Source organism: Spirosoma gilvum, from assembly GCF_054776815.1.
The window spans coordinates 461,372-576,714 of record NZ_BAAHBH010000001.1 but is presented as its reverse complement, the minus strand read 5'-3'; the positions used below and the strand labels follow the sequence as shown (position 1 = coordinate 576,714).

The following is a 115,343-nucleotide window of genomic DNA, read 5'->3' as shown; positions in this document are numbered from 1 at the left end:
AATGATGGTTCCTACACAATTTCCATGATGATTGTCAAGGATACCGTTACCCCCGTTTTTGTTATGGAAGAAGGCATTACCTTTGATGTGGAAGATTATCGGGAAGGTATCGCCTGGTACGGCAAGTGGCCAGGGTATGTACGCCCGCAATTTCCCTTTCATATCAAAATGCTGGAACCAGTTGTTAGTGACAGTAACTAGTCGGCCGGTTTACGGATTTTCGGTTTACGCCGGGCCGTACATCGAAACTATATTTTGCTCACCAGGAACTGACAATTGACGTATGATCTATATCACAAAATCATATTTACCTGATCTTCAGGACTACGTAAAGTACCTGGAAGGTATCTGGGAGCGTGTACACCTGACCAACGACGGACCACTACTGCAAAAACTGGAAGAGGACCTGAAAAAAGAGCTGGGTGTGAAGCATCTGCTTTTTTGCACCAATGGCACCATTGTTCTTCAAATGGCGCTCAAGGCCCTCAACATCACGAAAGAGGTGATCACGACCCCATTTTCGTATGTAGCTACGACCAATGCGTTGTTGTGGGAAGGCTGCACACCGGTTTTTGCCGATATTAGCCCAGACGATTACAACATCGATCCTGACAAGATCGAACCACTCATTACCGAAAACACGCAGGCTATCCTGGCAACGCATGTGTATGGTAACCCCTGTCGAATCGAGGAGATACAGGCCATTGCCGATCGTCATAATCTGAAAGTAATTTATGATGCTGCCCATACCTTCGGAGGCAAATACAACGGACAGTCGATTCTAAGCTTTGGGGACATCAGCACCTGTAGTTTCCACGCGACCAAAGTATTCCATACCGGCGAAGGCGGGTGCATTATCACCAACGATGATGCCATTGCCAAAAAGTTACGGCACTTCCGGTCGTTCGGCCATCGTAACGACGATTACTTCGAGATGGGCATTAATGCTAAAAACTCGGAGCTTCATGCGGCAATGGGTCTTTGTGTATTGCCTAAAGTTCCAGAACTGATTGAAGCGCGGAAACTTCGATTTGGCTACTATGCAGATCGACTGGATTTTACCCGGATTACCCGCCCTACGTTACTGCCTGGTACAGACTATAATTACGCTTATTACCCGGTCGTACTCGATTCAGAAGAGACGCTTCTTCGGGTCACCGAAACGCTTAAAGCACAGGATGTAATACCCCGGCGTTACTTTTATCCGTCGCTCAATACGTTACCGTTTGCGCTTAAGGACGGCACGCCACAACCCTGCCCAATTTCGGAAGACATAGCTTCTCGCGTATTGTGTCTGCCGCTCTACCCAGATCTACCCGAAGCCGACATTGACCGGATCGCTGCATTTGTCAACGAAGCAGTCGCCGTTGTCAGCGAAATAAATGAATGATGGATAATGAATAATGCATAACAGATAGTGCCAGTTTTTGCCCGTACTATTTCCATTATGCATTTTCCATTATCCATTGTCCATTATTCATTTACGTTGGTTCTTTATGACCCTGATTTCTCTTCTCGCACTAACACTATTTATTGGTTTTATTGGTCAACTGTCGACACGAATCGCCCGGCGTTCGCTAACGGAATGGTGGCTGACCACATTTTTACTGGGAGCTGGGAGTATTATTCTAACCGGCTTTATACTCTCCGCACTTTACCTAACGGCTAATACGCTGGTTTGGGCAATTTCGGTCTTTGTGACGGCTACAATCATCGGTTTTACTCTCCGATCGCTTATCCCTGACCAAAAGCCTTTCTCAATTTTATCACTTATCCAGGAACGCTGGCAAACGGGCCGTCAATGGTTTGGCGATTTATCAGGCTATGCGAAGTTCCTTTTCTCGCTGCTATTCATTACCCTAACGGTACTGGCCATTACCAACCTGTTGCTGGTACTCTTCACCGTCCCCAACGAATGGGACAGCATGACGGGGCATTTAAACCGGGTGATGCAGTACATACAGCGCGGCACGATGCGTCATTTTGGGGGCACAAACTGGAACATCGATACCTACCCCAAGAGCGTCTGCACGCTACAAATCTATTCGTTCCTGATGACGGGCCATTTTGAAAATGGCTTCAAGTTCATTCACCACCTCAGCTATTGGACAGCCATCGTTTCTGTTTTTGGCATTGTTCAGCGAATCGGTCAAAATCGACTGTCGGCCAGCTTTTTCTGTGCCCTAGCATTCGCCCTGCTTCCTGATTTTCTGATGCAGGCCATCACGACCGAAACCGACATTGTGTTGACGGCTTACCTGAGTGTGCTGCTTTACATGCTATTCAGCTACAAGAGCAGCCAGCCAAAGACCGAGAATCGCTACTTATATTTAGCCGGTATGGCATTCGGGATTGCGTTCGGGCACAAAATCACCTTTGCCCTGCTTCTCCCGTCGGTATTCGTCATCATGATTTATACCGTGTTTCTGTCATCTTCATTAGCGGTTACCTTTCAGCGTATCTGGCGGTTGGGAGCGGCTATTTTGGTGGGCGTCTGTCTGTGGATGTTACCGACAGGGTATCTAAAAAACATAGAAGTTTTTGGACACCCAATAGGCCCACCAACGGCACTTAAACACCAGTCCGTTGAACGGGCCGGTACGCTCAGAAACCTGTTTGAGCAGGGCAGTCGAAATGTAATTCGATACGGGTACGACCATACCAACCTGGATGGTATTCGCAATTTGACAATAGGGGCCCAACTCAACCACACGATGCGTCAACCACTTGTGGTTCTGGAAGATAAGCTCCACCTGCGCCTGGACGAAGAAACAGATTTCTCGATCCAGCCGTTTGCCTTCGACCGTAAGTTTGTGTTCTATAATGCCAATCCCTATTGGGGAATCTTTGGGTTTGGCTTGATTTTCCCACTGCTGATTCTGGTGCTGGTCAGTTACGTACGTTCAACACCTCATACGTACCTCGGCATTGCGCTTTTGCTCCATTTTGCAGCACTCTCCTACTCAGCTCCCTACGACCCATTTAAAGGGCGGTATTTTATAGAGACCAGTTTGTTCGGCATTCCCTTTCTGGGGTTGCTGTTCCTGCACGCCCGAACCTCAGTGGAAGCACCGGGCCGACTACTTTGGAAGAGTTACGTTGGCTTGGTGACTATTCTGGGATGTATTTCGGCCATTCTGTGCATCTTCTTAAATACCCGTGCCCTGCCTTTTGCCTGGACGTCCCCCGACGGACGTTCCTTCTCTTCGGCTTTTGAAGCGGATCGAATCAAGCAGATGACATTGGGGCGCCCGGATACCTATGTCCCTTACAAACGTTTCGATGAGCTGGTCCCAGAGCAGGCTACAGTTGCCTTAGCTACCATCAACGACGATTACGAGTACCCGCTTTACGGACCACATTTATCCCGTCGTATTATAGCCATCAATCCGTTTGAACAGGGATTAAAACCCATTCCGAAAAACGCCGATTATCTGTTTTTCGATAAAAGTGTGATTCGTCCCCAACCCGGCGACATACGGCTAGGCACTGACACCACCATGCGAGCCGCCATCATTGTTCCGGGCGAAGATTATTATTTACGAAAACTTAAAAAGGAGTGAGGACCACTCCTCGCTCCTACCCTTTGCCGATGACTCTTGCGATCATGCAGCCTTATTTTCTGCCATATATTGGCTACATGCAGCTCATCAAAGCTGTGGACAAATTTGTTCTGTACGATGATGTAGCCTTCATCAACCGAGGCTGGATAAACCGTAATCGACTAGCTATCAACGGACAGGAACATTTGTTTACGGTTCCACTGAAAGATGCCAGCCAGAATAAGCGAATCAACGAAGTGCATATTGCCGATGATCCGAAATGGCGGGGAAAGCTACTGAAGACCATTGAGCAAGGTTATCGCAAAGCACCGTATTATCAAACGGTTATGCCCCTAGTCGAAAAAATCATCAACTTTACCACCGATTCAATTGCCGAACTGGTGTACTTTAGCCTGATTGAGCTAACTCAGTATTTGGAGCTACCAACGGCGATAGTCCAATCGTCTGGTATTTACAATAACGTCGAGCTTAAGGCACAGGAACGGATTCTGGATATTTGTCAGCAGGAAAAGGCCACAGGGTACATTAATCCAATTGGGGGTACTGAACTGTATGATAAACCTACCTTTGCTCAGGCGGGTATTGAGTTGAATTTTATTAAATCCAACAAGTTCGAATATCCGCAGGTCAATAATCGAAATCCGTTTATTCCCTGGCTATCGATTGTGGATATATTGATGAACAATGATCTGACCAGCGTAAAAACGATGCTGGATGAATATGAATTAGTGTAGTATTAGGAGCGAGGAGTGAGGAGTGAGAATCCATCCGGTAGCCATTGGCTTGCGTCAGCATTCTCACTCCTCGCTCCTCACCCCTCACTCCTTTCAAAGCATGGCAAAAGTTATCATTTTTGGCGTAATGGATACGGCCGAACTGGCCCATTTCTACCTGAAGCACGATTCCGAACACGAAGTAGTGGCGTTTACCGTTAGCCGCGAATACATGAACGGCACCGAATTTCAGGGACTACCTTTAGTAGCCTTCGAGGAAGTCGAAACGATTTTTTCGCCCAGTGAATATAAATTTTTCGCGCCAATGACCGGCCGGAATATGAACCGCAATCGCGAACGAATTTACCTCGAAGCCAAAGCAAAAGGGTATGAGTTCATTTCGTACGTCAGTTCCAAAGCGACCGTATTCGATAACCAGATTGGCGAAAACTGCTTCATCCTGGAAGATAACACCATCCAGCCGTTTACAACCATCGGCAACAACGTTGTTCTCTGGAGTGGCAATCATATTGGTCACCACGGGCAGATTAAAGACCATGTGTTCTTTACATCCCATGTGGTCATGTCGGGGCACTGTGTTATTGAACCCTACTGCTTTTTTGGTGTCAACAGTACCATCCGCGATTTTCTGCACATTGCTACCGGCACGCTGGTAGGTATGGCCTCCGCGATTTATAAAGACACGGAAGAATGGGGACTCTACCTCGGTAATCCCGCCAAAAAACTCCCCAAACCCAGTTACGAAGCGTATTGATTATAGTATTAGGAGCGAGGATTGAGGAGCGAGAATGGCTGACGCATCAAGAAAAGTTCGCGTCAGCCATTCTCGCTCCTCAATCCTCGCTCCTCACTCCTTAAGTATGAATCTCCTTCTCATCGGCCATGATGCCAACCGCGCCGGAGCGCAGCTTGTTTTATTGAACTTAATGCGCCTGTTGAAAGTAGAAGGCTTTCAGATGCATTTACTGCTGGGCGAAGGAGGTCCGCTTTTAGAGGAATATCAGGCCATTTGTCCCGTAACGATCTGGCCTGCTCCGCCTGCGTATGTTGTCGGTGCTCTGGCCGATAAGGTTTTGTGGAAACTAGGCAAATGGCAACAGTTTTCGGATCGGCAGACCCAGGCCCGTCAACAGGCCATTCGGGCACAACTGTCACTCGACACCGTCGATCTGGTACTGGTCAACACGGTTACCAGCAGTCGGTGGTTTGCCCAGTTAAACCTGCCCGTCAAAACACCAGTGGTCACATTCGTTCATGAACTGGATATGTCGGTTCGGATTTATACCCGACCCGATGAGCTGGCCTATCTGTTAAAACGAACGAATCATATGCTGGCCGTGTCGAAAGCGACAGCCCGGTATTACGAACAGGAACATGGCTTTGATCCGGCACGTATATCGCTATACACACTTATCGATACCCCTACGCTGGAGCGAAAAGTTCAGCAGGCGCGTGACCAACCAACTATTTATGCATCGCTGGGACTGCCGGCCGATGCCTTGATTGTTGGTGGTTGTGGCAATGCTGAATGGCGAAAAGGAAATGACTTGTTCGTCAGTATTGCCCGTCAGGTGATTGGCCGTTATACGGGTAAACAACCTGTTCACTTTGTGTGGGTGGGCATGCCCAAAGGTGCCCTGCACGACGATCTCTGGCTCGATATTCGAAAAGCAGGTCTGGCCGACCGGGTACATTTAATTCCTCCTACCCCCGAAGTACTTCGCTATTCCAGCCGATTTGACGTATTTGTGCTCTGTTCCCGCGAAGACCCCTATCCATTAGTCGTGTTCGAAGCGGGGTTGAGCGGAGTACCGGTTGTGTGTTTTGATGGAGCGGGTGGCTCGCCCGAGCTGGTCGAAACAGATGGCGGCTTTGTGGTTCCCTATCTGGATCTGGATGCGATGAGCAATCGAATCATTGAATTGCTTCAGAATCCTGACCTTCGTATACAGATGGGCCAACGACTGGGCGAAAAAATCCTGGCACGGCATCCGGCCAGGCAAAGTGTTAACACGCTCGTGTCGTTATTCAACCAACTCGCTGCCTGAATGTTAGCCTTTCTCTCTTAGCGGTTCCTGTTCACCTTTACTCTGTTTTAACCTAAGAATCCGGTTCGTATACCGCCTTGTTCACCATTCGTCAGTTAAGTCGACCGTTTTGTCATAACTGAATTATCTGCTATCTTCCCAGCTTCTTTATGACACTCGCTTTTACCATCTGCTCGATCAACTATCTGGCTCAGGCTCGAACGCTGGGGGACTCGCTCCGACAAACAAACCCTGGCTATCGCTATGTGATCGGACTGGTCGATAAACTTAGTGCAGCCAATTTACCCAAGGAGCTAATCCCGGATTACCCCATGCTCGAAGTGGATAAAATCGGGATTCCAGACTTTGGGGCCATGTGCGATCGCTACGACATTACGGAGCTCAACACGGCCGTCAAACCGTTTTTTATCGATTACTTCTATAATCAGTACCCCGACGCTACCGAGGTTATCTATTTCGACCCCGACATTATTGTTTTTCAGCCTTTACACGACTTGAATGAAGCGCTGAAAACCTATAGTCTGGTGCTGACTCCGCATACCTGTTCGCCCACCCCCGACTGGGAACGCCCAAACGAATTGCACCATCTGAATACGGGCATTTTCAACCTCGGGTTTATTGGCTTGCGAAACGATCAAACAGCCCGCCGGTTTGTGAACTGGTGGAAAGAGCGGCTGGTATACGAATGCCGGATTGATCTGTGCGAGGGCCTTTTCGTGGATCAACACTGGGTCAATTTTGCGCCAGTTTACTATGATAATGTACTGATCGACCATCATTTAGGCTATAATGTAGCGTACTGGAATCTACACGAGCGATACTTTTCGCAGAACGAAGCAGGAAATTGGCAAATCAGAGGGGCAGTTAATCCTCCTTTTTCGGCAGGCGTAGAAAAAGAGGCTGAACCCTTACAGTTTTTTCATTACAGCGGCTACAACCCCGACCGCCCGGATGAAATCTCGAAATACCAAACCCGGTTTACGTTTACCGATGTAAGCCAGGGGAAAGAGAAACGACTCGATGTGCGTCCGCTCTTCGATTTTTACCGAGAGCGGTTGCTGGCCAACTATAACGAGCGATACAGAGAGTATCCATGCGTTTATATTAAACCGCCGGTAGTACTTCGTTACAAACGAGTTCGTAAATTGCTTAAAACACCGTTCAACCAAGTCATTTCGCTGTTAGAATCGCATTGAGTATGAATGAGGGACCGCGTTTCCGGCAGCTCTGGACATATCGCTATCATAAATATATCCACATCGTTGGTAAGTTTTGGTCGTTTGCCGTTAAATACGTACAGCTATGGTGGCTTAAACAGAAACATAAAAACCGCCCCCTTGTTGCTATTATTCTGTCGGAGCAAATGGGTGATATCATTGCCTGTGAACCAGTAGCGCGTGAAGTACGACGGCGGCATCCGAATGATTATGTCATCTGGGTAGTTCGGGAACCCTACGCCGATTTGGTTAAATATCATCCTGACCTGGATGGGTATCTGATTGAGAAATGCCCTGGAGAACGAGTACGACTTCTTCGATCGGGCATTTTCGACACCGTTTACAACCTGCATATTTCGCATCGAAAATGTAAATATTGCCTGGAAGATCCGGTCAATCCGATCGCCGATCAGATCGGTCTGAACTTTGATAATTATTATGATCGGGGCGATTTGCTATATGTTTTTCCTCAGGCGGCCGGTTTACCCCCGCTCACCGCCGACCCAAAAATGTATATCCCGGAAACTGTTCGGCAAAAAATATCGTCATTACATTTGTCGGCCAATCCAATTGTGATTCACTGTCAGTCGAGTCATGTCATGCGCGACTGGTCGGCAGCCAACTGGAATAAACTGGTTCAGTGGTTGACAGACACGTACCCGAATCCAGTGATTGAAATCGGACTAGCACCAACTATAACTGTAAACCATCCACAATTTCGAAGCTTATGCGGCCAATTAAGTTTACTCGAAACCGCCGAAGTGATTCGACAGGCCTGCCTGTTTATTGGGATCGACAGTGGGCCAGCTCACATGGCCAATGCGGTCGATACCGAAGGGATTATTTTATTGGGTAAATTGTTCGATTTTGTCGATTATTTACCTTATTCAGGTCGTTTCAAGCGAGGAGAAGGCATTACCATTCTCAACAATTTTGATCACTACTGCGCCGATCTACCGTATAGCTGGGTGCAGGAAGCGGTCGCGAAACGACTCGGTCAGCCTAAATTTGCATGAGATCATCAACACCTGTTAGTGTAAACGTTGTTATACCCGTTTACAAAAAAAAGCTTACTGATTATGAGCGCATTGCGCTAACTCAGTGCCTAAATGTATTAAAGAATTACCCTATTTGGCTAGCTACACCGCATTCGCTCGATATTACGGCCTATCAGGAAATAGGTCCTGATCTGCAGGCTCGTACCTTCGATGATAGCTATTTCTCTGACATTCAGGGATACAATCGGCTCATGTTGTCGGAAGAGTTTTATCAGGCGTTTGCCGATCAGGAGTATATACTGATCCATCAGTTGGATGCGTTCGTCTTTAAGGATGAATTGGCATACTGGTGTCAGCAGAATTATGATTACATTGGTGCCCCCTGGTTGCGCGACCGGGATTTTACAGGCTTGGGGGATCGGGTTTGGTTTACTATAAAACAACAAATAGCAACCTGGTTTGACCTTAAAAAAGCAGATGGCATCACGCCCCGCGAGATAATAAATTTGAATGGGGTGGGTTGTGGAGGCTTTTCGCTTCGCCGGGTTCCGGCCATGCTCCGATGCATAAAACCGTTTGCAAAAAAAATTGCAGAGTACAACAGTATCGACATGCACGAGTATCACGAAGATGTGTTCTGGGGCATAGAAGTAAATCGACACTGGCCACACCTTCAGATTCCGAACTATCGGAAAGCGTTACATTTTTCAATTGAATTTTTTCCGCAATGGGCCATTGAACATTACAATCAAGGGCAATTACCATTCGGCTGCCACGCCTGGGATATTCATGGATTAACGTACTGGCGACCCATTTTCGCCAAATACGGTTACCAAATATGACTGAGCGTATGACAACATCTGTGCAAAAACCAACCATTTCCATAGCCCTCTGTACGTACAATGGGAAAACCTATTTACCCGTACAATGGCATAGCCTGCTTCATCAGCATCAGTTACCGGATGAAATTGTTATTTCTGACGACTGCTCAAGTGATGGCACCCCTGAGTTGCTGAAAGAATTGGCGGCCAACGTGTCTTTCCCTGTTCGAATTTTGCCAAACAGGACCCGCTTAGGCTACAATAAAAACTTCGAACGGGCTATTGCTGCCTGTCAAGGGGATCTGATTTTTCTCTGCGATCAGGACGACTTCTGGCTTCCGCAGAAAATCAGTACGATGACCCAGTACATGATTGATCATCCCCAGGTGCAGATGGCTTTCTGCGATGCCTGGGTTACTGACCAATACCTCGACGGGCGCGAAGAACGCTTCTGGAAAGCGGTTCGTTTCGATGAAAAAACCAAAAATCGGTGGCTGTCAGGGGAAGTAATGGATATTATGCTGGATGGTAACCGGATGATGGGCTGTGCTACGGTACTTCGGCGCTCCTATCTGTCAGTGCTGTTGCCCATTCCGAAAACGATCCCAGGCTACATCTATGATGGCTGGTTGGCGTTAGTAGCAGCGACTCAAAACGTCGTTCAGTTTATTGATCAGCCCCTACAACTCTACCGAACACATGTACAACAGCAGGTTGGCGTACGACCTCAGGAAGTTGGGGAGCGTATTCGCCTGCGCGATCGGCTTACCCGACATCGGGCCCGTAAACTTGCTCCGCTGCATAAAAAACAGATCCAGTTGAAGGTACTTAGCCAACTTTTGAGCGAACGGGTTCCAGCTAATTCGCCAGGCCTGCCTCAACTCGCTCGTCAGTTGGCCCATTATACCATGCGGAGCAATTTGCCCCATAATCGTCTGAAACGATTTGCGCCTGTACTGACCAGTTTATGGGATGGCAACTACCACCGTTATGCCGATCCAGCCGCCGATTGGTATGCGCCTTATCTGGCAGTTTTGGGCGATTTGTTCGAATGACGTAGTTTTGCTCACTGTGTTACTTACCATCTGTACAATTCGTCAATTACCCCAGGCTCTTGCTCTGGGCGATAGCTTCCGTCAACATGCGGCTACTGATCCATTTGTGTTGATTGGTTTAGCTGATGATCCGGCCCAGTTGCCATCGGGATTCGAGTCTCCCTATCCGCTCCTTCCGGTCCGGGATCTGTTATCAACAGAAGAACTAAACGTCCTTTCGGCTCAATATACCCCGGTAGAATTTTCGGCGGCTTGTAAGCCTTTGTTCATTGCAGAAGCGTTACGTCGGTATCCTGAAACGGATCGAATCATCTATGCCGATCCGAACATTCATTTTACTGCTCCTATCGACCAAATCTGGACCCAGTCTGGCCAGGCCAATTTTATTCTGACACCGTTCATCACACGGGATCTGGCGCTACCTACTGTTACAGCCAGGTCGTGGCCCGATGAAAAAGCCTTTCAGAACGTAGGACTTTATAACGCTGATTTTCTGGCTTTCAGGCGATCAGCCGAAACCGAGCGTATGCTGGTCTGGTGGGATGATCGGGTACGTGAGCGGGCCTTTATCGACTTCTGCGCCGGGCTTTGTCTGGACCAGATTTGGCTCATGCACGTTCCTGTCTTTTTTCGAAATGTAGCCATTATCAAAAATCTGGGCTGGCACGTCGGGCTCTGGAATCTCCCCGAACGAACGCTCCATTCAGAAGCCAGTAACTGGTTTGTCAACGGTCCGTCAGGTCAACATGAACGCTTACAATTTGTAAATTTCAAGGGCCTGCATAACCCCGACGAAGGATTATTCCCTCATCAGAATCGCGTCCTATTGTCCCAACATCCAGAAGCCAAACTCTTATTAAACACCTATCGGCAAGCCATTTCCGTTTATCAGCAATTACCATTCGAAACGATTCAGCCTGCTTTTGGGCAGCAGCCGGAAACGCCAATTATACGAGGCTGGCGTTACCAAACAATTCGATCGATGAAGGCTGTTAATCGTTTTCTGGATCAGGTTTATCTTCCTGCCATTCGATAAGTGCCGGCGGGTAATAATCGATAGAGGTCAAGGATTTATCGGCAAATACCGCTACTTTTGTCGGCAAGTTTTCTCAGAAAAATACAAACCGGCATATGGTTTGTAGGTTTTCCTACATGAAAGTACTCTTCGACCATCAATCGTTCACGGGCCTGCCTTATGGGGGCGTTTCCCGCTATTTTTTTGAACTGATGCGTTCATTCGCCAAGCGATCAGACGTTGAGTTTGAATTGTCGCTGCGGCTGTCTAACAACGAATATTTAGATCAGGCATCGTTTAGCAATCATCTGCGGTATCATGGCCTTGCCCAGATTCGTAATGCACACCGCGTTGCCTCCGTCCTGAATCGACTGTATAGCTTACAACGCGTTCGGGCGGGTAAATTCGATGTATTTCATCCAACCTACTACCATCGGTATTTTCTGAAAGCCATTGATAAAAAACCGTTTGTGCTCACGTTTCATGATGCAACCAGCGAGCGGTTTGGCCAACAGTACCCCGAAGTTGGTGAAGGCCTGTATGACTTAAAAAAGCAGCTCCTACGCCGGGCCGACTGCATCATCAGCGTGTCGGAATTTAGTAAACAGGATTTGCTTCGTTACTTCCCTATCGAGCCCGACAAGGTAAAAGTCATTCATCTGGGTACCCGACTAAGCGATATAGCCTCATCCGTCGATTTACAACCTCGGCCAATTGAGGCACCTTATCTGCTGTATGTGGGCAAGCGGGGCTTATATAAAAACTTTACCGGTTTTTTCCGGGCTATTCAGCCGATCCTGCATCGCTATCCCGATCTGCACCTCATTTGTACTGGTGGCGGATCATTTACGCCGGAAGAACAGTCTTTGTTTTATGCCAGTCGACTAAATGAGCAGGTTCATTACCGACCCATTACTGATGCAGGTCTGATGAATCTGTATCGTCATGCCCGTGCGTTTGTATTTCCATCGCTCAACGAGGGCTTTGGGCTACCCGTGCTGGAAGCATTTAGTGGAGGTTGCCCGGTGGTGTTAAGCAATCGGAGTTCGCTGCCAGAAGTAGGGGCCGACGCAGCCCTTTATTTCGATCCGGAAGATGATGATTCCATCGCCCATGCCATTGAACGAATCGTTACTGATGATGCGCTTTGTGCGGAATTACGGCAGAAAGGTGCCCAACGGCTGCATCTGTTCTCGTGCGACAAAACAGCTCAGCAAACGCTGGAGGTGTATCAATCTATGTGCTAAAGCATGAATTCGAACCAAAGATCACTTCAGTCGTTTGTTACGCAACCTTATTCGCCATCCGTATCTGCCAAATCTGACTCAGTCCAGTATCCTAAACTTACGGTTGTTACGCCCTCATTCAACCAGGCCCGATATCTGGAGCGGACTATTTTAAGCGTCCTGAATCAGAATTATCCTAATCTGGAATATTTTATCATCGATGGCGGGTCAACGGATGGCAGCGTCGATATTATCAAAAAATATGAACCCTATCTGGCGGGCTGGGTCAGTGAAAAGGATCGGGGGCAAACCGATGCTATCAATAAAGGGTTTCGGCGCGCTACGGGCGATTATGTCGCGTTTCAAAACTCCGACGACGTGTTTGCACCGAATGCGTTCAGCCGGGTAGCCGAAGCCTGGCGTAGAATACCACAGGCCGACGTTTTTTTCGGCGATATGTACATTACCGACGAAGATGACGTTATTTTGGAGGAAATGCGTGCCCCCGACTTCTGTATAGAATGCCAGATTTACGAAGGTATGCAGGTGTTTAATCAATCGCTCTTCATGCGACGCACCCGATTAGAACAGTTTGGTTTGCTTGATGAAAGTCTGCGGTTTGTTATTGATTACGAAATTGTAGCCAGGCTGGGCGTTCAACCAGACGTAACGTTTCACCATGTTGATGGTTTTTGGGGTGGTTTTCGGGTTCAGCCTGATGCTAAATCATCCACAATTGCCAGTTCGGTGGGACTTCAGGAACACGAGCTTGTCAAAACGAAATACCAGCCTATGCTGACATCATCGCTGGGAGCATCGTTCTGGCAACGTTATTGCCGCATTCGAAAACTACTGGCTTTTGTGGGCAAAGGTCAGTTTACATATGTTATTCATCGGCTCAGGCTACGCCGGGCCAGATAACTAGTACGGTATTTAGTTTACGGTATTCAGTGCTGATTCTAACGACGAACCAGCCTCAGACACTGAGTAGCGAAAACCGAAGACCGAAAACCATACTCTGTTTATGAACAGTTTGATTCGTCTGTTTCGGTCCCTCGATTATATGCGGATGGTACTCGGTATCTGCATTATTGTGGATGGCTATCCGCTTATTTTCTTCTTTCGGGAGACAATGCGGCTGGCTCCGGGAAATTCCACCTTTACGGCCCTTGCTTTTGCGGGCGGCTTAATGCTAATGGTGCCGTTTACCATTTTCCGCCGACTCTACCGACCCAATATTACCATGTTTTATCTGGGAATGGGGTACATTATTCTCAGCATATTGTACATGTTCATTTTCAACGGTGTACCGGGTTTTGAGGATGCAGGCCGGGATATGATCTACTTCACGTACGTGCTGATTTTCATGTTCCTGCTGATCAATATTCCGAACGAGATTATTCCGCACGTTATTCCAGTGATTGTATTGTTTACCCTGGCCTCCAATCTGGGACTGGTCTATTCCCTAATCACTGATCCAACGTGGACCATTGGCCAACGAGCTACTATCACGTTAAACAACGGTGATGCGGGCTCAGGGAATCCGCACGCGTTTTCGCGGAATGCCTACATGGGTGTTGTAGCCTGTGCCATCTGGCTGGTACGCCCAAACACAAACATTATCTTCCGCTTGCTGTCGTTTTTTGCCGGAGTGCTCAACATCGCGGTTCTGGTCCTGACCCAAACCCGGTCGGCTATTCTGGCTTTTCTGGTCGCGATCTGTTTTTTCATGTATTTCAATGTACGGCCATCCCAGATTCGTACAGCAGCCCGCAGTCTGGTCAGACCCATTCCCATCATGGTTATGGTGGTGGGGTTCATGGGTGTTATCTATTTCTTTCAAAAGTACCTTACTACCTATCTGATTCTGTATGACTATGTGACGGCTTTTTTGACCCGGAACATGGAAACAGTTTATGCTATGCTCGGTTTAAAGTCGGCAGGGCATGATTACAAAGCCGTTTTGGACGACTCAACAGCCAACCGTTCGGTCAGTACGATGTTTCTACAACTGGTCATATTCAGCCATATGGAAATGCTTATTCTAGGATATGGCTATAAATATCTTTACCTGGATATTCCAGTTCTGGAGTCGCTTATCAACCAGGGAATTTTAGGGTTCGTTTTATTCGGTGGTTTAAACTGGTTGGTGTTGAAACAATCCTGGCGCATTATGCGGACGAACCCCAATCAGCTAAGCGTCTTTTTGGCTTATTTCTATATCCTGATTCTGGTCCAGTTGTTCACGAATGGTCGCCCCAATGAGATTTCGTTCTGGTTTCCGCTATGTCTGATGATTCGATTCATGGGTGTAGAACATCTGTTCCCAGCCCACTTGTCAGACAACCCAGTAGTGGCTCAGGATCAATATGTTGTTGTGCCTAGTCCTGAACCAGCCTGATGCGTATCCTAATTGTCCATAACCTGCTGTGGGCTCATTACAAATCCAGCGTATTCCAGGCATTACAACAGGTAGTCGATCAACGGGACGATATAACCGTCAAGGTGCTGCAAATTGCCCGGAATGAACGTTCCCGTGCCAGTTTGGAGGTTTCATCCGACGAAATAGCTCCGACCTATTCGTACACGTATGAATTACTTTTCGATAGGTTTGTAGAAGATGTCGGCTTACGCGAACGGGCGCAGGCGCTCCTTCAACGGGCCCGTGCGTTTCGACCTGATGTAATCAACCTGACGGGTTACTATGATCCAGCCCAGCTTCTGTTACTACTCTGGGCAAAAAGCAGGGGTATACGGGTGGTTATGCAGAATGAAAGTACAGCCGCCGACCAACAGCGGGGTGGTTGGAAGGAGCAGCTAAAGCGATGGACTTTCCAATTGTGCGATGGCTTCTTTTGCTTCGGTAGTCAGGCCGCTGATTATCTCATTCAACTAGGCGTACCGCCCGCTAAAATTTTACTGCGAAAGAACGCCGTCGATAATAACGCATTGGTAGCAGTTTACGAACGAACCCTGTCACAACGAACCACTCAGCAACAACAGCTTGGATTACGTCCTAAAAATTTCATTTTCGTCGGACGGCTCATCGAAATCAAGAACCTGCCCATGCTCATCACGGCTTTTACGGAGGCAGGCAAACGGTCGATCAACCGCGACGACTGGGGGTTGATTCTACTGGGCGATGGTGCTGAACAGGAAGCAATAAATCATTATATTAAGAAGTTAGGCGTAGCTGATCGGGTTACGCTATTGCCGGGTCGCCCCTGGTTTCGCGTTCCTGAAGTGCTGGCCCTTAGCGATGTGCTCGTCTTACCGAGCCGTTCAGAGCCCTGGGGCCTGGTCGTAAATGAAGCCATGGCCTGTGGCCTGCCCGTTATTGTGTCGGATCGATGCGGTTGCGCTATTGATCTGGTTCATGATGGACAAAATGGCTTTGTTTTCAACCCCGACCAGCCAGCGCAATTGACCTATCGATTGATCCAATTTATGGATGGTACAGTTAATGCCCGGCTGATGGGTCAGCTCGCCAAAGAGTACATTGCCCCCTACGCTCCCGAAGCCGTTGCGCAGGAAATGCTCGATGGGTTTATCAAAATCACAAAATAATCGGTTATTTCGCGGCATCTATGCGAATTTTAAACATTTGTGCGTACACCTGGCAAGCAGGTGGTCCTCCAAAAATTATTTTCGACCATACACAGGTTGTACTCCGGTACGGGCATCAGGTTGACATTCTAAGTCCGATTTCACCTGGCGAAAAGCCCTATACCGTACCCGAAGGAGCCCGGCTCATTCTGTGTAAGCGCACACCAGGTATCAGTCGGTTCTTCCGCGAATTTTCGATCGAGTTATACCAGTACCTAAAAAACCATATTTACGAGTACGACGTCATTCACTGCCACGGGCTTTGGCATTTCGGAACGCTGGCTCCGTTTATGCTCGACCGTACGGTTGCTAAAGTCATCACCATTCATGGCGTGCTCGACCGTTGGGTGTATGCGCATAATAACTGGAAAAAACAGCTTATGGATACGTTGGCTCAGAAGGCGTATCTGCGTCGGGCCGATCTGGTTCAGATCAATAACACCGACGAACAGGAGGATGTACTGCGGTACCTCGGTCAACAGCATCCGAACGTGGTGATTATTCCGAATGGCGTCAAACTGAGCGATTTTGCGCAACTCCCAGCCAAAGGCACATTCCGAAAAAAATTCAATTTACCGACTGATAAAAAGCTGGTTCTGTTTATGAGTCGGCTAAACGTCAAGAAAGGGTTAGGCATACTCCTTCCCGGCTTTCAGGCATACGTTCGCACGCACCCCGATACCGTTCTGGCCATTGCCGGCTCCGACGATGGGTATGAAGCCACGACCCGTCAGTTTATTGAGCAGCACAATCTGGGCGAGTCGATTCGGTTGGTAGGCATGCTTACAGGCGATGATAAAAAAGCAGCCCTGGCTGATGCAGACTTGTTTACGCTTCCCTCCTATTCCGAAGGCTTTTCGATGGCGGTACTGGAAGCAATGGCTGCCGGAACACCCGCATTGGTATCGGACCGGGTTGGTTTTGGAGAAGCCATTCGAAAACACGAAGCGGCCGGTGTATTAACCAGTCAGACGGCCGAAGCCGTAACGGAAGGCCTGGCGCACCTACTTACGAATGACCTTCTCCGCCAGCAGGTAGCCGCCAACGCCACACAGATGGTCAAAACCTACTATGACATCGATATAGTGGCCAAGCAATTGCTGGACGAGTACGCGAAAATCAGTAAGAAAAAATAGCGAATAACATTCAAAACAGCCTGTTAACTGTCTGGATCTTTCGTTATGGCTACACCGTTCGCTGAATAACACGGTCCCAGTTGACCTGTTTATCGGCTTCGGCCAGATCCACAAATGGGAATTCGGTAAGGAGTTGTTTCAGCTTGGGTAAACAATTTTTGAGGCCATAGTACGATTTAAATCGGCGCATCCGGCTTAGTCCCGGAATCATCGGCTGCTCGGCATCGAAATCGCGTGGGTGGAAGTAGGTCATCACATACGGCGACCGACGCATCAATCCCTTAATAACTGAATAGGGAAACAATCGGAAGTACCCGCCACCCGAAAAAATCAGGTCCTGCCCGACAACGGCGGCCGTATTGATTGGAAACTCTTTCAGCAGCGTACCGCCTACGTTCAGGTACCCAGGCTCGAACATGCCCAGCGAGGCATCGCCCCCATGTGCCCGTCGTGCCGAAAACACGGAGCAATCAATCTCAATACCCTGTTCGACCAGAATTGGAAAGACCCATCGGTTGTATTCCTTTATTGAAAAACCCGGCGCCCGATACGACCGTACTTTTTTGCCTGTCAGGTCCTGCAAATGCTTGATCGAACGCACTAAATCATCCTGAAACTCTTCGGGCGTTTGCTCATAGGCAAGCTGATGGGCATACGAATGCGTAGCGATCTCATATCCAGCCGCATCGATTCGCCGGATTACATCGGGATGCTTATCGGCCACCCAGCCCAGGCAAAAAAAAGTGGCCCGGCTTTTGGTGTCGTCCAAAAGCTGAAAAATCAGATCCATATTCTGGTAAATCCGGGTCTCATAACGCCCCCAGTCGGCTTCTGTACGGGTTGTGGCATTATCCAGAATATGAAACCACTCTTCAATATCAAACGTCAGGATGTTCATGAAAAAGGGAGGAAAGGGAAGAAAGGCAGGAAAGAGAGGAAAGGCAGACGATTATATCCTTCGTCTCCTTCCTCTCGCTTCTTCTTTTCTTCCTTCTTTTAATAAAATCGCTTTCCGGCGGCCCGGAAGGCTTGTACATCCTCGCGGGTGGGGAACGTGAAATACGTCATCTGCGAGGCATCGTTTTCGATAAGTTCGTAGTTACCCGAATGAATTTTTTCGATCGATTCCAGGATGGCATCCATCCCCATTTTTTTGGTTACGTCGATCAGTTCCGCCTGGCTCATATTGCCAATAGCGAGTTTTTTCTGCACCAGAATTGGGCCACTGTCGATTCCCTCATCCACAAAAAATACCGATACGCCGGTATGGGTTTCGCCATTTTTCAACACCCAGAACGAAGGCATCAGACCACGATATTTTGGCAATAGTGCCGTATGCAGGTTGATACAGCCATAGGTTGCCGCATCGAGAAGTTTCTGCTTGAAAATCTGATTGCCCGCAATCGACACAAACAAATCGGGTTTGTATGACTTAAGCTTATCCAGATTCTCATCTTTATTAATGCTCCCTTCGATATGGATGAGTGGAATATTCCGCTCCGCCAGCACCTTCCGAACGTTATTTCGGCTGTTCAGTTTCGACATAACGAATTTGGTACCATACCGGATAAAAAATGGGAGCCCAAAGATGTTGTATGTCTTTTTCATCTTTTCAGAAAATGTTTCACGCTTCCCAAACGGCGAAACGTCAAACACTACCGTGGCCACCACTTCGGCATAAGGAGGTAATTTATTGAGTAGATAATCAATATTACGAGCGAGGTAGAAAGGATCATCCTGCGTAAGAATCACAAGGCGCATAACCAATTCATGAGTGTTGGAGCCACAAAACTACGTATTCCGCCGAAAAGGCAAGGTCGGTGGCTTATCGAACGATTATTTTTCGGCGTAGTGTATGTCCCTCGGCCGTTTGCAGATCGGCTATATACAATCCGGTGCCGAGGTCGCCCAGTTCCAGCGTAAACGCGTTTTTGACATGTCCATGCCAGCTTTTGACTATCCTGCCGATCTCATCCCGAAGCGTTAGATCGGTAAACGTAAGCTGGTCGGCCTGAACATGAAGTACCCGATCGGCCACTACTGGATTTGGGTAAAGTCGCACCAGCGGTTCGACAGGTTCGATGCCCAGGACCAATGGCTGCGTTTTGACCACATTGCTGTATACTGACTCTGAGGCACTGCTGTAAGCCCGTAGCCGATAATAATACGTACCGTACATATTGGGCAGATTAGGGTCAGTAAACGTATTGGTGGTTCCGTTCAGAACCGCAATTTGTTTAAACCGAGTCGCTACGGTATCTGACCGTTCAAGAATCTGCACATCGGAACCGGCCGACGCTATCCAGTTCAATTGAATCTGTTTTTCGGATAAGGGCTTGGCCGCCAGCGTTGTAACAGTAGCAATGGCATCAGTAATAGGAACATCAAACGAAAACGCTCGCATGCCCCGGGCGTTTCGGAGAGTCGGGCCGTCGTAAAAGGAAGACACCTCATCAGAAAAGTAGGCCGGCAGATAGCGTAGTCGTTTCGCCGTTGATGCCTGTGTCAGAGCAAGTTTTACCCGATTTCCGATGGGTGTACCCGTCTTCACAAAACCCGGCTGTCCATCCAGGTAAAAATAATCTTTCTGATAGCGAGTTACCGTAAGCTGCCCCGTTGCAAAATTATAAAAAGTGGTATCATTTTTCCAGATGAGCTGATCGGTAAACTCCATCGTCACCGAGTCTTTCTGAGGATTATAAAATACCCGTTTGATGTCAGGCGAATTGATCTGAACAGTGTCCTTCGACCCATAGATGTCGCGGGCGATTTGTCGAAACTGCTCAAAGGCAAGCCGTTGGTAAGCTAACGCTCCATAATGAACGCCATCATAACCGGGCGTTCCAACGGTGGCAATGGTCTCGACATTCTTATATAAATACTTTGTTCGGCGTTGAAAATCGCGTAGGGCAGCCGCGCTATCCTGTGGATTGGAATTACTCAGGATATTGATCTGCCCAACATAGATTCGCATGTCGCCATAATCTTCCCGAAACTGGTTGTAGAGCGTTCCAAATTTCCCGGCATAATTTTTTGCACCCGTGCCCGCATCCTCTTCCCCCTGACGCCAGATGATTGCTTTGGCTATTTTAGCGACGCCAGCCCATTGCGCCCGATAGAGCAAATCCCCATAAATTGTAAATGGGTTAGCGTGATTATTGGGATCACGGGCCATCAGCGCGTCAATACCTGTTCCTCCTTCAGCCCCATTGAGCACACAGGTTGGGATTCCATAATTCTGTAGAATCAACCGTTGCAGCGTCAATCCAAATCCACCTACACTTCCATAAGGCTGCTTTGCCGGGTACCAGGCTATTTTATCCGGCGATTCACCGGATTCGTATCCCGCATTTCTCAGGTATTTATCGTCGAAGTTGAAGGAGTAATAATCTTCCAGTTCGGCCAGTGCCAGTGCATTGGATTGACCATGAATAATATACACATCGCCACAAACCACCCCATTCTGGTTGGCAATCAAAGACGAATCTGACTCCGTATACGCATACACTTTGAATGTATATTCGGCGCGTTCGGCCTTAATAATTGACGAAAATCGGAACAGCGTACTATCGACATTGGGAGCTAACGACTTGGTTTGTAGACTGACCAGCGAGTCTTCGCGCCATACTTCCAGATTGAGTTTTGTATGCCAAGGGGTATAATTAATTCCGCTTATAACTACTTCTGCCTGATTATTAGCATCCCTTGGAAAGAGCTGGTAAGAATGGGGCATTTGCAGAAAAACTACCTGTGCTGGTGCGGAGAAATAGTACAAAAACAATATGATGGTAATGTAAAGTGCTTTCACAAGCTTTGTCGAGTATAAAAAAAGTTATAATATTGCACTATTGTTTCTATGCAAAATTTTTTGGTAAAGTAAGGCTTTTTTTACAAAAACCGACAAAAAAGGCTGCTTATTGAGCAAACAGTAACTCTACGTATGACCGACGTATCCGTCATCATTCTGACATTCAACGAGGAAAAACACATCACTCGCTGCCTGGAAAGCCTGCTCCCGTTTACGGACAAAATCTTTATTGTCGATTCATTTTCAACGGATCGCACGGTTGAGATTGCCCGATCGATGGGCGCAGTTGTGGTACAAAATGCGTGGGTAAACTATGCTACCCAATACAATTTTGGTATTGAACATAACCCTTTTCAAACGAGCTGGCTTATGCGTATGGATGCAGATGAGTATGTTATGCCAGAACTTGCTGCTGAAATCAATCAACGCCTGACAACGCTGCCCGATCATATTGGTGGAGTGTATGTGAAACGCCGGGTATTTTTTCTGAATAGATGGATAAAATATGGAGGCTACTACCCTATCTGGCTGCTCCGCCTATGGCGACGAGGGGACGGTTTTTGTGAACAGGTGTGGCATGATGAACACATTAAGTTAACCAAAGGCGACCCCATTCATTTCGATCACGACATCGTTGATCATAACCTGAATAACCTAACCTGGTGGACGCAGAAACATAATCATTACACCATTCTGGAAATGATTAACCTGCTCAATTACAAGTATCAATTCGATCAGGCCGAAAAAGTACAACCTCGTTTCTGGGGCACTCAGGATCAGCGAATGCGATTTTTGAAGGAAATGTATGCATCATTTCCTTATTTCACCCGGCCAATTCTATACTTTATCTACCGATACTTTGTTCGATTAGGTTTTTTAGATGGACGTCCGGGTTTTGTCTGGTGCTTTTTACAAGGCTTATGGTATCGATATCTGGTCGACGCTAAGCTGCTGGAATTAGACATTCGGGTTGGTCGCGATAAGGACGCCATCATTGATTACTTCAAAGCGGAATACGGTAAAGACTTGCGGGCTATCCGGCCTCAACAGGTGACTCAATCCTGATATAAACTGACAATCGCATACGCTTAATCAGGAAAACCATCGGTATGACGGAACAGATCAACGGAAAAACAGACCTGTCACGCTTCGACAATAGCTGGTACGACCACGGGCCACGTTGGCGGGTTGTGTTGTGGTTTCTGGTTAATGCCTATTTTTTAAATACGTACCTGCCCGTACCAACTGGCGTCAAAGTAGCGGTTTTACGGCTATTTGGGGCTAAAATTGGGCGTAAGGTTATGATCAAACCAGCCGTAAATGTCAAATATCCGTGGTTACTGGAAATTGGTGATTACGTCTGGATTGGGGAGCAGGTTTGGATCGATAATTTAAGTAAGGTAGTCATCGGCAACAACGCCTGTCTGTCGCAGGGAGCTATGATCCTGACGGGAAACCACGACTACCGAAGCCAAACCTTTGATCTGACAACCCGGCCAATTACCCTGGAGGATGGTGTCTGGATCGGAGCCAGGTCTGTGGTGTGTGCGGGTGTCCGTTGCGAATCTCATTCGGTATTATCGGTCAATTCAGTAGCTACACGCTCATTAGACGCGTATAGCATTTATCAGGGCAATCCGGCAGCTTTTGTCCGGAAACGAACCATAACGGCGTGAAAGTTTCTATCATAACAGTTGTTTACAACGGCGCAGAGTTTATTCGGGACTGCATCGAATCAATTCTGAACCAGACCTATCCAGATATCGAGTATATCATTGTCGATGGCAAATCGACAGATGGTACAGTTGAGATTATTCAGTCCTACGGCACAAAAATTGCCCGATTTATATCGGAACCCGATAAAGGGTTATACGACGCGATGAATAAAGGCATTCGAATGGCTACCGGAGAGGTCATTGGTCTGCTGAATGCCGACGATTTTTACCGTCATAATCGTGTTGTCGAACATATGGTCGCTACGTTTGAGCGAACGGGCAGTGATGCGGTCTATGGCGATATGCTGTATGTTGACCGATCGAACACTCAGAAACTCAAACGATACTGGCGCTCAGGCTGGTATAGCCCGAACGCTTTTATGTGGGGCTGGATGCCGGGCCACCTGTCGTTCTTTGCCAAACGCTGGCTTTATGAGCAATATGGGTCATTCCGGCTTGATTTGAAAAGCGCTGCCGACTACGAACTCATGTTACGGTTCATTCACAAAAATAAAGCCAAAATTGCCTACATGGATGAGGTAACCATTGTGATGCGGGCAGGAGGAGTTAGCAATAGTAGTCTACAAAACCGAGTACGCGCCAACCGGGAAGATAGATTAGCCTGGGATCTAAATGGACTAAAACCTTACTTTTTCACTTTGTGGTTAAAACCCCTGCGTAAGATCAAACAGTATGTTAGTAAACCACCTGCTATCGAGAATCAGCCATAAATCTTACCGTTAAATCAGATTTCTCGTATACTATTAGCTAAACCCATGATTTTTATGCTCCTTTCGAATCCAAAGCCGAAATATTTCGTCTGGATTTAGGTAGCACTACTCGACGACAGTTTAGAAAACCCGAACGGGTACCACCATCTAACCGTCCTGCCTTATGAACATCGACTTATTCATCGCTTACCTACAACATAAATTTAAGGATGACCTGTTTACTCTCGGGCTCTACCAATGCGTATTATCGTTTCTGGTCGCCTGTTTTGTATCGGTCGTTGCTATTCCGGTCATTATCAAAATCTCCGAGCTAAAGTCGCTCATGGAGAAACCCGGCGAACGTCGGTCACACTCTACACCCACTCCGACCTTCGGAGGCATTGCCATTTTTGCGGGTTTGCTGATTTCTTACTTTTTATGGCCCAGTATTGACCAGACTGAAATCTACCGAACGAATCTGTCCATTGCCGGTATGACGATCCTGTTCTTTATTGGCATCAAAGACGATTTGGTTGGGATCGACCCTGCGAAAAAGATTATGTTTCAGGTGCTGGCCGCCATGATTCTAATTTTCTTCGGTGATCTCCGTGTCGATTACCTGTATGGTATCATGGGCTTTCACCATGTGGCCGAAGTTGTGGGCATCTTACTGACCTGCTTTATTTTTATCGCCCTTACCAATGCCATGAACCTCATCGACGGGATCGATGGGCTGGCAGGCGGTATAGCGACCATTGCCAGTTGCACTTTCGGTGGATGGTTTTTAATGACGAACCATTTCACAATGGCCTGTTTAGCGTTCACGCTGGCAGGGGCACTCCTGGGCTTTCTACGGTTCAATTTCTCGAAAACGAGCAAGATTTTCATGGGTAATACCGGCTCGCTCATAATCGGGTTTATGCTGGCTTTCTTTGCAGTACGATTTGTTAGCCTGAATGCTTCCTACCGGTACGAGCCAACGGCCTTTTTCAATGCGCCTATTCTGGCTATTGTCGTGTTAATTATCCCAATTTTCGATACGTTACGCGTGTTTCTGGTTCGGATTTTAGCAGGCCGCTCTCCTTTCTTTGCCGATCGGAATCACATGCACCATATTCTGCTCGACAATGGCCTTACGCATATTGGGGCAACGGCTGTACTCTGTGGTGTTTCGCTGTTTAATACCATCCTATTTTTGTTACTACATCGGAATATCTCGAATACGCTTTCCCTGTTTATCATTGCTGGTTTATTCGGTCTGTACATGCTGATAAGTTTTAGCCTTAAAATGCGGGTGAAATACATAACCACTCATCCTCGTCGGCGCCGAGCGGTGTTGCGTCGGGAATTACAGAGTGGCATTACCGGCAAACGCATTATTGATTATTTATAAACGCTATCTACAAGCAAAAACGCCCTTCGGAGAATCCGAAGGGCGTTTTTGCTTGTAGATAAACTGGATTTGCTACCAGCTTATTTTTTATCTGACCGTAACAAAAGCTGTTGTACGAGCTGCTTCAGTTCCTGTAGTTCTCCTTCAACCTTCTTAAGCTTTTGCTCCTGATCCTGATTGACCGTTCGCTGCTCCTGGTTCTCCTTTTCAAGCTGGATACTATATAAGGTTAATTCTTCAATTTTCTCCAGCAGTTTTGCATCGGTTTTATGGAGGTCATTTCCTTGTTCGATCATCTCTTTCGCCGACGGGATACCCGGTAGATGCTTATTCTTTTGAATAAACTGCTGCACTTCACCCAGGCTTTTTAAACGATAGCCCGGCGCAAAAACATGGTCACTCCAATCAGTCGAATTTCGTAAAGCAACTTTGATTTTTTCCGTCAAAATCCCATCCTGTACATACAATTTATACCCTACAGGTATTTTTGTTATAGAAGCACCGATGACTACAGCGTCGTCCCGAACGGGGAATAAATTACTATTTTGCCGTACCCATAAATTATCGCTGCTTACCACGTTTGTATTACTAACCACTGATGTGGAGATAACAGTCGTAGAAATGACGGTACCCGATGCGACATTCGCCAGATACACATCGCCATTGGCATTGACGGTTAACACCTTAGTAACGGTTCCGGTCGGAACAACATCGGAAGTCAGGTTGGTGAAGCGTAAACCACTTACGCCCGATGTTGACGAGGTAATTTCCAGTTTGGCATTGGGAGCTGTAGTACCAATACCTACACTAACCGAATTCGCGCCCGTTCCTCCCAACACAATGGCATTACTCTGATTGACAACCGCATTCGCTCCCAGAGCCATTGCATTATTAACTACGGTGGAAGCAGAATTAACCCCGGCCTGATAACCAATGAATACATTGTTTACACCCGTCGTATTTCCCGTAAAGCCTGCACGCTGCCCTATATAGGTATTTCGGGAACCACTTTGATTGGCCAAACCCGTACTATCGCCTATAAAGGTATTTCCATTCCCCGATGCATTATTTGCACCCGCCTGATTACCAGTAAATACGTTATTACCACCTATCGTATTTTTAGTTCCTGCCTGATTACCCGTGAAGACATTGAGCCCACCCGACGTAGATGCATAGCCCGCTTTAGACCCAACAAAAACATTCCCCGAGTTCGTGCTAGTATACCCAGCCGAATCACCAATCATTACATTGTTGTGTCCTGTCGTGTTGGTAAACCCTGCCCGAGGCCCTAAGACTATATTGCTATAGCCGGTGGTGTTACTAAACCCTGTTTGCTGGCCCACAAACACGTTATTCTCACCACTCACATTGCGGAACCCGCTCCGGCTTCCCAAAAATGTGTTGAAGCGCCCAACCGTATTGGCCTGTCCCACACTGTCGCCCACAAACAGGTTGGATGCGCCGGTGGTGTTGCTTCTACCGGTCGTTGTGCCGATGAACGTGTTCTGAGTACCCGTCGTGTTGGCCCGACCCGACAGATAACCCACAAACGTATTCAGTCCGGCGGTGCTGCTGTAGCCCGATTGGAAACCGATGAAGGTATTCTGAACGCCGACCTGATTGAGAAAACCAGCCTTGGAGCCGATCATCACATTGCTGCCGACTGTATTGGTGTATCCAGCCGAATCGCCTATAACCACATTATTAGACCCCGTTACGTTGCTGTAGCCAGCTCGAATCCCTACTGACACGTTATTAGAGCCAGTTGTGTTTGAAAAGCTTGATGTGTTACCAATAAACGTATTGTTGAGCCCAGTGGTGTTGCTAAGTCCCGTTTGCTGACCTACGAAAACGTTATTCTCACCACTCACATTGCGGAACCCGCTACGACTTCCCAAAAACGTGTTGAAGCGCCCAACTGTATTGGCTTGGCCCACACTGTCGCCTACAAACAGGTTGGATGCGCCGGTGGTGTTGCTTCTGCCGGTGGTTGTGCCGATGAACGTGTTCTGAGTACCCGTCGTGTTGGCCCGACCCGACAGGTAACCCACAAACGTATTCAGTCCGGCGGTGCTGCTGTAGCCCGATTGGAAACCGATGAAGGTATTCTGAACGCCGACTTGATTGAGAAAACCAGCCTTGGAGCCGATCATCACATTGCTGCCGACTGTATTGGTGTATCCAGCCGAATCGCCTATAACCACATTATTAGACCCCGTTACGTTGCTGTAGCCAGCCCGTATGCCTACTGATATGTTGTTGGAACCTGTCGTATTTGAGTAGCTCGATGTGTTACCAATAAAGGTGTTGTTAAGTCCGGTGGTGTTGCTAAAGCCTGTACTTTCTCCCAGAAATACATTTTGCGAACCAACGGTATTATTGTAGCCAGCCCGAAATCCGTTAAACGCATTATAAGAACCTGTCGTCGTACTAAACCCGGCCTCCGTACCTAAAAAGACATTTTGTGACCCGGTTGTCCCAGCTCGACCCGCATTAAAGCCTACAAACGCATTTCGAGTACCAGTCGAGTTATTATAGCCCGAAAAGCTTCCTAAAAATGCATTTTGCGAACCCGTATTTCGATACCCGGCAAAACTACCGACGAAGGCATTATCTACACCTATTAAATTGGTATAGCCAGCATATGTACCCATAAAAACATTCTGGGAGCCTACTGTATTACTATATCCGGCATAAGCTCCCAGAAATGAATTGGAGAATCCAGTGGTATTGAACTGACCGGCATACCCCCCTAATATGGCATTCTGTGAGCCGATCGTATTATTAGCTCCTACGTTTATACCGACAAATGTATTTTGCGAGCCGGTGGTATTGGCCTGTCCAGTACCAAATCCCATAAAGACATTGTAATAGCCCGTTGTGGTTGAATGACCTGCATTGTACCCCATGTACACATTATACAGTCCACGCATGGAGCTGTTGCCGGCAAAAGGGCCAACCAGCGTATTAAAATTGCCAGGGGTAACGGAGTTGGGTGTGGTTACCGAATAGTTTGATTGGCCAGATACTACTGACGGCAAGCCTAACATGAATAACCCAATTACGAAGCGATTTCCGTTGAAAAAACGAGATATAGTTGCTATCATAATCTATGCCAAGTATGAAACGTGAGAAAACTGGATACGACTCAATCAAATGTACACGAATCGAAACCAATTTGATAATCGACTATCGTATTCTATTTACTATCCGGTAGCTACAAAATCGTTTACTAATACCATTGATAGGTAAGAATTGAAGTCATCGATAGCTCTCACCGAATTGTAAGCCGCAAGCCATTATATAAATTTGACGCTTGCCAGACAAAAACCGTCTGTTAAACCCTCAAAATCCTGCAATAATCATTCCAAACGGCTATTTCTCTGTTGCTTACGCTGCTTTTCCTTTCTAACGGCTGCGGCATCTGGGCTCAACAATATAGCCTTTTTCGATAAGACGCTCCGACAGCAGCGGAGTAGGCTTAAGGTCAACGCTGCCTGAACAGCACATAAGACTTACGTCAATAGCATCGAAAAAATAGTGACGCTGTTGTAGTTTCTGTTTGCCTGCTTCACCGTTGGTTTCTTCCGTTTCATGGTAAGTGTCATTGGTCGCCTTTATATAAGCAGACAATTTTGGGTAAACAACAGATACTATGACACCTCAGCGCATTCTCTTCGCCACCATGCCAATGGATGGCCATTTCAGCCCTTTAACCGGTTTGGCTGTACATCTTAGCCAGGCCGGTCACGATGTCCGGTGGTATGTAGGCGGACATTACGGCCAAAAGGTTCAGCAATTGGGCCTACACCATTATCCATTCAAAAAAGCAAAAACCGTTAATCAGGAAAATATGGATAGCCTGTTTCCTGAACGAGTTACCTTAAAGAGCCCTCTGGCTCGGCTTCGGTTCGATATCCAACAGGTATTTTTACTCCGCACCCCCGAATTTATTGACGATCTTATTGACATTCATGCTGAATGGCCGTTCGATCTGATTATCCACGACATAGGTTTTACGGGCGGCCTCTTCGCCAAACATTTACTCCGTGTCAAAAATGTTGGGGTTGGGGTGGTCCCATTAGCCGAATCAGATGCTTATGTAGGAACATCGGGTCTGGGATTACGGCCACGTACAGGCTGGTTAGGCCAGCAAGTTCTGTCGTTAATTCGCTATTTGGTTCAGGATCGTGCTTTAAAAACCTGCCATACACTTTATAATCAGTATCGTCAGCAGTATGGTATGCCCCAGGCCAATAGTTTCGTTTTCGATGATCTGGTACGCTCTGCCGATCTTTATTTACAAAGCGGAGTGCCCGGTTTCGAATATCCACGCCAACGGATAAGTCCCAATATACGCTTTGTTGGCCCCCTCCTCCCGTACAGCAAAGGCAAAAAACGAGCCTACGAGTTGATTAGTAAAATATCCAATTTTAAACGGATTATACTCGTCACCCAGGGCACCATCGAACGCGATGTAGAGAAAATAATCGTACCAACACTGGAAGCATATAAAAACGAACCAGATACGCTGGTTATCGCGACAACAGGTGGTTCGCAGACGTGTGAGCTTCGGGCCCGTTATCCGCTCAACAATATACTGATTGAAGATTATATTGATTTCAACGTAGTTATGCCCTACGCTCATATTTACGTCACCAACGGCGGTTATGGCGGGGTCATGCTGGGGTTACAGTATAAGTTACCCATCGTAGCGGCAGGTGTTCATGAAGGTAAAAATGAAATTGCCGCTCGTTTGGCTTATTGCCGGGTGGGCATCGACTTAAAAACCGAACGGCCTAAGCCCATACAGATTTATAAGGCGGTTGAAACCATCCTGTCTGATATGACCTACCGGGAAAATGTACAGAAGTTAAGCATCGAATTTGCCGCTTATAATCCGAATCAATTGGCGGAAGAATACATCAATGCCTTGTTCAGTAAATCGAGGAGTAGACCTGCAATTGAAAGCGCATGGGCCTAAACAACAATGGACAGTGATAAACAAAGAGCTTATCACTGTCCATTGTTGTTTATGTAAGCTAAGCCGGACATAGTAAATAGTTATGCCGACCACCTACCGCTTAAGCTAATGTAGAATTATAAATCAACCGTTTCCTTTATTAAGTTTAACAAAGCTAAATCCAGTCCCTGAGGCTTTTTTGCTGTATTGACGGCCGGATGCCGGACTTCCGATGCATTATTTTTAGTTAACAAGGGCACAATCTCTGGCCAAAAGTCGCATAAAAACCAGTGCATATTCATGCCAGGATGGTTTACCGTTCGAAATGCATCCAACAGAATGGCTTTGGTTTTGGGGTCAGCCGTCTTAAGGACAAATTTCAGTGTGAAATAAATAGCTGATAATTCGGTCCGGGAAAACTCGTTTCCCCAGCTACGAGCCTTTACACCAGGGAATTCAACTTCTGTTGCAACAAGCGTCTTAATATACTCTTTCAGTAAACTAACGTTGGTTTTTGTGTTCATGGTGGTTGAGTTTTATTTCCACATAAATGAGTAAAATTTCGATAATTCTAAAGGAGTGTTTAATAAATTTACTAAGCGTACCTATTTCACTATACTTTAGTAAGCGTTTGGCTCGTATTGGGCTAGTAATTATACTTAATCGACTGTCAGCTCTACAAGATCAATAGTAATTGTAATCGTTATGGAAAAACTAAAGCCTTGTTTGTGACTCAACCATCTCTTAGCGGGTCTAAAAATAAGACCGACGCAATGTGGTCACCATCTGCAGACTAACAAACCCTACCTATGATTGGTGGGGTTTTGTGTTTTTAGCGACCTCAGCTTCAATTCTGGTTGACCATTTGATAAATCGACCCCCAAGGAATCGATCTATCATTCTGCCACTCGCAGTAGTCATTTCCTGTTATTACCCAATCAAACCAAGAATATATATGCTTAATTATCAGTGATATATAAAAATATATCACTGATAAGAATACCATTTGATGGACTAGACTGCTACGATTTCTCAGTGCAGATTAATAGCACAATCTATACTATAAATTGTCTTTATCAAGGCACTTACTAACATGTTAGAAAATTACTAGTTAAACAATTACCTTAGTCTTATATCAATCTGCCTTCTATTAAACCTATCCTCTATTCAATCAAAAATATGATAAAAAGAGAATGGCTAATTATCGGCTTATTGTATTGTGCTGTTACCTTGTTCAATATCAATAAAGCCTACCACATGGATGATACGTTCCACCTGGAAGCCGCCAGTTGGATAAAGGAGCATCCATTCCGGCCTATGTCTGGCTTCATTAATTGGGACGAAAACAAAGAACCCATGCATAAAGCCAATCAGCCACCCCTGTATTTCTATCTGGTGGCACTGGTCAGTAGCTTATTCGGCACCGGAGAAATTGCCCTTCATCTTTTCCAATCCATATTTGCGCTACTTTCTTTAGTCATCTTTTATCGAATAACGCAGTCTTTGGCCCTGAAAAAAGGGCTATTGCTGACTGCGCTTCTGGCTTTTTGTCCAGCGTTCCTCATCAATCAGAACCTGATGGTCGACAGTGCGCTACTGTGCTGCGAACTGGGTGCTTTTTATTACTTACTCACACCAAATGAATCCTCACCCTCAGGGCCTTACTGGAAAGCAAGTCTTCTATTGACCCTTAGTCTACTTATAAAATACACGACCATGCCCCTGCTGGTTGTTCTGTTGATCACTATACTCTGGCGTAAACAGTATCGGTATTTATATATCGTGCTGGTACCTATCGCTGCGCTAGGGCTTTGGTCTGTATGGAACTATGTAGAATATGCGTCTATACATATTGTGAATCGGCCAAAGAACCCCATGACATTGTTCCTGGTTTCGGCCAACGTACTTAATTTTATCATATGCCTGGGGTCTATTTCACCTTTTTCGCTGGCTTTCCTAACGGGCTATTTGTCGCGGCATAGATTCACTGTTTATTTGATTCCTATAGTAGCCCTGTCGTTTGTCGGGTTAACCATCGCTACGGCTCAGGACCAGGTATTCATTGGCACAGCCAATACTATATTATCCACCACCTTTCTTATCAATGGATTATTGTTACTGCTATTTGTTGGGCTGAGTGTCTGGAAAAATAGCCTGGAACTACGCAAATCCATTAAAACTACAGATGTAATTTTGGTTTTGTGGATAGCCAGCATCAGTGGATTCATTATTCTATTTGCCCCCTTTATTGCCAGCCGTCATGTTTTGCTGATCATTCCACCTATCTTATTGCTGGGAGGTCGATGGATCGAAACCTTATCCGTAGTAAATACCTGGCAGTCAGTTGTTGTAGCCGCTACTCTTACAAGCATCCTGGCCATCAATGATTGGATGCTCGCTGACTTCTACCGGCAAAAGGCCCGCGAAGCCGCTATCGTATTGCCTCATCAACGACGTATCTGGACAGCAGGCCACTGGGGGTGGCAGTGGTATGCCCACCAACATGGGTTTAAAGAAATCCAGGCCGATTCCATGCAGTTTCGAGCCGGAGATTATTTAGTAAAGCCACAGGGCATTGACAGCCAGCAAGTTCCGGAAGGGGTTACGCTTCAACAGATTGGCTACCTAACTTCACCCTACAACTGGCTGCTTTTTGTATCGACTGGACTGTATAGCTGCTTCTATGGTCGAGGGACTGCCTGGGCTTACTCCAAGTTCCCAATCGATACCGTAAAAATGTACAGAATTACAGCAGTACCTGCCGAACCACGCCAGCTGTACAGAGTAGCCTCGATGCGAAAGTAAATCGCTCCTGCAAGAGAAAATCAATACAGTTTTTGAGGTTGTCAATGACTATGCGCTACCGATCGCTTGGCAGTGGCTAGGCCAGACCTCTTTCTCTATAGATTAATTCGAGCATGAGCGGTATGTCAGGAACAATGAGTTACTGACAAAACACTTTTAGGAGAAGTATAAACTTACAAATCCGTTGAGAAGAAAAGCAATCCGGACCAGAACCTAACTCTACAGCGTATTTTTAGAAGTTATCGACGAAAATGTTTGTATATTACAAGTTACCGTATATTAATATTTGACAATTAATATCTTATAGTTTATTCTTGCTTAATCTATTACGCTGTCTACCAACCTTTACATCTATGAAACGCTTAGCTACGGCTAATCTTCAGCATAAGTTTGATCCAGAGCAGGTGATTTATCTGACCGGCGATGTAAACTACAGTTCCGTTTACTTAGAGAATGGGAAGATCATTTATACCAGCAGAACGTTAAAATGGCATCATGACCGGTGGCCTAATTTTTTACGCATTCACAAAGCCAGCCTGATTAATCCGGACTATATTCATCATTGTAAAGTACTTTCTTCCATTGTTGCCTATGTAACGATGAAAAATGGCGCAGTACTTCCCGTTGGTCGTCGACGTATCCATGAAGTGCTCGCCTACTTTGGGCAAATATATACCAGTTCAGGCATTTACTTATTGGATGGGCATTCAGCGTCACAACAGCAGGCAGCCTAATCATAATTAGTCAGATAGCCTAAAAAACCCGACTACAAAATAGCCGGGCTTTCCCACTTTTATCCACACCATTAAGGGTTGCATTTATTACAAGCCCTTATTGTTCAACCCCTTTCGTTTACTAAAAGGGCCCTGAAAAATACAACAAGCATCATATAAAATAATATTATCTCTATTTTTTGTTTATTAACCGGCAAAATACACGCAAACTCCAGGCATAAAATCATTAACAGAAAGTATAATCAACCTTTGTTAAGGCAAGGAATCAGCCTAATGCGCCGGTCTCAATTCAGAAAAGCATACAGCTCGCCAAGAGCAGAGCGTAAGGGTTATTGCAATAGCTTTATTTTTTCGTTTACCTTATTGATAAACGAATGATATTCGGCAGGCACATGCTCTTTAGCCTGGTCGATCAACCAAAATCGGCGGCTTCCGTGATAACTCAATTCGATGTACAAACCACCCCAATCGCCTGCATCGGGTTGGCCAATGACTGTTTTGGTATCCTTCCTTAGAGCGTCCGGGAAACTATCGACTATGTCCTTAACCTTATCTAATTGAGTTTGGGATAAAGCCACATAATTACCTTCATAAAAATCAGTCGATGTAGGGTATTTATCGTTCCGATCTTCCAGCAGACGATTGGGCTCCAGTTTAAAAATCTCAATGCAGCCTTCTCCCGCACATTCGCCGTAAAAATGGCCAAAGATTAAATAGTCTGACGAGGCTAGCTCAATGGGCAAATCGGTTTTACATCCACTTAGCCAGCCAACCAGCAGTGTTGTTACTACAAACGTTATCTTTCGCATTGATGTAGGTATTCAGTATATCAACTCTTTAAAGTTAGATGTCCTGATAATGACCCAAATGAATGGCAAATGGTTGGTTGTCAATTCGGCTACAGTTGATTATATTGTCGATAATGGGCGGGTAAATGTGGAATTAAAGCCTGCCAATAGCCTAATTCGTAAGGATGGTTTTCCAGGTAGTTCCGTTCCAGAACTCTTTCGTGTGCGTTGTCAGATTGTAGATTTCTAATCCTTCATAGGGCGTTAAAGCGTCTCGTTGCGTAGTAGTAAATCGGTTACCACGAACGCCAAATCGGCCGTTTTCATCAACGACCACTGTTTTTAAATTACCTGTCAAATCAGCACTGTTACTAGTCATGTCCGGCGTACGGATAGGTGTAGCGCCGTGCAATACGCTCTTGTAGCTGCTGTTGGTCGGGTCGAAACTGGCTTGCCCCTGTACCAGTGTTTGCCCGTACTGAAACAGTCCTCCTTCGATGTTTAAGGTCGTAGGAAACGTTGCATTATCCTTACATTTCACACTGAGGTTATAGCCCCTATGCGCTGCCGATATAAACGAAAGGCCTGTAAACGAGCCCATTGTAAACACCAATGGCCCATGCATGCCCACACTCACCTGTGCTCCATATCCGCCTGATGGCTGTATAATACTCTGATTATTGGCGCTAAAAATATAGGTCGAATTGTCAAGATACATTCTCCCTACTGTAACCGCATACAAATTTGAACAGGACGCCGACGGTCGGATAGTCGAGCCCTGAACAATGACATCGCCCCCATCAAGTACGATCCGATTCGAACCAGTTAAGGTTAAGTCCATCGTCGTTAGCTGTATCATTGTTCCCGGGCTGGCATATAGTGCCGCATTCAGGACCATATAGGCGGGGGTAGGATAATTTGCCGAATAGAGGAAAACGTATTTATTGTTGACCTCATGGGCTTCACTCAGTACAACCGGATTTTCTGACGACGTATTACGAATACTGACGAAATAGCTATATCCTGAACTGCCGTTTATCCATTCGATAGCCTTATCTAAGGTCTTAAACACGACTCCGCCCGTAAAGCTTTCGGTCTGAACGGTATAATCGGCCGGTTCTTTTGTGTCGTCACCATTGACGGGATCAATACTGATATTTAGGGAATTAGCCGCATTGAGTGAATTATAGGTTAACTGACCGACCTGATTGATACCGCTTATTGTTACATTGCCTGTCAGTGTTGTGCTGCCGGGCTGGTTAATTAGATCGGCCTTCAGACTACTCCTGCGTAGATGTTGGTTTACTGGACGGCTAGTTTCAGCAGGTTGACCAAAGGCAAGGAGGGTCATAAACGATAGCACGATTGACAGAATGCGTTTCATGTTGAGCTGATTACTTGATTAAACATTAACTGTTTCCAGATTGATAATGTCGTGATTGGTCTCTCTACCAAGCTTGATCCTGTTGCAAAGTAGGGGTAATCCTCGCACTAATTGCCTGTATTGTAAAGGCCGAAGGATCTTTACTTTACCTGAAAGGCCATCATGATTCACGAGAGCGCATTTTAATCTGGGGCAGTACTCTCTGCAAAAGGTTATCGTAAACCAAACTATAATGTAAAATGACTCCCCGGAAGCCCAGGGAGCCATTCTTTCCGTCAAATTACTTGTATACGAAAAGTAAGTTTTCCATCCGTTAAGCAGGAAAAGATATATAGCGACGGTGGTGTTCTATGAGCATGGGCTATTTTCGTCTCCTCCAACGTATAACCAGCCAGATTCCAACCCCAATCAATATGAGCAGCAATAGGGGTATTAGAAAACCGCCTTTGTAAACTACACCATAATAATCGCCGGGTTTCGGTTCGGGTTGAGTAGCGTTCATAGGTCAGGAAGGGTTGAGGGTGGTATTATTGATTCAGAAGCTTTTTCTTTTGAGTGTCGTATTCCTGCTGGGTTATAGCTCCTGAATCAAGCAACTGTTTAAATTTCAATAGCTCATCGGCTACACTAGCTGTTGAATGACTGACCGATGCTATTTTTCGGAACTGAGGAGGAGGCAGGAGTTCACCGGCTTCGATGGCGTTTTCAATTTGGATATAATAGCGAACACCTGATCGGAAAATCGCAATCGCTGTAGACCCACTTGTATTTAACTCCTTCACCACTAGACGGGTACCAGCGTAAAGATTGTCCAGGTAATCTTTACCCATGAATCCATTTCTACGCGCTAACGTCAGGTTGGCTGGATCCTGGTAGATAAAGGCAAACGATTTATCAGGCATAGTTCCTTTACCTAGTCGCAGGGTATCTCCAGTTTTGATCGTCCAGCCAGGGGCCATTGCAGGTTGGTAACCATAGTCGAAATCGTCGGAGCCGAGCTGTTTATGACCATGCAAATCAGCTTCTGCAACGGGCGTTGTTCGTCGTTTAACTGGTTTGTATTCGTCCTGCGCTAAAGCGATCAAAGGTAAGAAGAGCAGAAAAAGGAGCAAGTGTTTCATGATCAGGAAGGGTTGAGGGTAGTAAGCGGCCAGCCCGTCCAGTTAGAACTTGAGTTCATCGGTTTTGGTCGTGATAAACACATGGCCTAATGCACCAAAGCCAATCACTTTAGATTCCTCCCCAAAGGTCAGCTTGGTTACCGAAAAAAGCAGGTAATTGTCCCGAGTGACCAGCGTGTTGAGGATGGGTAGGGCAAAGGCCTCTTCCAGCATGGTACCCAGTGCCTTCAGGCTATTTTTCTGATTGCCTTCTTTACGTAGCTCCTCGCTGACCTTTTCCTTCAACAGCGCTTTAACCTTCGCCTTATGGACTTCAAGACCTGGATTAGTCAGCGCCAGTACCAGGACTAAGAAGCCACCTAGTAGCAGTGATAGATTGGATCTTTTCATGGTCCAGGAGGAATTATAGTGTAGGGTACTGTTAAAAATCCTCTTTACCAGACATGGCCTATTTGAAGAAGGTGTTAAGCCTGTTTTTATTTTCTTCTGCCCCCTCCATAGCTGCCATTACGAGGAACATAAGTTTTATTGCCGTGGCTGTTAATATAATGAGTTGTTCCCCTTTATCCAATGAATCATCGTATGCCCGATCGATGATTGCCTCCTAGTCTTTAGAAGGCATTGAACTTGAGTCATTTACTCAGTTTCCCCAGTTACTATGGGAATTTATCAAAGTGGTCGCTGATCCCAATAGCTGTACACTCGCCTGGAATACCATTGATCGGTTCGCCAAGGCCGATCTGGCGGAATACGAAGCGACAGCCAATGCTGAGCCCCTGGAACGACTAGAGTATAAGGTAAATTATGCCATTGAGCTGTTGCCCTAAAAAAGGGGGAGCAGACTCGGGTTAGGCCCAAGGCTTTTGTATTCGCCTGAAGTAATGTGCTAGTTCCAGGGATATAGCCTTATTTTTTGTCCAGTAGTTGGTTAACCAGTCGCTTCAACTCATCAATCTCTGTCTGCTGCTGTTGATTCTCCTTTTGACGCTGCCGGTTTTCCTGTTGCAGTGTTTGGTTGGTCTTTTCCAATTGAATACTATACAGGGTCAATTCTTCTATCTTTTCCAGCAGGGTAGCATTCATCTTTACCAGATCAATGCCTTCTTTTACAACCTGCTCTGCCGAAGGAATGCCAGGTAAATGGCCATGCTGATTAATAAAAGCCGCTACCGAGGGTAACGAACTGAGTTGATACGAAGAGGCAAACACGTTATCACTCCACTCGCTGAGGCTATTGATACGGAGTTGATAGCGGGCCTTAACGACATCGCCTTTTTCATTGACGGTCAGAAACTGGTCAGTACTGTGAATGGCTTTATTCTGGTTGGTTAGCTGGGTTAACCGAAGTCCACTCTGACCGGCTTCGTCGGCCACCACTTCCAGCTTTCGTTGCGGGTTTGAGGTGCCGATACCTACGTTAACCTCGTTTCCTAATATTAAGCTATTACTGGCGGCTACCCGGCTATTGGAACCGATGGCAATCCCATTGAAGATACCCTCGTCAGCCTGGCTGTTGTAGCCCATCAGGACGTTATCATTACCATCTGTAATGGCTGTGCCCGAGTTAGGGCCAATAATGATGTTATTACTGCCGGTTGTAACATATACACCGGCCGAATAACCCAAAAACGTATTATTATTACCTGTTTGGCTATTGATGCCTGCAAGAGCTCCCAGAAATGTATTATAACTGCCGGTTAAGCTACTACTCCCAGCAGAACTTCCTAAAAATGTATTGGAGCCCCCGGTTGAGTTAGAAAAGCCCACAGATGAGCCTACGAAGGTGTTACCATTACCTATTGTGTTATTGACCCCTGCACTTAAACCTATAAATGTATTGTTAACAGCTGTATTATAATACCCAGCATAATATCCTATAAATGTATTACCACCACCCGACGTGTTTGAGTAGCCGCTTTGTGAACCGATAAACACATTGTTACTTCCAGTATTGAATTTACCGGCCTGATACCCGACGACTACCACACCTGATCCACCCCCAACGCCTGCCTGATACCCTACGGCGACACTCTGAGTACCCGTTGTGTTGTTATAGCCTGCTCCCAGCCCTGTAAACACGTTGAACTTGCCAGATGTGTTGGAAAACCCTGCCTGGTAACCCGTAAACACATTGCTCTCGCCAGATGAGTTGATGTTTGCTCCGGCCTGAACCCCCACCAGGGTGTTAAAGGGAGCCGCTGAGCTGCCAGCAGCCGTATTGGCCACATAGTTGGTTTGTGCCAGAAGGCTCAAGGAGCCTACGTTCAGTAGGATACAGAGGTAGAAATCATATCGCATACAGGTAGGAGTTAGAACGTTCACTATTCTAATACATAATATTAGCGTTTTTCCATTTACTTTCCAGCAGGTAAGCAAACGATTATCCTCAACACCATGCCCGCGATACGGTAAAAGAATTAGTGTAACTTTTCAGCCCAGAGAAATCTGCAGGCTGCTTTGTTTGAGGGAGAAAAATTCTCCTTTCTGTCACAAATCCATCCTTTCTGCATATAAACTATGTAGACCCCTTCGAAACACTTCTCAAACTGGCACTTAACACGACATTTAAGCAACAATTCGCCGATGAGGTGGAGTAGGTTTTTAGTGACACCTATGAACTCGGCCCTGAAAAAGAAGCGGAAATTCTAAAGTAACTGGAAGCGTTGATTCAGGGCAAAAAGCCCGAAGCTGGGCCATTCAAGAAAAAAGGCAGATACGACCTTTGCCGCAACTGCCTGATTCTGAAGTGATCCCGAAGCGACTCGAACGCTTGACCGTCTGCTTAGAAGGCAGATGCTCTATCCAACTGAGCTACAGGACCTATTGAGACATTATGCATTTTTAATCGACCAGGCCATCGAATCCATAGAACGGCCTGGCTTCATATATGCGTTTATTGCTTCAAAAATACGCGCAATTCTACTATTTTACAAAAATGACTCTTTGATTCAGTAGTAGCCGAAATCTAGTTTCCACAACATATACACAGCCGCGATGTAAAAACGTGCGGTAACCATTCGCCCAGAGCGGCATTTATTTACCCATTTCTACCGATTGTTGATTTCTGATGGTTTTCGATACGGCATCCCGCCAATTTTGGGGTGTTAAAACCAGTGTAATCTTTATGATACAGGAAACCAATTATATCTGGCTTGTCCCGGTAATTCCGCTTCTGCTGGTCATTGCAGGAATCGGTCTGATCCTGTGTGATCTAAAGCCTGGTCTAGGGTTGGTCGGCCTGGGTTGGTTATTATCGGTACCAGCTATCGTGTACCTACTCATAAAATTGGTGACGATCCTGAGAGGGGCGCAGCCCGACTATTCATGGGCTCAACTGCTTGGATCATCCATTCTGGGTATCCTTGTGCTGACAGAATTTATCTGGCTTATTGTGTACGTCAAAAATTTTAAGCTTAAGTTATTCTGAATCAACCCGATGTTGCACTGACTTTATTACTTTATTTTGCTCAAACAACATTTCACCATTACAATCACTACTACAATGACACAAAAACCCTCAATGGCATTTGTTGGCGCTTCCTGGATGGCGCTGGGTGCCGGTATGTTTGGCTTCCTGGTCGGTCTTTGGCGATCCGATATGCTGCTCAATGAGAAAGGATTCTATTTCGCGGTGTTGATGTACGGTCTTTTTTCGGTTGTATCCGTGCAAAAAAGCGTACGCGACAGACTGGAAGGCGTACCCGTTACGGATATTTACTATGGATTAAGCTGGTTTTCTACAATCCTGGCTATCGTTTTACTCACCATCGGCCTGTGGAACGCCACCTTACTCCCCAGCGAAAAAGGCTTTTATGCGTTTGCTTTCCTGCTGGCACTGTTTGGAGCCATTGCTGTTCAGAAAAATACCCGCGATAGTCAATCTGCTTAATGGACTTTCTGAAACACCTGATGAACTAGTAGCGTTTCAGGCCAGATCACTTCACTAACTTGTCGGACTAATGGCATCACCAACACCTTCTAACTCATTAGATTTCTTCTTTTTAAAGCATCGGGAAAGAAGGTTTGGTTACCACCGTCCAATCAATAAGTTGCCGATTGATCCAATTATTGACTAAAATGGCGCCGATTGCGAAACTATCGGTTCTATAGTTAGCAAGCTCTTATGGGTTAGATTTAAACGCTGGCTTCCTTATGAAGGCAGCGTTTTTTTACCCATCTTATTCTATCGCTATACCAGTCAACTGTTTTTACAATACCTCGGATGCTCACAGGACAATGAGTGGTAGTATTGCCAAAAATTGCCCGTCGACCTCCTGAATTACCGGAGTCGGCTGCCCCAGCATTTGGTATTTAGTCAGGATATTCGACAGCCCAACCCCATTAGAAAGCACCCGACTGGTTTTACGCTGTATGTTGTTGCGTACCAGCAGTCGGGAATCTGAATCGATTGAAATATCAACAAAAAGAGGCTGGTCGGGTAAAGCAACATTATGTTTCACCGCATTTTCGACCAGCAACTGGAGCGTCAGTGGGGGCAATTGATACGTCTGGTATGATTCCGGGACATTCATCACCAACTCAATACCCCGGCCATGTCGGGTTCGGAGCAAATGGTAATACGACTGAATAAACGTAAGCTCAGCCCCCAGATCGGTTAGCGGTTGCTCATTAGCACGGAGTAGGTAGCGATATACCGTGCTCATTTCCTCCAGAAAAATGCGGGCTCGCTCGGGGTCCTCCTCAATCAATGAGTCGAGCACGTTTAAGCTATTGAACAAAAAATGCGGATTTACCTGCCCCTGCAAGGCCTGGATCTGCATCAGTGCTTTTTCCTGCTCCAGCCGTTGCAATGACAATTCAGCTTCCAGTTGCTTCCGATGGTGCTGTTCGCGAGCCCGGCTGAACTCCTGCTCCATCAGGGCGTGGCGAACCGCCAGTTGACGCTGACCATAATTGAGCCCCAGCGAAAAACAGATCAATTCCAGGATTAGCCCTACCTGCAAATACGCTAATGAAATTGTCCAGAACGGCCCGGATAAATCATCGGTAGGATGCCCGAAGGTTAACCCCTGACTGACCAGCGATCCGATCTGCACAAACAAGGTTCCCGCTACAAAATAGCGAGCTACCACATCTTTTAATTTTAGCAATTGATATACGGCATAAAACCCGCCCAGCGCCAGAAATGCCCGAATCACCGAAAAGGCAACCTCATAGAGTTGTGGATGCCATTCGGGCAATACAAAACAGATGATAAGTTGAATTAATACATATACAATGATCACCGCTTTGGCGTATGGAAGCAGCTTATAGAGTGCCGGCAACCGCTGCCGGATATCCAAAAACGCATCGCCGAAATCAAAGTAGATATAGAAGGCCACCATGGAAGCCGTCGCCCGAATAAATAGATGAACCTGTGGAGCTAATTCGTTTTCGAAGGTTTGTACGCGTAACAACCAGGCCAGCATATACAGGGTATACAACCCGTAGATGCGCGTACGATAGGTAATCCACTGGATGATATTCAACAATAGGATAGCCGTAACCATCCCCGCAAACACAAGCCCCCAGCTATGAAAAGTCATAGGGTAATCAGCCAAAACACGTATAGAAGCAACATAGGCAGGCACCGATCGCTATACAATCTGTCGGCCAGTGTCTGCACCCTAACACTAGTACTGCCCCTAAAACATTTGAATATATTTACAATTATACAACTTTAACCGGACACCAGGTTTTACCAAACCCAGTTTCTTTATCGTTTAACCATACATCGGCATTAAACAGGCAGATAGACACTGAATGTTGCTCCCTGGTTGGGTTCGCTGGTGGCCGTAATAGCCCCACCATGATTAACGGCCACTTTCTGACAAATGGCTAATCCGATCCCGGTACCGGCAAATTCCCGTTTGCTATGTAGTCGCTGGAAAACCTGAAAAATGCGGTCTTTATACTTCTCATCAAAGCCGATTCCATTATCGGCAATCTCAAGGCAATAATAGGATTTGGCCAGACGTGGTATGGGCAATGAAAGCGGTAAGTCGCGGGCCAATAGTTGACTGGCCTGAATCTGAATGACCGGACGGATATCGGGCCGATGGAACTTGATGGCGTTGGAAAGCAAATTCTGGAACAGTTGTCCCAGTTGTAACGCATCACCTTCAATGACCGGCAATGGGTCAATCTGAATGGTAGCCTTTGTTTCGTCGATTGCTACCGACAAATTTTCGAGTACCTCCTTGAGAATATCATTCAAATCTGCCCGCCTGTGGGTTACCTGCTGCGTGGAAATGCGGGAAAACGTAAGCAGATCTTTAATCAGCATCGACATGCGCGAACTTGCCGACGTCAGCCGATCCAGAAAATCTTTTCCCCTGTTGTCCAGCGAATCAGCGTATTCCTGTTTCAGCAGTGTACTGAATTGCTGAATTTTGCGCAGAGGCTCCTGCAAATCGTGGCTGGCAACATAGGCAAATTGCTGTAAATTGTCGTTCGAACGAATCAGGAGCTGATTGGCTTCTGTAAGCTCTTCATTGATGGCCGTTAATTCTTCATTGGTCGATTCCAATTCTTCCGTACGCTCCTGCACCTGCCGTTCCAGGGCGAGCTGGAGCTGTCGTTGCTGAGTAATATCCTTCGCTGTGCCACTTAATATGGTAGGTTTTCCATCGACATCATAAAATACGCGTCCCTGTGCATGAATGATTCGTATTTCTCCCGTAATCCGATTGATGATCGGGTGCTCATTCTCATAGTAGCCCGGTGAACCTGGTTGGATAACCGCTTCGATTGCTGCCGCTACCTGCTCTCGATAGTTGTCGGGCAGCGGGTTGTAAGCTTCATCCAGTGTCTTGGTATTTTCTGAGAAGCCGAGCCATTCCATAAACCGTTCGGAGTAGTTGAACATCCGGGTTGCCACATCCATACGCCAGGTAGCCAGTTCGGCAAGTTCGATTGTCTCAAGCAAGGCTGTTTCTGCCTCTTCCAGTTGCTGTTTGGCAACGACCAGGTCTGTCACCTCGGCAGCGGTGTTCATGACCCCGTATATATGCCCATCGACATCGTACAAAGGGGTGAAACTGTAGTTGAAATAAAACGGCTGTAGCTTGCCATCAACGTCCAGATCGACGCGCTGGTTTCGGGCATGAAATGGAATTCCTGTTTCGTACACCCGATCAAGCTGGGGGTAAATTCCCTGATCTTCCAGTTCGGGCAACACGTCGGCATACCGCTTCCCCACCACATTAGGCCCTTTTCCCCATACCTTAATGATGGCCGAGTTGACAAACTGAATCTGCATTTGAGAGCCTACATAGATACCAATGGGGAATGGCGCACTTTCAATAATGCTTCGCAGCGCCTGCTCATTAGCCGCCAGCACCTGTTCGGCCCGCTTACGGTCGGTGATATCCTGCAAGGTTCCGTTAAAGCGATACGCGATCCTGTCGGCTGTAAACCAGGCTTTGCCCTTTGCCCGTACAACCCGCTCCTGCTTCGTGATAGGATGAATCAGTGTGTAATCGATGTCATACTTCCCACCCGAGGTATACTGCAACGCCTGCTGTATAGCTTCGTTTACGCGTTGGCGATCTTTTTCTGCAACGACGCTTGTTGCCAGTGGTAAGTCAACCTGCCCATCAGTCGGCAATCCGAACCATTCTTTCAGACGGGTATTGGCCGAAAAAACGTTCGTAGCGGGGTCCAGATCCCAGGTACCAAGCTCGGTAGCGTCAATGGCGAAGGCTAACTGATCGTTACTTTCTTTAAGCTTCTGGATGGTCCGCATGTTCTCGGTGGTTTCGCTACAGGTAACCAGCACGCCTTTGATTTGGCCATCATCGGCATAAACCGGGCTATAACTGAACGTCCAGTATATATCGTCGAGCTTACCATTTCGATAAAATGGCACCAACTGGTTTTCGTACCAAACGGATTCGCCAGTGGTTATGACGTTGTCGATCAGCGGGCCAACAAAAGGCCAGATTTCTGACCAAACGGCTTTTCCGGGCTTACCCAGTGCCGGATGTTTGCCCTCATCGCCCAGGCTAATTCGAAATGCATCATTATAGAAACAGGTTAACTCAGTTCCCCAGAAAAGAAACATAGGAAAAGCAGAGTGCAATACAATTCCCAACGTAGTTCGCAGGCTCTGCGGCCACTGATCAGGGGTACCTATAGGGGTTTGTTTCCAATTGTACGTACGAGTGAGCTCGCCCATCTCACCCCCACCCTGCATAAAAGGAAATGATTGTTCAGAAGTCAATTTATCCACAGTGTGTATATAACGTTGAGTAGTAAACCGATACGCTCATGGGTATGTTTAGTCAAAACACCCGGCTTACTGGCCAATTCCGCCAAGTTAATTCAGCAATGTGACATTGCGTTATGTGGGCTAACTAGCCTGTACGCCCCCCAGTTAGTATCCAGTTTTACCTAAACCAGGATACCATGCTGGGCCAATCGGAGCGATTTGGCACTTTTTTTGCCGCTAATAACTATATGATTTTGAAACGCTTAGTGCTATCTTCTAAAGACCAGCCTAACGGTCATGACTGTGGGTCAGACAAAGTCTATGCGTTTATAAAAAGTTGATCAAATTGGCTGAAATCTGGCAAAAAATATGTCTATTTACCTTGCCTTTACTCATTCCACTTGTCTATGAACAAAGTTACGCTGATCGTTTTTTGTCTGTCGGTCCTGTTTACAGCCTGCAAGAAAAAGGAGGACGTTGAGGCCAGTCAGTGCTATGATTGTTCCATTCAATATAGCTATAAAGGGACAGCAGGTGTTTATGTGCCTGCATCCAACACCGTTACGTATGAGGTATGTAGTACGGCCGACCGGGATTCACTGCTGAAGCGCAACGGCACGTCCGATTATGGGCCGGGTGGTTTCAGCACAACCGTAACGCAGGCTATTAGTTGTACGACTAAATAAGCGAGCCGTCTCATCCTCCTATCAATAGGCCATAAAAAAAGCTGGAGCAAAGCCCCAGCTTTTTAAGCGACACCTTTATACTATTTAAAGGCTTATTTATCATAGTTTGCATTCTGTGGATCCCAGTTGGTCCAGCCTTTCGTCCAGTCGGTGGTACCAAATGCACCGATAAATGTTTCCTTCGTGAAGAAAGCATCCGCACCTTTGCCATCCCAGAGTGCTCCCGTCAGCAGGGGCGAACCCGATTGTGGTAAGAAATTAGGAGCATTCAGCGTAAAATTAGCCGAGTTGAGCAGCAGTTTGCTCAAGTCTGTGCTGGCAATAATCTGGTTTTTGTAGGCAGCGGTATTAAAGAATGCCGTAGCCTGATCGTTTGTAATCGCCTGAGCACCCCGAACCGGTGTTGTGCAGTTAGCCACAACAACACCATGCAATTGCAGGTTACCAGCCGTAGCATTATCCAGCGTATTGGTTGTACCCGTCTGCGCATCCAACCGTAGCCCTTCTGGATAACCAACCAACAACGAGTTGAAGATGCTGATCGACGTATTCCGGCGCAGGTGCATACCCGACTGGAATGGGCCACTTCCTTTAGCCGATGCGGCATTCGACGGGGTTCCAGTTGTTACAAAGTTGCTCATGTTGGCAAATACAGGCGCAGTAAGCGGCAAGCCGTTATTAGCCGCCGTTGCGGGAGCACCAGGGTTGAAGTTATCAGACTCAAAGCCATTGGAACCCGATTGGTCGGCTACGTCTGGGTCGCGAAGTGATATACCATACTGTACTTTACCCACATACCCCCAGTCAGTATCCCAATCGTCGTCCCAGCCCCGGAAAGCGATCAGGTTCTTCATATTTACCGTACCACCAAACCATTCGTAGGAATCATCACCACTATACGAAACCTGGATGTGATCAATCGTGGTACCGGCTCCTACACCATATAAAGTAAGGCCATTGATTTCGCTATTGGCGACGTTGGTCAGGGCAATACCGCCAAACTCGATCCGACAATACTGCATGACACCCGAGTTATCGTTCACATCCGTATAGGCACCAATCGTACCCGGAATACCACCTTCAAATGCCGTAGCGCTGGGTTGGTTGGTTGGCGCTTTACCGATCAACACAACGCCACCCCAGTCGCCGTAGTTACGGGAACCGGCCGCTTTGCCTGATGTGAATATGATGGGCGAATCAGCCGTACCAACCGCCATGATCTTAGCACCAGCCTGGATAATCAGCGTTCCGCCTTTGCCCTGTCCTGAAGGGTCCTGCTCTTTGGGAGCCCCTTTAATAATCGTTCCCTTTTCAATGTTCAGCGTTGCGCCTGACGTAACACTGACAAAGCCCTGGATAACGTAAATATTCCCGGCGGTCCAGTTTGTCGTGGCCGTAATATTGCTCGCAACTGTAATTACAGGTTTGTTACCCAACTGGAAGGCCGTTGTGCTGCTTACCGTTGCTCCTCCTGCTGCTACGGTGACAGGCGTGCCTGCGTTAGCCGGAACAACCACTGTCAACGATGTTGTCGACGCACCAGTTACTTGTGCAGGTACAGTACCGAAGGTTACCGTGTTGCTGGCAGGCGCTGCATTGAAGGCCGTACCTGTAATGACTACTGTAGACCCAACCGGTGCCGACGTAGGCGAAATCGACGTGATGCTCAATACAGGAGCGGGTGTATCGTCATTCTTACAGGCCGAAACAGCAGCGAACAACCCTACTACCGTCAGTACCAGATAAGACCAGCCAGCCATTCGACGGCGCACTTGATGCATTTGCATAAACATTAAATTTAAGTGAATTGGATTGGTAAAAACTTAAGGAATTATGGTCCGACGCCCGAACGTGTACACAGCGCTGAGGGTGTAATAACTCCCCCGTTTGAATCGTCGAATCGTTTGATCAGCATCAGCGGTTTGCGAGGTAACATCGCTGCCAATTTTGCCGTCATGATTGAAGTCCTGTACGAACCGGACATATTGGTTCAGGAGGTCCTGAATACCCAGCCGTAGCTCCAGCTTTTTGTTGACCTGTTTGGTCAGGTTCAGGTCTACCACGTTACGCGGCATCTCGTAAATAGTCGGGTTGTTGCGGTTCCCTACGGCAAAAATCCGTTGGCCAAACACGTTGTACAGGATATTGGCCTGCCAGCCGGAGTTTGGAGCGGTATAATACAGACCCGCATTGATCAGGTACGGCGACTGCCCCGCCAGTGGTCGCTCGGTATCGGCGATTCCACGTATATCGTATTCCCGAACTTCGCCACTCAGGTCAGGAGCCCGGACAATATCGCCGACGTTAACCAGGCTTTTGATGAGCGATACGTTACCGACCACCGACAGGTTTTGCAGAAATACACTCGATGAATTCGTAAATCCTTTGCGTACTTCAAGCTCAACGCCGTAATTCTGGGCTGAATTGGCATTGGCAAACGTATAGGCTAACCCATTCGCCTGAATCAGCAGGAACGATTCGATTGGATTGGTGAAGTGTTTATAAAAGCCCGTTATCGAGATCAGTTCATTGGGTGTTGGGTAGAACTCCCATTTCGCATCGACATTCTGGATATTGGCCGTTTTTAATGCCGTATTACCACGAATATCGGCCAGCAGGTTAAAGTCGAAATAGCTGAAAGGCGCTAATTCCCGGAATTCAGGACGGTTGACAGACGATGAGTACGCCAGTCGGAGATTGGTCCGATCACTGAGCTTATAGGTGAAATTAAGCGATGGCAGCGGACTGAATACTTTATTCGATACCAGTTGTTCTTCGGCCGTTGTTCGGGTGGCGCGTATGCCCTGATCATTGTACTCACCCCGGAAACCAAGCGTCAAATTGGCCTTCGGCCCGAAGTAGACATCGCCCGTCACATAGCCAGACAGATACGTATTAATTCCTTTGTATGAGTCCAGCGGTTTCGTTCCGTCCAGGAGCGAGAAGCCGTTCTGACCGTTTACGTTAGCCGGGCTAAAGGCCGTATTGATATCGCTGGCTTTAGCCACGGAGCTGTTCCCAACACTTTGATAGCCATAGAATCGGGCCGAATAATCCCGATTTTTCTGTTCGGCGTAGACCCCAAACCGAAGTCGATTCGGCTCGCGATCGGTCGGATTGCCAAAGGTATGTTCGCCATTGCCGATAGCCGATACCACATACTCGTGTAACTTCGAGTAAAACCGGCCCACATCAATCGGGTTCGGATCATTCGGCGTTGCAATGGAAAAGGGTTGAAGTTGGCCATCCGCTCCGGTAGCACCCGTTACGCGCTGAAAGCGAACCCGTTTCCAGTCGGGCTCCCAACGGCCCGTATAGCCAAAGCTGGCAATCCAGTTAAACTTCGTCAGTTCACTCACCGAATGTTCGCCCGACAACTGCGACGTTAGAATACTCCGGTTTTCAAACCGTTCTGAAAAACTACGAACGTCGAAACCATCCTGAATCCGCTGACCGGAACGAACCACCGTTTCGGTTGTACTCAGTTGATTGAAGAGCGTTTTCCACTCCAGTGTAAAACCGGGTGAGAAACGGGCCGTCCAGTTATGCAGTACCCCCAGGCGAGATTGCCGGGCGTAGTTCGCATCATTATAGTGTTCAGCAACAGCGTTGGCAATGGTCCCGTTGTCGTATAAGTTGAGATCAATGTTCGAGAATTGATTGGTCGTAGCGTAGTTGATACTGGTCAGGTTACTAATGCGGATATCGCCCACATCGAACCGACGGCCCAGGTTTAGGGCAAACCGAATATCGGGCGTTACGGAATAGTTTTTCAATCCCCAGGAGTTTGGCAACAACTGGGCATAGGCTGCTCGCTGGAGCGGATTTAGTGAATTGAACTCACCAAATTTGGTCGGGAAACTACTCGGAATTTGCTGATCTGCCCCCCATAAACCCAGGGCATTTAAGCCACTGCGGGTGTGAGCATGTACATTCTGAAAGGTTGTATTGGCGCGGTAGCCCACTGTAAAGCCAACATCCGTAAAGTTCTGGTCAGGTCGCCGTTTGGTGTAGATCTTGATCACCCCACCTGCAAAATCGCCGGGCAGTTCCGATGAGCCCGATTTGAACACAATCATCCGGTCGATGATGTTGCTGGGCACCAGATCGAACGAGAACGAGCGTGTGTCTACTTCAGTCGATGGGGTGATTACATCATTGATCAACACCGAGTTATACCGGGCAGCCAATCCACGAATCAGAACAAAGCGGTTATCGACGATACTCACGCCCGGAACCCGGCGAATGGCGGCTGCGGCATCGCGGTCCTGCGATTTAACGATCTGCTGCGCCGAAATCCCAACCGCAATGGGCTTCATCTGCTTGATTTCGGTGATAACGGCCACTTCGGTGTTCGTAGCGCGGTTGCCCCGGACAACCACTTCCTGAAGGGCTTTGCCTTCGGTCAGTAGTTCGGTTTCAATGACGGTTGTGTTGCCCGATTCGACCCGAACGTTTGGAATCTCTTTGGTCTGATACGAGATGTACGAGATAATCACCTTCTGGGCTCCAGCCGGAACGTTGGCAATTGAGAAGCCCCCTTCAACGTCGGTGGTCACGCCCAACTGTGTACCATCGATTCGGACTGTACAGCCAATCAGTGCTTCTTTGGTTTGGCCGTCCCGAACCGTACCACGGATGGTACCGGCTGGCCCTTGCGGGTTTGCGAATAGAGTTGTGTAAACGAGAGAGAGGAGAAAAAATACCAGGTAGCGGTTCATAAAGATAGTTTGGTGTCGCTTTCGCACCGCAAAACTATCTGGCTAATGTTACCTCAGGATTACCCCAATGTTATCATTGTTTAATCAGTTTTTAATAGAAAATGCATTGTTGTTTATTTGCTCCATCAATTAGCTTACAAACTCAAGCCATTAAGTTAACTACCTATTATTCTGCGGCTTATTGTCCCGTACTGACTATTAGCGACGTATTACGGATGAGTTCTGTGGGTTAATATAAACTTATCCGACCACACTTAACCTGATTCGGCTCGTCTGAATGCAGGTGGAGGAATTCCGAGCAGAACGATTCATGACACCTTACGAAGGCACGCTGGCAAAAAAAATGACCCAGGCTTTCGAGCTGGGCCAAATGATGGCGAAATGGAGGCAACGAACCAAACTGGAAGCGTTTCCGGAAGAGTTAATCCTCGATTCAATTATTAACCGGATTGACCAGATCAATCAACAATTCGACGTACAGCTCCACTATTACCAAACCCTGACGGATGCCCGCAGGCAGTTGACCGACGGGTCGGCTCCGGGCATCCGGCAACTCATCGACAAGGTATGGGCGGATGTTTGCGGGCAGTTTACCAGCGACAGTGTGGCCAATACGCTCCTGAAAACCCTGCACCAGAAAATCCAGCGGTTTTCGCTTCCCAACTTTCCGATCAGCCAGCGCAAGCCTTTCTTTTACAAGGAAATTCGGCTCTATGAAGACTCCTATGCCTTACTGGGGCAATATTATAGCTGGTTTATTGATCTGCTGTCGGTGGTGAATTTCACGCCACTTCAGGCACCGATTTGTCTCAATGAGCTTCGTAATCAGGCCCATGAGTTCAATGCGCAAACCGTACAGATTATGGAGGAGGCCGAAAAACTCAAGAATCTGCAACTGGCCCGAAATCATTTGTTCAAACTGCTAAATCAGGCTGTTGTTGCGGCCCGAGGCCGTTTACTAACCTACAAGCAGGAAGCCTATCGTTCGTTCTGATCCGTCATTACCTGTCCAGCTTTTTTATTGTTTTGACCAACTGACGACTGATCAGAGCGTACCCTTTATCGGACGGATGCAGCCCATCGTAGGTTTTATCGATCGATTCAACGGGATATGGGTATTCGTCTGTTTCGGGATTGAACGGCACATCAATAAAGGCCGGGTATTTATAGTTTGTATAAACCCCCGTCTGTGGATTTTTCAGCCGTTTGTACTTCACCAGTTTCTTTAGCTCCAGCCCTTTCAAATGGTACAAATCCACAATGGGTAAGTGCTCAACATGGGCAATGGAGTCAATCGCCAGGGCAAACGTTTCGAGCAACTGACCATTTTTGGCTTTATAGGAGCCGTAGGCATTATTCTTGAAATTGGTCAGATAGACAAAATCGACCCGTTGCATGGGCGTAATCAGAATGATCGGCGCATTCGGGTTCAGACTTTTCAGCTTGTTAATAATAATACGAAACGAGCCGTAGACCGTATTCGTCCCCGTGTTGTTCTGATAATCGGTCAACCGGCCTAATGGCTTACCCCCCCACCAATCGTTGGTTCCCAGGAATACCGAATACAGATCAGCTTTCGTCAAACCTAAGGTTTCTATTTGCTGGGCAATTCGTACGGCGGTCCAGCCATTATGCCCCTGGTTGGTGTAATGAATATAAGGTAATTGTTCGACCACTCGGGTCATATAGCCTTTGGTAATCCGGTTTCCGGTTTCGTTCAGGTGTTCATTCAGATACGTAATGGAATCCCCAATGGCCACCCAACTCATTTCGGAAGGTTTAAATGAACCGAGTAAGCCAATCAGGGCCAGAGAAATAAGCAATTGTCGCATAGCAGGCAACGTCAAAAAATCAGTTAATCGAAAACAGAAAGAAAAGCGACGAGATGGTTTACTGCCTAAAGATACCCATGCCATCAAATTAATCGGAGCGACAATCCCATATCCTTACTTTTAGCACTTGCCTGCCCTCCTCTTCTGTCAAGGGCAGGTTAACGAGATGAGTCTATCGATTAAGAATGCCGAGCTATCGGTGAAGCAGTAAGTAGGACAGCCGGAGCCCGTTGAGTTCCGGCTGTTTTGTCGGCAAGGAGCCGACTTATTGGCAAGATCCGATAGCGCTAGGTATCTGCTTATAGACAAACCAGTAGCCAGTGCCGTATCCAGCCTGCCTGTTTACTTTAACAAGCTTAACCAGCAACAGTAAACAAAGAAATCTGGTCAATTCAGCCGGGCTTCTTTGTCAGTTTTCAAATACTATTTTATAACGAAAATTTATTAGAGCTTATTTATTAGAGTTCAAAGTCAATTCATACTTACCTAGCCTCAAAAAACATAGAAAAATCAGTGATATTGTTTGTAAATTATAATTTGAATACCTAAAAAACGAATGAGCAACATTATTTCTAATATTTAAACCAGTTCGTATAAAGGCATATTTAAACAAAGCTATATCTCTTTCTGAAAAGTATTCTAATGTTTTAGGATTATCAATTAATTCTTCAAGCAACTGTTCTTGTAATTGACCCTTCTTATCAACTGTAGTATTACCTCCTGTTAACCTTATAAAGTCTCTTAATACTCCTTCGAATTTTAGAGTTAATGAATCTATAGCCAGAATATAGTTATTTATCTTATTAGTTTGCAAAAGTACAGACAATTCAAATTGAGAGAAGAAATTATGTATACCAGGCGCTATCATGCTTAACCAAGTTATACTTCCCTCAGAATCATCTATATCCATCTTTACGGAATATTTTTGACCGTACCATGTATTGTTTTTAAAGTAATTATAAACTTTATAATAGTTAAACTTCCCAATAATTACTCCATCCATGAACACGCGCAGGAACAAAGCGTAAAATTGTACATTATATCCTAAAGTATAATTATTCAATATCTCATGTTCTAACTTTTCCGATTCAGTGAGTTTCTTGAAATTATTATTAATATCAAAAAGTGCGACTGAAAACAACCCTCTCAATGAAGCTTTTAGAAGGAGTTTAGAATTTTCTATATTTTGTTGATTGTCTAATAAAATCTTCTCTTCTACAGCAAAGAATGCTAGGATTTGGTCGGTCTCTAACTTTAATATAGTATCAGATTTAACTTTCAAATATCTATTTAGTTTCTTAAGTAGTCCCTGATCTAAGTCTACGCTTATCTTATTTAGCTTCATTATTTTTTTTAGCCTATTATACTCTTTTATGGCTAATTCATACTGATTATTTGCTTTAGCTTTCTTTAAGTATTGAACTTTTTTACCTACACTGGTAATATTAATGAAATCATTATCATCGGGATGTTGCCTAATAATGATGTCTTCATTTCCAGCAAGCAGTAAATAGATATTAGAATTATCTCTAGCTATTTTCTTATAAAGAGCTAATGCAGTTTCTAGAATTTGTAAATTTACAAAGTAGTTATCGGTATCAATCCAGTTGGGCAAATCATTTGCTATAGGTTCTAACTCTTGCATTCTGAAAAGAGATGAATCTAAAATAATCTTCAAAATTTGCCCTTTAATCCAAACAACTGAACCATATAAACAATTAAGCGCAGACTTTTTTGAAGCTTCTATAAGTCTTTTAGAATTTTTCGATATATATAATATAGCAGATATTATATTTGGAACATCATGCAATTCTATTTCTTTGCCAGTATTAATAATATCTACATACGAATTAATAGCAATTTCAGCGAAATTATTATTTCTCGTTTCTTGCCAAAGAACATTAGAGTACCTTGCTTTCAAGAATATATTACTTGAACTTTTTAGTCTATTCTCAAGGTATTCCAATTCATTATTGCTAAAATCTAGACTAGACAGCACATCACCATTAGTATTAGTCAATTGTATATGCAACACTAATTTGCCATCTGAAAAATTCAAATTAAACACTTTACGTTCACATATAATATCAGCTTTGTCTTTTTGTCTAATCTCCTTAAGCTCTTTTACTGTTTGCTGAAATCTCCATATATTGACTGAATCTATTTGCTCCAACGACTGATAGAAATCAATGTTAAATGCATTACGCTTTTTCATAAAAACCTTGCCTATTTTGACCTAAGATAATCATTTTACTGATAACTAAAAAAGCTCAACCAATTCAGCTGGGATTTTTGATTGAGTTAGAGGATTATTTCTTCTTGGCTGTAAAGCTAACCTTTCGGGACATACTTTTAATTGAGGTCTGAATAGTGGCTCCAAAGGGCAAACCACTGCCAAAATTTACGATTGAGTAAGTAGGGGTTTCAGCCTGATAGCTAATAGTTGTACCACCTGCTTTTCGGGCTAATACTCAGCCAAACAACTTTATATTGCCGGTATTCTTCCAGCCGAACCATAGGCAGTAAAGCTGCTTTTGAGAATTATTCTGGAAATGGTTTCGCTTACCAATCCAACTTTGTAAAGTCAATTGTATACGAACTTGTAGAGAGCAGTCAGCAGTAGAGTAGATCACAAATAAAAAATGCCATTTCCGATACAGGAAACAGCATTTCAGAGTACTTAGTGGAGAATATCGGATTCGAACCGATGGCCTCTACAATGCCATTGTAGCGCTCTAGCCAACTGAGCTAATCCCCCGTTTTGTGGGTGCAAAGATGAGGAAAAAATCGCTTTCTCCAACAGGTAAACCTATTTTTTTTGATCCGCTCAATATACTTTCCCGTCTACACGGTTAATGTTTGTTTTCTGTTATCATTTGTGTAGCTTTGACAATAGTCCAGTAACCGTATGCATACCGTTTATATTATATACAGCCCCACCACCGACCAGTACTTCATTGGTCAGACTAAGGACCTCCGCATCACGCTGTGGCAGCACAATGCCAAAACCAACCCAGCCACTGCCGATGGAAAACCCTGGGAAGTGAAATTCACCCAGCAGTTCCCAACCCGCAACGAAGCCCTGAGCCTGGAAATGAAGCTGAAGAAAAAAGATCGCGCCCACTGGGAAGAACTGATCAATAGTACCCAACCAACCGTCTGACACGATCACTCGTTTTATAGAAAAAGCCGCTCCTACGAGCGGCTTTTCGTTTTTAGAGGGCTTGATAAAACCAGCGATTCCATTTTTTGTCATTCCGACCCTAGGAGGAATCTCAACGTTGATTATTAGTCAAGCTTGAAGTTCCTCCTAGGGTCGGAATGACAAAGATTAAATCGAAATAGATTTATGCTTACTTGTACTTATCTGCTCAAAACGGACGCAGGGCTTTCACAAAACGGCCTTTGAAATAATCGCTGTACAGGTTGTCTTCGCGCACTCCCCGCGAGGACGACGCATGGATGAACCGGATGTTCTGGTCACCATTTACCTCCGTCACAATACCGGTATGCGATACATACCCCGCCTGTCCTTTGTCAGGAACGAAGAAAATCAGATCGCCGGGCAAAATCTCGGCTACTTCCACTTCACGCCCTACTTCCGACTGCTGCCACGAAACTCTGGGCATCCGCAAGCCAACGGTATTGAATACCGCATACACTAAACCCGAGCAATCGATTCCGTCGGTGGTGTTGCCTCCCGTGCGATAGGGCGTACCCGTATAGGTCCGGGCAATTTTCACCACTTCAGGCACATACCGGTCTTCGTATGTACGCGAATCCACTACCCGACCAGAAGACTTTGCCGGAACAGCAGGTGGACGAGATGGCGTTTTACCGGTTGGCGCTCGACGGGCAACGGGTTTCGACGATGAAGGGCGACGACTGACGGATGGCCCCGACGAACGAAGGACCTCGCAGGATGAAAGCAATGAAAGCAGGCAGGCGCTCAGCAGAACGGGACAGACAATAGCCCGGAACCAGCGTTTTTGCATACGGGTTGGGTTTTGGATCATAAGTGCCTTTAAGTAACGCGAAAGCACATAGGAACAATGCAACCTATCAAAATTTCATGGATAATCCTATACGTTTACGGGCTTTATCGACTTCCATCACCTTTACTTTTACTTTCTGGTGCACCTTCACAACGGTTTTCGGGTCCGAAACAAAATGATTGGCCATCTGCGAAACGTGGACTAAGCCGTCCTGCTTCACACCAATATCAACGAAAGCCCCAAAGGCCGTAATGTTGGTCACGACCCCAGGCAGCACCATTCCTTCGTGCAGATCGTCGACCGACCGAACGCGGGCGTCGTATTCAAACACCGACAACTGCTCACGCGGATCACGGCCGGGTTTGGCCAGTTCGGAAATAATGTCGCGCAGGGTGGGCAGGCCAGCCGTATCAGTCACGTAGCGTTCGGGTTTGATCTGCTGGCGAAGCTCAGGCCGTCGAATGAGATCGGCAACGGAGCTTCCGGCATCGCTGGCCATGCGTTCCACAATGGAGTAGCGTTCGGGGTGAACAGCGCTGTTGTCCAACGGGTTTTTCGCTCCTTCGATACGTAAGAACCCGGCACATTGTTCAAATACTTTCGGTCCAAGCCGGGGGACTTTCTTCAACTGGTCGCGCGAGCTGAAGGCACCATGTTCGGCCCGGTAAGCCACAATGTTATTGGCAAGCTGTGGGCCTAACCCCGATACATACCGGAGCAGATAGGCACTGGCCGTATTGAGCGATACCCCCACCTGATTCACGCAGCTTTCAACAACCGTATCCAGGCTGGTTTTCAAATCGGTCTGGTCTACATCATGCTGATACTGGCCAACGCCAATGGATTTTGGGTCAATCTTAACGAGTTCGGCCAGCGGATCCATCAACCGACGGCCAATACTGACCGCTCCGCGAACGGTAACATCACGGTCTGGGAATTCATTTCGGGCCACTTCCGAAGCCGAATAAATGGAGGCTCCCTGTTCACTCACCATAAAGATGGGAATTTGCTCGCCCGATGGCTTCGTAAGGTTGAGGCTATGGGCAAACTCTTCCGTTTCGCGTCCGGCCGTTCCATTGCCAATGGCAACCGCGTCGATTTTATACTGCAGTACCAGTTTCTGGACTACCTGCACTGCCTGTTGGCGCTGGGCGTCAGATTGTGTCAGATACAGAACCGTATCGGTTAGTAAATTGCCCTGTGCATCCAGGCAAACCGTTTTACAACCTGTTCGATAGCCTGGGTCGATGGCTAGCACACGCTGCTGGCCTAATGGTGGGCTCAGCAACAACTGACGCAGGTTTTCGGCAAAAATTTTGATAGCCTCGGCATCCGCTTTTTCTTTCGAGCTGTTCGAAAACTCGGTTTCAAGGGACGGTTTGAGCAGTCGTTTGTAGCCATCCCGGATTGCCATATACAGTTGATCCTTACAGGCCGGGGTGCCCGACCGTTCGGCGACAAATTGTCGTTCGAGCCGTTCGATGGCGGCATCCTCGTCCGGTCCGATGCTCACAGTCAAAAAACCTTCTGCTTCACCCCGACGTAGAGCCAGCAATCGATGCGAGGGTACACGGCGAAGCGGTTCGGCAAAATCGAAATAGTCTTTAAATTTTACGCCCTCTACATCTTTGCCTTTTTTCACCGTCGACCGGATGATGGCTTCGCGGTCAAACAGGTTCCGGATGCGTTGTCGGGCGTCGGTATCTTCACTGATACGTTCGGCCAGAATATCGCGTGCGCCCTGCAATGCATCGTCAATAGTCGGAACGGCATCCGTTAGGTAGCGTTGAGCGATTCGATCCAGGTTGGCTTCCCGTTGGGCAATCAGCACATTAGCCAGGGGTTCCAGGCCACGTTCGATAGCCAGTACGGCACGGGTTTTCCGTTTCTGTTTATACGGCAAATACAGATCTTCCAGGTCAACCAGTGAGTCGGTCGCGTCGATTTTCTTACGAAGTTCGGGCGTGAGTTTACCCTGCTCATCAATCGATTTGAGAATAGCCTCCCGACGTTTGTCGAGTTCAAGCAATTTCTGATAGGTTTCCCGGATTTGTCCAATCTGCACTTCATCGAGCGGTCCACGATCAGGGGAGGCCGTAGCTTCTTTACGGTAGCGGGCAATAAACGGAACAGTCGCTCCACCGTTGAGTAATTCGATGGTGGCCGTCACCGACCGGGCATTCAGGCCGAGCCGGGCTGCTACCCGTTGGTCAATAGTTGGGATCATACTAAGTTGTCAAGCATAGTCAAGAATGGCCAAAAAATGGTCAACTGTAGTCAAAAATGGTAAAATGTAGTCAGGCGTAGAAGCAATAACCATTCTTGACCATTACCTAACACTTCTTGACTACACTTGACTATTTCCTGACCAGTATCTGGCAATTTCAACCCGTAAAAATGGCGCTGGAAACTGACAGGGCAAAAAAAAACATGCCTTGTGGCATGTTTTTTTCATCGGCTTGTCTTTATATCTTACAATTAAGCTATTTCGACATTAACGGCGTTTAAGCCTTTCCGTCCACGCTCGACATTAAATTTCACTTTGTCGTTTTCGCGGATTTGGTCGATGAGGCCAGTAGCGTGTACAAAAATATCTTCGCCACCTTCATCGGGTTTAATGAAGCCAAACCCTTTGGTTTCATTAAAAAATTTTACAGTTCCTGTTTGCATTGTTTGTTTTAAATTTGGGCGAATAACGCGACAATAAAATTTATTTCCAAATTTTCCGCTGTCGAAATGTTATTTTCGAAATGCCTTTCGTTTACCTGCCATTTCATACGTCAATGCCGCTTCTTTGCGTAATTTTGACGAATTAACCGAAAAATTAGCGTAGTGAAGATTGACCTAACTCTGTTCATGCGGGTATTGGGTATTGTGGGAGCGTTATTGATTGGGGGCCTGAACGCGGCCTCGTCGCAAACTGTGATCAGCAATTCTGACGAACCGTCCCTCTATACGTATTGTCAGCAGTTTCAAACGTTGTATACCCAAATCCGCGAACAGAGTATAACCCCTGACTCGGCCCGACTTCAGTTCAGCAGCATTATGCTCGGGTTGCAGGAGCGGTTTCATAGCCAGGAGAGTTTTCCACAGGACTCGGTTCAGCGTGATAGTTTGTTCAAGTCCGGTCTATATTTCAATTTCCCGATCCGAGGATATACACCCAGCGCCATTGGCGGCAGGCATGGAGAAGGCTATCGGGGTACAGGCTTTGACCTCTTCGATTACAACGTTCGGGGTAGCCATCCGGCCCAGGACATTTTTATCGTTGATCGAAATCAGGATGTTGTCGACGACCGTACCGGCGATCCGGTCGATATACTGGCTATGACATCCGGGCTTGTTATCGGTATTGAAACCCAATGGAAACCCGGCTCCGAATTCCGGGGCGGAAACTGGATATGGGTGTATGACCCCATCCTGCACGGTTTGTTTTATTACGCTCACAACAGTCAGGTGGATGTACGTCCAGGCGATTGGGTACAGGGCGGACAAAAATTGGCCGAAATGGGCCGTACCGGGTATAATGCGTATAAATCACGCTCCCCGACTCATTTGCACCTGATGTATCTGCAAATTCAGCCGAATGGTCTCCCCCAGCCCATCAACACCTATCAATGGCTATTGACGGCAAAGCTGGCGAAATGATAAGGTCAGAATTTAGATAAAAGGGAGTTTTACTGGATAGGTTAAAATGGAGTTGGCAACTAACTCTGCCTATTGATAACCTATTTGCAGATCATTTCTCTGCCTGCATTTGTTGCACAAATTCAACCGACACATCAGCAATATCAGCAATTTGCTCAATGGTAAATGTACTTTTCGCCAATAGATTTTTCACAAAGCGGATTTGAGCCTGCTCTTCACCTTTATCGAACCCAACCATATAGGCAGCATCTTTCTCCACACTAACAAATTTGGCAATACTGTCCATAGCTATATCCTTAAGATGGTCTCCTAAATTACGCAATTGGGCTAAAACCCGCAATTGCCTGAAGTATTTCATTAACGGAAAATCTCCGATAACCGTTTCCTCAATGCGTTGAATAATATGTCCTATTGCTATTTCAGGCGTGTCGCCTTTAAAATCACCCAAAACTCCTAAAACAATTTCCTCTGGCCGATCCGATTGCAGAAAAATATGATAGTCTAGTTCCGAGAAGGAAATTAACGGATACTCAAATGTCATACGCTTTCTTACAAGCTGAGTAGGCATTACTGGTTTCGCTGCGCCTAGATAGATAACATACTGCTCTATCGGGATTTCATACTTACGTTCGAGCATCACATAGTATTCAGCCATTCGGTAAATCATCTTTGGCTCGTCGGCTACCTGAAACTCAATTTGCAGTACGTAAACATTTCCCTGGCTATCCGTTATTTTCTTCAACACATCAGGCTTACGCTCCTTTGTGTGTTGTATGTCGTCAGGAAGTTCTTCGGATGAAAAAGCTGTAATACCCAGTATATTTTTTATTATACTCGGTATTACAGCCTCAATATTTTCTTTAAAAATTTTGTCGTACTGGCTGACTTGCTTACCCATTTGGCAAAACTACCACAAATGACCATATCAGCCATTGATGTAGACAAAAAATAGCAAGGCTTTACGACTCCCGGACCAGATTTACGCCGGTGACCAGAAAAATCATACCGACGATGAAGGGAGCGGCCGATTCCGCTTTTGAGACATGCATGCCCAGAACAGCTTTCCCTTCCGACAGAAAAGCGACCAGAGCAAATAAAACGACGACGACACCTAAGATGGTGAGTGCTGCGCCAAAAAAGCGCCGAAAATTGGTATTGTTGTTATCCATAGTACGTATCAATGAATAATGAACAATGCATAATGAACAATGGCAAATAACACTCATTGTGGTACATTATGCAGTGTCCATTATTCATTTTTCATTGTCCATTACTAACTGTTTTAGGGGTTAAACCGCGTTTGCGGCCTTCTTCCAGTAAAAATGGGTATGCGGCTTCCAGCGTGTTAGGAACCAGACCATCCAGAATAGCTTCCCGAAGCAAGGTCTTGATATCGCCCACGATTTTCGAGGGAGGCAGACCAAACGTTTCCATAATTAACTCGCCGGTAATAACCGGCTGAAAATTACGCAGTTTATCGCGTTCTTCAAGGTCATGCAGTTTCCGTTCTACCTTATCGAAATTACGAAGGTGTTTCTGTACTTTTTCGTAATTCTTTGAGGTAATGTCGGCCCGGCACAAGGCCATCAATCCTTCCAGATCATCGCCCGCATCGAACAGCAGTCGGCGTAGGGCCGAATCCGTGATCTGTTCTTTCGTCAGCGCAATGGGACGCAGGTGCAACCGTACGAGTTTCTGCACATACCGCATATGCTCATTCAGAGGCAGTTTCATGGTTCGGAAAATGCCGGGTACCCAACGGGCGCCCAAATCCTCGTGCCCATGAAACGTCCAGCCTACTTTCGCATCGAAACGCTTGGTAGCAGGTTTGGCAATATCGTGCAGTAAAGCCGACCAGCGGAGCCAAAGTTCATTCTCGCGCTCTGCTGGGGATGGACTGGCCTGGGTACGATGGGCAATATTGTCCAGTACCTGCAGGGTATGGTAAAAATTATCCTTATGCCCTTTTCCTTCAATGGTCTCCACGCCCTTCAGGGCTACCAGCTCGGGGAAAATTCGTTCCAGCAACCCGGCATGATAGAGTAGTTTAAACCCATACGAAGGCGTTGGCGACAGAATAATTTTGTTCAGCTCGTCGGTGACACGCTCGCGCGAGAGAATACTCACCCGTTCGTTCATCCGCACAATGGCGTCGAACGTATCGGGTTCAATATCGAAGCTCAACTGCGAGGCAAACCGGATGGCCCGCATCATCCGCAGGGGGTCGTCGGAGAAGGTAATGTCGGGATTGAGTGGCGTACGGATGGTTTTCCGTTTGATGTCTTTCAGGCCATTGAACGGATCGAGCAGGTCACCGAAATCGTCTGCATTAAGACTGATTCCCATAGCGTTGATCGTAAAATCCCGGCGGTTCTGATCGTCTTCCAGTGTACCATCTTCCACAATAGGTTTGCGGGAGTCGCTTCGGTACGACTCTTTACGGGCACCAACAAATTCCACCTCCCACTCCTGCTCACCTTTGCTATCCCGCAACATGGCCGTACCAAAATTCGGGAACACCGATACGTTTGTACCCAGCGCTTTCCCAACGGCTTCGGCCAGGGCAATACCACTCCCAATACACACCACATCGATGTCTTTCGAAGGTCGATTCATCACCAAATCACGCACAAAGCCGCCAATAACGTAGGCTCGTAGCCCAAGCATACTGGCCTGCTGTGCAATGGTATCAAAAATCGGGTGCTTATGAAGTGTTTCGCTAAAATTCATTCGTTCAAATGGAGGTATTCCGTTTACAGTCTTCGGTGGGTCAGCGCGCCACCCACCGTAACGACGGCCCGGCGTATCGACGGCCCGGTGTAAACCGAATACCGTAGACTGTAAACCCTTTTATTTTCTGATAAAATTCACTTCACCGTTTGTTTTCAACCGCATGATACGCGGCCGTTTGGGCATACCGGGAAGCGTTCCAAATCGTTCGGCAATGATCGATTCAGCAGCTTTAGGCAACTCCAGCGACTCGAAAGGCAATGTAAGCAGTCCTCGGCTAAAACTCCCTAATAGCCGCTGTATATCAGCGTTTAACGCCCGACGAACGGCCACCTCGCCAGCCACTATATTTTCCTGTTCGGCGGGTTGTCCCTGCTTCCAGAGTAACAGCGAGATGTTTTTTCCCTGATCGTACACCACGGTGAGCGGATTTTCAGCGAACTCTACCAGGTCATAGGCTACATCGGGAAGTTTGAGGACGTACAATCCTAACTGATCTGTATTTTGAATCAGTACCGTTGGTTTTAGTCCGGCAGGTATCAGGGCTACCAAAGACAGCAATTGTGCCACAGCGGTATCATTGACCGGGTCAGCGGCCAGCGACCAGCCCGTTTCGTCGGCCAGGGCAATTAGTTTTCCCTGCCGAAGCTGATAGGCAATATCTCGAATTGTTGGTGTCATAATCAATCCACAAAAATACGGTAAGTTTTTGTTCCGACAGGCCGCCCCCGCTTAAAACAACAGAGATCAGGTGATACATTCCTGTAAACTGTCAACTTCGCTGCCCTATATAGTTCGTTCGAAGTAAGCATTCTCTGAACAAAATTCACCGTTTACTGTTGATGGGCTAAACCCTCACTACCTCATGACCGACCAATCTGTACGCCCTCACTATCACCAATTTTCGCATTCCCTGCTGGCCCTGGCCATTCTGACAGCCGGAATTTATTTAGGCCAGGACATTCTGGTTCCGCTGGCGCTATCGGGCCTGATTGCCGTCCTGCTTCGGCCCATTGAAGATCGACTTCTCCGGCTTGGCATTCATAAAGTGATTGCAATCAGCCTGGCGTTATTAATCGCAATCGTTATCATCGCAGGGATAACCGTACTGATTTCCGTAGAGTTGTCCGACTTCACGGATGATATTCCCAAAATTCGTGACCACCTGAACGACTTTATTCGGGATGCCAAACGTTGGGTACGTCGAGAGTATAATGTCAGCTATCGGCAACAGGACAAGTACATCCAGAAAGCACAGGCGCAAACGCTTAGCACATTACAAAGCCCCGATACGCTCGGTATCGTCACTGGTCCACTAGGCACCATGCTGCTTATGCCCATATATGTGTTCCTGTTGCTTTACTATCGCTCCATGCTCTTACATTTTGTGATTGTATTGTTCCCGGAAAAACATACCGGACGGGTTCGGGAGATTATGGGCGAAGTGAAAGCGGTGATACAGAGTTATATGGTTGGCCTACTGATCGAAACGGCCTGCGTAGCGGCTATGAACTCAATAGGACTTCTTATCCTGGGCGTACAATATGCCATTCTACTGGGTGTAATGGCGGCTATTCTTAATCTGATTCCCTACATTGGTGGCCTGGTGGCAACGGGGCTTACGGTTCTGATCACCTTTAGCACCAATCCAGAAATATCGGTCATACTAGGCGTTGTGGGTATATTTCTGTTCGTTCAATTCATCGACAACAACGTGCTGGTCCCCCTGATCGTCGCGTCTAAAGTTCGGATCAATGCGCTGGTTTCTATCGTGGGTGTGCTTATTGGTGGGGCCTTGGCCGGTGTATCCGGCATGTTTCTGTCGATTCCGGCCATTGCCATTATGAAAGTCATTTTCGATCGGGTCGACAGCCTACGCGCCTGGGGTGTACTACTCGGTGATCAAACCCCCGAAGAAGCAGGCAGCAACCTATTCCGACTCCCCCGACGGCGGAAAAAAGCGCAAGCTGTTGAGAGTTGATTGCTGTTTCAGGTTTAATGTTTCATGTTAGCTGACGCATCAGTCAGCCTAGCGTCAGCCAACTTGAAACATTAACCTTGAAACTAACTATACAACTTCTTTATTACTTCCTGCTGGGTACGTATAAAATGCTGTCGTTCGGCGGGTTGGCTCAGGAGGGTGCCGGGCGGGTAAGTCGTATGCTTTGTATAGCTTTCGGCATATAGCTCTGTACGGTTACGCGCCAGCAAATTACTCGCCGATGGTCGTTGCCGGAACTCACGCAAAGCCGCCAAGTCAATGTCGGCGTTGGCAACCAGGCTTTCACCCGAACCGGCCTGTGCCAAAATCATCCCTTTAGGATCAATAATGGAGGAGCCGCCATTGATTGTATTTCCGGGAATGGAACTACCGACCAACCCAGCCGAATTGGCCGAAACAACATACGCCATATTTTCGATGGCCCGGGCCTGTTTGGCAATCGCTTTGGGCGTAGGCAACGGACTGCTAAATTCTGATGACGAATGAATCAGCACTTCGGCGCCCTGCATGGTCAGGCAGCGAGCCACTTCGGGATAAAGAATATCGTCTGATGCAATACAGGCCAGATTACCAATATTCGTTTTCGCAACCGGAAACAGGGAATCGTACCCGTAAGCCTCCAGGTATAATTCCCAGACATCGTGCGGTGTTGGTGTGTACAATGCATTCAGTCGCCGGTAGCGCAAAAGTACATCCCCATTCGGTCCCATGATAAAGCTGGTTTGGAAATACAGCTCCGGGAAAAATGGGTCCTGTTCGTACACATTACCCGAAAAATAAATCTGTTGCCGCTGTACCATGGCACTAATCGCTTCGTACAACCGACCATCAATTTCTAAAGCCGCCTTGTCGACCCATTGCTCTACCGTTTCATCCGTCGGAAAACCCGTCAGAAAATATTCAGGAACTACCACCAGCAGCGTTTCTTTGCCAATAACGGCAATCGAGGCTGCAATTTGTTGTTCAACCCGCTGAACGGTTTCCAGCATTTTTGTTTCGGCTTCTTCACGGGTTTGAAAGGAATTAACGGTTTGACAGGTTAGTTGAAGGGCTAGTGCTTTGTACGACATAGGTCAGGGTTATAGGTAGTCGATGGTTAGGGCGCCAATAATACTATGTTTAGCGGAAATAATCGTCACCGGGTCGTTTTTAAAAGCACATTGGAACAAATCGGCAGACACGTTGATTGTATAGAAACAAGCCTATAGCGTAAACCACCAGACAACATAACCTCTTTCATGACAGTAGATGTACTCGCCATTGCGGCCCACCCCGACGATGTTGAAATGACCTGTGCAGGCACGGTTCTTTCATTGGTCTCGCAAGGCAAAACCGTAGCCGTTGTTGATTTGACACGTGGTGAACTCGGCACCCGGGGTACTCCCGAAATCCGGGCGCAGGAAGCCGCAGAAGGAGCTCGAATTATGCGGTTAAGTGCCCGCGAGAATATGGGATTCCGCGATGGTTTTTTCCGCAATGACGAAGAACATCAACTGGCGCTCATTCCATTGATCCGTCAGTTTCGCCCCCAGATTGTTCTGACCAATACGCCCGACGACCGCCATCCTGACCACGGTCGAGCTTCCGAACTGGTGGCTGATGCCTGTTTCTATTCGGGGCTTCGGCAAATAAAAACTGTTGGCAAAGATGGGCAACCGCAGGAAGCGCACCGACCTATTTTAGTCTATAACTTCATTCAGGACCGTTCGCTGAAACCCGATTTTGTGGTTGACATTACACCCTACTGGGATGAAAAGCTGGCGGCTATTCAGGCGTATCAAAGCCAGTTTTTCAATCCAGACAGTAACGAGCCGCAAAGCTATATTTCGGGTGAACCGTTCATGAAATTTCTGGAAGCCCGCACGCGTGAGCACGGCCATATGATCGGTGCCGAATTTGGCGAAGGGTTCATCAGCCGACGGATGCTGGGCGTCAATGATTTGTTTGCCCTCCGGTAGCCAGTCATAAACACGATATGAGTAGATAAAAAGCAAAAGCCTTGAACGGATCATTCAAGGCTTTTGCTTTTTGACTTACTTTCTATCAGGAATTTGATAGACCGGTGCTGAACGGCTGATTGTAAAACCGCTTGCCGGTATTCTTGTACAACGCATTGGCTACGGCGCCAAAAACCGGTGGGAAAGGAGGCTCACCAAGTCCGGTTGGGTCGAGGTCATTCTGAACAAAATGAACGTCTATCTTTTTAGGCGCTTCGTTATGGCGAATCATCCGATAGGTGTTAAAATTAGTTTGTTCGGCGGCTCCCTGCTTATGCGTCAGTGCACCGTAAAACGCATTGCCGATCCCATCGACCACCGCCCCCTGTACCATGTTCGTAGCCGCATCGGGGTTAACCACGATACCGCAATCCATAGCGCTGGTCACCTTTTCCACATAGGGCTGGCCGTCTTTCGTAACCATATCGACCACATGGGCAGCATATGAATTATGGCAGAAATAAGCCGCTACTCCCCGATTATAGTTGGCGTTTTCGGGCTTACCCCAACCCGATTTCTCTTTCACTAATTGCAATACGCCCGCATAACGGTCGGGGTCATATTCATTGTTTTTACCAACCGGAGTCTCCTTGGCCCGTTTTAGCAACTCCAGGCGAAAATCAATCGGATCTTTACCCATCGCTTCGGCTACCTCATCCAGGAACGATTGCTCGGCAGCGGCATTGAAGTTCGAGCGCGGTGCCCGGAAAGCCCCAATAGTCACGTTGGAAGGGATTTCCCACCCCTCGGCCAGGTAATTATCGACCGCACCCGCCGGAAAACGGTTAGCATGCACAGGGTGCTCAGGTATTCCTCCGCCCTTCACATGAAACCCAATCAGGTTTTTGTTCGCATCCAAAGCTGCCCGGTAGGTCGCTGTGTACATCGGCCGGTAAATACCGTAGGTCATGTCGTCTTCGCGGGTGTACATCAGCTTGATCGGTGCTTTGGCTCGTTTGGAAATCAGAGCCGCTTCATAGAGATATTGCCCATACGCCCGTCGTCCAAAGCCCCCGCCCATCCGTGTCATCTGTATCTCAATCTTGTCGGCGGGCAAGTTCAGCAATTTCGACAGCGTAGGCTCTACCCAACCTGGTGCTTGCAAGGGGCCTACCAGTAATGCTTTTTCATCCGTAACGTGGGCGAAGAAATTCATCGGCTCCATGCAGTTATGGGCTAAAAATGGCGCAGTATAGGTGCGTTCGATAATCTGAGCCGCATTTTTGAACGCGGTTTCGGGGTCGCCGTCTTTCCGTAATTGTTGAGCCGTTTTTTTGGACCACGCCCCCATTTTTTCAAGCTGGGCAGCCGTGCTTTCAAGCCCACCCGGAACCGTAACTTCCCGTTTTCCACCCCGGCCGCTCATCGTATCTTTGGTATCACCGACAGGCTCCCATTCCACCTTTAGCTTTTTACGAGCATTCATGACCTCCCAGGTCGATTTGCCCACGACGACCAGCAGATCGTTGAACGTACGAACATCGAAACCACCTTGCTCGAAACCATCTTCGTACAATTTCAGGCTGAACACATCACTAATACCCGGCATTTTGAGCGTTTGTGAGGCATCGAACGACTTTAGTTTCATACCGAAGGCAGGTGGATGCTGAATCATGGCAATGAGCATACCATCTACCCGATAATCCAGACCGAACAACGGCTTGCCCGTCACGATCTTCTGACCTTCAACATTTTTCTTCGATTGGCGAACGACCGTAAAATCCTTTGGTGCTTTTAGCGATACACCTTTGGGCACCTCCAGGGTTGCGGCTTTGCCAGCCATTTCGCCATATTTTGCCGATTTCCCGCTCGAATGATGCAATACACCGGCTTTGGTCGTCACTTCATTGACAGGCACATTCCAGGTTTGAGCCGCTGCCTGGCGCAACAGTTGTCGAGCTGTGGCCCCAGCTTCCCGAAGGGGTTTCCAGTACATCCGAACGGAATTACTGCCACCCGTAAACTGTGGCCCTAATTTGGTGTTATCGTGTGGCCCCATTTCAACGATCACAGCCTTCCAGTCGGCATCCAGTTCCTCAGCCACCATCATGGGTAGGGACGTCATCACATTCTGCCCAAATTCGGGGTTTGGGCACATGATTTTGATGACATTATCGGGCGTAATTTTAATATAACCGGTCAGTTCGGTCCACTGGTCGGGCAGATTCATGGCTTCCCGTTTATCGGCTGGGGTAAAACTCGAAAGCCAGGTAAAGCTGAACAGCACTCCTCCCCCCGCGAGTGCCGACGATTTCAGAAACGAACGACGGCTAGTGGTTTGCATATTTTTCATAGTCGATCAGGGTTACGGGTTACTTTCTAGCTGCTGCTTTGATAGCTTCTTTGATCCGCAGGTATGTACCGCATCGGCAGATATTTCCGCTCATGACGGCTTCAATATCCGCATCGCTCGGTTTGGGATTATCGCGAAGGAGGGCGGCTGCCGTCATAATCTGCCCAGCCTGGCAATAGCCACACTGGGCCACGTCGTGTTCGAGCCAGGCTTTCTGAACCGGGTGATCGCCTTTGGCCGATAAGCCTTCGATGGTGGTAATTTCCTGCTTGCCTACCGACGATACCGGCAACTGACACGAGCGCACCGCCGTCCCGTTGAGGTGTACCGTACAGGCTCCACACATAGCGATGCCACAACCATACTTGGTTCCCTGAAGATTAAGGTGGTCGCGCAAAACCCACAACATCGGGGTGGCTGGATCGACATCCACCTGTTGGGTTTTACCATTGATTTTCAGACTATATTTCCCCATGAAAAGACTGGTTTAAGAGTTAGTCAAAGTAATCATAAAATTAGCGCCGTTCCAGTTCACACGACTTACGTTTTTCAAGCAATAACTTACGAATATCAAATAGGAGCCTAAATTGAGGCATTAGGTCCAAAGGCTGTAGATCAGCACACGCGCTTACTCTGCCTGTTGGCTCGTAAACGGAAGCTGAATCACCACGAGCGTACCGGCAGGTTGTTGGGTCTCGTCGTATTTATCGATGATCTGCACACCAGCGGCCTGACCGCTTCGCTGACCGATCAGCTGGAGTCGATCTTCCGTTACGCGTAAGCCCACGCTCTTGTGGCCCGACGCCTGTTTCTTGAGCAACTGCGCCTGCTGTCGACCAACACCATCATCCTCAACCGTACATTCCAGATGCGTTGGCTTTGACTCGATCGTTACCCGAATACAGCCTTTGGTCTTTTTATGGGCCATCCCATGCAGAATCGCATTCTCGATATACGGCTGAATGATCATGGGCGGGATAGCCGTTTTCCCCAACGACAACGATGGGTCGGCAGATATACAAAAATCGAACAGGTCATCGAATCGAAGTTGTTCCAGTTCCAGGTATAAGGTCAACTGCTCCAGTTCGCTATCTAGGGTTACCCATTCCAGCCGGGAGTTGTCCAGAATGAGCCGCATCAGCCGGGCAAATTTCACCAGGTACTTATCGGCATTATCACTGTCATTCTGCAGAATAAACAACCGGATCGCATTCAGGGAGTTGTACAGGAAGTGGGGATTCATCTGCGACCGTAACGCCTTCATTTCCGAAGCCGCGATCCGTTCGCGCAATTCACTTTTTTCGCGTTGCTGAGCCGCCAGTTGCTTCTCCCGCCAGCGAGCCACAAAACCTGTCAGTGTAAGCAGCGTAACCAGGGTTGTAATCCGAAACCACCAGGTTTGCCAGAAAGGAGCCTGAATGGTTATCGGGAGCCGGTAGCCAGTCCGATTCCAGACACCATCGTTATTGGAGGCAATCACATGCAGCACATAATCGCCGGGCGGAACGTTCGTGTAACTGGCAAAAGCATGGTTTCCTTCCCGATTCCAGTCTGTATCGAAATTTTCCAACCGATAAGCGTACTGATTATCGCCGGGCGTATCGAAACTTAAGGCGGCCATCTCGAACGTAAACATGTTCTGCGTGTACCGCAATTCCAGTTTGTCGGGAATACCAGATGGATCACGCAATAACTCCTGTGCATTTACCCGAAACGATGTCAGGCATACGGGTGGAACAAACCGGTTTTTTCGGATACGGGCCGGGTCAGTATAGACGAGCCCGTGCATGGCCCCAAAATAGATTCTCCCCGTTCCATCACGAACAACGGACCCTGATTCAAATTCGGTTGCCGAATACACGTCGGATTCCGTGTAAACTGTAAACTTAGGATGCCGTACGTCCGCTAACGCTAATCCACGGCTAGTACTGACCCAAACGGTATCACCTTCTATTAAGACAGCCGACGCATCGAAATGGGGCAAGCCCTGGCGGGTCGAAAACACCTGAAACTTACCGGTCTTCTGATTCAGGCATCCCACGCCATCATCTGTACTGATCCATATTCGTCCAAATCGATCTTCAGCAAACCCTGTCGCCCCATCGTCAGGGAGGCTCTGGGGGTCGTCGCTATGTACGTATTGGGCCAATAGCCGTAAGTCGGGGCTTATTTTATAAATAGGGCCTAACCCTCCTACCCATAAATTTTGCTCCCGATCGAAGTAGAGTGTATTGAAATTTTTACCGGGCAGCCTGGCAATGCGGGGGTCGTTGTACTGATTAGAAAAGCGATCGGTTCGAGGGTCATAAATAGTAAGCTTCTCGTTGGTGCCAATAAATATGCGACCATCCGGGGCTTTAGCCAATCCATATACCTGCTCACCCGCAATCGCTTTATCGGCATTGGCCATCTGGCTAGTATCCGTACCCGACAGACTCGGTATGTGCTTTACCCGATTTGCAATAGGGTCCAGCCAGTCCAGCCCACTGTTTGTACCAACCCACACCCGCCTGGATTGATCGGCCAAAATGGAGTAGGTAAAATTATTTCGTAAACTGCTGGCATTCGCCGGTTCATTGTGATACAGTTGATAGGCTTTTTTGTAAGGATTAATATGGGCGACCCCGTCCCTAGTAGCAACCCAGACTGAATTATCGGCCCGATCAATTGACATACCGGCTGCGTCAAAACCTAACGTATTAATAGGCTTATAATCAACCTCATCGAATAATGAGTGGAATTTCTCGACCGTTGGGTTGAACCAGCACACCCCCGAATCGTCGGTCAATACCCACACAACACCAGACCGATCTTCATACAATGCCGTAATGGAGTTGGAAATCAGGCTACGCGGATTGTCTTCATTGTTTTGATACATAAAGAACCGATTACTAGCCGCATCGAAGTGGTAGAGGCCTCTCCGGGTAACGCCCACCCACAAATCGCCCGCGTGTGTAAACAGGATTGAGGCAATCGGCTCCTGGACCTTTAATTCAGTGATAGGCTGAAGTACACCTGTGGACGGATTCAGATGTAATAAAGAACCCTGATTCGTGCCGACCAAAATTTCGCCCGTTTTGGGATGCCGGGCCAGCGCTGAGATGTATTCACCAGGCAGCCACGAACGCACCTGTTTTGTACGCAGGTCGTAGGCAAAAAGCCCTCCCTGGGTGCCGATCCAAAGCGTATGTCCATCGGCCAGAAGCCGTCGGATAGATTTGGTGTCTGTCAATGAAGCCGAGCTAACCGGTAAGGTAAGTAAGACTGATTTTTGGGTAGTGGTATTAAACCCGACTACCCCGCCTTTCGTAGCCAGCCATAACTGTCCGCTCTGATCCTCAACGATATATCGTATGAAATCGCACCCGTCACCCAACTTACTAAACGTATGTCGTTTAAACGATTGCGTAGCCGGTTCATATTGATTTAAGCCCTCCTGAGCTCCAATCCAAACGGTACCATTTCGGGAAGTAAAAACGGTTCGAATAATCCGATGCGATAAGGATCGCGGATCGCCCGGCTGGCGAGTAAACCGAAGGCAACGTAACCCGTCGAACCGACTTAAGCCATTGACCGTCGAAATCCAGATAAAACCTGATTTATCCTGGGTAATTGCCGATGTGTAATTCGCAGCCAGCCCCTGTTGTAAGGTCAGTCGTTGAAACGAAATAGCCGGAACCTGTCCATACCCTCTACCGAACAGCCCTAGTAGTATCAGCAATCCAATCGGACATTTACGCCAAGTCCAGTTGCTCACGTTATCTGGATGCTTACTCTGGATTTGCCTCATACATTCTCCGGCACTTATCAGTGGGTTGGTGCCTCAATCGAGCGAATATACTATGATTTAGGAATTACAAAATACGGTTAGTGATCTGGTATTCACAACATCTATTAACCTGCAAACAAATATCAACCTGTAATACCTCTCTACCATACTGAATTAACAACTGGTGGTTTTAAAGTAATAACTGGCAGAAATACGGCGACAATAGGTTTTTAGACCTTTATTAGCGGACATTTCCCGCAAGTTATTGCCAAATTGGCCCAGTTATTGACCCAAACCCACCTGTTATTGGTTCAGGCTGGTTGATTCCGCCAGAGAGCCGCTTCTTTGTTCATTGATAACTCACTCTCATACAGCAAACTGCTTGTGGCAAATGATAAAAAAACAGTTTCGAGGCCGGAATACCAGCCCTCTTTAAAAGAAGAGCTGGAAATAGAACGGATCATTAACTTCTTCGCGATGTCGCTGCTGGAGCAGAGCACCGTAGATGAAGTGCTGTGGGACGTGGTCAAAAACTGCATCGCCCGCCTGAAGTTTGTTGACTGTGTGATCTATGAACTTGACAAAAGTCGCAACGTTCTCATACAAAAAGCAGCCCATGGCCCTAAAGGTCCAACTACAGGGATCATCTATCACCCTATCGAACTAGCAGTAGGTGAGGGCATTGTGGGAAGCGTTGCCCAAACTGGCAAGCCCGAACGAATCGAAAATACGGCGTTGGATAGCCGATATATTGCCGACGACGCTGTTCGTCTTTCGGAGATTGCCGTACCGATCTGGCATAACGGTTGTGTGTGGGGTGTAATTGATGCGGAACATCCGAAACGGGGCTTTTTCCGACCTCATCATCTCACGGTTCTGACCAAAATTGCCGCCCTATGTGCACAAAAAATCCGTCGGGTCGAAACGGAACAGGCTTATCAGCAGGTTCAGCAACAACTGGTTGTCAATAACCGACGGATTGCCGAGACGAAATTACTGGCGTTGCGGCTGCAAATGAACCCGCATTTCATTTTCAACAGCCTGAATGCGATTAATAAATTTGTGCTGGAAAATGAGTCGGAGCAGGCTTCGCTATACCTGACCAAGTTTTCGAAACTGATGCGCCAGATTATGGCCAATACCGCCAATGAATGGGTCACGCTGAACAATGAACTGACCGCTCTGAAGCTGTACGTAGAGCTTGAGTCGCTTCGTTGTGAAAACCAGTTTAATTTTCAGCTAACGGTCAGTGATGCGCTAAATCCCGATCTGGTGTGCATTCCCCCAATGGTCACGTATCCGTATATTGAAAACGCCATTCGGCACGGGCTTTTACAACCGAATGTCAATAAGCCAACATTGTGCGTCGACTGCCGCGAACAGGATGGGTATCTGGTTATCGAAATAACCGATAATGGGATTGGCCGCGCTGCATCTGCCCGAGCCCAGCTACGTGGCCTGACAGCGCATAAGACGTACGGACATTCACTTACCGAAGAACGATTGCAGATTGTAAATGAAGTGTATGACGTAAATGCTGGCGTCTACTTTACAGACTTAACGAGCGCCACTGGCGAACCGGCCGGAACCAACGTTATCTTTACCATGAAACTCAAACAACCATGACTGCTCTACTAATTGACGATGAAAAACACTGCCGCGACGTATTAACGCTGCTGCTGAAACGGTACTGTCCATCTGTTCAGATTCTGGCCAGTTGTGCGAATGGCCTGGAGGGATTAAGTGCCATTGAGTCGATGCGTCCTGACCTAATCTTTCTGGACATTGAAATGCCGGGCATGAGTGGTTTCGAGATGCTGGAAGCCTGTAAGTACAACGGCTTTCGGGTAATTTTCACGACTGCTTTCAACGAATACGCTATCAAAGCCATCCGCCACAATGCGCTGGATTACATTCTGAAACCTGTTGATAAAGACGAACTGATTCGAGCTGTCAACAAAGCTGAGCAGGAACAGTCGACGCAGGCACCTACCAACATCGAGCAGTTTTTAGGCTACCTGCAAAGTCAGCGGATAGGCGATCGGATTGCGCTGCCGACTATGGAAGGGTTGCAGATCATTCATAGCGAGGAAATTTATTACTGCGAGTCGGATGGTGGTTACACACGCTTTGCGCTCAAAAACGGGCAGATCGTGCTGATTTCGAAAACCTTAAAGGAAGTGGAAGATGTGCTGGAAACCAAAGGATTTTGCCGGGTGCACCACAGTTATCTGATCAATCTGCGGTATGTCCAACGCTACATTCGGGGCGATGGTGGCGAAGTGGTCATGGCCAACAACAAAACCCTCCCCGTTTCCCGAAATAAAAAGCAGGAGTTTTTAAGCTTGCTGGAAAAGATATAAGCCCTGAAAATTTGTCATCCCTCCTGCGACTACGCGTCCCGGTCGGGATGACAAATTAGTTACAATCGCTTACTTATCCGATTTTCCTCCGCCTACTTTCCCGGCTTTACCAGATTGAGAAGCCGTGGCTGGATTTTTCACGTATTTGTCCAGCCAGCCATTCATCTCCCACAGCATGTGCAGCAGCGATTCTTTTGAATCGTAATGGTGGCTTTCGTAAGGCAGGAATACGAGCCGGGTTGTGGCCCCAAAGCCTTTCAACGCATTGTAATACCGCTCCGACTGAATCGGGAACGTACCGGTATTATTATCGGCTTCGCCGTGAATCAGCAAGAGTGGCGTTTTCATTTTGTCGGCATTCATGAACGGCGACATTTTGTTGTAGACGTCAGGCGCCTGCCAATACGAACGCTGTTCGTTCTGGAAACCGAAAGGCGTCAACGTACGGTTGTAGGCACCGCTACGGGCAATACCCGCCTTAAATAGCCGACTGTGCGTTAGCAGGTTAGCCGTCATAAAGGCACCGTACGAATGCCCTCCAACACCAACCTTCGTTGAATCGACAACCCCTAAGCGAACACCTTCGTCAATAGCCGCTTTTGCACTGGCCACCAGTTGCTCCACGTATGTATCATTGGGTTCTTTATCGCCTTCACCAATAATGGGAATGCTGGCATTATCCAGAATGGCATAGCCCATAGTCACGAACGCGGCTGCCCCCCAGTAGCTAATTCGGTTGAACTGATACGGAGAACCCGATACCTGACCGGCCGCATCTTTACTCTTGAATTCAGCCGGGTAAGCCCAGAGGAACGTAGGCAGTGGTCCCTGTTCCTTTTTATAGCCAACAGGCAAATACAAGGTCGCTGTCAGGTCGACACCATCCGGGCGCTTATAGCGAAGTTGCTGCTTCTGAACACCTTTCAGTTGCGGATACGGGTGCGGGAAGTACGTCACCTGGATAGGGGCAATACGGGCTTTCAGATTCCGAACGAAGTAATTCGGATTTTCCTCAGGCGATTCGCGCGTGGTCAGAATAACCAGCTTAGTGGCATCCAGGACGGCAACCGGCCGTTCGAAATACGGGGCAGCCGACCGCCAAAGTTCTTTCGTTTGCTTCGTTTTCAGGTTCAGCAGGCTTACAAACGGACGGTCACCTTCGGGCGATGAGCCCTGCCCGTTCAGCATCAGAATTTCACCCGTTGGCAGAATGTTCAGCACATCACGACCATACTGGTTTTGCCTGGTATCGGGTTGACCTGGGTTGGTGTACCGATCTTCGGACGAACGATCAAATAAAACGGTTGCCTGCCAGGTAGCTGGATTGACTAATTTGGTGATCGATTTACGCGTCTGCCGCCAGCGTTCGGTTGCCAACGCCGTCGATTCGTTGCCCCACTCGAAACTGCCAAAACGGTATTGGGCGGCATAAATTTCTTTCGGTTCAGCCGAGAAAGGCGCGTCGATCAGATACACCTTATCCCGAATGTCGGCCTTTACTTTTGGATCACCATTGTCCTGAGCGACTATATAATACACAGAAGCTGGCACATCGGTCCGCCATGTATAGTCGCGTGGGCCCGTTGGCACTCCATCGCTATAGGCTACCGTTTCCTGTAACGGGCTGTCATTGAGCGTTTTTACCAAGGCGCCCGTTGTTGCATACACCTCCGTTTTCAGCGGAAACCGATAGACCGGAACCAGATAGGAAAATGGTGTATGGATGGTTTCGATCATAACATACTTCCCATCGGGCGATGGGTCGGCCGACAGGATCACGCCCGGCTGACTAATGTTGGTCGTGGTACCATCCAATCCCAGTTTCATTACCTGAGCCGTAGTATAATAGGCAAACTGCTTCTCGTCGGATGGATTTTTGAGCAGGTCCTGGTACGTTGGAGCCTGCCCGCGTGTGCCTTTTACGTTTTCCTGTGTCGTAGGCCCAACGGGTACCCGACTAACCTCTGGCGCTGATCCACGACCCGCCGGAACAGCCTTGACAATCAGACTTTTATTGTCCGACAGCCAGCGATACGGTACACCCAATGTAGCATTCAATGCCAATGTCCCGACCTGCTTAGCGGTGGCCGTTGCCACATCGATCACATACAGATCGATTCGGCTATCGGTCGAGTTGGCAAAGGCAATTTTCGAATCATCGGGCGACCAGCTTACATAGCTGATCATGGGTGAAGCGGGCAGACCAGCAATCGTTTTTTCATCTTTATCGGTCAGTTTCCGAAGTTTCAGCCCCGTAATGTACCGAGCGCGGCTAGGCCCCGTATTGGCTGGATTCAGACGAAGTCCGGCCAGTTTGAGTTCAGGCTGTGACAGTTCAGCAATCGTCGGCACTTCGGCCTGTTCGAGCATAATCATCAGATCGCCTTTCCCCGACATGCTGACATTAGGAGTGGCAGGCACCGTGACCAGATCGGCCAGCGGCTTAGGGGGTGTTTGATACGACGCAGCATCCTGTGTGTATCCGGCAATGGAGACAGTAAGCCCCGCCAGGAGCAAAATCCAACGGCCTGAGCGATTAGTAGTTAGGTTAGAAATCATACATCGAGCGATGTTTTAGGTTGTATGAGGTGTAATTGAAATACTAAGCGTAATAACATCAACGCTAAGACAAAATTAGGTACGTTTATTAATTTATAGTTTATTATTTCAGCATTTATTCATCTTGCTCTATAAAATTCCACTATTTCTCTCGGCTCCAAATTTCATTCACTGCCCCTCCCGTTGAACTTTGGCCGGTATGATGCCATTCATTATTTTGAATATCGGCCCCAAATGTGAGTGAACGGCCGACACGGCTATTATCCCGCGAGAATAAATCGATCGTTTCGGTGTATTTGCCATCTTTCAGTGTATAAGTACCGCCCCCCGTACCGGAAAACTGTTTCGTTTGCGGGTTAACCGCAACCCACTGAAATCGACTGCCCGTCAATAACTTAATGGTTTTTCGTGATCCGCGCTGCATGGTTGTCATTTGTCCTGCATCGTTGGCCCGGCCCGTTATTCGCCAAAGGCCGGTAAGTGGTGTCGGCGATTCCTCCAGTTGCTTAAACACTCGATTGCCAGTAGGGCTATTAATCCGCAATTGCCCGTTGTTGATCGCTATCTGATACGTTTCGGCTTGTCCAACCCGGCTGCTATCCTGTGTATCGAACTCAACCATCAGATTCAGTTTATCGCCTTCCTGTCGAAATGTTCCTCCACGCGTACTGATAAAGCGAGTGGGTTCGTAGGTTGTCTGAATCAGGTAGTTGTCAGCCAATGTGAGCATAGTAGTTGCTCCCGACGATTCTGTCAAACGCCAGGCTCCTTCCAGTTTGTTCTTCTGGGCGGGGCGGAAGGAAACAGCCAGGGCGATAGCAACCCCAAGGAATACGATGAGCTGATGTTTTTGCAGATGCATAGTTTGCTGGATTTTAGTGTCGATCATCTAGTAAAGTGACTTTGTGTCTATACACTACTCACTGCGTCCGTGGCCAATTATGTCAGCAAATAGGCGCATTATTATCTCAAAGCCACTGGTTGTTGATTCTGACTGGATCTCAGGTCTCGCTACCATCAATTTCGCATTATGAAAACACAAACCAGGTTCAAGCGCACTGCCACGATCGCACTAATTCAACTCGTCCTTCTATCGACGTCGGTGACTGCTCATACTCCTCCTACCGAGTTAACCACTGTCCGGCAAACCGTTGTCGACTTCCTCAATTGGTACAAAACCAATATGCTGCCGATCAGTAAAATTCAGTTAGTAGATCAAAAACCGGGCAAGGTCTATACCGTGAATTTTGCCAATACCGAACGCTACCTCTCCTATCTGAAAAGCAGCCAGCGGCTTACCGATAGCTTTCTATCCGAATGGCGGACGTATTTTAAGGAACGGCAGGAGGGTTTCCAGCTTTCCCACCAGAACGAAGGGCCGCCCACTGGTTTCGAATACGATCTGGTGATGCTGACTCAGGATGTTGAATCGCAAATGGACTCCCTGAAAACACTGAAAATTAATTCAGTAAAGGTCAACGGAAACCGGGCCACCGTGAAGTTCTTTCTGTTGGAAGACTATGAGTTCCGACTGGTAAAACGGAACAATCGCTGGCTCATTAACGAAATCCTCAACCTGAGTGCGGAATAAAGAATGTTTCAAGCTTCAAGTTTAAGTTTTGAGCTGGCCAACGTGAAACTTGAAGCCTAAAACTTGAAGTAGTAAATATAAAGTTTATGGAACGGTTCTTAACGATACTGATTACAAGCCTTTGCATAGCCCCGCTATTCTTTTTGGCGGGGGCCTGGTCGGTATGGGGAACGCATAAGAGTGGCAATTCAGACGATAGTATTGCTGCTGGCTACGGAGGTTTGTTTATCGGCACAGGAGCCGCTATTGCTGCGCTTATTTTGACGGCTTTTCTTACTCATTATCTGATTTCAAAAGGGTACCTGCGTCAAATTCAGATCGCCGATGGCGTACTGGTCGTTGGCTGGCTGATTGCATGGTTCATGTATGCCGACACCCAACCCTGGGAGCTAAATTACGCCGACCACAATGCCATCCTGGATATTGAAGTACGTGCCAACAAAGCCTTGTTACACGGCAAGCCCATTGATCAGACAGTCGGGATTCGATTTGCCGAATCAGGATTAACGTATTATTAAACAGAAAAGCTTCGTCAGGAAGGCGATGCTGTTATTCTGCCCTGGTTTACCTATTTACATCGGGTTGCCGACTGGGGTGTACTAGTCGACGTAGGCCAAACGGAGAATCTTTTCCAGATGGAATTGCCCAAACGTCCGGCCCAGTCTACCGAATGGTCGGCCTGGATACCACCTATCCCACGCCCCGAACATCCAGACCCTTCCGGACTGAGCATCCGATACCGGTTCCGGCTGGTTCCCTATGGTCAGGACCCGTAGTAACCCGGGTGGAAACCCGCGACAATTGATTGTAATCGCGGGTTTCCACCCGCGTTACTTGGACACTACTAATTTTCAATCCATTCACTCAACGTTTTACGTTCTCTACGGTCAATACCCCGTAATTTGATAGCTATAGTCTGGCCGGTACACGGTCGTCGTTTATGCAAACCTATCTTTGTTTGTTTCTGATCTTTTCGGCTGCGTTTGCAAGTGGGCAGGCTTTGCGCGAAACGCCCCAGCAAGCCTTAAACCAGTACGTTGCTTTCCTTAATCAGTCTGTCGATGAGGTAACTGACCGTTTTCAGCGTATACAGGGGTATCATGCCAGTATGGTTGCGAATCAGTCGCATACTCAATTTTTCCCCAGAATGTCGCCATCAGGCATACTGGAAGAGTATTATTATAAAAAGGCAATCGCCAACGAGGCCCTTACGGACGCTGAAAAACAGCGATTGAAAACCAGCGCCCAGGCTCTTTGGAAACTTCTGAATAAAGTTGACCAAACGGCCAAAGCGCTGGAAACGTACGACCGACTGAAGGATTATCAACGGGATAATTTCAAGCAAGCCCATAGCCTGATTGCCGATTTCCAGAGCCTAACAACCCAATTCAGCCAGAGCAAAGACTCACTATACAAGCAGATTCAGCGGGTATACCGACGATACCAGCCCTACCGCGCTACGGATGCGTATCTCTACACCGAAAAGGAAATGGAGCAGGTGCTGCTTAGTCAACAGGAGTTGCTCGATACATTGTCGTATTTCCTGAACGAAAAAGATCCTTCCCATTGGCCTGTTGACTTGGTACAGCAAAGCATTTTGACCGATGAAAAGTTGTTAGTCGGCCTGGGTGAAGCGAAGAGACATATTGCCTACCCCGCATCAGATATGATGGGTTCGTTCCAAGCCGGACTTCGCTCCATTCAATCGTTGAAAAAACAGGCGGTCGACGATTATAATTTTGCCGCCCGGCAATCGGTTCGGCACGACAATGACTTTTACAAATCGTACCTCAACTATTACAACAACGACCTGGTAAGCTGGTATCAGCAGTTTGTCAATTATAGTAAGTCGGCCATCCACTTACTGGATTACCCTAAGTACGCCCCCGTTTTTGTGATCGATGCGCCCACTGTTACCGTAAAGCAATCGGGTTCATCGGCTTTTCGGGATGTTTCTCCTATTGCTTTTACAGTCAAACCGGCTGCTACACCCGCCACTACGGCCACCTTCGGAGCCCTGAACGCGTATGTTGAGTTTATCAATGAAGGCTTGCGGCAGATGAACCACATGCAGGTGCTGGTTCGTAATTACCAGTCATCGGCCGAGTATTACCGCGACCCAGCCCGCAGCAGTCGCCGGAGCCAGTTAACGTATTCGCACAACGATTTTAAAGTTCCTGTTTCTGAACACCAGCTGCTTCAGATCAACAATCCGCAGATTCCTACAGCCTACCGAGCTTCGATCAGTGGACAAGCCGATGTGCTATTAGCTATTCTGAAAGAAATGGATGCGCTTAGTATTGAGCTGATCAACTACACCAGCAATCGGCAATACGAACAGGATCACCTGAAACGCTCCGACGAAATCCTGGACCGATACGCCTACCTGTTTGATGTATTCGACAGGAAAAAAGAGCGATTGTATGTAGATGTTCGGCGCATCCACGAAAGTTATCCGCTGAAAAAGCCGAACGACCCCTGGAATGTATCCAGCAAGGCCATGCTCCACCTAATGGATCTGAACAAGGATGTGCTGTTTGGCATAAAAGCGTATTTACAGGGCGAAGCGGCTCAGTCCCCGGCAACCGAGGCCGTTCAGACCGAAGCACGTAACCTGATTGTCAATGAGTTTAAGAACCTGAAAGGTTTGCAACGGTTAGGACGTAACAATGGCTTATGCCCCTATACACCCTACGAAGACCTGGCCGAAAACTCAATCAGATTTGCCGAAATGGCTCAGCGCCCTTCGACCAAATCGGTAGCCAATACGTATGAATCGTTTTATTATTTCTATAACAATCAGTTAGCCTATTACTACAACCAATTCAGCGAATTGGCTAAAGTCGACGTACTCAAGACCATCAATCAACCGAATCTGCTGGCTTTCCGGCGGGCAAATCTATCCGCTAAACCCGTCACGCCAGTCGAACCAGCGCTTAAACCCACTACAGACATAGCTGTAAAAGAGCCTAAAAAGGCGGTTGATCAACCTGTCAGGGCCAATGATACCCCGCTGAGCAGTTCAACCGTAACGGTGAGTAAAACGATTATCCAGCACGATACGGTGTATGTTAATAACACGAAAGTTGATACCGTCTTTGTGGATCGGCCGGGTCAGCCAAACGTTGTCAATTCACTGGAAGGTTTCGCGACGAACAACATGGTGTTGCTCGTCGATGTATCAGGCTCGATGGATTCACCCTATAAACTGCCGCTCCTGAAAACGTCGATCAAATCGTTGCTGAAGATTATCCGTCCTGAAGATAAGATTTCGGTTGTGGTCTATTCGGGGAAAGCGCGGATAGCGCTAAAACCGACATCGGGAGCCAATGCCGACGAAATTGCCCGCACCATCGACCAACTTCGGTCGGACGGTGATACCGACGGGAACAAAGGCATTCAGCTAGCCTATAAAGTGGCCGATAAGAACTACGTTCGGGCTGGCAACAACCGTATCATTCTAGCAACTGATGGCGAATTTCCGGTTAGCGACGAGGTGTATCAGCTCGTTCGTGACGCCAGTAATCAGGATGTTTACCTGACGATCTTCACGTTTGGCAGGAATGAAATCAATGGGCAAAATCTCAAAAAATTAGCCCAGGCGGGTAAGGGCAGCTACACGCACATTACCCGCGAGAACGCAAATCTTCAATTGATTGTGGAAGCCCAGGCCAAGAAGGCCCGGTAGGGGTATTACAACTCCTGCATAACGAAGCTCTCATGGGGGTTAGCCTGCACCACAAATGTCTTGGTCAGCGTTCCCTCTTCTGTCGTGAGCGTCAATTGATAGGTACCTATGCCTAAATCAGAGAAATCGAACTGTTGGCTCAACCCTTTCTGAAGAGAGACTGTCGAGTTGTAGAGTTCCTGACCATTAGCGTCGCGAATGGCAAGTTGCCCCTTAGTCTGAAGTGGCTGAACATAGAGTTTGATTTTATGATCGGCTGTCATCACCAGACGGGTGTCGGCAACCGACGATGTACTAACAGATGAATGAGCGAACGATGCGGTTCCAGCTACCAGTCCCAGCATCAGGGCAAGTACTTTTTTCATGGCTTGTAGACGTTGTTGTTTGTTTTTCTAATTTGAACATAACAAAGCTACCGCCGGACCTACAAGCCTGAAAATCAAAGACGATGAACCCCCAATCAAGCCCGATGAATCTGGACTTTTCCGGGATGAATGACGATTACCAACGTACCGCCTGAAATTTCCAGCCGGGTTGTACTTTCTGCATTTCGGTCTCGTCGTCACGTTTGGTCAGGCCGCAGTCGAGGTAATTCTGATGGAGTTTAGCCAGTGCCTGCCGATCCAGTTCAACGCCCAATCCGGGGCCTTGTGGTACCGCTACGGTGCCTTCCTCAAAGGGAATACGACCTCCTACAATCACTTCATCCGACTGCCACGGATAATGGGTATCGAGCGCATATGGTAGTTTAGGCAAGGCCGCTCCCAGATGGACCATTGCCGCCAACGAAATCCCCAGGTGACTATTGGAATGCATCGACAGGCCACGACCAAACGTATCGCAGATAGCCGACAGCATCATGGACGACCGAAGACCTCCCCAGAAATGGTGATCGCTCAGGATAATGTCCTCAGAGCCAATAGCAATACTATTCGGAATATCATCAAACGAAGTCGTACACATGTTCGTCGCCAGTGGCGTCTTCAGCACTTTCCGTACTTCGGCCATGTTGGCCTGCCCGCGCGTTGGGTCTTCGAGGTATTCCAGAATGGACTCCATCATCTTGCCGTATTTTATGGACGTTTCTACCGTCCAGATCGCATTCGGATCGACGCGCAACGGCACATTGGGGCCAAAGGCTTCATGCAAGGCAAACATCGCATCGACCTCCTGCTGGGGCTCGAATACACCGCCTTTTAACTTGATCGACTGAAAGCCAAACTCAGCACACATAGCTTTAGCCTGTGCTACGATACCCGCCGGATCAAGTGCCGCAGCCTGCCGGGCAGCCGCCCATCCCTGAGCCGATGGATCAAGGCCTAAGCCAAACTCGCCACCCGCGCCTTCATACTTATAAAACAGATAAGCCGAAAACGGAACCCGATCGCGCATTTTGCCGCCTAGCAGATCAACGATAGGTCGGCCCGTTACTTTTCCGATTATATCAAGACAGGCGACTTCTATAGCGCTGAAAATATGGACGAGTTTTCGCTGATCCCAAGGGGTTTCGCCCCGTTGCGCAGTGGTCTCGGTTCCAAATCGATTGACCAGTGCCTGCCGGATTTCGGCCAGTTGGAACATGTCTTTACCAATGAGTAAATCGCGGGACTCTGCCAGGGCTACATCTATATCTTTATTGCCCGGAATCTCGCTGATGCCCGAAATACCATCGTCCGTAACCAGTTCTACAATGGTTCGTAGCGCATACGGGGCATGTAAGCCAGCCGCATTCAGCAGTGGTGGATCGACAATGGCAATAGGCGTAATCTGAATTTCCTTGATTCTGGGGCCAGTTTTATAGGGCATAGGAAGAGTTAGTTTTGTCAGCGAAAAATTTACACATCATCGGCTACGGTTTGAATCAACCCCTTGATGTAGCCATAACAAAAGGCAAACGCCTGCAAACTGCTGGCCGGGTCAGCGTGCGAGGGCACATGGTCGGGCATCACCATACCCGAGTAGCCAACATCGCGTAAGGCTCTGACAACGTGCAGGAAATTCATATCGCCATTATCGGGATACACTTCCTGAAAGTTGTTCCAGCCACCTTTGATATTCCGTAAATGCACATTGAAGATCTGATTTCGTTCGCCCACCCAGTTGATAATCGGGATAATTTCATTCTTCGGATCGTTCAGCCCTTCGGCAATGGAACCAATGCAGAAATTGAATCCGTGGTATTCGCTATCGTACAATTTGGCAAACCGTTGAATGCCCTCAAACACGTTCGGACTATTCCAGCGCGTGATTCCCCGGTATCCGACAGGTGTGGGCGGATCGGCAATGTGATTAGCCAGCTTTACCTTATACTCTTTCGCAACGGGCAGGAGTCGGTCGAGCAGGTAGGTAATCCGTTCGAACATCTGGTCGATCGACACGTCTCCGGCTATGGTTTTTGGATCGTTCCGTTTTACGGCTGCTTCATAATTCCAGGTGCTGTACTCCGCATTGCCTCGCTTCGGATCGAGGGTTTTGCCGGTTCGTAATACAGGCAAAATCGTCGTATTGTAATTCAGTACTTTAATACCCGTTTTACCCGCCACCTCAATCATCTGCTGAAGAATTTCAATCTCTCGATCGCGCTCAGGGCTTTTACCAAGCATAATGTTCGGATACTGAGCCCGGTCGATACCCGATGATTCAAGGGGAAAATGGTAGGCGTCGAGACTGATCCCATACTTTACACAGGCTTCTTTTTTCGCCAGTGAATCGGTTAAGTCCCACCCCTTACCCGGAATCGTTTTGGGTGCCCCACCGTCCAGATTATAGACACCGTGCCGGGCTTTGAACTCCAGATTTTCCTTCGTGGTTCCGCCCGACTGGCAACCGACTTTCATCAGTACCTTCTTCGGTTTACTTACCGACTCAGCCTGTGCCGATTTCGTTACCAGAGCCGTTGGGCTCACAGCCCCCACGGTCATCATTCGGATAAAATTCTGACGATTCATATCTGGTCAAGGGATTAGAACATCAACAGCACTTATTCTTCCAGCAACAGCAATAAGGAACTATGATCTAACTCACCATTGCCCTGATTGACGGCCGCTGCCATTTGCTCAGCAACCAGCGCCGTTCCTTTCAGCGGCACCGAAAATTCTTCACCGGTTTGCAGGGCAATACCCATATCTTTTTTATGTAGCTTGATTTTAAAACCGGGCTTAAAATTCCGATCGATCATGCGTTTGCCGTGTAAGTCGAGAATGCGACTTTGCGCAAATCCGCCCAACAGCACTTCCCGCATTTTTTCGAGGTTAACGCCCGCTTTGGAAGCCAGCGCAAAGGCTTCAGCCACAGCCTGGATGGTAATGCCCACAATCATCTGATTACAGGCTTTGGTCGTTTGTCCCGCACCCGGCTCGCCAATATGGACAATGTTTTTACCCATCGCCTGAAACAGTGGCAAGGCCCGGTTAAAAGCTGCCTCACTGCCACCGACCATTATGGATAACGAAGCCGATTCGGCCCCCACCTGACCACCCGACACTGGCGCATCCAGAGCCTCTACACCATTCGCCTGCATGGAGTCGTAAATCCCACGAGCCGTGGCCGGTGCAATGGTCGACATGTCGATAAACAAAGCCCCCGATTGAATACCCGCCAAAACACCATCCGGCCCATTAACAACCTGATCGACATCGGGCGAATCGGGCAACATGGTGATCACGACATCCGACTGCTCGGCCAACGCTTTGCTGGTCGAATACGTCTGGGCTCCAGCCTCTACCAGTGTTGGCGCTGCTTTACTTCCATCTAAAATCGCTACCAGATAACCGGCTTTGATTAAATTCAGGGCCATCGGTTTGCCCATAATACCCAATCCAATAAATCCTATTTTTTCCATATGCAAAGAGTGAAAGAATTAATGATTGAATTGTTGAATGATTGAATAATTGAATCTTAAACACTATACTTTCATTCAATCATTCAACAATTCAATCATTCAAACAAGAGGAAACAGTTTTGCGGCAATCATGATCACGACAAGTCCGGTCAGCCCCATGACGACCAGAAGTGGAGAAATTGTTTTTAAGGCTTCCCGCTCAGTCAAGTTGCTAAGTTTACAGACGATCCAGAAACCGGCATCATTCATCCAGGGAACCAGTTTAGAGCCACAGCCAATCGCCAACCCCAAATAAAGCGGATGAAAACCCAGGCTGGCATTGCTGGCCATACCCGACAGAATGCCCGAAGCGGTGATTAACGCCACTGTGGCTGACCCCTGCGCCGTTCGAACGACAGCCGCAATAAAAAATGCCATCGGAATCAGCGCCATTTGATAGTCTTTGGTCATATCGGCTATGCGAGCGCTGATGCCCGTTTGTTGCAACATGCCGCCGAATGCACCACCGGCAGCGGTAATCAGAATGATACCTCCCCCACTCATGAGCGCAGCCTGAACAAACGGAGTCAGTCCTTCTTTGCCACTCTGTTTTTGCCGAGCTAATATGAGTAAGGCAACAATCCCCCCCGAAACAACGGCAATATTTTTATCACCAAAAAACTTGACCAGACTTATCAATTTCAGCAAAAACGGTGATTCGGTCAGGGGAACACCCGGCGTAGCCATAGCGGTTAGGGCAGTATCGGCACAAATAAAAACGAGTGGAATAAGGACCGGTAGCAGCGACACACCCAATCCAGGCAAGTGTTTATCTTCTTTGGCGGCAATGGCTTTAATATCCTCCAGCCGAGCGTCCATCGCATCACGCAGGGGCGTAGGCCATTTTTTGTTCGCCCAGAGCGCAAAAAAGTAGCCACTTGTGATGGTCACAAGACCTACAAGTGTCCCGGCAATCATCATCATGCCAATCGGAATATGCATTTCGCCGATCAAAAACAAGGGTCCTGGCGCTGGCGGAACCAGTGAGTTCGCCATTGCGGCTCCGGCCATAATGCAAAGTACCAGCAACAGGTAGTTTTTACCAATTCGCAAGGTCATGGCTTTTGCCAGCGGCATCATCAGAAAAATAACCGTATCAAAAAAAACCGGAATGCCGATAAAGAAGCTACTCACCAGAAACGCTATGGGTGCCCGCTCAACGCCAGTAAGCCGCAGCATGGATCGGATGATTCGTTCGGCAGCTCCGCTTTCGAGCATGCATTTGCCAATGATAGCGGCCATAGCAATCAGGATGCCGATTTTACCACAGGTAGCGCCGAATTCTGTGGCTATACGTTCACCAATATTCTTTTTCGCCAAAGCTGCGGCAGCCGCTGGAGCAGTTCCTTTGGCAATGGCAAATTGCTCAATGGCCGAAGCGGGCGTCATTAGAGCTACCACAAAGGCACCCAATAGCAAAGCCAGAAAAGGGTGAAGTTTCAGGCCAATAATCCCACCAACCACTATTACAACACCAACAGCTAAGATTAATAAAGGGTCAGTCATTCAGGAAGAGGTTAGGAATGGTTATAGTAAGGTTTTCCGTTTTCTGTTTTCTGTTTTCAGTTGGCTGACGCGAAAGCGATGATGCGTCAGCCAACTGAAAACAGAAAACCGTAATAGAAAACTATTTATAAATTGACCGGAATGTATCCAGTTTCTTGGCCAGATTGCGGGCACCGTCGGCCACAAACGTAGCATCGGCCCCGCAGGCAATCAGTCGAATACCCAGGTCATGATAGAGCTGATAATCGTCGGGATTAAAGAAGAGAATTCCTGTGGCTTTCCCGGCTTTTTGAGCGGCCTCAACGGTTGCTTTGACAGCTTCCTTAAACCGAGGGTGATTAAATTGGCCGAAAATCCCTAACTCCATCGACAGGTCGGCCGGGCCAATGAACAGTACATCGACACCATCAATACTGGCCACTTCGTCCAGATGATTCAGGACCGCAACGGTTTCGATCTGAACGACACCCAAAATGGTTTCCTGCGCCTGTTGGTAATACTGGTCAAACTGCTGGGCAAATCCGGTTGCCCGTACCATTTTGGCAACACCCCGACTTCCGAATGGTGGATAATGCAAGCCACTCACGACTTTTCGGGCATCGTCCGGATTAGCAATTTTAGGGCACATGATCCCTTCAGCGCCCATGTCCAGCACGCGATGGATACGCTGGCTTTCGGCACTTTCGACGCGCACAATAGCGCCTGCCGACGTATGTTCAAGCGCCTGCAACTGATACAGAACATCCTTTTCTGAACCGGCGCCATGTTCCAGATCGATCAGGACCCAGTCGAAACCTGCCTGCCCAACGATTTCGGCGGTGAGTGAACTTCCCAGATTTAACCAACACCCATTAAGCGTTTCCCCCTGGCGAAGTCGTTTCTTCAGATTTTTCATATACACGTAAAGGCATTGGAAATGAAGCTTTACTACTCATTCCCATAGATTCGTGTGTTGAAAACATTACGTGAAGCAATTAGGGGTAACGTAAATAGACACTAAAGGCTGTAGCCAAGATTTAACCCACTATAGATGCGTATTGGTTACGGGCAGACTATTTTATAAAAAGTGTAGCTGAGGGTGATCGCTGTATAAGTATAACTGTCGGTCAAGGACGGATTACCCTGAGTTATTTTTGTTGTTGCCTTACCGAACGTCAAATCACCCAGCCCATCCAGATAATCATTTCTGGTAAATCGTGTCCCGAATTCCAGACCGATGCTCCAGGGGCGTTTGATTTCATACTTAACGCCAATGCCTAACGGATAGGTGACTACGCCACCCGCACGAATGACGTCATTATTAAACTTACATAAGCCAAGTCCACCGAAAATGTACGGCGTCCAGTTCTTTGCTTTGGGAGCAGGTTTATAATTCAGAAAATTGTATTCTACATCCAGAAACAGCTCATTGATATTCGTCTTGAACGAATAGTTACGAGCCTGTTGAAACGAATTGTTGCTGTAGCTGTCTTCGCCACGAAATTTCCCAATAGAACCGCCCAACCGCATTGAAAACGACCGGCTGACATTATAGCGCAAAAAACCACCGATAGCCGGACTAATAAATCGCGGATTCAGGAAAGGGGTTACATCGTTCTTGCTAAGCATGCCACCCAGACTTCCTCCAATTTCAAATTTCTGAGCCTGCGCACTAAGACTGATAAAAAGCCCGACTAGTACCAGTCGGGCCGTATGTATTGCATATCGGAGCATAAACCTACTTAACAGGTGGGCACTTGATTTTTGCCGGTATAATATACTGAATTGAGAAATGGGTCAATACATACCCGTCTCTCGGAAATTTTTCGGCACCTCCCCCACGGGCCCCTATAGCAAAATACTGAGGATCGGACTGACGAAGTTGCTGAAGATCCGGGTCACGCGCCTGGTTGACCCGAGCGGCATCCGGTTCATTCCGACGGTCGGCCATAATAGACGCTAAGCCTTGCAAAGCGTCAGGACTAGCATATGTTCCCCCCACATCATCCAGATAATTGGTAAAGGTCATTCTGTAGCTAATCTCTGCCCCTATGTTAAAGCTCTCATTCAGTTTGAATCGAGCCCCTAATCCAACTGGAATAGCTCCAGTCACTAGCGAATACGGTTTCCGATACCCAGGCTGCCCTTGTCCTTCCGTATGCAATGGCTGAAGTTTCACCCACGTGCCTGGCGTGTATTGCTGGCTCGAACTATAGCTTGCCGTTGGCGTTAACGCTTCGGGACTATGACCAACCAGGGCAAGACCGGCAAACAGATAAGGAACAATTTTTGGTCGTACATCGGAGTTTCGTCCTTCGGGAATCAGGTTATAAATTCCTGTAATCGAAAACTCCTTTACATCGTTTCGAAAATGTAAATTCCGAACATATTGAAGCGCAAATTTATCGGGATTGCTCTTGCTAAACGAGTAATCATCGCCCACCATTCGTGCCCAGGTAAACATAGCCCGAGCCGCAAAGCGGGGGGTGAAATAGCGCGTATAGCCTAATCCAACATTCCAGCGGGGCAAGTTAAACATGGATTTCCAGGGAACGCTATACGGATTCAATTCCCCAAAATACGTAGACGTCCCGACGCCAAATGAAACGGCCGAATAAGGCGCAAAGTGCGGATTGGGCCGTCGCTGAGCGGAGAGTTCTGTAGTAATGCCTACCAGCAAACACACTGCCGTAACGCTTGTTACCAACTGCTTGTAGTTAATCATAAGTTTCAAAATACATGAATCAACCTTGGCTGATCCCCATAAGCCAGCCAATTCCGAAACGGCCAGCTTGTTACTTTTATTGGCATTCTTCCGTAAAAATTATGCCACAAATGCCGAATCGGAGGGTTTGAAAAAATAAAAGTACCCTTGTATCAACAATCGACAGTTTGGTACGTTAGTTACGAATATCCCAGCCCCAGTTGAGTTTACTTCGAAGGGTATTCAGGAAATTATCGTCCTTGAGCTTGACCAGTCTCGCTTTAAAGGCCTCCTTCTGAAGGCTGATCCGAACGGAGGTTTCTACCGTAAACGAACGCGAATCCAGCGCTGCCAGGAAGTTTCCACTCCGACTTTCTACTTCAAAGGCAAATTGGCAGGAATCCATCACAATCATCGGTCGAACATTCAGATTGTGCGGACTAATAGGCGTAATTATGAAGCTATCGGTATGGGGTAACAACACTGGCCCTCCGCAACTTAACGAATAGCCGGTTGATCCCGATGGGGTCGATACAATGAGCCCGTCGGCCCAGTAGGAATTCAGGAACTCACCATCCAGGTAGGTATGCACCGTAATCATCGACGAGGTTTGGGTGCGGGTAATGGTAAAATCGTTCAGGCCGAAAGGCAGGCTACCAAATATATCCTGATTTGACCGCACACTCACCAGGGTCCGTTCGTCAATGCTGTATTGTTCATTGAAGAGCGCGTCGATCATGAGCCGTACCGACGCGGGGGCGACTGTAGCCAGAAATCCCAACCGACCGATATTAATGCCTACTATCGGAATTTGCCGGGCCCCTACGTGAGTGACAGCATCCAGCAGTGTTCCGTCGCCACCAAGGCTAAAGATAAAGTCGGCGTCGGTAACACCTCCCTCTTCAACGGTGTAGGTTTCTTCACTGTAGTGGGCAACGCCCGCATTATCCAGAAACTCACGATAGCCTCGTGATATGATTACTATAGCTTGTCGGCGGGCCAGTTCCTCAAACATGGACTGGATATAGGGACGAGCCGATTCGGGAAAGTTGCGCCCGTGAATGGCGATTTTCATAAAAAGAACAGAGGGCATCGGGTGAAGGGCATGGGGCAAAGCTCATCCTCTGCCCCATGCCCTTCACCCGATGCTAATTTACGTATTTAAATAACGAAGCAATGAATCGAGTCGCTCCTGATCGATGCTTTCAACAGGGGCATTGGCAAAAGCGGCTTCAATCTGGTAACCAAAGCGTTCAAGCGTTGAGATAACGGGTGAAATATCGCGCCGATTCAGTTTGAGAGTCAAACGGGACCGGTCGGGCATACCGTAAGCCGCACTCGTAAAGTAGCTACTGATGATTTTGACGTTATTAGACTCGATCAGACGGCTAATCTCGGCCATGGAGTAATCCCGCTCGTTGAGGTTCAGGATCAATATGGCCCCAACGTCCTGCACGCCTAATTCCTGTGCAAACTGCTTGAGCATCTCATTGACAGAAATGGTGCCGACAAACTCCCGACCTTCGCTCAGCACGGCGATTATTTCCATCTGATGTTGAAGCACGGTGCCTAAAATTTCGAGCAAATGCTGGTCTTCCAACACGTACATCTGCTCAAACAGCCGCATGACTGCCCCCACCGGTTGCTCATCATCGCCCGCATCCAGCAACAATTCTTCACTTACAATGCCCCGGTACTCACCCTCACTAGTTAGAGCAAGTTGCCCGACGCGATGTTCCTGCATCCAATCCAGCGCCTGTGCAACCGAATCGGTCGGTTTCAAAGCCGGAAGCATGGGATCTATTAATTCGGCAGCCAGCATATACGTTGCGTGTAGTATTTAAACAGAAAACTGTTGCCAGAAAACTACAGAAAAACTTCCATAGTTCAAATTTTGATTAATTGGCGGGGTAGTTAGTTAATTGGTTCGTTGATTAATTAACTTTCTTTTCTACTGTACTACTCAACCAGCCAACTAATTAACCGACGAACCTATCAACTAATTAACAATCAACTACTCCACCAACTCACCAACAAAGTGCCGGGCAAGCCAGTTATCCAACAGCTCATTGAATCGGTCGGGGCACTCCATCATGGGTGCATGACAGCATTTATCGATGAAGTATAATTCTGAATTTTTGATCAGCCGGTTGAATTCGTGCCCTACCTCAGCCGGTGTAATGGTGTCGTTCAAGCCCCACACTAATAACGTTGGTACCTGAATGTTGTATAAATCTTTAGCCACATTATTCCGCTGTGCCGACTTAGCAATCGCCACAATGCTCATACACTTAGGAATGCTGCTGGTTATCTCGAATACCTCGTCGATCAGTTCCTTTGAAGCTACTTTCGGGTCATAGAACGTATAGGCCACCCGCTCGGCAATGTAGTCGTAACTACCGCGCTTCGGAAATGAGCCACCCATCCCATTCTCAAATAATCCCGAACTGCCTGTGAGTACAAGTCCACGAACTTGATCAGGGTTTTTGAAGGTGTATAAAATAGCCAGATGGCCGCCCAGAGAGTTACCTAGCAACGCCATATTATGCAGGTCTTTCTGAACCACGAATTTTTCGATATACGCGACCAGTCCTTCTAAACTAGCCTGGCGAAGGGGCATTTCATAGATTGGCAACAAAGGAATAACGACCCGGTATCGCCCAGAAAAGGTAGTAATTACACTATCCCAATTGCTAAGTGCACCAAACAGACCGTGCAGTAACAGCAACACATCCCCTTCTCCTTCGTCGACATATCGAAAACCGGCTTCTTCTTTAATGCTATAGCTCATCGTATTGGTTGGTTAAGGCTGTGGTAAAATCTGTTTTTTATGATAAACTGTTACAAAGTGGCTCCAGTTTTTGATTAGTTGTAATCCGTATTGGGTCAAGGCTGCTTCGGGATGATACTGAACTCCCCAAATTGGCAAAGCTCGGTGACGCATGGCCATCACTTCGTGCTGGTCTGTTACGGCTATTGTTGCCAGCGAATCAGGCATATCGGTTAAGACGAGTGAATGATACCGAGTCACATCAAACACGTCGGGAACATCCTGCCATAGCACATCATCAACGAGCGTCCGAACTGTCGAAACTTTACCATGCATCGGCCGTTGAGCAGGTCTTAACGTAGCCCCGAAGTATTCACCAATGGCCTGATGCCCCAAACAAACACCCAACATAGGAACTCGCTGATGGTAATAGTGAATCACCTCCATCAACTTTCCTGACTGCTTCGGCACTCCCGGTCCGGGCGAAAGTACGACCGCATCAACCGAAGTGGCTGTCAATCGTTCCCACGATTCATTGTTTCGAACAACTCGACATACGGCTCCTGCCTGCTGCAAATAATCGACCAGCATGTAGGTAAACGAATCGAAATTATCAACAACCAATAGATTCATGTGGTTATAACTCAGGAAGCTGCCGCAAAATTAACGTTTTCTAAAAAAAAGCAAGTACCATAAAATAATATGCTTTGATTATCAGAGTTTTAACTTTTTATTAAATTTGAAATATACTATTTTTATTAAAAAAGTACCACAACGATACTACTTCTTGACCATTAGGAGAGTCCAGTCATTAACTTTGAACGTTGTTTTTTAGAACTAAATCCTTTTACAATGTCCGTTGATTCGTCAGGTATTGATTCGCCCGTTATTATTGTTGGTGCTGGTATTGCTGGATTGACTTGTGCAGTTTATTTAAAACAAGCCGGTATTCATGCCCTACTTCTGGAAGCCAGTGATGGCGTTGGTGGACGGATGCGCACGGATCAGATCGATGGTTTTCAACTGGACAGAGGATTTCAGATTCTATTGACGGCTTATCCCGAAGCGCAACGATTACTCAACTATTCAGCGCTTAACCTTCAGCCGTTTCGATCGGGGGCACACATTCATGATCAGGGGCAGTGGATTACGCTGGTAAACCCACTACAGGAACCAACTGCGGTATTTCAAACGCTGGCCTCATCGGTTGGTACACTTGGTGATAAGGTACGTATTGCCGAATTAATGCGTCGGACTCAGGGGCTTGGTATCGATGAGTTATTCCGCCAGACACCCAGCACGACACAGGCATTTTTACAGGAATATGGATTCTCGGATCAGATCATCGAACGATTCTTTCGACCGTTTTTTGGGGGTGTTTTCCTGGAAGATGCATTAGCGACCTCCAGTAATTTTTTCGAGTTCTGCTTTCGAATGTTTTTTCAGGGAGAAGCCGCTGTTCCAGCCAAAGGCATGGGAGCCATTACAGCCCAGCTAGCTGAGCGATTAGTCCCTGGGCAGATCTGGCTGAACAGTGCTGTCGATCATATTGAGGGTAATACCGTACGACTAACCACTGGTAAAACGCTGACGGCAAGCGCTATTGTGCTGGCTGTCGATGGTGCTCAGGCGGCTACGCTTCGTAGTCAGTCTGACTCGGTGAATGGACGTGATGATCAGCCAACTTTCAACCAGACGATTTGCACGTATTTTTCGGCTCCGAAATCGCCCAGCCCTGAGAAAGCCAGGAAACTCCTGATGCTGAATACGCAGCGAAATTCGGTTGTTCATCATATTGCCATTATGAGTGATGTGGCCCCTGCTTATGCACCCGATGAACAAAGCCTTATTTCCGTCAGCACGCAAGGCGTAGGCATGAGGGATGAAGCAGACTTAACCCGTCAGATTCAACAGGAATTAAGCGGTTGGTTTGGGTATGAGGTTCAGCAATGGCGTCACCTGCGGACGTATACAATCCCCCACGCATTGCCCACTTACAATCCAGAACAGGCAGGAGCGAATGTCCTTCGTCAACCTCTTCAATTGACGGATTGCCTTTATCAATGTGGCGATCAAACCGCCTATCCGTCCATCAATGCCGCTATGCAGACAGGCCGGGAAGTTGCCGAGATGATAAGCCGTCGATTGTAAACCTGCCTTACAAAACAAAACTTCCCGAAAGCTCAACGCTTTCGGGAAGTTCCAGTACTAAATTCGGTAGAAAAACTGGTTTCTACTGTTTGGTGCTCAGTTGATCGAGGAACACGTAGCGAGCCCGATGTTGCTCGGTTTCGCCTTGCGTTTTCACGTCAATCCGCATAACCGGTACATTCTTATCACCCGTTACCGGTGCCCATTTTGGAAGACCAGGGCCGTTCGGATTGCCGGTTTTGATGAAGTTGGCAAAATAATTCTGCATCACTTCCGACACTTTATAATCGTCGGGTGTCCAGGCATAGACTTTGTTGCTGGCCAGATTACCCATCGCATATTCGATTTCGGCAGAGTGAACAGCACCACGAGCTGGTGGCGTTTTCATAGCCGATGCATCACCACCCCGTACAACACCACCAGCTAGTCCAGGTGCTGCATTGCCCATAGCCGCCGTCATGGCTGGACGTGGGCGAGCATATAGGTATCGGTACACGGGTTTGCCGCCACCCGTTTTTACCTGTAAGTCAGACCAACGCCAGGTGCTGTAGCCGATAAACCGATCGCTGGCTAAATCCGTAGCTGCCTGCATTACCTGCTCTTCGGTAGTGGCCGGATACAGCTTCAACACCTCATCGGCCTGTTCTTTGTACAGTTTCTTAACCGCGTTGGTGTAATTTTCGACCGTTGGCGTTTCCTTGCCCAATATAGCGCGGTAACCCATTTCTTCGGAATTCCAGCCAACCAGCAGGGGCACATGAGCCTGTTCACCGGCTGCATATAAATCAGCCGGTGCTTTGGGGAAGAAATACCCATCAATAGCTGCCGTAAACCAGGGGACACCCGGCTTAGCCGTAGCTTCCAGCAGTTTTTCGGCCGACATAGCCCGTAATTCGGCCAGCGAATTGGCACCAACACCAGCGGCAAATTTCAGTCCCATTTCTTCGGCCGCCGACAAGGTCGATGGTGGCAACGTACCGAGCAACGACCCACTTTCGCCAATGGCACCGGCAATCAGATTTTTCGACAGGGGCGATACCATCTGGGCACTTACCGAAACCGAACCTGCCGATTCTCCTGCAATGATCACTTTCTTCGGATCGCCCCCAAAAGCCGCAATATTCTGCTGCACCCAACGTAAGGCAGCCGATTGGTCGAGATAGCCATAATTGCTGGATGCATGATGCGGGGATTCTTTAGTCAGTTCGGGGTGCGCCATAAAACCGAATAAACCTAGCCGATAATTTACGGTAATCGCGACGATTCCTTTTTTCGCCATGCTTTCGCCATCGTACCGTGCTTCTGATCCATCACCAGCCACAAAACCACCGCCATAGAAATACACCAGTACCGGCAGTTTTTCAGCCGATGACTTAGCGGGTGTCCATACGTTCAGATACAGACAGTCTTCGCTCATACCATCCGACCGGAAACCCATATCGCCAAAAATAGCCCGCTGCATGGCACGGGGGCCAAAATGATCGGTTTTCTTGACGCCCTGCCAGTTCTTAACCGGCTGTGGTTCTTTCCAGCGCAAGTCGCCCACCGGGGGCGCTGCAAACGGAATGCCTTTAAATGCGCGAATACCGCTGGCCTCTGCTAAGCCCTCCACTACACCATTTGCTGTTTTGACCTGCGGGCTGGCCGTCGACTGTGCAACGGTCTGATACGCCAGTTGGGTCGTCAGAAGCGAAAGCACTAAAAAGGTTTTCATTTGAAGTTAATTAAGGATTCTACGTATTATTGTCACAATTTGTTACAATAATAAAAACTTGACCCGACACTACCAAAGTTTTTGTTACTTGCCGATACAATTATGCGGATAGGCTATTTGGATGAACTCAATACGATCGACTAACCAGCTTGGCAGAAACCAGATCACATAGGAATTAATACCGTTATGCGTAAGCGATTACATCCCGAAGAAACTCAGACCACTGGGGCCGGTTTTTTGCCGAGTCTGGCTATCGATACGGTCATCTTTGGGTTTCACGAAGGTCAGCTCAAGATTCTGCTACTGGAGTATAAAAACACGAACCTGCTGGCCCTGCCCGGCGGTTTTATTCGGGAAACGGAGAATTTGAACGATGCAGCCCGGCGCGTACTTGCCGAACGAACCAGCCTGCAAGGTATTTATCTGGAGCAATTTTATACGTTTGGCGATTTCGACCGCTATGACCCAACTCCGCTACGAGCCATCATGTCGGGCCATGGACTGAGCTATTCCGACAATCATTGGTTGCTTCGTCGATTTGTGTCGGTGGGCTACTACGCGCTGGTCGATTTTACGAAAGCTGTACCCGTACCCGATCTGCTGGCCGATCGCTGCGACTGGTACGACCTGGCCCATTTACCCCCATTGATGCAGGATCATCAGAAAATTGTTCAGAAAGCGCTGGACACGTTACGACTCGAACTGGACCGAAAACTTATCGGCTTCAACCTACTCTCCGAAACGTTTACAATGGCTGATTTACAGCACCTTTACGAAACCATCCTGGGACAAAAACTACACCGCTCTGGCTTTCAGCGGAAGATGCTTAGCCTGGAAATTCTGGAACGTCTTGATAAACAATACAGTGGAGGAGCCCACAAAGCCCCTTATCTTTACCGGTTCGCTTCCGATAAAAAGCCGGTATAACCCACTGATTGCCGATCAACTTCCGACATAGAAGTTTTCCAGTCAAACGCCCGGCCAAATGTAAACCGTCCATGCCAGGAAACGCATTACTTCGTTATGGTCTCCTTTTACTAATTGCGCTGCCGATTGGCTTTTTGCTGCTCAATCCCCAACTCCTTCGCTGTCTCTGGATCGATAAAACAGGCAATTTTCAGGTTGCGAAGGGAATGCCCAATGTGTATATCAGTCGGACAGCAACCGCCCGGCAACAAACTAAATTTCATCAGAATGTGACCCAGGCCCGCGACCGGATCAAGCGTTTCTGGGGGAGCCAGCAAGGAAGGGCCGTTTTAATCTACTGTCCTACGCAAGCCGATTATGAGCAATATTGTGCCGGGGGCGAAGGTGCGGGTTGCAGCATCGGCACACCCTGGGGCAGTGCCTATTTAATTCTGGGACCCGATGGGAACGATGTCGATGTAATTGCCCACGAACTGTGTCACGATGAATTGTTTAGCCGGTTGGGCTGGTGGCGGGTAAAACGGCAGATTCCCCAGTGGTTCAACGAAGGACTGGCGCTAATGGTTGATTATCGGTATAGCCGTCCATCCATATGGGAACGACCAGACAGCTCAGTAAACGATTTATCTTCACCTGCTTACGAATCAGCCGTACCCAATCCGCATCACCCGATGCTAAAGCTTTCCGACCTGGAAACCACCCGCGATTTTTTTGGGAGCGATTACCACCACACGATGCTGGCCTATCAGACAGCCGCCGACGAAGTAGCCCGCTGGCTCACCCGAACAGGTCGTCGAAACGTCCCGATCCTGGCTGATGCCGTAGCAACAGGTGAAACGTTCACGGATGCGTACCAACGGCTTGAAAAACAAAGTCGTTAACTATTCCTTTGCCCGTAGCTTTAAAAGTCGAGGCCAATGGTTTATCCCTTAGCTCGTCCGCGATTGCATCGCGGACGAGCTATCATCAATTGCTGCCTTCTCACAGTTTTATAAGTCGTCGGGTAGTTTTCCGATCTCCCACCTGAATTTGCAGAAGGTAGGTGCCCGTCGGATGCTGATCAAGTTGAAGTGTAGATGTTGCTTGTCGTATTTCACGCACTTGTATCTGACGGCCAGCCATATCCGTTACAGTTAACGAAGCTGTCTGTCCAGCCAGTAAGCCATTGATTTGCACGGTCAATGTACTCGTCGCAGGAACAGGGTATACGTCTACAGCAGCGGTCAGCGAAGGGTCATCAATACCGAGCAACGGAGCCACAGTTACCAAAATACTCCGGTTAATGAGACTACCATTACCACACACGTTACTAACACTGGTCAATTGATAAGCCGTTGATTTAAGAGGCTTTACCTGAATCGTGTGTGGATTAGCGGATGTACTGACAGGTACCGTATTGCCCAGACCGGTAGCTGTGCTGTCGCGATAACTAAAATTCCAGGGAGCATCGCCCGTAAACGCGACGGATATGTTGGCCGACTGACCTTCGTAAATGGCTTGATTACCGGTAATCGTAGCTGTTGGTAGTTTAGCAGGCGTTGTGGTTACAGAAATAGCATTCGAAACTGCGCCATTCAGTTCGGCTGTGTAGCTACCCGATTCGCGAACAACGACCGTTCGATCAACGAGTTTATTCAGCACAACTCCATCTTTTTTCCAGACATACTGATTGGCCTCGACATTAGCCGTCAACGTGACACTATCGCCCGTACAAAACGACGTTTTCCCCGAAGGCGAAAGTTGAACCACTGACCGAAGGTCTTTCGCAACGATAAACTTCCGCTCAAACACTTTCCCATTAAATTGAGTACGAAACGTCCACTGCCCATTGGGTGCATCAGTCGGAATGGTTACGTAGATATACCAGTAAAAAGTGGCAAACGTAGACGTACTTTTATCCTGAAAGGTGGTAAACAGTTGTCCATCGGGCTGAAACACATCGAACTGGATCGGATCGCCGTTCTCCAGCTCACGCCCGAAGGCATAAAAGTAAAACCGCTGGCCGGGTTGAGCCACGACGACTTCATTGGTTAGGTTGGCCGAACCGGGGCAAACGCCCATCACCGGCTGAACCAGATGAACACTCAGTCGATTTAGTGTCTTCTCTTTATACAGGGGCTGCTGTTTCCACCAGGCATCGGTAATGGTTTTATTGCAGGTTCCCTGAAACGGGTCGATCAGTTTTCCATCCGCATTATAAACCTCGAAATGCAGGTGGGGACCCGACGATCGACCCGAACTACCAACATAGCCCAGAAACTCCCCTTCCTCGACCCGTTGGCCAATACTCTTGCTGGTTAGTGACTGCTTTTTGAGGTGTCCATACCAGGCAACCGACCCATCGTCGTGTCGAATATAGACCGCGTTCCAGTCGCTGGTGGCGCTGGCAAACGAACCACAACTCTGATCATCATTGCCATCGCTTTTGGAAACAATTACACCCGGCGCAGCGGCCACCACCTTCACGTACTCGCCCGCCATGACCGACCAGTTGAATGGCCAGAGCGAAATATCGGTCCCCTGATGCTGATAGCCACTTTTCTGATCGTAGGTACGGTTGCCGCAATTATAATCCAGATTGGAATTCGTGTATTGATTCACGTCGTTGGGGCCAAGGGCGGAATTTAAATCGACATAGTTGGCAATTGTCCAAAACCCATAAGGTGCCTGACTTTTTGCCCAGCGTAATGGAAACGAAAAAACGGGATGTGTGGCAGCTTTTCGGGCACCATTCTTCGCCAGCAACGCCAGCTTATTCTGGAGCATCTGCTGAATATCAGCATGCTCCTCAGCCGTCAGACACGGTTGTCGATCCGGGCTCACACCAACTAAACGGCTACCCACAGCAACAGTCTGAGCAAGCAAGGTCAATCTGCTCATTAAAAGCAAAAACAGCAATAAGCTCGTCCGTAGATAATCGCCCATTTGGTTGTCGAAAGAGGATACGGTAAGCTACTATTTTTTAAGACAACCTTTTTAATCTTTTGACTATAAGGTATTGTTTTGCTCTGCTCGTTAGCCAATCTGTTTTAGAGCTTTACAATCCGTTTGGTAGCTTTCCGATCGCCAACCTGCACCTGGAGCAGATACGTTCCCGGTGGATGTTTATCAAGTGGTATAGATGCCGTCGTCTGGCGAATCTCCTGCCGACCAAGGGAATGCCCCGTCAAATCAACCAATTCCAGAATGGCTGTTTGGGCAGGTGGTAGGTCCGGAATATGCACGTTTACGGCGGTCGTTACCGGAATTGGGAAGACCTCGATTGCATCGGCCAGCACCGGGTCCTCTACACCCAGTAGGGGAATTACCTTGACAAGAGTGCTGGCTTTAAACGTATCATTCAGGCAGCCGTTACTAATGGATTTGATCGTGTAACTCGTTGTAATAAGGGGTTTTACATTAAAAATAAGATCTTCCCCGCTAAACGAAGTCAATGACCTGGGCACACCTAATCCAAGAGCGGAGCTATCCTGCAAAATGAAGGTGAATGGTCTCCATGCGGCTCGTCCAGATAAATTAACACTCAGACTGGCTGGGGTCGATTCCCATTCCAATAATGTTTTACCACCTGTGATGGTGCCTGATGGGGGAAGACTGACATTGACAGTTAAATGTGAAATGGTCCAACTTTTACATCCCTTCGATGGATCAATCGGGTATAATCGCAGGTAATATTCTGTACTGGATGGGGCATTCGTAGTGGGCAGTGGGGGAAATGTGGTTTCAGGTTCACCACTGTCTTTTTTCAAATAATGTACTTCATAATTTTCAGGGGGAAGTTCATGTCCATTTAAATTTACTGGAATTGCTTTATCCCCAATGCAGTAGTTTACACTACCATAATAGATATCTGGCCAATGTGAAACTTCGTAAACGGATATTGGATTGGCTGGCGTCGGCCCTTGAAACGGTCGATATAAAACCCTATATGTCATTTTTGCCGTATCGCTTTCACACCCATCGAGCGTCTGAGTAAAATAATACAGTTCCTCTTCCATTGGGTATTTATACGGACGCCCTAAAGAAAACGTTTTTTGTATTTCAAATATCACATAGTCGGAAGAGGCATACGTATATCTACTATAATAGTAATTCGATTTAACTAACGTATTATTATAATACCAATAAAAATTAACCGTTGCTCCCACAGCAGCGGTTGTCGTTATATGTGTACTAATATCTCCACTAGCAAGCACACGCATGCACTCGAGTCTCAGGCTATCGACCCTCGGTGGAGCAGGTTTGGCCTTTACCGCAAACGTTGTCGGGCTGGGTGTACCTGTAACCGACAGATTTTTTGCCGATAGTCGAATTTGATAATTACGCCCAGCCAGCGTATTTACCGGAATAATAGCTCGGTAGAGAACCTCTCCACTAACCGTAGTTGATAAAGGCACAGACGGGATTGCTGAAAAGGTTATTCCATCCGACGAAAGCTCAACGGCCAGATCACCCGTTACCCCAGCCGTGCGTCCACGCACTTCCAGTGGAGCCCCCGCACAAACCGACGTTACGGCCAAAGGCTGTGTGTCAATTGATTGGGCCTGTACCTGCTCAGCCCACATCCAAACACTAATAATGACCAGGCAGATTCTGAAAAGCTGTAACCTGAATAATCTGAAGCAATTGTAGCAATGTAAATCCTGATCCATCTTAATAGTACAATAATGTGGACAAATACTATCGTAACAAATATACTATTACTTCTGATTTAGTCCATTATACATTCACTCAACAATTAATAAGATGTATCGCCAAAAGGTAAGTTTACATTTTAACCACGCGTTTGGTAGCCTTTCGGTCGCCAACCTGAATGTGAAGCAGATATGTACCAACTGGCTGGTTGTCAAATCCAATTGATATTGTAGGCTGCTTGGTTTCCTGTCGGCTCAGCGTACGTCCGGCCAGGTCTTTTACTTCCAGAATGGCCGTTTGAGCGGGTAACAGCTCCCGTATATGTACCGTTAGCGTAGTGGTTGCCGGAATAGGATACACCTCCAAAACATCGGCCAGTGAGTTATCCTCTATACCCAGCAACGGAATGACATTGACGACGACCAGACGGTTGCTTACGGCCCCTTCGCCACATTCATTGCTCACGGCTGTCAGTTTGTAACTGGTCGGCTGTTTGGGACTCACGCGAAACACATACGGGTTGGCGTCAGTCGTAACGGATGTGCTGTTCCCTGCGCCGACGCTGGTACTGTCGCGATAAGCAAATGTACAGGGGCCATTCCCCGAAAAAGCGACCGACAGGCTGGCGGGCTGCCCTTCCAGTATAGTCTGATCGCCGGTTAGTGTTGCCGTCGCTAATGGTTTTATCGTAACAGTCAGGTGTGTATTTAACGCGGTATAGTTGCCGCATCCTTTTGTTGGATCAATAGGAACTAACGCCATTTCATACGTTTGAGAAGCCAGTGTATTGGTTTTGGGTGTCGGTGGGGTTGTTGTCTGAAGCGTATCAGAGAGCAGTCGATAAACGATCTGGTAATTCGATGGGGGCGCAATATGCCCATTTACGTTCAACGGGTCGGCCTGACTATTCTGACAGTAAGCAATCGTTCCATAATAGGTGGACGGCCAGTTGGCCTGTTCAATGTCGTGTGCTTTGCCATTCGTAGGAAATGGGCCTGTGGTTGGTCGGTACAGAATCCGCAAAACGGTCTTCACTTTCTCGCTCTCACAGTCGTTGACAGATTGGGTGATGTAAAAAACGGTTTCGTTGACCGGGTAGGTGTAATTGGTACTACCCAGGTACTGTTTGGGAATGTAAAAACCGGGATGCTCTGTATCACTGGCCGTATCGCTTGTCCGCATAAATACCTGATTGGCATTATAAAGCATGGCTTTGGCACCCGGCACAACCGTTGTCGAAATAACCGAGTTAGCATCACCGTTCGGCAATACGCGCTGGCAATCCAGAATAAGACTATCGACGGTTGGCGGAGCGGGTCGGGCTTTTACGGTCAGCATCGTTGGACTAGGATTGCCCGTAACCGACGGATTTTTGGATATGACCCGAATCCGATACGTATTTCCAGCAGGTGTGCTGGCCGGTATGCTAGCCCGATAGGTCACTTCGTACCGCCCGGAAGCGGATAACAAAGAAGACGGAATTTCACTGTAGGTACTCCCATCCGACGAAAGTTCAACCGACAGCGTATTACTGCCAAACGTTCGAAATGCCGTCACATCAATTGAGGAACCAACACAGACCGACGTTACCGGTAACGGCTGCGTATCCAGCGTTTCCTGGGCATATGCACTACCACGGAAGAAAACCAGAGATAGGAGTAGACTGACATAAAGGCAATGTCTAATCTGTATAGCCAAACCATACCAACGTAAACATTGATTCATACCAGTAGTCAGGAAGGGGTCAGGTTTTATTCATTAACAGACGACGTAGCGGTAGGTTTCTACTACTATTTATCGCTAGAGTATGTTTTTGAAAATACACGAAAGATGGGTGTTTTTGTCATTCCGACGAAGGAGGAATCTTACAATTTCCGCATTTAATAGATAAGGCTACTCTAAGATTCCTCCTTCGTCGGAATGACAAAAATGGCTTTTCATAAAAAATCTAAACAGGTTCTAAAAGTAGAAAAAATAGAGGGCTATTTTAAGCGAACGGTTTTTCCCACCTTTACGGACTCCGCCAATGTTTCGGGCAAGTGATCCAGTATTTCGGATTTAAACGCATTAATCAGTTTTCGTTTCAAAAAGCTCCGGTGCATCACCAGACTTACTTCGCGCACCGGCTGGGGCGAATCGAATGGCCGGAGCCGGGCAAGACGGGTTTCATCCAGATCGAGTGTGGCCAGATACGGCAATAGGGTAAAGCCACCCTGTTTATCGATCAGTTTAATCAGCGTTTCGAGTGAACCCGTCTCATACCGCAAGGGTGATCCTCCATTAGGCTGTCGGTCAGCTCCGCACAAATTCATCACCTGATTCCGAAAGCAGTGTCCTTCGGTCAGCAGCCAAAGCCCATCAGTCTGTAAATCGTCTGGCCGAATGGACGACTTGACCAGCAACGGGTTCGATTCAGCGGCATACAACACAAATGGCTCCTGAAACAACGGCATTTCGGTAATACCATTTTCGGCCAACGGCGTAACCACTAACCCTACATCGATCAGCCCATTACGAAGTCGTTCGATAATCTGTTCAGTAACTAACTCCTGAATTTGCACCGACACCGCCGGATAGTTCTGAATAAAACCGCCAATAAAGTAGGGAAGCAGATAAGGAGCCAGCGTTGGAATAATACCCACCCGAAAATCGCCCCGAATATCATCTTTCGATTCACTAACAATTTCAGGAATCCGACGCGCTGCCCGCAACACATCCCGCGCCTGAGCCAGAATAGCCTGACCCGTTTCGGTTGGTACTACAGGCTGCTTCGAACGGTCGAACACCAATATCCCCAGTTCATCTTCCAGTTTCTGGATTTGCATACTCAGGGTGGGCTGCGTCACATGGCATGCTTCGGCTGCCGTAGCAAAATGTCGGTAGGTATCAACGGCAACAATATAATCAAGTTGAGAAAGCGTCATAGGTAATAAAAAATGAATAATGGATAATGAACAACGTACTTGGAGTAATGTGCGCTAATACCATTATTCATTGTCCATTGTTCATTATAAATTATTCATTTTTTGTCTTACATAAATAACAAATCTAAGGCTTCTCAAACCAAAAGAAGCTGTCATTGTTCTATTTTTGTGGATGAAATCCCCACTAACTAACCTATGAAAGCACTTATCCTCTCCGTACTGCTAATCGGCTTTAGTGGCTTTATTGCCCTGGGCCAGGCGCAAAAACTGATCAACCCGCCTATGCCCGGCTTTGATTTGACGGGTTCGGATGCCCGCGCGGTTCAAATCGCCGACGAGGTAATGGCGGCCATGGGAGGCCGCCCTGCCTGGGACGATACTCAGTTGATAGCCTGGAATTTTGATGGTGTTCGAAAGCTCGTTTGGGATAAATATTCTGGCAATGTTCGGATTGACAATATACTTGATGATCAGACTGTTTTGCTGAATATCAATAACGATATGGGCCGCGTGTATCGAAATGGACAGGAAGTGACCGAACCCGATTCTGTTACGAAATACGTCCGACTCGGGAAACGTAACTGGCTGAACGATTCCTACTGGCTGTTTATGCCTTACAAGCTTAAAGATACTGGCGTAACCCTGAAATACCTGGGCACCGAATCCACTCAGGCAGGCAAAGCTGCGGATATTCTTCAGATCACTTACAAAACGGGTAATTTAACCCCCGGCTTTCGCTACAAAGTATGGATCGACAAAAAATCCCGTTTAGTAACTCAATGGGCACAATACGCAAAACCAACTGATAAACAGCCTGTTTTCACCTTACCCTGGGAGGACTACCAACAACATGGCGATATTTTACTGGCCAGCGAACGAGGTACTCACGACCTGTCGGATATTATGGTTTTCACGGGGTTACCCGGTGAGGTATTCAGCGATTTCACCCGTACCGATTTAAGTCGCTATCACGAAGCGAAATAACAAACTTCCCGCTTCAAATTTCTGTTAGCCTTCTCATGAACCTTTCTGTTGAACAATCTCCTGCTTCAGTCCGCAAATCAGTAGGAAAAACGGGCGTTTTACTAGTTAATCTGGGCACACCGGATAGCCCCTCCGTGCCCGATGTCCGTAAATACTTACGCGAGTTTCTGATGGATAGTCGGGTTATCGATATTCCGTTTGCCTCACGCTTTATGCTGGTCAATGGGATCATTGCCCCATTCCGTGCGCCCAAATCAGCCAAAGTTTATAAAGAACTCTGGACCGAGACGGGGTCGCCCCTGAAGTATTACGGGCAAATCGTTGAACGGGAACTTCAGAAAGAACTGGGTAATGAGTACGTCGTAAAGTTGGCCATGCGCTACCAAAACCCCAGTATCGATGTAGGCCTGAAGGCGTTTCAACAACTGGGTCTTTCCGAGATCATTGTTGTACCCTTATTCCCACAATACGCGTCGGCGTCAACGGGTTCCGTTTATGAGAAAGTAATGACCCTGTTGAAAAGCTGGGAAGTTATACCAGCCGTTCGGTTCGTTAACCGATTTCTGGAGCATCCGAAGTTTATAGAAGGTTTCGCCCAGATTGCCCGGAAATACATGGAAGCCTACGACTACGATTACTACCTGTTCAGCTACCACGGCCTCCCTGAGCGACAAATTCTAAAGGGCGATATTACCAAAAACGTTTGCCAGTTAGGCGATTGCTGCAACAGCTTTCACGCTTTAAATCAGCATTGTTACCGGGCGCAATGTTTTGAAACAACTCGACTGCTCGTACAGGCGCTGGGCATACCCGAAGGCCGATACGTGACCAGTTTCCAATCAAGACTGGGCAACGATCCCTGGATTAAACCGTATACCGACGACATCATTAAGGAATTACCCGGCAAGGGAATTAAAAGTGTGCTGGCTTTCTCACCCGCATTTGTAGCCGATTGTCTGGAAACTACCATCGAAGTGGGCGTTGAATACAAAGAGTTGTTTGAAAAATCGGGAGGGCAGCATTGGCAGTTGGTCGAAAGCCTGAACGATAGTCCCCTCTGGATCGAAACGCTGGTAGACCTGGTTAAAACCGCCTAACTGGCAGTCTTGGCAGGATTAAAAAATGACCTTAAAAAAAATTAAGCCCGCTCTCTTTGACAAGAAGCGGGCTTTTCATTACGGCAGATACAGTACTGAAAATGACAAGGGGCAATTCATTGTTGCAGGTATAATAATCGAATAGATTCCTATTTACAGCAATACATTATATCCCTTATTCAGACGATCAGTCCGTAAATGCTTTACTAATTAACATATTTTAGTCGATAATGTTTTATATGGTCTATTTTTTTTAATACCTACTCTAGTAAATCGCCTGGATTACAAGATAAAATTCAGTCTGGTAGTAATCGAAGGATAAACAGAACGAATCCTACAATTGATGAAACTTAGGCCATTTATCTTCCGAAACTCGCAGATTTTTAGTAGTTTAGTAAGTCTTAATATTCCTCATAATGACACACTTCACTCAACTTTTACTCTGTTTTTCGCTATCAGTACCCCTCTTTGCCCAAACCCCAAAACGCCCACTCAATTCGTCGGATTATGATCGCTGGCAAAGTGTTCGGTCTGAAAAAATTTCGGCAGATGGCCGCTGGATTTCTTATCAGGTTGACCCGCAGGAAGGTGATGGACGGCTTGAAGTAGCCAGCAACACGGGGGGCGCTCAGCCACGGTATAGTTTCGCTCGCGGCTATATGGCTCAATTTACACCCGATAGCAAGTTTCTGGTCATGCGGCTTAAAGTACCCGCTGCTGATACCCGCAAGGCCAAACTCAAGAAAAAGAAGCCGGACGAAATGCCGAAAGACAGCCTGCTGGCGCTGAATCTGGCAACGGGTAAAACAACAAAGTTTGCCAATGTCAAATCATACACGTTTGGGAAGGATGCCGGTTCCTGGCTGGCGGTAGTACAGGAGCGCAAAGACGACCGCGAACGACCCTCTCCCCGGCCAACGGCACAGACTCAGAAAGATACTCTTTTGCCGTCGGCTCCTGTTTCGACAACAACGGTTGCTACGCGCCGAGGCCCATCGAAGCGGCCCAAGGGCGACGACTTAACCCTGTTGAATCTGACTGATGGCTCACGCAAAACATTTCGTTATGTATTGAATGTAGCTATTTCGGATAATGGCCAGAAAGTTTTCTACAGTAAAGAATCGGCCATCGATACGCTAAAAGCGAGCGAAAGTGCCGTACCCGGTGTGTTTTTGTTCAACACGACCAGCGGCCAAACTATGCTGGTGGACACTAGTTCTAAACGAAAGATTTATAAGGGGCTGGCCATCAACAAAACAGGCGACCAGGTGGCCTGGATGGCTTCGGCCGACAGTGCCGGGGCCGATGTGAAAGTGTTCACCCTATACTACAAAAGCCTTTTACCAGCCACTCCCGTCAAAGGAAAAAAAGGCAAAACACTTGAACCGGAAGCACCATTCCGAATTATAGCCGATACAGCGCTGAAAGCGCTGCCCAAAGGCTGGTCGGTCAATGAATTCCGTGAACCAAGATTTGCTGATGATGGCAAACGGCTCTATTTTTCCACCTCGCCCATTCCACCCAAGCCAACCAAAGACACCCTGACTCCAGATGATGAGAAGGTAAAAATGGACATCTGGACCTGGACCGACACACGGCTACAACCCATGCAGCAACGTCGGCTTAAGGAAGAAAAAGAACGAGGTTTTCTAACGCTCTACGATGTATCGACCGGTAAAGTTACGCCGTTGGCCAACCGTGAAATACCTACCGTAACGTTCGACCCAAAGGTCAATTCACGGTATTTACTAGGCCTGAGCGATTTGCCGTATCAGGTCCAATCATCCTGGGACCCCGGCCATACGGACTTGTACCTGATTGACGCCCAGACCGGAGAGAAAAAACGCATTGCCAACGATGTAATGGCCTCGCAGCCCAAATTGTCGCCCGGTGGCCAGTATGCCTACTGGTTCGATGAACGGGATTCGCTCTGGCGGGCCTGGTCGATCGTCGAAAATAAACGAATTGACCTGACGCGCGGTTTGCCCAGCAAATTTTTCGATGAAGAGCACGATACACCTAATCTTCCAGGTGCGTATGGCTCGGCAGGCTGGACTACCGGCGACCGCTATCTATGGCTCTATGACCGCTACGACATCTGGCAGGTTGATCCGACTGGCCGCGAAAAGCCAACCAACCTCACCGCAGGCTGGGGCCGTAAAAATGGCGTTCGGCTCCGGTATGCCGATATGGGCGAAGATGATACACCCGGATTCGGACGGTCTACACCCGAAAAAGCCATTGATCCCAAAGACGAGGTATTCTTTACAGGTATCTGGGAAAGCGATAAGTCGACGGGGATTTTGAAGAGTAAAAATGGTCTCTCGGCACTGGAACCCACCACCCTGAAGCGCAGTAACCATCGCTATTTTGGTCTGAACAAAGCGAAAAATGGATCGACACTCACCTTTTACCGGGGTAATTTTCAGGAGCCGATCAACATTTTCCGTACCGATAGCACGCTGGCCAATCCGGTTCAGCTCACCCGCGTCAATCCGCAGCAAGACAGCATTCGCTGGGGAAGTGTTGAATTGGTAAGCTGGTTAGGTACCAACGGCGTCAAACTCGAAGGACTACTATATAAGCCCGAAGGTTTCGATCCGAAGAAAAAGTACCCCATGCTTACGTACTTCTACGAGCGCAACGCCGAAACCCTGAACGATTACAAAGCACCGGCCCCGAGCCGTTCAACCATCAACGTGGCCTATTGTGTGTCGAATGGGTATCTGGTTTTCATTCCCGATATTGTATACACGACCGGTCAGCCAGGGCCAAATGCCTACGATTGTATTGTACCGGGCGTGCTTAGTTTGATCGATAAAGGCTTTGTGGACCGTGACCGTCTGGGCATTCAGGGGCAAAGCTGGGGAGGTTATCAAACGGCTTATATCATTACCCGTACCAATTTGTTCCGGGCTGCGGAAGCCGGTGCTCCTGTGGCTAACATGACCTCGGCTTACGGTGGCATTCGTTGGGAAACGGGTATTGTCCGGCAATTTCAGTACGAGAAAACACAGAGTCGCATTGGCGGAACCCTTTGGGATAAGCCGATGAATTACATCGAGAACTCTCCGCTTTTCTTCGCCAACCGGATTCAAACGCCACTCATGATGACGCACAACGATGCCGATGGTGCTGTGCCCTGGTATCAGGGAATTGAATTTTACTCCGCCCTCCGCCGGTTGAATAAGCCTGTCTGGATGCTGGTCTACAATGGCGAAGGCCATAACCTGACGCAACGGCATAATGCTAAAGACCTGAGTATTCGGCTGTACCAGTTCTTCGATTATTACCTCAAAGACGCACCTATGCCGATCTGGATGAAAGAAGGACGTACGGCAGTGGAGAAAGACCGGGGCGAAATGAAATACGGCTTGTCGGTAGAGCCTCAGCAAATCACCAGCAGCGGTTCTAACTAAGAAATGGATAATGAATAATGCACAATGAACAATGAAAGTTGATTTAGTCTTAACTTTCGTTGTTTATTGTGCATTATTCATTATCCATTTCTTATGTAACTTCGGCCAAATAAATTGCCGACATGTTCATCCTCTATATTGAAGTGAAACATGTAGTCCGGCTGGATTTTTACATTGATGATGTACTACTATTCGATGAATTTCTAGTGGTGCCGGGTCTGAGCGAAGAAGCGATCATTGGAGCGGCTACCATGCCGAATTGGCGAATCAAATTGGAACGGTCCGCCGTCGCGGTTCGAGCACGATGCCGTCCATGTCGATCCCAAAGTTGCCAAGATGCAACTGATATAAAGCAAAGAGCCGGATTCAGGTCCGGCTCTTCATATTTTATTAAGGCACATTTTACTGGGCAGCGCCAGCTTCTTTTACCACCTCGCCTTTGAAGTACAGGACTACCGTTCCGCCTTCGGCATTCGACTCTACTGTCACAGATTTGTTGAAAGCACCCATAGCAGCCGCATTGTAAGTAGCCTTAACGGAACCAGACTTACCAGGCATAACCGGCTCTTTTGGATACTCAACGCCCGTACAACCGCAGGAGCCCTGAGCCCGGTTGATAACCAGTGGCAATTCGCCTTTATTGGTAAATGCAAACTCAACTGTAACGGGCTTCCCCTGTGGGATTTTCCCGAAATCATGAGTAGCATTCTTCCAGTTGAACACAGCCGCCGGAACAATCATGGCCACAGAAGCCATCAATACTACTAGGGAACCGAAAAATAATAGACGTTTCATAAAAAATTGGTTTGATAGGATTTGTTATGTACTGCCCACTCAGGCAACGCTGCAAACCTACCTCACCCATCCCTATAACTCTGTTAAGCAGTCGCTAACGTTTGTTAATGAGTTGTTAACGTGGCCTAATTGAGTGATTGAGCGATTGAGTGATTGAGAGAATAATCCGTACTTTACACTCGCTCAATCACCAATCGCTCAATAATAGCATGTCTCGCTTACGGCTACTAGTCCTTCTATCGGTGCTTTCGATTATCGGCATCCTGGCTGTTCAGGTGGTCTGGGTGCGGAATGCCTATACGCTACGAGAGCGGCAGTTCCGTCAGTCGGCGTTTATTGCCTTGCAGGATGTAGCCGATGAAGTAGCCCGACTGAATCATTTCACCCTCAACCGCTACGCCGTTACGCAGCTTTCGGACGACTACTTCATTGTCAACACCAATGCCCCTATTGATCCGGCAGCACTCGAAACCTTTATCCAGAACTCGCTACAGGCGCATAATCTGATCACTGATTACGAATACGGCATTTACAACTGCGAAACCGACCGGATGGTCTATGGCGCTTATGTGAGCCCAAGTGCGTTGATGAAAGGCAGGCTTCAGAGTATCAGAAACCTGCCTAAATTTCCACGCTATACCTACTACTTTGGCATTCGTTTTCCCAATCAGACTGGGTTTATCGCCGGGCAGTTGAATGGATGGGTTTGGTCGACCATAGCGGTGCTCCTGGTGGTATTATTTTTTGGATATACCCTTAGTGTCGTCCTCAAACAACGCCGACTGACGGAAGTGCAGCGGGATTTTATCAATAACATCACCCATGAACTTCAAACGCCCGTTTCGACGATTCGGGTTGCCGCCGATATACTTCAAACCGACGGAATCACTCAACAACCCAACCGACTCAAACAGTATGCCCGCGTTTTAGGCGAAGAAAGTCAGCGCCTGCAAAAACAGGTCAATAGCATTTTACAACTGGCCAAATCCGAACGAACCGGTTTTGTGCTCGACCCTACGGATATTGATCTGCACGAACTGATGACCGGAATCGCCCATCAATTTGCTCCGTACATAACGCTCGATCTTACCGCGACTAATTCTCATATTCATGCTGATCGGTATCATCTCGAAACCGTGCTGAACAACCTGATTGATAACGCGCTCAAATATTGTGATCAGACACCCCTCATTGTTATGCATACGCGGGAGGAACAAGGTAAGTTAATCTGGTCGGTAAGCGACAGTGGCATTGGAATTGCTCCGAAGCATCAAAAAGCCGTATTTCAGCAGTTTTTCCGGGTGGGGTCAGGCCATACCCACAATGTGAAGGGCTTTGGGCTGGGCTTGTATTATGTGCGGCAAGTGGTTCGGGCGCACGGCTGGCGGTTAATCCTCACCAGTCAACCCGGCCAGGGAAGTACATTTACGATAATTACAAAGAGCGAAAGAGTGAATGAGCGAAAGACCGAAAAAATGGCTCAAGTAAGTTTTTCACTCTTTCGCTCATTCGCTCTATAAACTTTGACACCGGCTCGCATTTTATTTGTTGAAGACGACGTGAACCTGGGGTTTGTCATTCGCGATACCCTCGAAAACGTCCCGTTTCAGGTAACCCATTGCACCAATGGACCTGAAGCATGGGATGCGTTTCAGTCGGGGTCATTTGATGTTTGTTTGCTGGATGTTATGCTGCCCCAAAGCGACGGTTTCACGCTTGCCCGACAAATTCGGGCCGTCAACACGCAAATTCCCATTCTATTTCTGAGTGCCCTGGCCAATAAAGATGATCGGTTACAGGGGCTTCGTCTGGGTGGCGATGATTACCTGACCAAGCCCTTCAGTATCGAAGAACTTATCCTGAAGATAAATGTATTCCTCCGCCGAACCACTACCACCCATGCGCTCAAACAACCCGATTCGGGCATAGACCTAAATCGACAGAATCTTACGCTAACGATCGATGGTCAGGTTCAGACCCTTACGTATCGGGAAGTCGATGTACTGGCTTATTTGCTGGACCGTCCCAATACGCTCATTCGGCGCGATGAACTGTTACGGGCCGTTTGGGGCGACGACGATTATTTTATGGGGCGAAGTCTGGATGTATTTATCTCCAGGCTTCGCAAACGGCTTGGTCAGGTTCCAGCTATCCGAATCGAGAATGTTCATGGGGTTGGGTTTATTTTGCGCCGTTAGTTAACTCAGTTTGCAGCATGTCTATTCCGCTTCGTAGTTTGCAGTCCGAAGTTCCGTTGATCCGTTCTGAACGTAACCACCGACTCTTAAACTACAAACTACCCGATGAACTACAAATTACCTGCCGTTGCGTTATTCGTTGTCCTCTTTTCGTACGGTTGTAAAACAGCAAAGCTCCCCAATCAGTCGCTTCCCACCACCGCCACTATTACTCAGGAAGGATTTCTTACCTGCTTTGCCCCTGGAACCGTGCTTAACAATCAGCCTGTTTGGTGTGAAGCTTCCGCTGTCTTGTTTGATGGGAAACACATCCTATTTGCCAACGATAAAGACATGCCTGCTGGCCAAAGTCCGGTTTTCATGAAAACACTCGACGATCTAGCCGATTCGACCACTTCGCCAACCTACCTGACTCGACCAATCTTCTCATCGACCCGAAAATATGAAGATTTCACCCAAACGCCCGACCGGCGATTTGTGCTATTGACAACTGCATTCGACCGCGTCAAATCGGGGAGTCATGACTGGGATAGTTATAATACCATCCTTTACTGGCGCAGTGGGGATGAACAGCACCCGCAAGTACTGGCTCCCGACGATACCAGCCGAACGTCGATAGCGTACCGCCAGCGCATTGCTCAATTATTAGCGACTGAAGAGTTTCCGGGTGCCATTCCGTATTTCAAGATCGAAGGGTTAGCCGCAACGGATAAACAGTTGTTGTTTGGTATTCG

General features: G+C 47.6%; 95 protein-coding genes and 2 tRNA genes (2 of these 97 running past the window's edge). 47 read left to right on the top strand and 50 right to left on the bottom strand.

Annotated features, from left to right (window positions below):
• From ACYVFD_RS02320 to ACYVFD_RS02245, 16 genes are all read left to right on the top strand, one after another.
• Positions 1–201, top strand: the 3' end of a protein-coding gene (locus ACYVFD_RS02320) for an ABC transporter ATP-binding protein (RefSeq protein ID WP_461088114.1). Its footprint begins 1,062 nt before the window's first position; only the last 201 of its 1,263 coding nucleotides appear in the window; its start codon lies beyond the left edge, outside the window; it ends in the stop codon at positions 199–201.
• An 82-nt stretch (positions 202–283) separates the two neighbouring features.
• Positions 284–1,390 carry a DegT/DnrJ/EryC1/StrS family aminotransferase gene (locus ACYVFD_RS02315; RefSeq protein WP_461088112.1) on the top strand — a complete coding sequence of 369 codons (1,107 nt, stop codon included), beginning with the start codon at positions 284–286 and terminating at the stop codon, positions 1,388–1,390.
• Between the two features lie 106 nt (positions 1,391–1,496).
• Positions 1,497–3,563 carry an ArnT family glycosyltransferase gene (locus ACYVFD_RS02310; RefSeq protein WP_461088111.1) on the top strand — a complete coding sequence of 689 codons (2,067 nt, stop codon included), beginning with the start codon at positions 1,497–1,499 and terminating at the stop codon, positions 3,561–3,563.
• Between the two features lie 29 nt (positions 3,564–3,592).
• The gene (locus tag ACYVFD_RS02305; protein WP_461088108.1) at positions 3,593–4,297 is read left to right on the top strand and encodes a WbqC family protein; all 705 of its coding nucleotides are present in this window, start codon (positions 3,593–3,595) and stop codon (positions 4,295–4,297) included.
• 100 nt (positions 4,298–4,397) lie between these two features.
• Positions 4,398–5,051 carry an acetyltransferase gene (locus ACYVFD_RS02300; RefSeq protein WP_461088107.1) on the top strand — a complete coding sequence of 218 codons (654 nt, stop codon included), beginning with the start codon at positions 4,398–4,400 and terminating at the stop codon, positions 5,049–5,051.
• 106 nt (positions 5,052–5,157) lie between these two features.
• A complete protein-coding gene (locus tag ACYVFD_RS02295; RefSeq protein WP_461088105.1) occupies positions 5,158–6,345 on the top strand; it encodes a glycosyltransferase family 4 protein in 1,188 nt (395 codons plus the stop codon).
• A gap of 149 nt (positions 6,346–6,494) precedes the next feature.
• The gene (locus ACYVFD_RS02290) at positions 6,495–7,541 is read left to right on the top strand and encodes a glycosyltransferase family protein (RefSeq protein ID WP_461088103.1); all 1,047 of its coding nucleotides are present in this window, start codon (positions 6,495–6,497) and stop codon (positions 7,539–7,541) included.
• Between the two features lie 2 nt (positions 7,542–7,543).
• Positions 7,544–8,578: a glycosyltransferase family 9 protein gene (locus tag ACYVFD_RS02285; RefSeq protein WP_461088101.1), complete on the top strand. Its 1,035-nt coding sequence runs from the start codon at positions 7,544–7,546 to the stop codon at positions 8,576–8,578.
• Positions 8,575–9,402, top strand: a complete 828-nt coding sequence (locus tag ACYVFD_RS02280; protein ID WP_461088099.1) for a DUF5672 family protein — start codon at positions 8,575–8,577, stop codon at positions 9,400–9,402. Before ACYVFD_RS02285 ends, ACYVFD_RS02280 begins: the two co-directional genes overlap by 4 nt.
• Positions 9,403–9,410: 8 nt before the next feature.
• Positions 9,411–10,436 carry a glycosyltransferase gene (locus ACYVFD_RS02275; protein ID WP_461088097.1) on the top strand — a complete coding sequence of 342 codons (1,026 nt, stop codon included), beginning with the start codon at positions 9,411–9,413 and terminating at the stop codon, positions 10,434–10,436.
• Positions 10,354–11,472: a hypothetical protein gene (locus ACYVFD_RS02270; RefSeq protein WP_461088095.1), complete on the top strand. Its 1,119-nt coding sequence runs from the start codon at positions 10,354–10,356 to the stop codon at positions 11,470–11,472. Before ACYVFD_RS02275 ends, ACYVFD_RS02270 begins: the two co-directional genes overlap by 83 nt.
• Positions 11,473–11,588: 116 nt before the next feature.
• A complete protein-coding gene (locus ACYVFD_RS02265; RefSeq protein ID WP_461088093.1) occupies positions 11,589–12,698 on the top strand; it encodes a glycosyltransferase family 4 protein in 1,110 nt (369 codons plus the stop codon).
• 3 nt (positions 12,699–12,701) lie between these two features.
• The gene (locus ACYVFD_RS02260) at positions 12,702–13,598 is read left to right on the top strand and encodes a glycosyltransferase family 2 protein (protein ID WP_461088091.1); all 897 of its coding nucleotides are present in this window, start codon (positions 12,702–12,704) and stop codon (positions 13,596–13,598) included.
• Between the two features lie 103 nt (positions 13,599–13,701).
• Entirely contained in the window at positions 13,702–15,078 is a 1,377-nt protein-coding gene (locus ACYVFD_RS02255) for a hypothetical protein (protein ID WP_461088089.1), read from the top strand.
• On the top strand, positions 15,078–16,244 hold the full coding sequence (locus ACYVFD_RS02250) for a glycosyltransferase family 4 protein (RefSeq protein WP_461088087.1): 1,167 nt from the start codon (positions 15,078–15,080) through the stop codon (positions 16,242–16,244). The genes ACYVFD_RS02255 and ACYVFD_RS02250 overlap by 1 nt, the downstream gene beginning before the upstream one ends.
• A 20-nt stretch (positions 16,245–16,264) precedes the next feature.
• Positions 16,265–17,419, top strand: a complete 1,155-nt coding sequence (locus ACYVFD_RS02245; protein ID WP_461088085.1) for a glycosyltransferase — start codon at positions 16,265–16,267, stop codon at positions 17,417–17,419.
• Positions 17,420–17,468: 49 nt separating this feature from the next.
• On the opposite strand, the gene ACYVFD_RS02240 is transcribed toward ACYVFD_RS02245, so the two are convergent.
• From ACYVFD_RS02240 to ACYVFD_RS02230, 3 genes are all read right to left on the bottom strand, one after another.
• On the bottom strand, positions 17,469–18,317 hold the full coding sequence (locus ACYVFD_RS02240; RefSeq protein ID WP_461088083.1) for a polysaccharide deacetylase family protein: 849 nt from the start codon (positions 18,315–18,317) through the stop codon (positions 17,469–17,471).
• Between the two features lie 98 nt (positions 18,318–18,415).
• A complete protein-coding gene (locus ACYVFD_RS02235) occupies positions 18,416–19,180 on the bottom strand; it encodes a methionyl-tRNA formyltransferase (RefSeq protein ID WP_461088081.1) in 765 nt (254 codons plus the stop codon).
• Positions 19,181–19,244: 64 nt separating this feature from the next.
• On the bottom strand, positions 19,245–21,227 hold the full coding sequence (locus tag ACYVFD_RS02230; protein ID WP_461088079.1) for a sialate O-acetylesterase: 1,983 nt from the start codon (positions 21,225–21,227) through the stop codon (positions 19,245–19,247).
• 132 nt (positions 21,228–21,359) lie between these two features.
• On the opposite strand from ACYVFD_RS02230, the gene ACYVFD_RS02225 reads away from it, so the two are divergent.
• The 4 genes from ACYVFD_RS02225 (at position 21,360) to ACYVFD_RS02210 (ending at position 25,045) form a co-directional block, all read left to right on the top strand.
• The gene (locus ACYVFD_RS02225; RefSeq protein ID WP_461088077.1) at positions 21,360–22,292 is read left to right on the top strand and encodes a glycosyltransferase family 2 protein; all 933 of its coding nucleotides are present in this window, start codon (positions 21,360–21,362) and stop codon (positions 22,290–22,292) included.
• A gap of 44 nt (positions 22,293–22,336) precedes the next feature.
• Positions 22,337–22,903, top strand: coding sequence for a WcaF family extracellular polysaccharide biosynthesis acetyltransferase (locus ACYVFD_RS02220; RefSeq protein WP_461088075.1), 567 nt, complete (start codon positions 22,337–22,339; stop codon positions 22,901–22,903).
• Positions 22,900–23,673 carry a glycosyltransferase family 2 protein gene (locus ACYVFD_RS02215; protein ID WP_461088073.1) on the top strand — a complete coding sequence of 258 codons (774 nt, stop codon included), beginning with the start codon at positions 22,900–22,902 and terminating at the stop codon, positions 23,671–23,673. Before ACYVFD_RS02220 ends, ACYVFD_RS02215 begins: the two co-directional genes overlap by 4 nt.
• Before the next feature lie 163 nt (positions 23,674–23,836).
• Positions 23,837–25,045, top strand: coding sequence for a glycosyltransferase family 4 protein (locus ACYVFD_RS02210; RefSeq protein ID WP_461088071.1), 1,209 nt, complete (start codon positions 23,837–23,839; stop codon positions 25,043–25,045).
• An 80-nt stretch (positions 25,046–25,125) separates the two neighbouring features.
• On the opposite strand, the gene ACYVFD_RS02205 is transcribed toward ACYVFD_RS02210, so the two are convergent.
• Entirely contained in the window at positions 25,126–28,152 is a 3,027-nt protein-coding gene (locus ACYVFD_RS02205) for a beta strand repeat-containing protein (RefSeq protein ID WP_461088069.1), read from the bottom strand.
• A gap of 548 nt (positions 28,153–28,700) precedes the next feature.
• Between ACYVFD_RS02205 and ACYVFD_RS02200 the strand changes: the two genes are divergently transcribed.
• A complete protein-coding gene (locus ACYVFD_RS02200) occupies positions 28,701–30,029 on the top strand; it encodes a glycosyltransferase (protein WP_461088068.1) in 1,329 nt (442 codons plus the stop codon).
• Between the two features lie 116 nt (positions 30,030–30,145).
• Here ACYVFD_RS02200 and ACYVFD_RS02195 read toward each other — a convergent pair whose 3' ends face one another.
• Positions 30,146–30,532, bottom strand: coding sequence for a hypothetical protein (locus ACYVFD_RS02195; RefSeq protein ID WP_461088066.1), 387 nt, complete (start codon positions 30,530–30,532; stop codon positions 30,146–30,148).
• A gap of 655 nt (positions 30,533–31,187) precedes the next feature.
• Here ACYVFD_RS02195 and ACYVFD_RS02190 point away from each other — a divergent pair.
• Positions 31,188–32,813, top strand: coding sequence for an ArnT family glycosyltransferase (locus ACYVFD_RS02190; protein WP_461088064.1), 1,626 nt, complete (start codon positions 31,188–31,190; stop codon positions 32,811–32,813).
• Positions 32,814–33,166: 353 nt separating this feature from the next.
• Positions 33,167–33,547 (top strand): LytR/AlgR family response regulator transcription factor, encoded by a 381-nt coding sequence (locus ACYVFD_RS02185; protein WP_461088063.1) that lies wholly within the window; start codon positions 33,167–33,169, stop codon positions 33,545–33,547.
• A 329-nt stretch (positions 33,548–33,876) separates the two neighbouring features.
• Here ACYVFD_RS02185 and ACYVFD_RS02180 read toward each other — a convergent pair whose 3' ends face one another.
• From ACYVFD_RS02180 to ACYVFD_RS02160, 5 genes are all read right to left on the bottom strand, one after another.
• Positions 33,877–34,356 carry a hypothetical protein gene (locus tag ACYVFD_RS02180; protein WP_461088061.1) on the bottom strand — a complete coding sequence of 160 codons (480 nt, stop codon included), beginning with the start codon at positions 34,354–34,356 and terminating at the stop codon, positions 33,877–33,879.
• Positions 34,357–34,507: 151 nt separating this feature from the next.
• Positions 34,508–35,719 (bottom strand): hypothetical protein, encoded by a 1,212-nt coding sequence (locus ACYVFD_RS02175; protein WP_461088059.1) that lies wholly within the window; start codon positions 35,717–35,719, stop codon positions 34,508–34,510.
• 361 nt (positions 35,720–36,080) lie between these two features.
• Positions 36,081–36,221 carry a hypothetical protein gene (locus ACYVFD_RS02170; protein WP_461088056.1) on the bottom strand — a complete coding sequence of 47 codons (141 nt, stop codon included), beginning with the start codon at positions 36,219–36,221 and terminating at the stop codon, positions 36,081–36,083.
• A gap of 25 nt (positions 36,222–36,246) precedes the next feature.
• The gene (locus ACYVFD_RS02165; RefSeq protein WP_461088054.1) at positions 36,247–36,840 is read right to left on the bottom strand and encodes an SHOCT domain-containing protein; all 594 of its coding nucleotides are present in this window, start codon (positions 36,838–36,840) and stop codon (positions 36,247–36,249) included.
• A 42-nt stretch (positions 36,841–36,882) separates the two neighbouring features.
• Positions 36,883–37,230 (bottom strand): hypothetical protein, encoded by a 348-nt coding sequence (locus tag ACYVFD_RS02160; protein WP_461088052.1) that lies wholly within the window; start codon positions 37,228–37,230, stop codon positions 36,883–36,885.
• Between the two features lie 284 nt (positions 37,231–37,514).
• On the opposite strand from ACYVFD_RS02160, the gene ACYVFD_RS02155 reads away from it, so the two are divergent.
• Positions 37,515–37,667 (top strand): hypothetical protein, encoded by a 153-nt coding sequence (locus tag ACYVFD_RS02155; RefSeq protein WP_461088050.1) that lies wholly within the window; start codon positions 37,515–37,517, stop codon positions 37,665–37,667.
• Between the two features lie 79 nt (positions 37,668–37,746).
• Here ACYVFD_RS02155 and ACYVFD_RS02150 read toward each other — a convergent pair whose 3' ends face one another.
• Both ACYVFD_RS02150 and ACYVFD_RS02145 read right to left on the bottom strand, forming a co-directional pair.
• The gene (locus ACYVFD_RS02150; protein WP_461088048.1) at positions 37,747–39,138 is read right to left on the bottom strand and encodes a hypothetical protein; all 1,392 of its coding nucleotides are present in this window, start codon (positions 39,136–39,138) and stop codon (positions 37,747–37,749) included.
• A 449-nt stretch (positions 39,139–39,587) separates the two neighbouring features.
• Positions 39,588–39,661: transfer RNA gene (locus ACYVFD_RS02145), tRNA-Arg, on the bottom strand.
• 303 nt (positions 39,662–39,964) lie between these two features.
• Here ACYVFD_RS02145 and ACYVFD_RS02140 point away from each other — a divergent pair.
• Both ACYVFD_RS02140 and yiaA read left to right on the top strand, forming a co-directional pair.
• Complete coding sequence (locus ACYVFD_RS02140; RefSeq protein WP_461088046.1) at positions 39,965–40,267, top strand: hypothetical protein; 303 nt, start codon at positions 39,965–39,967, stop codon at positions 40,265–40,267.
• A gap of 75 nt (positions 40,268–40,342) precedes the next feature.
• The gene (yiaA, locus tag ACYVFD_RS02135; RefSeq protein WP_461088044.1) at positions 40,343–40,729 is read left to right on the top strand and encodes an inner membrane protein YiaA; all 387 of its coding nucleotides are present in this window, start codon (positions 40,343–40,345) and stop codon (positions 40,727–40,729) included.
• A gap of 337 nt (positions 40,730–41,066) precedes the next feature.
• Here the strand turns inward: yiaA and ACYVFD_RS02130 are convergent, their stop codons facing one another.
• Both ACYVFD_RS02130 and ACYVFD_RS02125 read right to left on the bottom strand, forming a co-directional pair.
• Entirely contained in the window at positions 41,067–42,386 is a 1,320-nt protein-coding gene (locus tag ACYVFD_RS02130; protein ID WP_461088042.1) for a sensor histidine kinase, read from the bottom strand.
• Between the two features lie 194 nt (positions 42,387–42,580).
• Positions 42,581–44,905, bottom strand: a complete 2,325-nt coding sequence (locus ACYVFD_RS02125; RefSeq protein ID WP_461088040.1) for a PAS domain S-box protein — start codon at positions 44,903–44,905, stop codon at positions 42,581–42,583.
• 554 nt (positions 44,906–45,459) lie between these two features.
• Between ACYVFD_RS02125 and ACYVFD_RS02120 the strand changes: the two genes are divergently transcribed.
• Positions 45,460–45,738 carry a hypothetical protein gene (locus ACYVFD_RS02120; RefSeq protein WP_461088038.1) on the top strand — a complete coding sequence of 93 codons (279 nt, stop codon included), beginning with the start codon at positions 45,460–45,462 and terminating at the stop codon, positions 45,736–45,738.
• Between the two features lie 92 nt (positions 45,739–45,830).
• Here ACYVFD_RS02120 and ACYVFD_RS02115 read toward each other — a convergent pair whose 3' ends face one another.
• Both ACYVFD_RS02115 and ACYVFD_RS02110 read right to left on the bottom strand, forming a co-directional pair.
• Positions 45,831–47,519: an IPT/TIG domain-containing protein gene (locus ACYVFD_RS02115; RefSeq protein WP_461088606.1), complete on the bottom strand. Its 1,689-nt coding sequence runs from the start codon at positions 47,517–47,519 to the stop codon at positions 45,831–45,833.
• Positions 47,520–47,561: 42 nt separating this feature from the next.
• On the bottom strand, positions 47,562–50,459 hold the full coding sequence (locus ACYVFD_RS02110) for a TonB-dependent receptor (protein WP_461088036.1): 2,898 nt from the start codon (positions 50,457–50,459) through the stop codon (positions 47,562–47,564).
• Positions 50,460–50,769: 310 nt separating this feature from the next.
• Between ACYVFD_RS02110 and ACYVFD_RS02105 the strand changes: the two genes are divergently transcribed.
• Positions 50,770–51,453 (top strand): hypothetical protein, encoded by a 684-nt coding sequence (locus ACYVFD_RS02105; RefSeq protein ID WP_461088034.1) that lies wholly within the window; start codon positions 50,770–50,772, stop codon positions 51,451–51,453.
• A 7-nt stretch (positions 51,454–51,460) separates the two neighbouring features.
• Here ACYVFD_RS02105 and ACYVFD_RS02100 read toward each other — a convergent pair whose 3' ends face one another.
• From ACYVFD_RS02100 to ACYVFD_RS02090, 3 genes are all read right to left on the bottom strand, one after another.
• Positions 51,461–52,291, bottom strand: a complete 831-nt coding sequence (locus ACYVFD_RS02100; RefSeq protein WP_461088032.1) for an SGNH/GDSL hydrolase family protein — start codon at positions 52,289–52,291, stop codon at positions 51,461–51,463.
• A gap of 451 nt (positions 52,292–52,742) precedes the next feature.
• Positions 52,743–54,506: a DUF4209 domain-containing protein gene (locus ACYVFD_RS02095; protein ID WP_461088030.1), complete on the bottom strand. Its 1,764-nt coding sequence runs from the start codon at positions 54,504–54,506 to the stop codon at positions 52,743–52,745.
• 469 nt (positions 54,507–54,975) lie between these two features.
• A tRNA-Ala gene (locus ACYVFD_RS02090) sits at positions 54,976–55,049 on the bottom strand.
• 150 nt (positions 55,050–55,199) lie between these two features.
• On the opposite strand from ACYVFD_RS02090, the gene ACYVFD_RS02085 reads away from it, so the two are divergent.
• Positions 55,200–55,454, top strand: coding sequence for a GIY-YIG nuclease family protein (locus ACYVFD_RS02085; RefSeq protein WP_020595607.1), 255 nt, complete (start codon positions 55,200–55,202; stop codon positions 55,452–55,454).
• Between the two features lie 208 nt (positions 55,455–55,662).
• Here the strand turns inward: ACYVFD_RS02085 and ACYVFD_RS02080 are convergent, their stop codons facing one another.
• The 3 genes from ACYVFD_RS02080 to ACYVFD_RS02070 all read right to left on the bottom strand — a co-directional run bounded on the left by ACYVFD_RS02080 (position 55,663) and on the right by ACYVFD_RS02070 (position 58,956).
• Positions 55,663–56,286, bottom strand: a complete 624-nt coding sequence (locus ACYVFD_RS02080) for a C40 family peptidase (protein WP_461088028.1) — start codon at positions 56,284–56,286, stop codon at positions 55,663–55,665.
• A gap of 67 nt (positions 56,287–56,353) precedes the next feature.
• Positions 56,354–58,513, bottom strand: a complete 2,160-nt coding sequence (locus tag ACYVFD_RS02075; protein WP_461088026.1) for a Tex family protein — start codon at positions 58,511–58,513, stop codon at positions 56,354–56,356.
• A 251-nt stretch (positions 58,514–58,764) separates the two neighbouring features.
• Positions 58,765–58,956 carry a cold-shock protein gene (locus ACYVFD_RS02070; protein ID WP_020595610.1) on the bottom strand — a complete coding sequence of 64 codons (192 nt, stop codon included), beginning with the start codon at positions 58,954–58,956 and terminating at the stop codon, positions 58,765–58,767.
• Between the two features lie 186 nt (positions 58,957–59,142).
• On the opposite strand from ACYVFD_RS02070, the gene ACYVFD_RS02065 reads away from it, so the two are divergent.
• Positions 59,143–59,934 carry a M23 family metallopeptidase gene (locus tag ACYVFD_RS02065; protein ID WP_461088605.1) on the top strand — a complete coding sequence of 264 codons (792 nt, stop codon included), beginning with the start codon at positions 59,143–59,145 and terminating at the stop codon, positions 59,932–59,934.
• Between the two features lie 91 nt (positions 59,935–60,025).
• On the opposite strand, the gene ACYVFD_RS02060 is transcribed toward ACYVFD_RS02065, so the two are convergent.
• The 4 genes from ACYVFD_RS02060 to ACYVFD_RS02045 form a co-directional block, all read right to left on the bottom strand.
• The gene (locus tag ACYVFD_RS02060) at positions 60,026–60,832 is read right to left on the bottom strand and encodes an RpnC/YadD family protein (protein WP_461088024.1); all 807 of its coding nucleotides are present in this window, start codon (positions 60,830–60,832) and stop codon (positions 60,026–60,028) included.
• A gap of 61 nt (positions 60,833–60,893) precedes the next feature.
• Entirely contained in the window at positions 60,894–61,103 is a 210-nt protein-coding gene (locus ACYVFD_RS02055) for a hypothetical protein (RefSeq protein ID WP_460949825.1), read from the bottom strand.
• Between the two features lie 91 nt (positions 61,104–61,194).
• Positions 61,195–62,664 (bottom strand): CCA tRNA nucleotidyltransferase, encoded by a 1,470-nt coding sequence (locus ACYVFD_RS02050; protein WP_461088022.1) that lies wholly within the window; start codon positions 62,662–62,664, stop codon positions 61,195–61,197.
• Between the two features lie 120 nt (positions 62,665–62,784).
• Positions 62,785–63,345 carry a Sua5/YciO/YrdC/YwlC family protein gene (locus ACYVFD_RS02045; protein WP_461088020.1) on the bottom strand — a complete coding sequence of 187 codons (561 nt, stop codon included), beginning with the start codon at positions 63,343–63,345 and terminating at the stop codon, positions 62,785–62,787.
• A gap of 184 nt (positions 63,346–63,529) precedes the next feature.
• Here ACYVFD_RS02045 and ACYVFD_RS02040 point away from each other — a divergent pair, with 184 nt between their 5' ends.
• On the top strand, positions 63,530–64,645 hold the full coding sequence (locus ACYVFD_RS02040) for an AI-2E family transporter (RefSeq protein WP_461088018.1): 1,116 nt from the start codon (positions 63,530–63,532) through the stop codon (positions 64,643–64,645).
• A gap of 83 nt (positions 64,646–64,728) precedes the next feature.
• Here ACYVFD_RS02040 and ACYVFD_RS02035 read toward each other — a convergent pair whose 3' ends face one another.
• Entirely contained in the window at positions 64,729–65,736 is a 1,008-nt protein-coding gene (locus ACYVFD_RS02035; protein WP_461088017.1) for a nitrilase-related carbon-nitrogen hydrolase, read from the bottom strand.
• 168 nt (positions 65,737–65,904) lie between these two features.
• On the opposite strand from ACYVFD_RS02035, the gene bshB1 reads away from it, so the two are divergent.
• Complete coding sequence (gene bshB1 / locus ACYVFD_RS02030) at positions 65,905–66,624, top strand: bacillithiol biosynthesis deacetylase BshB1 (RefSeq protein ID WP_461088015.1); 720 nt, start codon at positions 65,905–65,907, stop codon at positions 66,622–66,624.
• Positions 66,625–66,709: 85 nt separating this feature from the next.
• Here the strand turns inward: bshB1 and ACYVFD_RS02025 are convergent, their stop codons facing one another.
• The 3 genes from ACYVFD_RS02025 to ACYVFD_RS02015 all read right to left on the bottom strand — a co-directional run bounded on the left by ACYVFD_RS02025 (position 66,710) and on the right by ACYVFD_RS02015 (position 72,677).
• The gene (locus tag ACYVFD_RS02025; RefSeq protein ID WP_461088013.1) at positions 66,710–68,956 is read right to left on the bottom strand and encodes a xanthine dehydrogenase family protein molybdopterin-binding subunit; all 2,247 of its coding nucleotides are present in this window, start codon (positions 68,954–68,956) and stop codon (positions 66,710–66,712) included.
• A 19-nt stretch (positions 68,957–68,975) separates the two neighbouring features.
• A complete protein-coding gene (locus ACYVFD_RS02020; RefSeq protein WP_461088011.1) occupies positions 68,976–69,431 on the bottom strand; it encodes a (2Fe-2S)-binding protein in 456 nt (151 codons plus the stop codon).
• A 153-nt stretch (positions 69,432–69,584) separates the two neighbouring features.
• Positions 69,585–72,677 carry a ligand-binding sensor domain-containing protein gene (locus tag ACYVFD_RS02015; RefSeq protein WP_461088009.1) on the bottom strand — a complete coding sequence of 1,031 codons (3,093 nt, stop codon included), beginning with the start codon at positions 72,675–72,677 and terminating at the stop codon, positions 69,585–69,587.
• Positions 72,678–73,109: 432 nt separating this feature from the next.
• Here ACYVFD_RS02015 and ACYVFD_RS02010 point away from each other — a divergent pair, with 432 nt between their 5' ends.
• Both ACYVFD_RS02010 and ACYVFD_RS02005 read left to right on the top strand, forming a co-directional pair.
• Entirely contained in the window at positions 73,110–74,351 is a 1,242-nt protein-coding gene (locus tag ACYVFD_RS02010) for a histidine kinase (RefSeq protein ID WP_461088007.1), read from the top strand.
• Positions 74,348–75,088: a LytR/AlgR family response regulator transcription factor gene (locus ACYVFD_RS02005; RefSeq protein ID WP_461088005.1), complete on the top strand. Its 741-nt coding sequence runs from the start codon at positions 74,348–74,350 to the stop codon at positions 75,086–75,088. The genes ACYVFD_RS02010 and ACYVFD_RS02005 overlap by 4 nt, the downstream gene beginning before the upstream one ends.
• Positions 75,089–75,157: 69 nt before the next feature.
• Here ACYVFD_RS02005 and ACYVFD_RS02000 read toward each other — a convergent pair whose 3' ends face one another.
• Both ACYVFD_RS02000 and ACYVFD_RS01995 read right to left on the bottom strand, forming a co-directional pair.
• Complete coding sequence (locus ACYVFD_RS02000) at positions 75,158–77,647, bottom strand: S9 family peptidase (RefSeq protein ID WP_461088003.1); 2,490 nt, start codon at positions 77,645–77,647, stop codon at positions 75,158–75,160.
• Positions 77,648–77,789: 142 nt separating this feature from the next.
• Positions 77,790–78,509, bottom strand: a complete 720-nt coding sequence (locus ACYVFD_RS01995; protein ID WP_461088001.1) for a membrane or secreted protein — start codon at positions 78,507–78,509, stop codon at positions 77,790–77,792.
• A gap of 168 nt (positions 78,510–78,677) precedes the next feature.
• Between ACYVFD_RS01995 and ACYVFD_RS01990 the strand changes: the two genes are divergently transcribed.
• From ACYVFD_RS01990 to ACYVFD_RS01975, 4 genes are all read left to right on the top strand, one after another.
• The gene (locus ACYVFD_RS01990) at positions 78,678–79,238 is read left to right on the top strand and encodes a hypothetical protein (protein WP_461087999.1); all 561 of its coding nucleotides are present in this window, start codon (positions 78,678–78,680) and stop codon (positions 79,236–79,238) included.
• Between the two features lie 86 nt (positions 79,239–79,324).
• The gene (locus ACYVFD_RS01985; protein WP_461087997.1) at positions 79,325–79,756 is read left to right on the top strand and encodes a hypothetical protein; all 432 of its coding nucleotides are present in this window, start codon (positions 79,325–79,327) and stop codon (positions 79,754–79,756) included.
• Between the two features lie 117 nt (positions 79,757–79,873).
• Positions 79,874–80,014, top strand: coding sequence for a hypothetical protein (locus ACYVFD_RS01980; protein ID WP_461087996.1), 141 nt, complete (start codon positions 79,874–79,876; stop codon positions 80,012–80,014).
• A gap of 164 nt (positions 80,015–80,178) precedes the next feature.
• Complete coding sequence (locus tag ACYVFD_RS01975) at positions 80,179–82,926, top strand: VWA domain-containing protein (RefSeq protein WP_461087994.1); 2,748 nt, start codon at positions 80,179–80,181, stop codon at positions 82,924–82,926.
• A gap of 5 nt (positions 82,927–82,931) precedes the next feature.
• Here ACYVFD_RS01975 and ACYVFD_RS01970 read toward each other — a convergent pair whose 3' ends face one another.
• The 12 genes from ACYVFD_RS01970 to ACYVFD_RS01915 all read right to left on the bottom strand — a co-directional run bounded on the left by ACYVFD_RS01970 (position 82,932) and on the right by ACYVFD_RS01915 (position 94,398).
• The gene (locus tag ACYVFD_RS01970; protein ID WP_461087992.1) at positions 82,932–83,291 is read right to left on the bottom strand and encodes a T9SS type A sorting domain-containing protein; all 360 of its coding nucleotides are present in this window, start codon (positions 83,289–83,291) and stop codon (positions 82,932–82,934) included.
• A 136-nt stretch (positions 83,292–83,427) separates the two neighbouring features.
• Positions 83,428–84,732 carry an enolase C-terminal domain-like protein gene (locus ACYVFD_RS01965; protein WP_461087990.1) on the bottom strand — a complete coding sequence of 435 codons (1,305 nt, stop codon included), beginning with the start codon at positions 84,730–84,732 and terminating at the stop codon, positions 83,428–83,430.
• Between the two features lie 29 nt (positions 84,733–84,761).
• Positions 84,762–85,874, bottom strand: a complete 1,113-nt coding sequence (locus tag ACYVFD_RS01960) for a mannonate dehydratase (protein WP_461087988.1) — start codon at positions 85,872–85,874, stop codon at positions 84,762–84,764.
• Between the two features lie 32 nt (positions 85,875–85,906).
• Positions 85,907–86,767, bottom strand: a complete 861-nt coding sequence (locus tag ACYVFD_RS01955; RefSeq protein ID WP_461087986.1) for a 2-hydroxy-3-oxopropionate reductase — start codon at positions 86,765–86,767, stop codon at positions 85,907–85,909.
• A 99-nt stretch (positions 86,768–86,866) separates the two neighbouring features.
• Positions 86,867–88,312: a GntP family permease gene (locus ACYVFD_RS01950; protein WP_461087984.1), complete on the bottom strand. Its 1,446-nt coding sequence runs from the start codon at positions 88,310–88,312 to the stop codon at positions 86,867–86,869.
• A gap of 121 nt (positions 88,313–88,433) precedes the next feature.
• Positions 88,434–89,207 (bottom strand): HpcH/HpaI aldolase family protein, encoded by a 774-nt coding sequence (locus ACYVFD_RS01945; protein WP_461087982.1) that lies wholly within the window; start codon positions 89,205–89,207, stop codon positions 88,434–88,436.
• A 146-nt stretch (positions 89,208–89,353) separates the two neighbouring features.
• A complete protein-coding gene (gene porG, locus ACYVFD_RS01940) occupies positions 89,354–90,025 on the bottom strand; it encodes a type IX secretion system protein PorG (RefSeq protein WP_461087980.1) in 672 nt (223 codons plus the stop codon).
• A gap of 4 nt (positions 90,026–90,029) precedes the next feature.
• Complete coding sequence (locus tag ACYVFD_RS01935; protein WP_461087979.1) at positions 90,030–91,016, bottom strand: hypothetical protein; 987 nt, start codon at positions 91,014–91,016, stop codon at positions 90,030–90,032.
• Positions 91,017–91,191: 175 nt separating this feature from the next.
• Complete coding sequence (locus ACYVFD_RS01930) at positions 91,192–92,070, bottom strand: NAD kinase (protein ID WP_461088604.1); 879 nt, start codon at positions 92,068–92,070, stop codon at positions 91,192–91,194.
• Positions 92,071–92,148: 78 nt separating this feature from the next.
• On the bottom strand, positions 92,149–92,817 hold the full coding sequence (locus tag ACYVFD_RS01925) for a CBS domain-containing protein (RefSeq protein WP_461087977.1): 669 nt from the start codon (positions 92,815–92,817) through the stop codon (positions 92,149–92,151).
• Between the two features lie 192 nt (positions 92,818–93,009).
• Positions 93,010–93,786 carry an alpha/beta fold hydrolase gene (locus ACYVFD_RS01920; RefSeq protein ID WP_461087975.1) on the bottom strand — a complete coding sequence of 259 codons (777 nt, stop codon included), beginning with the start codon at positions 93,784–93,786 and terminating at the stop codon, positions 93,010–93,012.
• A 12-nt stretch (positions 93,787–93,798) separates the two neighbouring features.
• Complete coding sequence (locus ACYVFD_RS01915) at positions 93,799–94,398, bottom strand: anthranilate synthase component II (protein WP_461087974.1); 600 nt, start codon at positions 94,396–94,398, stop codon at positions 93,799–93,801.
• A 219-nt stretch (positions 94,399–94,617) separates the two neighbouring features.
• On the opposite strand from ACYVFD_RS01915, the gene ACYVFD_RS01910 reads away from it, so the two are divergent.
• The gene (locus tag ACYVFD_RS01910) at positions 94,618–95,916 is read left to right on the top strand and encodes a protoporphyrinogen/coproporphyrinogen oxidase (protein ID WP_461087972.1); all 1,299 of its coding nucleotides are present in this window, start codon (positions 94,618–94,620) and stop codon (positions 95,914–95,916) included.
• Between the two features lie 82 nt (positions 95,917–95,998).
• Here ACYVFD_RS01910 and ACYVFD_RS01905 read toward each other — a convergent pair whose 3' ends face one another.
• A complete protein-coding gene (locus tag ACYVFD_RS01905) occupies positions 95,999–97,630 on the bottom strand; it encodes a carboxylesterase/lipase family protein (protein ID WP_461087970.1) in 1,632 nt (543 codons plus the stop codon).
• A gap of 186 nt (positions 97,631–97,816) precedes the next feature.
• On the opposite strand from ACYVFD_RS01905, the gene ACYVFD_RS01900 reads away from it, so the two are divergent.
• Together ACYVFD_RS01900 and ACYVFD_RS01895 are read left to right on the top strand one after the other, a co-directional pair.
• Positions 97,817–98,557, top strand: a complete 741-nt coding sequence (locus ACYVFD_RS01900) for an NUDIX hydrolase (RefSeq protein ID WP_461087968.1) — start codon at positions 97,817–97,819, stop codon at positions 98,555–98,557.
• A 71-nt stretch (positions 98,558–98,628) separates the two neighbouring features.
• Entirely contained in the window at positions 98,629–99,438 is an 810-nt protein-coding gene (locus tag ACYVFD_RS01895; protein WP_461087966.1) for a hypothetical protein, read from the top strand.
• Between the two features lie 100 nt (positions 99,439–99,538).
• Here the strand turns inward: ACYVFD_RS01895 and ACYVFD_RS01890 are convergent, their stop codons facing one another.
• The 4 genes from ACYVFD_RS01890 to ACYVFD_RS01875 form a co-directional block, all read right to left on the bottom strand.
• A complete protein-coding gene (locus ACYVFD_RS01890) occupies positions 99,539–101,437 on the bottom strand; it encodes a peptidoglycan DD-metalloendopeptidase family protein (protein ID WP_461087964.1) in 1,899 nt (632 codons plus the stop codon).
• A gap of 149 nt (positions 101,438–101,586) precedes the next feature.
• Complete coding sequence (locus tag ACYVFD_RS01885) at positions 101,587–103,122, bottom strand: T9SS type A sorting domain-containing protein (protein ID WP_461087962.1); 1,536 nt, start codon at positions 103,120–103,122, stop codon at positions 101,587–101,589.
• 202 nt (positions 103,123–103,324) lie between these two features.
• On the bottom strand, positions 103,325–104,917 hold the full coding sequence (locus tag ACYVFD_RS01880; protein ID WP_461087960.1) for a T9SS type A sorting domain-containing protein: 1,593 nt from the start codon (positions 104,915–104,917) through the stop codon (positions 103,325–103,327).
• A gap of 257 nt (positions 104,918–105,174) precedes the next feature.
• Positions 105,175–106,116 carry a LysR substrate-binding domain-containing protein gene (locus ACYVFD_RS01875; RefSeq protein WP_461087958.1) on the bottom strand — a complete coding sequence of 314 codons (942 nt, stop codon included), beginning with the start codon at positions 106,114–106,116 and terminating at the stop codon, positions 105,175–105,177.
• Between the two features lie 195 nt (positions 106,117–106,311).
• Here ACYVFD_RS01875 and ACYVFD_RS01870 point away from each other — a divergent pair, with 195 nt between their 5' ends.
• The 3 genes from ACYVFD_RS01870 to ACYVFD_RS01860 all read left to right on the top strand — a co-directional run bounded on the left by ACYVFD_RS01870 (position 106,312) and on the right by ACYVFD_RS01860 (position 111,616).
• Positions 106,312–107,100, top strand: coding sequence for a hypothetical protein (locus ACYVFD_RS01870; RefSeq protein ID WP_461087957.1), 789 nt, complete (start codon positions 106,312–106,314; stop codon positions 107,098–107,100).
• Positions 107,101–107,135: 35 nt separating this feature from the next.
• Entirely contained in the window at positions 107,136–108,197 is a 1,062-nt protein-coding gene (gene hemH / locus ACYVFD_RS01865; RefSeq protein WP_461087955.1) for a ferrochelatase, read from the top strand.
• A gap of 416 nt (positions 108,198–108,613) precedes the next feature.
• Positions 108,614–111,616, top strand: a complete 3,003-nt coding sequence (locus tag ACYVFD_RS01860; protein ID WP_461087953.1) for an alpha/beta hydrolase family protein — start codon at positions 108,614–108,616, stop codon at positions 111,614–111,616.
• A 402-nt stretch (positions 111,617–112,018) separates the two neighbouring features.
• On the opposite strand, the gene ACYVFD_RS01855 is transcribed toward ACYVFD_RS01860, so the two are convergent.
• Positions 112,019–112,411 carry a DUF1573 domain-containing protein gene (locus ACYVFD_RS01855; protein ID WP_461087951.1) on the bottom strand — a complete coding sequence of 131 codons (393 nt, stop codon included), beginning with the start codon at positions 112,409–112,411 and terminating at the stop codon, positions 112,019–112,021.
• 209 nt (positions 112,412–112,620) lie between these two features.
• On the opposite strand from ACYVFD_RS01855, the gene ACYVFD_RS01850 reads away from it, so the two are divergent.
• The 3 genes from ACYVFD_RS01850 to ACYVFD_RS01840 form a co-directional block, all read left to right on the top strand.
• A complete protein-coding gene (locus ACYVFD_RS01850) occupies positions 112,621–113,931 on the top strand; it encodes a sensor histidine kinase (RefSeq protein WP_461087949.1) in 1,311 nt (436 codons plus the stop codon).
• A 3-nt stretch (positions 113,932–113,934) separates the two neighbouring features.
• Entirely contained in the window at positions 113,935–114,609 is a 675-nt protein-coding gene (locus tag ACYVFD_RS01845; protein WP_461087947.1) for a response regulator transcription factor, read from the top strand.
• A gap of 105 nt (positions 114,610–114,714) precedes the next feature.
• Positions 114,715–115,343: the 5' portion of a hypothetical protein gene (locus ACYVFD_RS01840; protein ID WP_461087945.1), read on the top strand. Its footprint extends 484 nt past the window's final position; only the first 629 of its 1,113 coding nucleotides appear in the window; its start codon is at positions 114,715–114,717; the stop codon falls past the right edge of the window.

Excerpts from the sequence above, each read along its gene's own strand:
- ACYVFD_RS01945 (WP_461087982.1), bottom strand. The coding sequence starts at position 89,207 with ATGAAAAATCTGAAGAAACGACTTCGCCAGGGGGAAACGCTTAATGGG.
- ACYVFD_RS01860 (WP_461087953.1), top strand. The coding sequence starts at position 108,614 with ATGACACACTTCACTCAACTTTTACTCTGTTTTTCGCTATCAGTACCC.
- ACYVFD_RS02300 (WP_461088107.1), top strand. The coding sequence starts at position 4,398 with ATGGCAAAAGTTATCATTTTTGGCGTAATGGATACGGCCGAACTGGCC.
- ACYVFD_RS02080 (WP_461088028.1), bottom strand. The coding sequence starts at position 56,286 with ATGCAAAAACGCTGGTTCCGGGCTATTGTCTGTCCCGTTCTGCTGAGC.
- ACYVFD_RS02120 (WP_461088038.1), top strand. The coding sequence starts at position 45,460 with ATGAACAAAGTTACGCTGATCGTTTTTTGTCTGTCGGTCCTGTTTACA.
- ACYVFD_RS02195 (WP_461088066.1), bottom strand. The coding sequence starts at position 30,532 with ATGAACACAAAAACCAACGTTAGTTTACTGAAAGAGTATATTAAGACG.
- ACYVFD_RS02290 (WP_461088103.1), top strand. The coding sequence starts at position 6,495 with ATGACACTCGCTTTTACCATCTGCTCGATCAACTATCTGGCTCAGGCT.
- ACYVFD_RS01895 (WP_461087966.1), top strand. The coding sequence starts at position 98,629 with ATGCCAGGAAACGCATTACTTCGTTATGGTCTCCTTTTACTAATTGCG.
- ACYVFD_RS02100 (WP_461088032.1), bottom strand. The coding sequence starts at position 52,291 with ATGCGACAATTGCTTATTTCTCTGGCCCTGATTGGCTTACTCGGTTCA.
- ACYVFD_RS01930 (WP_461088604.1), bottom strand. The coding sequence starts at position 92,070 with ATGAAAATCGCCATTCACGGGCGCAACTTTCCCGAATCGGCTCGTCCC.
- ACYVFD_RS02240 (WP_461088083.1), bottom strand. The coding sequence starts at position 18,317 with ATGAACATCCTGACGTTTGATATTGAAGAGTGGTTTCATATTCTGGAT.
- ACYVFD_RS02250 (WP_461088087.1), top strand. The coding sequence starts at position 15,078 with ATGCGTATCCTAATTGTCCATAACCTGCTGTGGGCTCATTACAAATCC.
- ACYVFD_RS02225 (WP_461088077.1), top strand. The coding sequence starts at position 21,360 with ATGACCGACGTATCCGTCATCATTCTGACATTCAACGAGGAAAAACAC.
- ACYVFD_RS02280 (WP_461088099.1), top strand. The coding sequence starts at position 8,575 with ATGAGATCATCAACACCTGTTAGTGTAAACGTTGTTATACCCGTTTAC.
- ACYVFD_RS01980 (WP_461087996.1), top strand. The coding sequence starts at position 79,874 with ATGGAATTGCCCAAACGTCCGGCCCAGTCTACCGAATGGTCGGCCTGG.
- ACYVFD_RS01855 (WP_461087951.1), bottom strand. The coding sequence starts at position 112,411 with ATGAAACGTCTATTATTTTTCGGTTCCCTAGTAGTATTGATGGCTTCT.
- yiaA (WP_461088044.1), top strand. The coding sequence starts at position 40,343 with ATGACACAAAAACCCTCAATGGCATTTGTTGGCGCTTCCTGGATGGCG.
- ACYVFD_RS02220 (WP_461088075.1), top strand. The coding sequence starts at position 22,337 with ATGACGGAACAGATCAACGGAAAAACAGACCTGTCACGCTTCGACAAT.
- ACYVFD_RS01935 (WP_461087979.1), bottom strand. The coding sequence starts at position 91,016 with ATGATTAACTACAAGCAGTTGGTAACAAGCGTTACGGCAGTGTGTTTG.
- ACYVFD_RS02245 (WP_461088085.1), top strand. The coding sequence starts at position 16,265 with ATGCGAATTTTAAACATTTGTGCGTACACCTGGCAAGCAGGTGGTCCT.
- ACYVFD_RS02235 (WP_461088081.1), bottom strand. The coding sequence starts at position 19,180 with ATGCGCCTTGTGATTCTTACGCAGGATGATCCTTTCTACCTCGCTCGT.
- ACYVFD_RS02255 (WP_461088089.1), top strand. The coding sequence starts at position 13,702 with ATGAACAGTTTGATTCGTCTGTTTCGGTCCCTCGATTATATGCGGATG.
- ACYVFD_RS02270 (WP_461088095.1), top strand. The coding sequence starts at position 10,354 with ATGGCAACTACCACCGTTATGCCGATCCAGCCGCCGATTGGTATGCGC.
- ACYVFD_RS01900 (WP_461087968.1), top strand. The coding sequence starts at position 97,817 with ATGCGTAAGCGATTACATCCCGAAGAAACTCAGACCACTGGGGCCGGT.
- ACYVFD_RS01880 (WP_461087960.1), bottom strand. The coding sequence starts at position 104,917 with ATGAATCAATGTTTACGTTGGTATGGTTTGGCTATACAGATTAGACAT.
- ACYVFD_RS02095 (WP_461088030.1), bottom strand. The coding sequence starts at position 54,506 with ATGAAAAAGCGTAATGCATTTAACATTGATTTCTATCAGTCGTTGGAG.
- ACYVFD_RS01915 (WP_461087974.1), bottom strand. The coding sequence starts at position 94,398 with ATGAATCTATTGGTTGTTGATAATTTCGATTCGTTTACCTACATGCTG.
- ACYVFD_RS02160 (WP_461088052.1), bottom strand. The coding sequence starts at position 37,230 with ATGAAAAGATCCAATCTATCACTGCTACTAGGTGGCTTCTTAGTCCTG.
- ACYVFD_RS02000 (WP_461088003.1), bottom strand. The coding sequence starts at position 77,647 with ATGATTTCTAACCTAACTACTAATCGCTCAGGCCGTTGGATTTTGCTC.
- ACYVFD_RS02020 (WP_461088011.1), bottom strand. The coding sequence starts at position 69,431 with ATGGGGAAATATAGTCTGAAAATCAATGGTAAAACCCAACAGGTGGAT.
- ACYVFD_RS02165 (WP_461088054.1), bottom strand. The coding sequence starts at position 36,840 with ATGAAACACTTGCTCCTTTTTCTGCTCTTCTTACCTTTGATCGCTTTA.
- ACYVFD_RS01965 (WP_461087990.1), bottom strand. The coding sequence starts at position 84,732 with ATGCCCTATAAAACTGGCCCCAGAATCAAGGAAATTCAGATTACGCCT.
- ACYVFD_RS01905 (WP_461087970.1), bottom strand. The coding sequence starts at position 97,630 with ATGAAAACCTTTTTAGTGCTTTCGCTTCTGACGACCCAACTGGCGTAT.
- ACYVFD_RS01955 (WP_461087986.1), bottom strand. The coding sequence starts at position 86,767 with ATGGAAAAAATAGGATTTATTGGATTGGGTATTATGGGCAAACCGATG.
- ACYVFD_RS02150 (WP_461088048.1), bottom strand. The coding sequence starts at position 39,138 with ATGCGATATGATTTCTACCTCTGTATCCTACTGAACGTAGGCTCCTTG.
- ACYVFD_RS02180 (WP_461088061.1), bottom strand. The coding sequence starts at position 34,356 with ATGCGAAAGATAACGTTTGTAGTAACAACACTGCTGGTTGGCTGGCTA.
- ACYVFD_RS02210 (WP_461088071.1), top strand. The coding sequence starts at position 23,837 with ATGAACATCGACTTATTCATCGCTTACCTACAACATAAATTTAAGGAT.
- ACYVFD_RS02130 (WP_461088042.1), bottom strand. The coding sequence starts at position 42,386 with ATGACTTTTCATAGCTGGGGGCTTGTGTTTGCGGGGATGGTTACGGCT.
- ACYVFD_RS02060 (WP_461088024.1), bottom strand. The coding sequence starts at position 60,832 with ATGGGTAAGCAAGTCAGCCAGTACGACAAAATTTTTAAAGAAAATATT.
- ACYVFD_RS01960 (WP_461087988.1), bottom strand. The coding sequence starts at position 85,874 with ATGAATCGTCAGAATTTTATCCGAATGATGACCGTGGGGGCTGTGAGC.
- ACYVFD_RS02105 (WP_461088034.1), top strand. The coding sequence starts at position 50,770 with ATGACACCTTACGAAGGCACGCTGGCAAAAAAAATGACCCAGGCTTTC.
- ACYVFD_RS02205 (WP_461088069.1), bottom strand. The coding sequence starts at position 28,152 with ATGATAGCAACTATATCTCGTTTTTTCAACGGAAATCGCTTCGTAATT.
- ACYVFD_RS02110 (WP_461088036.1), bottom strand. The coding sequence starts at position 50,459 with ATGAACCGCTACCTGGTATTTTTTCTCCTCTCTCTCGTTTACACAACT.
- ACYVFD_RS02085 (WP_020595607.1), top strand. The coding sequence starts at position 55,200 with ATGCATACCGTTTATATTATATACAGCCCCACCACCGACCAGTACTTC.
- ACYVFD_RS02140 (WP_461088046.1), top strand. The coding sequence starts at position 39,965 with ATGATACAGGAAACCAATTATATCTGGCTTGTCCCGGTAATTCCGCTT.
- porG (WP_461087980.1), bottom strand. The coding sequence starts at position 90,025 with ATGCTCCGATATGCAATACATACGGCCCGACTGGTACTAGTCGGGCTT.
- ACYVFD_RS02175 (WP_461088059.1), bottom strand. The coding sequence starts at position 35,719 with ATGAAACGCATTCTGTCAATCGTGCTATCGTTTATGACCCTCCTTGCC.
- ACYVFD_RS02260 (WP_461088091.1), top strand. The coding sequence starts at position 12,702 with ATGAATTCGAACCAAAGATCACTTCAGTCGTTTGTTACGCAACCTTAT.
- ACYVFD_RS01875 (WP_461087958.1), bottom strand. The coding sequence starts at position 106,116 with ATGACGCTTTCTCAACTTGATTATATTGTTGCCGTTGATACCTACCGA.
- ACYVFD_RS02075 (WP_461088026.1), bottom strand. The coding sequence starts at position 58,513 with ATGATCCCAACTATTGACCAACGGGTAGCAGCCCGGCTCGGCCTGAAT.
- ACYVFD_RS01925 (WP_461087977.1), bottom strand. The coding sequence starts at position 92,817 with ATGCTGGCTGCCGAATTAATAGATCCCATGCTTCCGGCTTTGAAACCG.
- ACYVFD_RS02045 (WP_461088020.1), bottom strand. The coding sequence starts at position 63,345 with ATGACACCAACAATTCGAGATATTGCCTATCAGCTTCGGCAGGGAAAA.
- ACYVFD_RS02055 (WP_460949825.1), bottom strand. The coding sequence starts at position 61,103 with ATGGATAACAACAATACCAATTTTCGGCGCTTTTTTGGCGCAGCACTC.
- ACYVFD_RS02040 (WP_461088018.1), top strand. The coding sequence starts at position 63,530 with ATGACCGACCAATCTGTACGCCCTCACTATCACCAATTTTCGCATTCC.
- ACYVFD_RS01985 (WP_461087997.1), top strand. The coding sequence starts at position 79,325 with ATGGAACGGTTCTTAACGATACTGATTACAAGCCTTTGCATAGCCCCG.
- ACYVFD_RS02285 (WP_461088101.1), top strand. The coding sequence starts at position 7,544 with ATGAATGAGGGACCGCGTTTCCGGCAGCTCTGGACATATCGCTATCAT.
- ACYVFD_RS02025 (WP_461088013.1), bottom strand. The coding sequence starts at position 68,956 with ATGAAAAATATGCAAACCACTAGCCGTCGTTCGTTTCTGAAATCGTCG.
- ACYVFD_RS02310 (WP_461088111.1), top strand. The coding sequence starts at position 1,497 with ATGACCCTGATTTCTCTTCTCGCACTAACACTATTTATTGGTTTTATT.
- ACYVFD_RS02035 (WP_461088017.1), bottom strand. The coding sequence starts at position 65,736 with ATGTCGTACAAAGCACTAGCCCTTCAACTAACCTGTCAAACCGTTAAT.
- ACYVFD_RS01950 (WP_461087984.1), bottom strand. The coding sequence starts at position 88,312 with ATGACTGACCCTTTATTAATCTTAGCTGTTGGTGTTGTAATAGTGGTT.
- ACYVFD_RS02275 (WP_461088097.1), top strand. The coding sequence starts at position 9,411 with ATGACAACATCTGTGCAAAAACCAACCATTTCCATAGCCCTCTGTACG.
- ACYVFD_RS02265 (WP_461088093.1), top strand. The coding sequence starts at position 11,589 with ATGAAAGTACTCTTCGACCATCAATCGTTCACGGGCCTGCCTTATGGG.
- ACYVFD_RS01850 (WP_461087949.1), top strand. The coding sequence starts at position 112,621 with ATGTCTCGCTTACGGCTACTAGTCCTTCTATCGGTGCTTTCGATTATC.
- ACYVFD_RS02125 (WP_461088040.1), bottom strand. The coding sequence starts at position 44,905 with ATGTTTCTTTTCTGGGGAACTGAGTTAACCTGTTTCTATAATGATGCA.
- ACYVFD_RS02200 (WP_461088068.1), top strand. The coding sequence starts at position 28,701 with ATGACACCTCAGCGCATTCTCTTCGCCACCATGCCAATGGATGGCCAT.
- ACYVFD_RS02005 (WP_461088005.1), top strand. The coding sequence starts at position 74,348 with ATGACTGCTCTACTAATTGACGATGAAAAACACTGCCGCGACGTATTA.
- ACYVFD_RS01995 (WP_461088001.1), bottom strand. The coding sequence starts at position 78,509 with ATGCATCTGCAAAAACATCAGCTCATCGTATTCCTTGGGGTTGCTATC.
- ACYVFD_RS02185 (WP_461088063.1), top strand. The coding sequence starts at position 33,167 with ATGAAACGCTTAGCTACGGCTAATCTTCAGCATAAGTTTGATCCAGAG.
- ACYVFD_RS01885 (WP_461087962.1), bottom strand. The coding sequence starts at position 103,122 with ATGTGGGCTGAGCAGGTACAGGCCCAATCAATTGACACACAGCCTTTG.
- ACYVFD_RS01970 (WP_461087992.1), bottom strand. The coding sequence starts at position 83,291 with ATGAAAAAAGTACTTGCCCTGATGCTGGGACTGGTAGCTGGAACCGCA.
- ACYVFD_RS02115 (WP_461088606.1), bottom strand. The coding sequence starts at position 47,519 with ATGCATCAAGTGCGCCGTCGAATGGCTGGCTGGTCTTATCTGGTACTG.
- ACYVFD_RS01910 (WP_461087972.1), top strand. The coding sequence starts at position 94,618 with ATGTCCGTTGATTCGTCAGGTATTGATTCGCCCGTTATTATTGTTGGT.
- ACYVFD_RS02190 (WP_461088064.1), top strand. The coding sequence starts at position 31,188 with ATGATAAAAAGAGAATGGCTAATTATCGGCTTATTGTATTGTGCTGTT.
- ACYVFD_RS01890 (WP_461087964.1), bottom strand. The coding sequence starts at position 101,437 with ATGAGCAGATTGACCTTGCTTGCTCAGACTGTTGCTGTGGGTAGCCGT.
- ACYVFD_RS01870 (WP_461087957.1), top strand. The coding sequence starts at position 106,312 with ATGAAAGCACTTATCCTCTCCGTACTGCTAATCGGCTTTAGTGGCTTT.
- ACYVFD_RS02315 (WP_461088112.1), top strand. The coding sequence starts at position 284 with ATGATCTATATCACAAAATCATATTTACCTGATCTTCAGGACTACGTA.
- ACYVFD_RS02065 (WP_461088605.1), top strand. The coding sequence starts at position 59,143 with ATGCGGGTATTGGGTATTGTGGGAGCGTTATTGATTGGGGGCCTGAAC.
- hemH (WP_461087955.1), top strand. The coding sequence starts at position 107,136 with ATGAACCTTTCTGTTGAACAATCTCCTGCTTCAGTCCGCAAATCAGTA.
- bshB1 (WP_461088015.1), top strand. The coding sequence starts at position 65,905 with ATGACAGTAGATGTACTCGCCATTGCGGCCCACCCCGACGATGTTGAA.
- ACYVFD_RS02070 (WP_020595610.1), bottom strand. The coding sequence starts at position 58,956 with ATGCAAACAGGAACTGTAAAATTTTTTAATGAAACCAAAGGGTTTGGC.
- ACYVFD_RS02295 (WP_461088105.1), top strand. The coding sequence starts at position 5,158 with ATGAATCTCCTTCTCATCGGCCATGATGCCAACCGCGCCGGAGCGCAG.
- ACYVFD_RS01975 (WP_461087994.1), top strand. The coding sequence starts at position 80,179 with ATGCAAACCTATCTTTGTTTGTTTCTGATCTTTTCGGCTGCGTTTGCA.
- ACYVFD_RS02050 (WP_461088022.1), bottom strand. The coding sequence starts at position 62,664 with ATGAATTTTAGCGAAACACTTCATAAGCACCCGATTTTTGATACCATT.
- ACYVFD_RS02170 (WP_461088056.1), bottom strand. The coding sequence starts at position 36,221 with ATGAACGCTACTCAACCCGAACCGAAACCCGGCGATTATTATGGTGTA.
- ACYVFD_RS02305 (WP_461088108.1), top strand. The coding sequence starts at position 3,593 with ATGACTCTTGCGATCATGCAGCCTTATTTTCTGCCATATATTGGCTAC.
- ACYVFD_RS01920 (WP_461087975.1), bottom strand. The coding sequence starts at position 93,786 with ATGAGCTATAGCATTAAAGAAGAAGCCGGTTTTCGATATGTCGACGAA.
- ACYVFD_RS01990 (WP_461087999.1), top strand. The coding sequence starts at position 78,678 with ATGAAAACACAAACCAGGTTCAAGCGCACTGCCACGATCGCACTAATT.